General features: G+C 71.8%; 100 protein-coding genes, 4 tRNA genes and 2 pseudogenes (1 of these 106 running past the window's edge). 54 read left to right on the forward strand and 52 right to left on the reverse strand.

Annotated features, from left to right (window positions below; genetic code table 11):
• Positions 1–173: 173 nt before the first annotated feature.
• Entirely contained in the window at positions 174–428 is a 255-nt protein-coding gene (locus O7612_RS28705; protein WP_282269040.1) for a hypothetical protein, read from the reverse strand.
• A 77-nt stretch (positions 429–505) separates the two neighbouring features.
• Between O7612_RS28705 and O7612_RS28710 the strand changes: the two genes are divergently transcribed.
• Complete coding sequence (locus tag O7612_RS28710; protein ID WP_282269042.1) at positions 506–676, forward strand: hypothetical protein; 171 nt, start codon at positions 506–508, stop codon at positions 674–676.
• An 86-nt stretch (positions 677–762) separates the two neighbouring features.
• Positions 763–1,821 carry a tryptophan--tRNA ligase gene (gene trpS, locus O7612_RS28715; protein ID WP_282269044.1) on the forward strand — a complete coding sequence of 353 codons (1,059 nt, stop codon included), beginning with the start codon at positions 763–765 and terminating at the stop codon, positions 1,819–1,821.
• 158 nt (positions 1,822–1,979) lie between these two features.
• Here the strand turns inward: trpS and O7612_RS28720 are convergent, their stop codons facing one another.
• The 3 genes from O7612_RS28720 to O7612_RS28730 form a co-directional block, all read right to left on the reverse strand.
• Positions 1,980–2,525, reverse strand: coding sequence for an SRPBCC family protein (locus tag O7612_RS28720; RefSeq protein ID WP_282269046.1), 546 nt, complete (start codon positions 2,523–2,525; stop codon positions 1,980–1,982).
• A complete protein-coding gene (locus O7612_RS28725) occupies positions 2,522–2,902 on the reverse strand; it encodes a metalloregulator ArsR/SmtB family transcription factor (RefSeq protein ID WP_282269047.1) in 381 nt (126 codons plus the stop codon). Before O7612_RS28725 ends, O7612_RS28720 begins: the two co-directional genes overlap by 4 nt.
• Before the next feature lie 87 nt (positions 2,903–2,989).
• Positions 2,990–4,807, reverse strand: coding sequence for a sigma-70 family RNA polymerase sigma factor (locus O7612_RS28730; protein WP_282269048.1), 1,818 nt, complete (start codon positions 4,805–4,807; stop codon positions 2,990–2,992).
• A 129-nt stretch (positions 4,808–4,936) separates the two neighbouring features.
• Here O7612_RS28730 and O7612_RS28735 point away from each other — a divergent pair, with 129 nt between their 5' ends.
• The 4 genes from O7612_RS28735 (at position 4,937) to O7612_RS28750 (ending at position 10,005) form a co-directional block, all read left to right on the forward strand.
• Positions 4,937–7,456: a S8/S53 family peptidase gene (locus tag O7612_RS28735; RefSeq protein WP_282269049.1), complete on the forward strand. Its 2,520-nt coding sequence runs from the start codon at positions 4,937–4,939 to the stop codon at positions 7,454–7,456.
• Between the two features lie 74 nt (positions 7,457–7,530).
• Positions 7,531–8,397 (forward strand): hypothetical protein, encoded by an 867-nt coding sequence (locus O7612_RS28740; RefSeq protein ID WP_282269050.1) that lies wholly within the window; start codon positions 7,531–7,533, stop codon positions 8,395–8,397.
• A gap of 163 nt (positions 8,398–8,560) precedes the next feature.
• Entirely contained in the window at positions 8,561–9,784 is a 1,224-nt protein-coding gene (locus O7612_RS28745) for a cytochrome P450 (protein WP_282269051.1), read from the forward strand.
• On the forward strand, positions 9,781–10,005 hold the full coding sequence (locus O7612_RS28750; protein ID WP_231932482.1) for a ferredoxin: 225 nt from the start codon (positions 9,781–9,783) through the stop codon (positions 10,003–10,005). The genes O7612_RS28745 and O7612_RS28750 overlap by 4 nt, the downstream gene beginning before the upstream one ends.
• Positions 10,006–10,190: 185 nt before the next feature.
• Here O7612_RS28750 and O7612_RS28755 read toward each other — a convergent pair whose 3' ends face one another.
• Positions 10,191–10,898 carry a TetR/AcrR family transcriptional regulator C-terminal domain-containing protein gene (locus tag O7612_RS28755; protein ID WP_282269052.1) on the reverse strand — a complete coding sequence of 236 codons (708 nt, stop codon included), beginning with the start codon at positions 10,896–10,898 and terminating at the stop codon, positions 10,191–10,193.
• 115 nt (positions 10,899–11,013) lie between these two features.
• Between O7612_RS28755 and O7612_RS28760 the strand changes: the two genes are divergently transcribed.
• From O7612_RS28760 to O7612_RS28775, 4 genes are all read left to right on the forward strand, one after another.
• Positions 11,014–11,994 (forward strand): NAD(P)-dependent alcohol dehydrogenase, encoded by a 981-nt coding sequence (locus tag O7612_RS28760; protein ID WP_282269053.1) that lies wholly within the window; start codon positions 11,014–11,016, stop codon positions 11,992–11,994.
• A gap of 275 nt (positions 11,995–12,269) precedes the next feature.
• Positions 12,270–13,664 (forward strand): carbohydrate-binding domain-containing protein, encoded by a 1,395-nt coding sequence (locus tag O7612_RS28765; RefSeq protein WP_282269054.1) that lies wholly within the window; start codon positions 12,270–12,272, stop codon positions 13,662–13,664.
• Positions 13,665–13,807: 143 nt separating this feature from the next.
• A complete protein-coding gene (locus tag O7612_RS28770; protein ID WP_282269056.1) occupies positions 13,808–14,401 on the forward strand; it encodes a DUF4956 domain-containing protein in 594 nt (197 codons plus the stop codon).
• A complete protein-coding gene (locus O7612_RS28775) occupies positions 14,398–15,231 on the forward strand; it encodes a polyphosphate polymerase domain-containing protein (RefSeq protein WP_282269058.1) in 834 nt (277 codons plus the stop codon). Before O7612_RS28770 ends, O7612_RS28775 begins: the two co-directional genes overlap by 4 nt.
• 50 nt (positions 15,232–15,281) lie before the next feature.
• Here O7612_RS28775 and O7612_RS28780 read toward each other — a convergent pair whose 3' ends face one another.
• The 6 genes from O7612_RS28780 to O7612_RS28805 form a co-directional block, all read right to left on the reverse strand.
• Positions 15,282–16,631: a cellulose binding domain-containing protein gene (locus O7612_RS28780; RefSeq protein ID WP_282269060.1), complete on the reverse strand. Its 1,350-nt coding sequence runs from the start codon at positions 16,629–16,631 to the stop codon at positions 15,282–15,284.
• A 64-nt stretch (positions 16,632–16,695) separates the two neighbouring features.
• Positions 16,696–17,814 (reverse strand): ricin-type beta-trefoil lectin domain protein, encoded by a 1,119-nt coding sequence (locus tag O7612_RS28785; RefSeq protein ID WP_282269061.1) that lies wholly within the window; start codon positions 17,812–17,814, stop codon positions 16,696–16,698.
• A 288-nt stretch (positions 17,815–18,102) separates the two neighbouring features.
• Positions 18,103–18,876 (reverse strand): methyltransferase domain-containing protein, encoded by a 774-nt coding sequence (locus O7612_RS28790; RefSeq protein ID WP_282269062.1) that lies wholly within the window; start codon positions 18,874–18,876, stop codon positions 18,103–18,105.
• Positions 18,877–19,030: 154 nt separating this feature from the next.
• Complete coding sequence (locus O7612_RS28795; protein ID WP_282274088.1) at positions 19,031–20,350, reverse strand: PHB depolymerase family esterase; 1,320 nt, start codon at positions 20,348–20,350, stop codon at positions 19,031–19,033.
• 179 nt (positions 20,351–20,529) lie between these two features.
• Positions 20,530–22,248, reverse strand: coding sequence for a PQQ-dependent sugar dehydrogenase (locus O7612_RS28800; RefSeq protein WP_282269064.1), 1,719 nt, complete (start codon positions 22,246–22,248; stop codon positions 20,530–20,532).
• 32 nt (positions 22,249–22,280) lie between these two features.
• Entirely contained in the window at positions 22,281–23,363 is a 1,083-nt protein-coding gene (locus tag O7612_RS28805) for an SMP-30/gluconolactonase/LRE family protein (RefSeq protein WP_282269066.1), read from the reverse strand.
• A 404-nt stretch (positions 23,364–23,767) separates the two neighbouring features.
• On the opposite strand from O7612_RS28805, the gene O7612_RS28810 reads away from it, so the two are divergent.
• Positions 23,768–24,592 (forward strand): SAM-dependent methyltransferase, encoded by an 825-nt coding sequence (locus O7612_RS28810; protein ID WP_282269068.1) that lies wholly within the window; start codon positions 23,768–23,770, stop codon positions 24,590–24,592.
• A gap of 176 nt (positions 24,593–24,768) precedes the next feature.
• Positions 24,769–25,083 (forward strand): hypothetical protein, encoded by a 315-nt coding sequence (locus tag O7612_RS28815; RefSeq protein ID WP_282269070.1) that lies wholly within the window; start codon positions 24,769–24,771, stop codon positions 25,081–25,083.
• 22 nt (positions 25,084–25,105) lie between these two features.
• On the opposite strand, the gene O7612_RS28820 is transcribed toward O7612_RS28815, so the two are convergent.
• Positions 25,106–25,891, reverse strand: coding sequence for a class I SAM-dependent methyltransferase (locus O7612_RS28820; RefSeq protein ID WP_282269072.1), 786 nt, complete (start codon positions 25,889–25,891; stop codon positions 25,106–25,108).
• 47 nt (positions 25,892–25,938) lie between these two features.
• Between O7612_RS28820 and O7612_RS28825 the strand changes: the two genes are divergently transcribed.
• A complete protein-coding gene (locus tag O7612_RS28825) occupies positions 25,939–26,529 on the forward strand; it encodes a helix-turn-helix domain-containing protein (RefSeq protein WP_282269074.1) in 591 nt (196 codons plus the stop codon).
• On the opposite strand, the gene O7612_RS28830 is transcribed toward O7612_RS28825, so the two are convergent.
• The 12 genes from O7612_RS28830 to O7612_RS28885 form a co-directional block, all read right to left on the reverse strand.
• Entirely contained in the window at positions 26,519–26,659 is a 141-nt protein-coding gene (locus tag O7612_RS28830; RefSeq protein ID WP_282274118.1) for a hypothetical protein, read from the reverse strand. The two genes, O7612_RS28825 and O7612_RS28830, sit on opposite strands and share 11 nt — an antisense overlap.
• Before the next feature lie 330 nt (positions 26,660–26,989).
• Positions 26,990–27,772 (reverse strand): hypothetical protein, encoded by a 783-nt coding sequence (locus O7612_RS28835; protein ID WP_282269076.1) that lies wholly within the window; start codon positions 27,770–27,772, stop codon positions 26,990–26,992.
• 582 nt (positions 27,773–28,354) lie between these two features.
• Positions 28,355–29,281 carry a 5'/3'-nucleotidase SurE gene (locus O7612_RS28840; protein WP_282269080.1) on the reverse strand — a complete coding sequence of 309 codons (927 nt, stop codon included), beginning with the start codon at positions 29,279–29,281 and terminating at the stop codon, positions 28,355–28,357.
• 322 nt (positions 29,282–29,603) lie between these two features.
• Complete coding sequence (locus O7612_RS28845; RefSeq protein ID WP_282269082.1) at positions 29,604–30,194, reverse strand: hypothetical protein; 591 nt, start codon at positions 30,192–30,194, stop codon at positions 29,604–29,606.
• The gene (locus O7612_RS28850; RefSeq protein WP_282269084.1) at positions 30,191–31,519 is read right to left on the reverse strand and encodes a hypothetical protein; all 1,329 of its coding nucleotides are present in this window, start codon (positions 31,517–31,519) and stop codon (positions 30,191–30,193) included. The genes O7612_RS28845 and O7612_RS28850 overlap by 4 nt, the downstream gene beginning before the upstream one ends.
• 74 nt (positions 31,520–31,593) lie before the next feature.
• Positions 31,594–32,394 (reverse strand): ABC transporter ATP-binding protein, encoded by an 801-nt coding sequence (locus tag O7612_RS28855; protein ID WP_282269087.1) that lies wholly within the window; start codon positions 32,392–32,394, stop codon positions 31,594–31,596.
• Positions 32,395–32,467: 73 nt separating this feature from the next.
• Complete coding sequence (locus O7612_RS28860; protein ID WP_282269089.1) at positions 32,468–33,268, reverse strand: hypothetical protein; 801 nt, start codon at positions 33,266–33,268, stop codon at positions 32,468–32,470.
• Positions 33,265–33,834, reverse strand: a complete 570-nt coding sequence (locus tag O7612_RS28865; RefSeq protein ID WP_067310881.1) for a sigma-70 family RNA polymerase sigma factor — start codon at positions 33,832–33,834, stop codon at positions 33,265–33,267. The genes O7612_RS28860 and O7612_RS28865 overlap by 4 nt, the downstream gene beginning before the upstream one ends.
• 186 nt (positions 33,835–34,020) lie before the next feature.
• Complete coding sequence (locus O7612_RS28870; protein WP_282269091.1) at positions 34,021–36,594, reverse strand: CHAT domain-containing protein; 2,574 nt, start codon at positions 36,592–36,594, stop codon at positions 34,021–34,023.
• Between the two features lie 50 nt (positions 36,595–36,644).
• Positions 36,645–37,553: a hypothetical protein gene (locus tag O7612_RS28875; RefSeq protein WP_282269092.1), complete on the reverse strand. Its 909-nt coding sequence runs from the start codon at positions 37,551–37,553 to the stop codon at positions 36,645–36,647.
• 62 nt (positions 37,554–37,615) lie between these two features.
• Complete coding sequence (locus O7612_RS28880) at positions 37,616–38,509, reverse strand: hypothetical protein (RefSeq protein WP_282269093.1); 894 nt, start codon at positions 38,507–38,509, stop codon at positions 37,616–37,618.
• On the reverse strand, positions 38,506–38,910 hold the full coding sequence (locus O7612_RS28885; protein ID WP_282269094.1) for a hypothetical protein: 405 nt from the start codon (positions 38,908–38,910) through the stop codon (positions 38,506–38,508). Before O7612_RS28885 ends, O7612_RS28880 begins: the two co-directional genes overlap by 4 nt.
• A 214-nt stretch (positions 38,911–39,124) precedes the next feature.
• Between O7612_RS28885 and O7612_RS28890 the strand changes: the two genes are divergently transcribed.
• The 3 genes from O7612_RS28890 (at position 39,125) to O7612_RS28900 (ending at position 39,960) form a co-directional block, all read left to right on the forward strand.
• Positions 39,125–39,196, forward strand: a tRNA-Lys gene (locus O7612_RS28890).
• Positions 39,197–39,307: 111 nt separating this feature from the next.
• Positions 39,308–39,562 carry a hypothetical protein gene (locus tag O7612_RS28895; RefSeq protein WP_164446592.1) on the forward strand — a complete coding sequence of 85 codons (255 nt, stop codon included), beginning with the start codon at positions 39,308–39,310 and terminating at the stop codon, positions 39,560–39,562.
• Positions 39,544–39,960 (forward strand): type II toxin-antitoxin system VapC family toxin, encoded by a 417-nt coding sequence (locus O7612_RS28900; RefSeq protein WP_282269095.1) that lies wholly within the window; start codon positions 39,544–39,546, stop codon positions 39,958–39,960. Before O7612_RS28895 ends, O7612_RS28900 begins: the two co-directional genes overlap by 19 nt.
• A gap of 333 nt (positions 39,961–40,293) precedes the next feature.
• On the opposite strand, the gene O7612_RS28905 is transcribed toward O7612_RS28900, so the two are convergent.
• Positions 40,294–40,638 (reverse strand): hypothetical protein, encoded by a 345-nt coding sequence (locus tag O7612_RS28905; RefSeq protein ID WP_282269096.1) that lies wholly within the window; start codon positions 40,636–40,638, stop codon positions 40,294–40,296.
• Between the two features lie 643 nt (positions 40,639–41,281).
• Between O7612_RS28905 and O7612_RS28910 the strand changes: the two genes are divergently transcribed.
• The 3 genes from O7612_RS28910 to O7612_RS28920 all read left to right on the forward strand — a co-directional run bounded on the left by O7612_RS28910 (position 41,282) and on the right by O7612_RS28920 (position 44,963).
• On the forward strand, positions 41,282–41,407 hold the full coding sequence (locus tag O7612_RS28910) for a hypothetical protein (protein ID WP_282269098.1): 126 nt from the start codon (positions 41,282–41,284) through the stop codon (positions 41,405–41,407).
• 76 nt (positions 41,408–41,483) lie between these two features.
• Positions 41,484–42,773 carry a hypothetical protein gene (locus O7612_RS28915; RefSeq protein ID WP_282269099.1) on the forward strand — a complete coding sequence of 430 codons (1,290 nt, stop codon included), beginning with the start codon at positions 41,484–41,486 and terminating at the stop codon, positions 42,771–42,773.
• A 93-nt stretch (positions 42,774–42,866) separates the two neighbouring features.
• Complete coding sequence (locus O7612_RS28920) at positions 42,867–44,963, forward strand: tetratricopeptide repeat protein (RefSeq protein ID WP_282269101.1); 2,097 nt, start codon at positions 42,867–42,869, stop codon at positions 44,961–44,963.
• 40 nt (positions 44,964–45,003) lie between these two features.
• Here O7612_RS28920 and O7612_RS28925 read toward each other — a convergent pair whose 3' ends face one another.
• On the reverse strand, positions 45,004–46,407 hold the full coding sequence (locus O7612_RS28925) for a helix-turn-helix transcriptional regulator (protein ID WP_282269103.1): 1,404 nt from the start codon (positions 46,405–46,407) through the stop codon (positions 45,004–45,006).
• 132 nt (positions 46,408–46,539) lie between these two features.
• Here O7612_RS28925 and O7612_RS28930 point away from each other — a divergent pair, with 132 nt between their 5' ends.
• The 4 genes from O7612_RS28930 (at position 46,540) to O7612_RS28945 (ending at position 50,920) form a co-directional block, all read left to right on the forward strand.
• On the forward strand, positions 46,540–46,713 hold the full coding sequence (locus O7612_RS28930; RefSeq protein WP_282269105.1) for a putative ATP-grasp target RiPP: 174 nt from the start codon (positions 46,540–46,542) through the stop codon (positions 46,711–46,713).
• 69 nt (positions 46,714–46,782) lie between these two features.
• Positions 46,783–47,793: a hypothetical protein gene (locus O7612_RS28935; RefSeq protein ID WP_282269110.1), complete on the forward strand. Its 1,011-nt coding sequence runs from the start codon at positions 46,783–46,785 to the stop codon at positions 47,791–47,793.
• Positions 47,790–48,782, forward strand: coding sequence for a TIGR04500 family putative peptide maturation system protein (locus O7612_RS28940; RefSeq protein ID WP_282269112.1), 993 nt, complete (start codon positions 47,790–47,792; stop codon positions 48,780–48,782). The genes O7612_RS28935 and O7612_RS28940 overlap by 4 nt, the downstream gene beginning before the upstream one ends.
• The gene (locus O7612_RS28945; RefSeq protein WP_282269114.1) at positions 48,740–50,920 is read left to right on the forward strand and encodes a peptidase domain-containing ABC transporter; all 2,181 of its coding nucleotides are present in this window, start codon (positions 48,740–48,742) and stop codon (positions 50,918–50,920) included. Before O7612_RS28940 ends, O7612_RS28945 begins: the two co-directional genes overlap by 43 nt.
• Here the strand turns inward: O7612_RS28945 and O7612_RS28950 are convergent.
• The 4 genes from O7612_RS28950 to O7612_RS28965 all read right to left on the reverse strand — a co-directional run bounded on the left by O7612_RS28950 (position 50,917) and on the right by O7612_RS28965 (position 54,455).
• On the reverse strand, positions 50,917–51,636 hold the full coding sequence (locus O7612_RS28950; protein ID WP_282269116.1) for a CDP-alcohol phosphatidyltransferase family protein: 720 nt from the start codon (positions 51,634–51,636) through the stop codon (positions 50,917–50,919). The two genes, O7612_RS28945 and O7612_RS28950, sit on opposite strands and share 4 nt — an antisense overlap.
• Positions 51,611–52,678, reverse strand: coding sequence for an iron-containing alcohol dehydrogenase family protein (locus O7612_RS28955; RefSeq protein WP_282269118.1), 1,068 nt, complete (start codon positions 52,676–52,678; stop codon positions 51,611–51,613). Before O7612_RS28955 ends, O7612_RS28950 begins: the two co-directional genes overlap by 26 nt.
• Positions 52,666–53,397: a phosphocholine cytidylyltransferase family protein gene (locus O7612_RS28960; RefSeq protein WP_282269120.1), complete on the reverse strand. Its 732-nt coding sequence runs from the start codon at positions 53,395–53,397 to the stop codon at positions 52,666–52,668. Before O7612_RS28960 ends, O7612_RS28955 begins: the two co-directional genes overlap by 13 nt.
• 248 nt (positions 53,398–53,645) lie before the next feature.
• Positions 53,646–54,455, reverse strand: coding sequence for a hypothetical protein (locus tag O7612_RS28965; protein WP_282269122.1), 810 nt, complete (start codon positions 54,453–54,455; stop codon positions 53,646–53,648).
• Positions 54,456–54,622: 167 nt separating this feature from the next.
• Between O7612_RS28965 and O7612_RS28970 the strand changes: the two genes are divergently transcribed.
• Both O7612_RS28970 and corA read left to right on the forward strand, forming a co-directional pair.
• On the forward strand, positions 54,623–55,717 hold the full coding sequence (locus tag O7612_RS28970) for a PLP-dependent aminotransferase family protein (RefSeq protein ID WP_282269124.1): 1,095 nt from the start codon (positions 54,623–54,625) through the stop codon (positions 55,715–55,717).
• 464 nt (positions 55,718–56,181) lie between these two features.
• On the forward strand, positions 56,182–57,330 hold the full coding sequence (gene corA / locus O7612_RS28975; protein WP_282269126.1) for a magnesium/cobalt transporter CorA: 1,149 nt from the start codon (positions 56,182–56,184) through the stop codon (positions 57,328–57,330).
• Between the two features lie 12 nt (positions 57,331–57,342).
• On the opposite strand, the gene O7612_RS28980 is transcribed toward corA, so the two are convergent.
• A complete protein-coding gene (locus O7612_RS28980; protein ID WP_282269128.1) occupies positions 57,343–58,230 on the reverse strand; it encodes a polysaccharide deacetylase family protein in 888 nt (295 codons plus the stop codon).
• 138 nt (positions 58,231–58,368) lie between these two features.
• Complete coding sequence (locus O7612_RS28985) at positions 58,369–59,235, reverse strand: hypothetical protein (RefSeq protein ID WP_282269130.1); 867 nt, start codon at positions 59,233–59,235, stop codon at positions 58,369–58,371.
• Positions 59,236–59,319: 84 nt separating this feature from the next.
• On the opposite strand from O7612_RS28985, the gene O7612_RS28990 reads away from it, so the two are divergent.
• Together O7612_RS28990 and O7612_RS28995 are read left to right on the forward strand one after the other, a co-directional pair.
• Positions 59,320–59,850: a peptidylprolyl isomerase gene (locus O7612_RS28990; RefSeq protein WP_067309172.1), complete on the forward strand. Its 531-nt coding sequence runs from the start codon at positions 59,320–59,322 to the stop codon at positions 59,848–59,850.
• Positions 59,851–59,877: 27 nt separating this feature from the next.
• A complete protein-coding gene (locus O7612_RS28995) occupies positions 59,878–60,825 on the forward strand; it encodes a rhomboid family intramembrane serine protease (RefSeq protein WP_282269131.1) in 948 nt (315 codons plus the stop codon).
• Between the two features lie 44 nt (positions 60,826–60,869).
• Here the strand turns inward: O7612_RS28995 and O7612_RS29000 are convergent, their stop codons facing one another.
• The gene (locus tag O7612_RS29000) at positions 60,870–61,295 is read right to left on the reverse strand and encodes a PH domain-containing protein (RefSeq protein ID WP_282274089.1); all 426 of its coding nucleotides are present in this window, start codon (positions 61,293–61,295) and stop codon (positions 60,870–60,872) included.
• A gap of 167 nt (positions 61,296–61,462) precedes the next feature.
• On the opposite strand from O7612_RS29000, the gene O7612_RS29005 reads away from it, so the two are divergent.
• The 6 genes from O7612_RS29005 to O7612_RS29030 all read left to right on the forward strand — a co-directional run bounded on the left by O7612_RS29005 (position 61,463) and on the right by O7612_RS29030 (position 67,424).
• A complete protein-coding gene (locus O7612_RS29005; protein ID WP_282269132.1) occupies positions 61,463–62,635 on the forward strand; it encodes an acetyl-CoA C-acyltransferase in 1,173 nt (390 codons plus the stop codon).
• A 136-nt stretch (positions 62,636–62,771) separates the two neighbouring features.
• On the forward strand, positions 62,772–63,833 hold the full coding sequence (locus O7612_RS29010; RefSeq protein WP_282269133.1) for a phosphotransferase: 1,062 nt from the start codon (positions 62,772–62,774) through the stop codon (positions 63,831–63,833).
• A 157-nt stretch (positions 63,834–63,990) separates the two neighbouring features.
• Positions 63,991–64,503 carry a hypothetical protein gene (locus O7612_RS29015; protein ID WP_282269134.1) on the forward strand — a complete coding sequence of 171 codons (513 nt, stop codon included), beginning with the start codon at positions 63,991–63,993 and terminating at the stop codon, positions 64,501–64,503.
• A gap of 68 nt (positions 64,504–64,571) precedes the next feature.
• Positions 64,572–65,267 carry a response regulator transcription factor gene (locus O7612_RS29020; RefSeq protein WP_282269135.1) on the forward strand — a complete coding sequence of 232 codons (696 nt, stop codon included), beginning with the start codon at positions 64,572–64,574 and terminating at the stop codon, positions 65,265–65,267.
• Complete coding sequence (locus O7612_RS29025) at positions 65,260–66,759, forward strand: HAMP domain-containing sensor histidine kinase (RefSeq protein ID WP_282269136.1); 1,500 nt, start codon at positions 65,260–65,262, stop codon at positions 66,757–66,759. The genes O7612_RS29020 and O7612_RS29025 overlap by 8 nt, the downstream gene beginning before the upstream one ends.
• Positions 66,760–66,815: 56 nt before the next feature.
• A complete protein-coding gene (locus tag O7612_RS29030; protein WP_282269138.1) occupies positions 66,816–67,424 on the forward strand; it encodes a hypothetical protein in 609 nt (202 codons plus the stop codon).
• Between the two features lie 27 nt (positions 67,425–67,451).
• On the opposite strand, the gene O7612_RS29035 is transcribed toward O7612_RS29030, so the two are convergent.
• On the reverse strand, positions 67,452–69,704 hold the full coding sequence (locus tag O7612_RS29035) for a phospholipid carrier-dependent glycosyltransferase (protein ID WP_282269140.1): 2,253 nt from the start codon (positions 69,702–69,704) through the stop codon (positions 67,452–67,454).
• 217 nt (positions 69,705–69,921) lie between these two features.
• Between O7612_RS29035 and O7612_RS29040 the strand changes: the two genes are divergently transcribed.
• Positions 69,922–70,626, forward strand: coding sequence for a glycosyltransferase family 2 protein (locus tag O7612_RS29040; RefSeq protein WP_067304200.1), 705 nt, complete (start codon positions 69,922–69,924; stop codon positions 70,624–70,626).
• Between the two features lie 135 nt (positions 70,627–70,761).
• On the opposite strand, the gene O7612_RS29045 is transcribed toward O7612_RS29040, so the two are convergent.
• Positions 70,762–71,670, reverse strand: coding sequence for a transketolase (locus tag O7612_RS29045; protein ID WP_282274090.1), 909 nt, complete (start codon positions 71,668–71,670; stop codon positions 70,762–70,764).
• A gap of 89 nt (positions 71,671–71,759) precedes the next feature.
• Positions 71,760–72,452 (reverse strand): annotated as a pseudogene (locus O7612_RS29050) (transketolase); the annotation flags it as partial.
• A gap of 45 nt (positions 72,453–72,497) precedes the next feature.
• On the opposite strand from O7612_RS29050, the gene soxR reads away from it, so the two are divergent.
• Positions 72,498–72,962: a redox-sensitive transcriptional activator SoxR gene (gene soxR, locus O7612_RS29055; RefSeq protein ID WP_282269143.1), complete on the forward strand. Its 465-nt coding sequence runs from the start codon at positions 72,498–72,500 to the stop codon at positions 72,960–72,962.
• 104 nt (positions 72,963–73,066) lie between these two features.
• Here the strand turns inward: soxR and O7612_RS29060 are convergent, their stop codons facing one another.
• Positions 73,067–74,044 carry an NAD(P)H-quinone oxidoreductase gene (locus tag O7612_RS29060; RefSeq protein ID WP_282269144.1) on the reverse strand — a complete coding sequence of 326 codons (978 nt, stop codon included), beginning with the start codon at positions 74,042–74,044 and terminating at the stop codon, positions 73,067–73,069.
• A gap of 317 nt (positions 74,045–74,361) precedes the next feature.
• On the opposite strand from O7612_RS29060, the gene O7612_RS29065 reads away from it, so the two are divergent.
• Positions 74,362–74,448: transfer RNA gene (locus O7612_RS29065), tRNA-Ser, on the forward strand.
• 183 nt (positions 74,449–74,631) lie between these two features.
• Here O7612_RS29065 and O7612_RS29070 read toward each other — a convergent pair.
• From O7612_RS29070 to O7612_RS29080, 3 genes and pseudogenes are all read right to left on the reverse strand, one after another.
• Positions 74,632–74,905: pseudogene (locus tag O7612_RS29070) on the reverse strand (hypothetical protein); the annotation flags it as partial.
• Positions 74,906–75,038: 133 nt separating this feature from the next.
• Positions 75,039–75,260: a GntR family transcriptional regulator gene (locus tag O7612_RS29075; protein WP_282274091.1), complete on the reverse strand. Its 222-nt coding sequence runs from the start codon at positions 75,258–75,260 to the stop codon at positions 75,039–75,041.
• Between the two features lie 39 nt (positions 75,261–75,299).
• Entirely contained in the window at positions 75,300–75,680 is a 381-nt protein-coding gene (locus O7612_RS29080) for a nuclear transport factor 2 family protein (RefSeq protein ID WP_282269145.1), read from the reverse strand.
• A 134-nt stretch (positions 75,681–75,814) separates the two neighbouring features.
• Between O7612_RS29080 and O7612_RS29085 the strand changes: the two genes are divergently transcribed.
• Complete coding sequence (locus tag O7612_RS29085) at positions 75,815–76,348, forward strand: YbhB/YbcL family Raf kinase inhibitor-like protein (protein WP_282269146.1); 534 nt, start codon at positions 75,815–75,817, stop codon at positions 76,346–76,348.
• Positions 76,349–76,399: 51 nt separating this feature from the next.
• Here O7612_RS29085 and O7612_RS29090 read toward each other — a convergent pair whose 3' ends face one another.
• Complete coding sequence (locus O7612_RS29090; RefSeq protein WP_145922364.1) at positions 76,400–77,110, reverse strand: methyltransferase domain-containing protein; 711 nt, start codon at positions 77,108–77,110, stop codon at positions 76,400–76,402.
• A gap of 210 nt (positions 77,111–77,320) precedes the next feature.
• Between O7612_RS29090 and O7612_RS29095 the strand changes: the two genes are divergently transcribed.
• Complete coding sequence (locus O7612_RS29095) at positions 77,321–79,225, forward strand: hypothetical protein (protein WP_282269150.1); 1,905 nt, start codon at positions 77,321–77,323, stop codon at positions 79,223–79,225.
• 12 nt (positions 79,226–79,237) lie between these two features.
• Here O7612_RS29095 and O7612_RS29100 read toward each other — a convergent pair whose 3' ends face one another.
• Entirely contained in the window at positions 79,238–79,960 is a 723-nt protein-coding gene (locus O7612_RS29100) for a ferric iron reductase (RefSeq protein WP_282274092.1), read from the reverse strand.
• Between the two features lie 397 nt (positions 79,961–80,357).
• Between O7612_RS29100 and O7612_RS29105 the strand changes: the two genes are divergently transcribed.
• Positions 80,358–81,860, forward strand: coding sequence for a peptide deformylase (locus tag O7612_RS29105; protein WP_282269152.1), 1,503 nt, complete (start codon positions 80,358–80,360; stop codon positions 81,858–81,860).
• A 91-nt stretch (positions 81,861–81,951) separates the two neighbouring features.
• Here the strand turns inward: O7612_RS29105 and O7612_RS29110 are convergent, their stop codons facing one another.
• Positions 81,952–83,070, reverse strand: coding sequence for a globin domain-containing protein (locus O7612_RS29110; RefSeq protein WP_282269155.1), 1,119 nt, complete (start codon positions 83,068–83,070; stop codon positions 81,952–81,954).
• A 144-nt stretch (positions 83,071–83,214) separates the two neighbouring features.
• On the opposite strand from O7612_RS29110, the gene O7612_RS29115 reads away from it, so the two are divergent.
• Positions 83,215–83,988, forward strand: a complete 774-nt coding sequence (locus O7612_RS29115; protein ID WP_282269157.1) for a CPBP family intramembrane glutamic endopeptidase — start codon at positions 83,215–83,217, stop codon at positions 83,986–83,988.
• On the opposite strand, the gene O7612_RS29120 is transcribed toward O7612_RS29115, so the two are convergent.
• Entirely contained in the window at positions 83,949–84,665 is a 717-nt protein-coding gene (locus tag O7612_RS29120; protein WP_282269159.1) for a hypothetical protein, read from the reverse strand. The genes O7612_RS29115 and O7612_RS29120 overlap by 40 nt on opposite strands.
• A 1,098-nt stretch (positions 84,666–85,763) precedes the next feature.
• Between O7612_RS29120 and O7612_RS29125 the strand changes: the two genes are divergently transcribed.
• From O7612_RS29125 to O7612_RS29140, 4 genes are all read left to right on the forward strand, one after another.
• Positions 85,764–85,854 (forward strand) — tRNA-Ser (locus tag O7612_RS29125).
• A 35-nt stretch (positions 85,855–85,889) separates the two neighbouring features.
• A tRNA-Arg gene (locus O7612_RS29130) sits at positions 85,890–85,962 on the forward strand.
• Between the two features lie 292 nt (positions 85,963–86,254).
• Positions 86,255–87,562: a helix-turn-helix transcriptional regulator gene (locus O7612_RS29135; protein WP_282269161.1), complete on the forward strand. Its 1,308-nt coding sequence runs from the start codon at positions 86,255–86,257 to the stop codon at positions 87,560–87,562.
• Between the two features lie 2 nt (positions 87,563–87,564).
• Positions 87,565–88,281 (forward strand): creatininase family protein, encoded by a 717-nt coding sequence (locus O7612_RS29140; RefSeq protein ID WP_282269163.1) that lies wholly within the window; start codon positions 87,565–87,567, stop codon positions 88,279–88,281.
• A gap of 1,127 nt (positions 88,282–89,408) precedes the next feature.
• On the opposite strand, the gene O7612_RS29145 is transcribed toward O7612_RS29140, so the two are convergent.
• On the reverse strand, positions 89,409–90,647 hold the full coding sequence (locus tag O7612_RS29145) for an IS701 family transposase (RefSeq protein WP_282274093.1): 1,239 nt from the start codon (positions 90,645–90,647) through the stop codon (positions 89,409–89,411).
• Positions 90,648–92,040: 1,393 nt separating this feature from the next.
• On the opposite strand from O7612_RS29145, the gene O7612_RS29150 reads away from it, so the two are divergent.
• The 7 genes from O7612_RS29150 to O7612_RS29180 all read left to right on the forward strand — a co-directional run bounded on the left by O7612_RS29150 (position 92,041) and on the right by O7612_RS29180 (position 101,665).
• Entirely contained in the window at positions 92,041–92,799 is a 759-nt protein-coding gene (locus O7612_RS29150) for an ATP-binding cassette domain-containing protein (RefSeq protein WP_282269165.1), read from the forward strand.
• Between the two features lie 1,269 nt (positions 92,800–94,068).
• Positions 94,069–94,734 carry a hypothetical protein gene (locus tag O7612_RS29155; RefSeq protein ID WP_282269167.1) on the forward strand — a complete coding sequence of 222 codons (666 nt, stop codon included), beginning with the start codon at positions 94,069–94,071 and terminating at the stop codon, positions 94,732–94,734.
• Between the two features lie 1,138 nt (positions 94,735–95,872).
• On the forward strand, positions 95,873–97,231 hold the full coding sequence (locus O7612_RS29160; protein WP_282269169.1) for a hypothetical protein: 1,359 nt from the start codon (positions 95,873–95,875) through the stop codon (positions 97,229–97,231).
• Positions 97,232–97,267: 36 nt separating this feature from the next.
• Positions 97,268–97,501: a phosphopantetheine-binding protein gene (locus tag O7612_RS29165; protein ID WP_282269171.1), complete on the forward strand. Its 234-nt coding sequence runs from the start codon at positions 97,268–97,270 to the stop codon at positions 97,499–97,501.
• A complete protein-coding gene (locus O7612_RS29170) occupies positions 97,498–99,009 on the forward strand; it encodes an amino acid adenylation domain-containing protein (protein WP_282269172.1) in 1,512 nt (503 codons plus the stop codon). The genes O7612_RS29165 and O7612_RS29170 overlap by 4 nt, the downstream gene beginning before the upstream one ends.
• Positions 99,006–100,508 (forward strand): condensation domain-containing protein, encoded by a 1,503-nt coding sequence (locus O7612_RS29175; RefSeq protein ID WP_282269173.1) that lies wholly within the window; start codon positions 99,006–99,008, stop codon positions 100,506–100,508. Before O7612_RS29170 ends, O7612_RS29175 begins: the two co-directional genes overlap by 4 nt.
• Positions 100,505–101,665 (forward strand): MFS transporter, encoded by a 1,161-nt coding sequence (locus tag O7612_RS29180; protein WP_282269174.1) that lies wholly within the window; start codon positions 100,505–100,507, stop codon positions 101,663–101,665. The genes O7612_RS29175 and O7612_RS29180 overlap by 4 nt, the downstream gene beginning before the upstream one ends.
• A 300-nt stretch (positions 101,666–101,965) precedes the next feature.
• Here O7612_RS29180 and O7612_RS29185 read toward each other — a convergent pair whose 3' ends face one another.
• The 6 genes from O7612_RS29185 to O7612_RS29210 all read right to left on the reverse strand — a co-directional run bounded on the left by O7612_RS29185 (position 101,966) and on the right by O7612_RS29210 (position 108,647).
• Positions 101,966–102,187, reverse strand: coding sequence for a hypothetical protein (locus tag O7612_RS29185; RefSeq protein WP_282269175.1), 222 nt, complete (start codon positions 102,185–102,187; stop codon positions 101,966–101,968).
• 105 nt (positions 102,188–102,292) lie between these two features.
• The gene (locus O7612_RS29190; RefSeq protein ID WP_282274094.1) at positions 102,293–103,399 is read right to left on the reverse strand and encodes a sporulation protein; all 1,107 of its coding nucleotides are present in this window, start codon (positions 103,397–103,399) and stop codon (positions 102,293–102,295) included.
• A gap of 285 nt (positions 103,400–103,684) precedes the next feature.
• Positions 103,685–103,897 (reverse strand): hypothetical protein, encoded by a 213-nt coding sequence (locus O7612_RS29195; protein ID WP_282269176.1) that lies wholly within the window; start codon positions 103,895–103,897, stop codon positions 103,685–103,687.
• A 490-nt stretch (positions 103,898–104,387) separates the two neighbouring features.
• A complete protein-coding gene (locus O7612_RS29200) occupies positions 104,388–106,898 on the reverse strand; it encodes an FtsX-like permease family protein (protein WP_282269177.1) in 2,511 nt (836 codons plus the stop codon).
• Positions 106,899–106,901: 3 nt separating this feature from the next.
• Positions 106,902–107,705 (reverse strand): ABC transporter ATP-binding protein, encoded by an 804-nt coding sequence (locus O7612_RS29205; protein WP_282274095.1) that lies wholly within the window; start codon positions 107,703–107,705, stop codon positions 106,902–106,904.
• Positions 107,706–107,939: 234 nt separating this feature from the next.
• Positions 107,940–108,647: a TioE family transcriptional regulator gene (locus O7612_RS29210; RefSeq protein WP_282274096.1), complete on the reverse strand. Its 708-nt coding sequence runs from the start codon at positions 108,645–108,647 to the stop codon at positions 107,940–107,942.
• 65 nt (positions 108,648–108,712) lie between these two features.
• Between O7612_RS29210 and O7612_RS29215 the strand changes: the two genes are divergently transcribed.
• Positions 108,713–110,299 carry a DUF6194 family protein gene (locus tag O7612_RS29215; RefSeq protein ID WP_282269179.1) on the forward strand — a complete coding sequence of 529 codons (1,587 nt, stop codon included), beginning with the start codon at positions 108,713–108,715 and terminating at the stop codon, positions 110,297–110,299.
• A 59-nt stretch (positions 110,300–110,358) separates the two neighbouring features.
• The gene (locus O7612_RS29220) at positions 110,359–110,925 is read left to right on the forward strand and encodes an AAA family ATPase (RefSeq protein WP_282274097.1); all 567 of its coding nucleotides are present in this window, start codon (positions 110,359–110,361) and stop codon (positions 110,923–110,925) included.
• On the opposite strand, the gene O7612_RS29225 is transcribed toward O7612_RS29220, so the two are convergent.
• Positions 110,905–114,054: a BTAD domain-containing putative transcriptional regulator gene (locus O7612_RS29225; RefSeq protein ID WP_282269181.1), complete on the reverse strand. Its 3,150-nt coding sequence runs from the start codon at positions 114,052–114,054 to the stop codon at positions 110,905–110,907. The genes O7612_RS29220 and O7612_RS29225 overlap by 21 nt on opposite strands.
• 141 nt (positions 114,055–114,195) lie before the next feature.
• On the opposite strand from O7612_RS29225, the gene O7612_RS29230 reads away from it, so the two are divergent.
• On the forward strand, positions 114,196–114,984 hold the 5' portion of the coding sequence (locus tag O7612_RS29230) for a hypothetical protein (RefSeq protein ID WP_282269183.1). The gene runs 189 nt beyond the window's last position; the window shows 789 of its 978 coding nt (coding positions 1–789); the start codon lies at positions 114,196–114,198; its stop codon lies beyond the right edge, outside the window.

Raw genomic sequence — 114,984 nt, forward strand, 5'->3', positions numbered from 1 at the left:
CCCTACGACGTCTCGACCAACCCCGCCCGATCCGGTGTCGCTCGACATGATGCCCCGAGCGGTCCGGTGCCAAACCCGGAACCTGACTCTCGGGACTTTCGTCCCGTTTGCCCCGTTCCGCGCTGGCAGAGAGAAAGTTACGCGGTTTCGGGTTTGATCGTCAAATCCCCAGCTCACTGCGGTTCGGACCGGCGACCGGCCCGCCATCCCCGGGTACCGAGCACCCCGACGAGGGTGCCGATCACCAGGGAGGCGGCGATCAGGAGCGCGTGGATCCAGAGGAACCCGGTCGGCGTTCCCGCACCGATCGTGCCACCCGCCCAGGAGCGTGGGTCGTTCCAGATGGCGAGCCCGAACCTGGGCCAGATGACCCAGCTCCACACCCCTACGCCGACCAGGAACAGCGACCAACCCCGGGACAGGACCATGGTCGACGAGTATGCCCGCGTCGGCCGTCCTCCGACGCGCCCCCACGAAAACCACCGCCGGGCTCTACGGTGGAACCATGACCCGACCGGTTACCGACGCGCCGGAGGCCGCGACCGGCCTCCCCGGTGATTCGTCGGTGCCCGGTCCGGCCCGCCCCGGCTTCGGTCGGGAGCGGACCCTCGATCTCCTCCGGGCCGGCGGACTGCGGTTCCGTGCCGGCGGGCGATGGCGGCTCGCGCCGAGCTGACCCTCCCGACCTCGTGGCCTGACGGCCCCGGTCGGTCGCGCACCCGCGTGCCCCGCACGTTCCTACCGCAGAGAAGGCGTATCACCATGTCCGTTCCCCGCATGCTCACCGGCGACCGTCCCACCGGGCGGCTGCACCTCGGCCACTACGTCGGCAGCATCGCCAACCGGGTGGCGTTGCACCACCGGCACGAGAGCTACTTCATCATCGCCGACCTGCACATGTTGACCACCCGCAACAGCCGGGACGACATCGCCGCGGTGTCCGGCAATGCCCGGGAGATGGTCACCGACATCCTCGCCTGCGGTGTCGACCCCGCGCAGGCGACGTTCTACCTCCAGTCGGCCATTCCCGAGGTCGGCGACCTCAACACGCTCCTACAGAACCTGATCACCGTGCCCCGCCTGGAACGGGTGCCGTCGGTTCGGGAGATGGCCCGGGACGCGGGACGCGACGAGATCCCGTACGGACTGCTCGGTTATCCCGTCCTCCAGGCCGCCGACATCCTGTGTGTCCGGGCACACGTGGTACCGGTCGGCAAGGACAACGCCGCGCACGTGGAGGTGACCCGGGAGATCGCCCGCCGGTTCAACCACCTCTACGGCGAGGTCTTCCCGGTTCCCGAGTTGATCATGTCGGACACGCCGACCCTGGTCGGTACCGACGGGCAGGCGAAGATGAGCAAGTCCCGGGGCAACGCCATCGCGCTCTCCGATGACGAGGCCACGGTCCGCCGCAAGGTCATGGGGATGTACACCGACCCGAACCGGGTCCGGGCCGACGTACCGGGGACGGTGGAGGGCAACCCGGTGTTCGCGTACCACGCGGTGTTCAATCCGGACCGGGAGCAGGTGGCCGGGTTCGCGGCCCGGTACCGGGCCGGACGGATCGGTGACGTCGAGGTCAAGGAGGCCCTGGCGGTCGCGGTGAACCGGTTCCTCGACCCGATCCGGGAGCGCCGGGCCCGGATCGAGGCGCAGCCCGGGCTGGTCGACCAGGTGATCGTCGAGGGCACCGAGCGGACCCGGGAACGTGTCCGGGCCACCCTGGTCGAGGTCCGCCGGGCCATGGGTCTGACCGCCGCCTACCAGCAGGTCCGGCGGCGGGCCGAGCGGGCACGCCGGACTGCGGCCGGACCGGCCTGAACCGGCGTACCGGTCACCGGGCCGGCCGGCGTTCGCGGGGTACCGCCGCCGGGCGGCCCGGTACGCGGACGCACCTCACCGGCACGGCCGCCGGGCGGCTCGGGTACGGGCGCACCTCACCAGCGCGACCTGCCGGGCCGCTCCGGGGCGGCGGGCCGTCAGGTGGTCGGGGTACGAAGCTGGTCGAAGTACGGCTTCATCGCCGGGTAGTAGTCACCGAAGTCGATCCCCGGGGCGGAACCGGCGGCCTCCGGCGCGGAGCCGGTGCCCGCCGGGGCGTCGGGGCCGGCGGCCGCCAGCAGGTCGAGGTAGTACTCCCAGCCGGGGCCGATCTCGCCGACGTGCTCCTCGGTGTCGAGGTGGTGGGTGAACCGCAGCTCGGTGGTGCCGGCCGTCTCGGTCAGCAGCAGCTCGATCCGCCAGCCGCCCGACTCGTCGGCCGCCGACACGGCCAGGTGCCGGGGTGCCTCGCACACCTCGATCCGCAGCTCCGTCCAGGGGGTGCCGTCCTCGAAGGCCATCTGCAACCGGATGGTCCGGCCGGGGGCGGCGTCCCCCTCCCACCGTCCGAACCAGCGGGCGGTCCGGTCGGGTTCGGTGACGCTGCGCCAGACGTCCTCGATCGGGGCGCGGAAGGTGCGGACCAGGACGAGGTCGGTGCCGGTGGGGGTGCGGAACAACTGCCCCGTGGGGGTGCCGGTCATGCGGTCTCTCCTACTGCTCGGTGTGCGGAGTCTGCCCGGTGTGCCGGGTCGCTCGTGCGCCGCTCACGGCGGGTGCGGTGGACCTCCGTCTCCAGCGCGTCGAGGCGCTGCGCCCAGCCGTGCGGACGACGGAACCGGGCGAGCCAGTCGACCAGCTCGGTGAACCGGTCGGCGTCGAGCCGGTAGAGCCGTCGTCGGCCCACCAGCTCACTGCGGACCAGGCCGCTGTCCCGGAGGACCCGCAGGTGGCGGCTGACCGCCGGCCTGCTGACCGGGAATCGGTCGGCGATCTCCCCGGCGGGCAGGTCGCCGTCCCGCAGCAGTTCGAGAATGCTGCGACGAATCGGATCGGCGATCGCCGCCGCCACCTCGTCCACCCGGAAAGCGTAACCTATGGGTTACGGGTTTGCCGCGGCCGCCCGCCGACGACGGTCAGCGGACGACCTTGCGACGCGGCCGGACCGTCAGCCGGGCCGGACACACGGGTCTTCGACCGTGGACGACGAGCTCTCCGCCGTACGGCCGTCGGTGCTGGTCACCCGCACCCGCCAGGTCACGGCGGAGGCGCGGAGCTGACCCACTGTCACCCGGGCGGACGATCCGTCCACGGTCATCGTCCGGCTCGCCAGCCGACCCCCGGCGGGCGTCCACCGCAGCTGCGCGGTCCCGATCGTGGCACTGCCGGTGGCCCGGACGACCAGGCTCCAGGTGTCCGTGCCGCAGCGGACGTGCGCGTCCGCCACCACCGTGAAGGGCACGGCCAGCGGCAGCGCGGCCGGCGGGCGGGGCACGGCCGGCGGTCCGGCCGACGGGCGGGTCGGTGCGGGGACCGGCGGCGCACCGGCGGGTGGCACGGCACCGGCGGGTGGCACGGCACCGGTCGACGGCGCAGCGGCGGTGGCCGACACCCCGCCACCGGCCGGACCCGCGGCCGTCGCCGTCCGCTCCGGGACCTGCCCGCCGGTGCTGACGGCCGGCGACGACGACGCGCCTCCGGACCCGTCGCCCGAGGTCACCGCCGCCTGCTCGGCGGCCGGCCGGCCCGACGAGAACGCCCAGGTACCGGCCGCGACGAGCAACAGCAACAGCAGCAGGCCGGCGAGCCGACGCCGGTTCCGGGTCGCGGCAGCCGTCCGGACCGGTCGGGCGGCGGTGCCCGCCGCCGCCGTGTCACCCGAGGTGACCGCCGCGGGAACGCCGGCCGGCACCGCGTGGACGACCCTCCCGGGGCCGGTGGTGGCCGACCCGTCCCCGGCGGCGACCGGACCGGCCGCCGACGACGGGTCGGTGGGCGCGGCGGCCTCCGCCGACGGCACCTCGGCGTGCCCCTGGGCCGCCCCGGCCGGATCAGGGCCCCGCCCCCCGCCGGTGGCGTCGGCCGGACCACCGTCGGCCGGACCGGTGCCCGCCCCGCCGTCGCCGGCCGGACCGGTGCCCGCCTCACCGCCGTCGGCCGGGCCACCGCCGTCGGCCGGGTTGGTGCCGGCGGCCTGGCCGGTGGCGGGGTCCGCGTCGGCGAGCCGCGGCCAGACCGAGTCGGCGACCACCAGGAAGCCCGGTGCCGTGTACGCGGTCAGCAGCGCCGCCGGGTTGCACTGTTCGCGCCGGAGCAGCCCGCACCGGGCGCAGTCGTCGATGTGCCGGGCCACCCGCTTGCGCAGGGTCGGGGTGAGCCGGCCCTGCCAGTCGTCGAGCAGGTCGGCCAGGGCCGGGCAGTCCCGCGCCCCGCCCCGGGCGACGAGCAGCGCGCCGAGCGCCCGTTCGAGCTGGGATCGGGCCCGGGACAGCCGGGCGTGCGCATGGTTGGCGGGCACCCCGAGCGCCGCGCCGATGTCGGCGGAGGACAGGTCGTGTCGGATGGCCAGGTCCACCACCTCGCGGTCACCGGGGTTGAGCGCGGCGACCGCCAGGTGCACGAGGTGACGTACCTGGTCGGCGTTGACGACGGCGGCCGGATCGGCGGTGTCGGCCACCGGCTCGACCACCTCCGTCAGCGGTTCGGAACGGGACCGCTCCCGCAGCTGCCGCAGGCACTCGGTCCGCACGATCGCGTACAGCCAGGAGCGCAGCCGGTCCGGGTCGCGCAGTTGGTCGATGCGCTGACTGGCCAGGAGGAACGCGTCGTGGACGGCGTCCGCGGCGGCCTCCGGCTCGCGCAGCAGCACCCGGGCGTACGTGTAGAGCCGGTCGGCGTACCGCCGGTAGATGCCCTCCAGGCCGACCCGGTCGCCGTGGCGCAGTGCCTCGACGAGCGCCCGGTCGTCCAGCGCCGTCACGTCCATCCGTGCCCCCACCACTCGTCCACCGCTCCAGTAGAGCGAAGAAAAAATTTCCCGGGAACTTTCTGTTGGCATACCGACCCGCCGCTGCTCCCACCGGTGTCAACACACCGTCGACCCCGGGAGAGCCCCATGGCCACGACACGTTCCGCAACCCACCGACCGGGCACCGGCCGACACCGGTACCTCGCCACCGTAGTGGTGGCCACACTCGCCGCCGGACTCGTCGCGGCCACCTCGGTGGACGCCACCGCCGCGACCGTCCCGGGTGGACCGACCGGGGTGCCCGGCGCCACCGCTACCGAGCCGTTGGCCTTCCGGGTCGACCCCGGCCTGTCCGTGCCCCGGCTGTCGCTCGACCCGGTCGGCCGGGTCGGCACCGACCGGCAGGTCGGTGTGGTGGCCGGCCCGGACGGCAAGCCCGCCGGCCTGGTGCTCGACGAGGTCATGGTGCGGGTCTCCGACCAGGCCGAACTGGACGCCTTCCTGGCCCGTTGGGGTGGCCAGGTGCTCGACTCGTTCGCGCCGGACGAGCAGGGACAGGACCACCTCGTCCGGGTGGACGCCAACCGGGCCGACCCGGCCGGGCTGGTCGCCGACCTGCTCGCCGCCGAGCCGCGCCAGTCCGGCGGCTACCGGGTCGGCGACGAGCGGGCGCTGCGGCTGCTCGCGCTGGCCGCCGCCGAGTGGCGGACGGGCACCGAACTGGTCCTCGACTGGCTGGTGGAGCCGTCCGGCATCACCGACGGCAAGGTGTTCGAGGCCCCGGACATCGGCAAGAACGTCTTCGACTGGACGTTCATGCGGGCCGGTGGCGCGATGGACATCGGGGTGGCCCCGGCCTGGCAGCTGCTGGAGAGCAAGGGCAAGCTGACCAAGCAGGTGAAGTACCTGGTGCAGGACGGCGGGTTCCAGTTCAACTCCGACTTCCCGAGCAAGGTCTCCCTGCACAAGGCGGAGTGGGGCGAGACCAACACCAACGACTGCACCGGCGGCACGCCCTGCCCGTGGCACGCCTCCGACGTGGTGCTCGCCGGGATGGGCCGGGTCGACAACGACTACGGCACCGCCGGTCCGGCCGGGCCGGTGGTCCAGGAACTGGTCGCCGTCCGCAACGGCATCGACTACTGGACGGTCCTGCGGCGGCTGGAGAAGGCCGCCGAGGCGACCCACCCGGACGTGGTCAACCTCAGCTTCACCCGGGACGTGGACCTCGGCGTCAGCCACGCCCGCACCTGGACCGACCGGCGGATGAAGCACGTCCGGGACACCGGGGCGCTGATCGTCTCCGCCGCCGGCAACAACGGCACGAACGTCGACGGCGACACCCTCTGGGTGCCCTGCGAGAGCACCCACGTCATGTGCGTGGGCGGGATGAACACGAACGCGACGGTGTCCGGCGGGTCGAACTGGGGCACCAAGGACCTCACCACGTCGGTGGAGATCTACGGTCCGATGTGTGTGGCGGGCCTGACCGATCCGGGCACGCCGGCGGTCAACACCACGAAGACCACCTGCGGCACCAGTGTCGCCTCGCCGTTCGTGGGCGGGGTCGCCGCCCTGGTGATGGCCGCCGACCCGACGCTCACCTCCGAGCAGGTCCGCGAGATCCTCAACGACACGGCCCACGTCGGTGGGCTCGGCGACAAGGTGACCGGCAGCCAGCGCCGGATCGACGCGCTGGCCGCCGTCGCCAAGGCGCTGGGGGTGACCGTCGGCAAGCCCGCGGTGACCATCAGCACCCCGAAGACCAAGCAGAAGTTCGGGGTGCACCAGTCGGTGGACCTCTGGGGCGCGGCCACCGACTTCCTGGGCAAGGAGATCCCGCTCACCTGGACCAGCAGCCTCGACGGTGAGCTGGCCACCGGGTCGCAGACCTTCGTGCCGTCGCTGTCGGCCGGCAGCCACGTCATCACCGCCAGCGCCACCGACAGCCTGGGGCGTACCGGCTCGGCGTCGGTGACCGTCACGGTGGTGGACAGCCCCGCGACGGTGGGGATCATCTCGCCGCCGGCCGGGCTGACCCTCCCGGCGGGGCAGTCGGTCGGCCTGCTCGGCACCTCGAACGACCCGGACCTCTTCGGGCAGCTCCCCGACGCGAAGGTCTCCTGGACGGTGCGGCGCGGCAACACGGTGGTCCTGGAGAAGACCGGTCACCAGGCGCTGCTGCCGGCGAACGCGGTCACCCCCGGGGCGTACACCGTGACGTTCGCGGCGGGTGGGGCGAGCGTGCAGCGCGCCTTCTCGGTCACCTCGCCGCCGGCCGGGCAGACCCGGCCGACCGCCACGATCACCCTGCCGGCGTCGGCCCTGGAGCTGACCACGATCGAGTCCGGGCCGAAGTCGGTCGCGTTCACCGGTACCGGGTTCGACGCCGAGGACGGCGTACTCGCCGGAAACCGGTTCCGCTGGACGGCGTACGGCGACGGCGGTGTCAAGCAGGTGCTGTGCCAGGGCAGCGCGGTGCCCACCGGCGAGCCGCTCGACGACAAGGTCACGCCGAAGAACTGCGCGTCCTTCACCGCGGCGCTGGCCCAGCTCACCAGCGGCACCGACACCAGCACCTGGTCGGTGTGGCTGGAGGTCTTCGACGCGACGGGACTGGTCGGCACGGACTCCGTGCCGGTCCGGATCCGACGGCTCACCCCCTGACGGCCGGTTTCCCCATCCGAACAGGCCCCGGGACCGACCGGTTCCGGGAACGTACGACACGAGGAGAGAACATCATGCGTGGACAAGAGTGGACGCGACGGACGGTCGCCCTGGGCGGTGCCCTGCTGAGCGCGGTGGTGCTCGGTCAGGTCGCGCTCAGCGGACCGGTGGCGGCGGTGCCCGGCCTGCTGTTCCGCACGACGGTCGGACCGAGCAACAGTGTCGCCAAGTCGCAGAACGCGGTATGCCCGACCGGCACCACGGTCATCGGCGGCGGCGGGGCGGTCAGCGGGACGGGTCTCGGCCAGGTGGGCATGGACATCGTGCAGCCGCTGGCCAACGCCGATCTCTACTCGGTGACCGGTCGCGAGGACCCGAACGGGGTCGCCGGGAACTGGGCGCTCACCGCCAGCGCGATCTGCGCCCCGGCGCCCTCGGGTCTGGAGGTGGTGACCGGCCACTCGGCGGCCAACTCGGTGAACCCGAAGTTCCTGGAGCTGTTCTGCCCGGTGGGCAAGCGGGCGATCGGCGGCGGCGGCGCGGCCCTGGCCCTCGGCTCGGGAGCCAGTGACGTGCTGCTGGAGGATCTGCGGATCAACCAGACCAGCGTGACGGTGGCGGGGGTCGAGGCCGGCAACGCCTTCGCGGGCAACTGGTCGGTGGACGCGTCGGTGATCTGCGTCGACCCGCTCCCCGGTGAGCAGCGGGTGATCGTGGACAGCGCCGACAACTCGACGACCAGCCGTGCGGTCGCCGCGACCTGCCCGGCCGGCAAGCGCCTGCACGGTGTCGGCGGCGAGATCGTCGGCGGGGAGGGGCAGGTGCGGCTGACCGAGATGCGGCCCACCTCGTCGACCACCGCGACCGTCCGCGCGACGGAGGACGAGAACGGTTTCAGCGGCAACTGGAAGGTGCGGGCGTACGCCGTCTGTGCGAGCTGAGCGACCGGTGAGTCGACGGCCACCCGCCGGCCCCGCGGTTCCGCGCCGATCGTCGGTGTGGAACAGCGGGGCCGGCGGCGGTCCGGGGTTGTGTCGACCACCGCCCGTCGGTAACGTATTGCATCGATACGACTACTCATGGTCATGGTAGGAGATGTTCCACATGACACAGACCATGGAGACCGACCTGCCCCACTGGCCCCCGGTCAACTCCGCCCGCAGTCCGTTCACCCCCCTCGACGACGCCGAGCGGCAGCGGTACGTCGGCCCGGTGACCCGGGTGCTGCTGCCCACCGGGGCGACCGCCTGGCTGGTCAGTCGGCACGCCGACGTACGCCAACTGCTCCGGCATCCGGCGTTCAGCTCCGATTTCCAGCGTCCCGGCTTTCCCCTGCTCCGCCCCCTGCCGTCCGAGGCGACCAGGGATCTCCAGGGCACGTTCATCCAGATGGACGGCGACGCCCACCTGCGGCTGCGACGGATGCTGACCGCCGAGTTCATGATCAAGAATGTCCGCCGGATCGAACCGCTGATCCACCGGACCGTCGACGAGGCCCTGGCCGACCTGGCCGCCGCCGGCTCCCCGGCCGACCTGGTGTCGACGTTCGCCCTGCCCCTGCCGTCCAAGGTGATCTGCCACCTGCTCGGCGTCCCCTACACCGATCACGACTTCTTCCAGTCCCGCAGTCGCCGCCTGCTCGACCGCGGGCTGCCGGCCGATCAGGTCCAGCACGCCGCGCAGGAGCTGCGGGGCTACCTCCGGGCGCTGGTCGACCGCAAACGGGCGCGTCCCGAGGAGGCGGACGACCTGCTCAGCCGGCTGGTCCGGGAACGGGTCGAGCCGGGCGAGCTGGGCGTCGACGAGTTGGTCGGGATGGCACTGTTGCTGCTCGTCGCCGGCCACGAGACCACCGCCAACATGATCGGCCTGAGCGTCCTGCTGCTGACCCGCCACCCCGGGCAGTACGCCATCCTGCGGGACCGGCCCGAGCTCGCCGCCGGGATGGTCGACGAGCTGCTGCGCTACCTGAGCATCGTCCGGACCGGGCTGCTCCGGGTGGCCACCGAGGACGTCGAGATCGGCGGCCGGCGGATCCGGGCCGGCGAGGGCGCCGTCGTCCTGCTCTCCCTGGCCAACCGGGACGCCGGGGTCTTCGACGATCCCGACGGGTTCGACCCCTACCGGCAGGCCCACCAGCACCTGGCCTTCGGGTTCGGGATGCACCAGTGCATCGGGCAGCCGCTCGCCCGCGCCGAGCTCCGGATCGCACTGGTGGAGCTGGCCCGCCGCTTCCCCGACCTGCGGGTGACGGCGGCCCCACAGGAGCTGGCCGTCCGCGACAATTCCATCGTCTTCGGCCTGGACGCACTGCCGGTGGCCTGGTGACGCCCCGGCCGACGGATGGGGCGACGACGGTGGCGGTCAGCGTCGACCGGGGCCGCTGCTGCGGGTCGGGCAACTGCGTCCTCGCCGCGCCGGAGGTCTTCGACCAGGACGACACGGACGGGCTGGTGCTGCTGCGCGATCCCGCACCACGGGCGGCGCTGCGGGACCGCCTCCAGCGGGCAGCCGACCTCTGCCCGGCCGACGCGATCCGGCTCGACTGAGGCGGGCCACGCCGGCGTACCGGACGGCCCGGCCCCGGTGGTGTACCGGGGCCTCGTCAGCCCGGCCCCGGTGGTGTACCGGGGCCCCGTCAGCCCGGCCCCGGTGGTGCGCCGCGCTCAGCCCGGTGCACCACCGACGGACGCACCCCGGCCAAGCGGGGTCCGGCCGCGTCGACGGGGGTGGTTCAGCGCGACGACGTCCAGCCCTGTCGGCGTAGCCGTTCGATGCCGTCCAGCAGCAGGTCGAGCGCGAACTCGAACTCGAACTGGTCGTCGCAGCCCGACCCCACCACGGACGCGTCCTCGTGGGCGGCCGCCCGGGCGATCTCCGCGACGTGCGGGAACCGGGCGGCGACCTCGGGTGGCATCGACGCCGCCGGCTCGGGACCGGTCGGACCGGAACGCCCGGCCTGACGGGAGGCGTCGAACAACTCCTGACTGAAGCCCAGGATCCGGCTGCCCAGCGCGTGCATGACGTGGTGGGTGAGATCGACGGAGAGCCCGCCGGCCCGCAGTGCCCCGATCATCGAGTCGAGGTAGGCGAGCACGGCGGGCGTCGCCATGTTCCGCGACTCGATCGCCAGCGGCGCCCAGGGGTGACGACGCAGCACCTGCCGTGCCGAGAGGATGCGTCGGCGGACGGCGTGCCGCCAGTCGGTGTCCGGCAGCAGCGGATCGATCTCGCCGACGATCACGTCGATCATGCCGTCGAGCAGTTCGTCCTTGTTCGCCACGTGCTTGTAGAGGGCCATCGGCACGACGCCCAGCTCCTGCGCGAGGTTGCGCATGCTGAGCGACCCGATCCCGGCCCCGTCGGCCAGCGCGACGCCGGCCCGCAACACCCGGTCCCTGCTCAGCGGCGTCCGGCGCAGCGTCCCAGCCTGCTCGGCCATCTCTCTTCCCGTCCTCGGTCGGTGAGAGGACCCTATCCGTAATTGACAGGTGTACGGCGTACACCTACCGTGGGGAGAAGCGGAGTGTACGCCGTACACCACAAGGGGGTCGACGATGAAAGCAATCGTTCAGAATCGATATGGTCCGCCGGAGGTCCTGGTACTCGCCGAGGTCGACGTCCCGGTTCCCACGGCCGGTGAGGTGCTCGTCCGGGTCGAGGCGGCGGCAGTCAACGCGTACGACTGGCACGTGATGCGCGGCGATCCCCGGATGGCCCGGTTGGCGCTGGGCGTGTCGCGGCCCCGGGCGCGGATCCGGGGCCGGGACTTCGCCGGCCGGGTCGAGACCGTCGGTGCCGGCGTGCGGGGGTTCCGTCCGGGCGACGCGGTCTTCGGCGACCTCGGGGACGCCAACGGGGCGTTCGCCGAGTACGTCTGCGCCCCGGCGACCCGGGTCGCACCGAGGCCGGCGAACCTGACCCCGCAGCAGGCCGCCGCCCTGCCGCTGGCCGGCAGCACCGCGCTGGCGGGGCTCTGCGACGCCGGCCGGGTCGGCCCCGGTCACCGGGTCCTCGTCAACGGCGCGGCCGGGGGTGTCGGCACCCTGGCCGTCCAGCTCGCCAAGGCGCTCGGCGCGAGCGTGACCGGGGTGTGCGGTACCCGCAACGTCGAGCTGGTCCGCTCGCTCGGCGCCGACCGCGTGGTCGACTACACCCGTGCGGACTTCAGCCACGGCCCCCGCCACGACGTCGTGTTCGACCTGGTCGGCAACCGTTCCCTGACCGCGCTCCGACGGGCCCTGACCCCCACCGGGACACTGGTGCTCTCCGGCGGTGGCCGGTACCACGGGGGCAGTCTCCTCGGACCGGTCCGGCTCCTCCTGCGGGGACGGCTGCTGGCGCCCTTCGTCCGGCACCGCATCCTCGTCCCCACCGCGATCCCCGGCCGGGAACAGCTCGACACGCTGCGCGCCCACGCCGAGGCCGGTCGCCTCACCCCGGTCGTCGACCGGACCTATCCGCTCGGAGAGACGGCCCGGGCCATCGCCCATCTCGAGACCGGACACGCCCGCGCGAAGGTGGTCGTCGTCATCTGACCCACCGACGATCCGGCCGGCCCCACCCGCCGCTCGACAGACTCCGACGGGAAGTCTCCCAATATCAACTGTCAATGGGCTGTCAATAGTGGAAGCGCTTCGATTCGCCGTCCCGACACTATTGACGGAAGACGGCTCTCATTTACCATCGTCGATGCAAGGTCTCGTTCATCCGCCGTTCACCCTGTCGACGGCCGGCCTTCGAGGCACCCGCACCGCACCCGGGCTCCGCGCACCGCCACCCGTCCGCACCGAGGAACAGGAGCAGGACCGCCATGAAAGCCACCGCACGCCGCACCGCCGTCCTGGCCGGGCTCACCGCCGCCCTGCTGGCCGGCCCGCTCGCCGTCGCCGCCGTCGCCGCCGCACCGACCGCCACGATCACCCTCAACGGCACCGGCGCGACCGTCTCCGGCAGCAACGTCACCGTCGCCGGCAGCGCCGTCACCATCACCGCCCCCGGCTCGTACGAGATCAGGGGCACGCTGAACAACGGCTACGTCAAGGTGGACAGCGCCGCCGCCGGCACCGTGGAACTCATCCTCGCCGGCACCTCGATCACCAACTCGACCTCGTCACCGCTCTACGTCACCGACGCCGACGCGGTCACCGTCACGCTCGCCGCCGGGACCAGCAACACCCTCACCGACGCGGCGACCTACACCAACACCGGCGAGCCGGACTCCGCGCTGTTCAGCGCCGCCGACCTGACCATCGCCGGCACCGGCTCGCTGACCGTGCGCGCCAACCACGCCGACGGCATCGTCAGCAAGGACGACCTGATCATCCAGTCCGGCACCATCACCGTCAACGCGGTGGACGACGCGATCCGGGGCAAGGACTCGCTCACCGTCAACGGCGGCACGATCAACGTGACCTCGTCCGGCGGCGACGGACTCAAGTCCAACGAGACCGAGGCCGGCAAGGGCGTGCTCACCATCACCAACGGCACGATCACGGCCTCGGTCGCCGACGACGCCGTCAAGGGCGAGAACGTGCTGAACATCTCCGGCGGCACCATCAACGTCACCCGGTCCTACGAGGCGCTGGAAGGACTGCGGACCACCATCAGCGGCGGCAACATCACCGTCGTGGCCAGCGACGACGCGGTCAACGCCGCCGAGGAGGGGCTCGGTCACATGGAGCCCTCCGCGATCGCGTTCATCAAGGTCACCGGTGGCACGGTGGTGGCCACCGGCGGCACCGACGGCTTCGACTCCAACGGGTCGCTCACCTTCGCCGGGGGCACCGTGGTGGCCCGTGGCTCCAGCACCCGGGGTGGCGGCGAGGGCGCGATCGACGCCGACGGGCCGATCGCCTTCACCGGTGGCACGGTGGTGGGCGCCGCGCTGACCTCGCTGGCCGTCTTCCAGGCGGTGCCGAACAACGCCCAGGGCTGGGTGGCCCCCCGGTTCAACGCCAACCTGGCCGCCAACACCACCGTGCACGTCGTGTCCGGCAGCACGGTGCTGGCCTCGTACCGGACCTCGGCCACCGTCCGGGAGGTCGTCTTCTCGTCCAACCGGATCGTCAACGGCCAGCGGTACGACATCTACACCGGCGGCAGCGTGAGCGGCACCAACGTCGGCGGTCTCTACACCGGCGGCAGCATCACCGGCGCCACCCGGGTGCTGACCGGCGTCACCGCCGGCCGGTACGGGCGGTTCTGAGCCACCGGACGCTCCCGGTCGGGGCCAGCACGGCCCCGACCGGCGGCACCGGATCCGTGAACGCACCATCGTCGACCTGAGGCCCGTCCGTCGAACGCCGTGTGGCGGGAGAGCCGGCGGAGGGCCACCCGAAGGAGCAGATAATGTCGCGCTTGGTACTGGCCGGAGTGGACCTGGTCGCCGTGGTCCTGCTCGTCTTCGCGCTGTATTTCCCGCGTCACCGGCGGCGGGACCTGGTGGTGGCCTACCTCGGCGTCAACGTCGGCGTCTTCGCCGTGGCCAGTTCGCTCAGCAGCAGCACCGTCGGCGCCGGCCTCGGGCTGGGGCTCTTCGGCGTGCTGTCGATCATCCGGCTCCGCTCCACCGAACTCGACCAGCACGAGGTGGCGTACTACTTCTCCGCGCTCGCGCTCGGCATCCTCGGCCCGCTCTCCGGGACCTCGGTCTGGACGGTCGGCGCGCTGACGGCGCTGATCCTCACCGTGATGTTCGTCGGGGACCACCCCCGGCTGCTGCGCCGGTACCGCCGGCACGTCATCGTGCTGGACAGCGCGGTCACCGATTCGGTCGCCCTGACCGCCCACCTGGAGCAGTTGCTCGGCGCGCGGGTGCACAACGTCAACGTCGAACGGGTCGACCTGGTCAACGACACGACGGTCGTGGACGTCCGCTACTCACGGCCGAGGGTCGCCGCCACCGGCGGGCGACGCCCGGTCGAGACGGGTTCCGCCCGATGACCGTTCCCGGCCCGACGCTGGGCCACCTGACGCCGATCGGCCTCGCGGAACTGACCGAGCGCGCCGGCCTGCAGACCCGGTTCGACCGCAAGTACCTGCTCCCGCTCGCCGAGGTGCCGCACCTGCTCGCCGGGCTCGGCCGTGGCGACCAGGTCCTGGAGATCGACGGGCGACGGGCGTTCCGCTACGAGTCGATCTACTTCGACACCGCCGATCTGGTCAGCTTCCGGCTCACCGCCCGACGGCGACGACGCCGTTTCAAGATCAGGACACGGACGTACCTCGACTCCGGTCTCTGCTGGCTGGAGGTCAAGACGGAGGGCACCCGTGGGGGCACCGTCAAGGAGCGGCTGCCCTACCGCCCCGGTGACAGCGGCACCCTCACCCCCGGGCGGTCGTTCGTCGACGGCGTGCTCGCGCCGCTGCGCACCGGCCCCGCGCTGGCGTTCGCCCCCACTCTCACCACCCGCTACCTGCGCAGCACGCTCTACCTGCCGGCGACCGGCAGCCGGGCGACGATCGACATCGCGTTGCACTGGGAGGACCCCCGCGGTCGCCGACTGGAACTGCCCGCACTGGCCATCGTCGAGACGAAGACGGGTTCCACCGCCTCGCACGTCGACCGGCTGCTCTGGCGTCGGGGTCACCGCCCGGTGGCGATCTCCAAGTACGCGACCGGACTGGCCGCCCTCGACCCCGAGCTGCCCGCCGTGCGCTGGCGACGCGTCCTGCGACGTCACTTCGGGTGCGCCGACGGCCCCACGGGCACGACACCGCCCGGCCCGAGGCCCCCGGGCGCCCACCCGACGCCGGCGAGGCCGTCCACCTGACGTACGCCAGGTGGACGGCCTCCCGTCGGGGATCGACGGACAGCCTCCGGTCAGGGGCTGGTGCAGGTCGGCGACGGGCTGTTCGGCGTTCCGGTGCCGAGGAACCCGAACGTCGTCGAGGTACCCGGGGCGAGCGTGCCGTTGTAGGTGGCGTTACGGACGGTCGCGGTCGTACCGCTGGTGCTCAGCGTGCCGTTCCAGACCTGGCTGACGCTCTGGCCGCCGCCCAGGTTCCAGCGGACGGTCCAGCCGTTCGTGGCGGTGGTGCCGGCGGTCACCGTGACCTCGGCCTGGAAGCCGCCGGACCACGAGTTGACCGTGCGGTAGGTCGCGGTGCACGCGGTACCCGCGGGTGGGGTGGTCGTGGGCGGCGGCGGGGTCGTGGTGGGCGGCGGCGTGGTGGTCGGCGGCGGCGGGGTGGTGGTCGGCGGCGGGGTGGTCGTGGGCGGCGGGGTCGGGTCGCCCGACGGCACCAGGGGGCAGGTGGAGCTGTACCGCGACACACCGGTGCTGTCCGCCAGCGGGCAGAGGAACTGCGTGTAGCGGGTGTCACTGTCCAGGAAGATCTTGAGCCAGGGGATCAGCAGCCGCATCTCGGTCGGGTTCGACCGGGTGAACGAGAGGTGGTCGTTGCCGGCCAGCTCCGCCCAGGCGTGTTCCACGTTGGCGGGCAGGGTGTTGTAGATGCCCTGCACGTAGGAGGGTGTCACGGTGCCGTCGTTCTGACCCGACAACAGCAGGGTGGGGACCTTGGTGGTGGACATGTTCAGGTTGTTCCCGGGCGTGCCGGGGGCGAGGCCGACCGCGGTCTTCAGCGACGGCCGCCGGAGCGCCGCCAGGAGCGTCCCGGCCCCGCCCGCGGAGTGACCCATCACGCTGAGCCGGTTGGGGTCCACCCGGTTGCGCACCGGGCTGGACCGGGTGAGGTAGTCGAGCCCGGCGAGGAGCTGGGTGGCCCGGGCGTCGGCCCCGTCGGTACGGCTGTTGGTCTCGATCCCGAGCACCACGAACCCGAAGGACGCCAGCCAGGGGCCCATCCAGGCCTCCTCGTTGGCGAACAGGGCGGAGTAGCCGGGGACGATCGCCACCGCACCCCAGGTGCCGAGGCTGGTGTCGGTCGGGTAGTAGACGAACCCGCCGTTGAAGCCGTTGCCCGCCGGCACGGTCGCCTGCGTCGTGGCGAACGGCCCCCGGGTGGCGGCCACGCTGGCCAGGGTCGGGTCCGGGCCGCGCTGGTACGGGCTGTCCGCCACCGCCGCGTGCGGCGTCGTCGCGGACACCGCCAGGCCGAGGACCACCGCCAGTCCGGCGGTCAGCCACCTGGCCGTGCCGGTCCGGCGGACCGACCGCGTCCGGTGTGCGTCCCCCGGTGCCGGGGGACGTGCTGTCGGTACCTTCATGTCGCGTTTCTCCTTCGATCAGCCGGGCCGTTGCCGGCGGGTGGGCCGTTGCCGGCCGGGTGGGCTACCGACGGCTCCACTGCTGGTTGGCCTGGCCGGTGCAGGTCCACAGGACGAGCTTGGTGCCGTTGCCGGTGCCCTGGTTGTAGGGATCCAGGCAGAGGCCGGACTGCACACCGGTGATGGTGCCGTTGGCGTTGACGGTCCACTGCTGGTTGGTGCCGCCGTGGCAGTCGTAGATGGTGACCTGGGTGCCGGGGGTGGTGCCGTAGCCCGCCGCGTCGAGGCACTTGTTGCCGTAGACGGTCAGTGCCCGGCCGGACGTGTAGGTCCACCGCTGGTTGGTGCCGCCGTGGCAGTCCCACAGCTGCACCTGGAGACCGTTGGTGGTGGCGGAGCCGGGCACGTCCACGCACCTGCCCGACCGGGTGCCCACGATCGCGGTGGTCTGGCCGCTGCCGTCGCCGCTGCCCGGGGTGCCGATGCTGCCGGGCACCGCCTGCAGGGCGCTGTACCAGCGGGCGGCCATCTTGTCGTAGCCGCCGGCGGTGGGGTGGATGCCGTCGATCAGGTCACCGGTGGTGAGGGCGCTCTGCATGTCGACCAGGTGCACCCGCTTGCCGGCGTTCACCTTGCTCTGCACGATGCCCGGGATCGCCGCGTTGAAGGTGCGCGCGGCTGCCGCCTGGTTGCTGTTGGACAGCGTGATGATCTGCGCGACGAACACCTCGGCGGTGGGCGCGGTGGTGGTGATCCGGTCGATCAGGGTGGAGAGCCGGTTCGGCGCGGTGCTCACGTTGTAGTTCTGGAGGATGTCGTTGGTGCCGATGTGCAGCAGGACGCTCTGCGGCCGTTGGGTGTTCAGCCAGCCGACGACGTTCGCGTCGATCTGGTCGATGCGCCAGCCGGGGTGCCCCTGGTGGTCGTGGTCGCCCAGGCTGGACGGTCCGTTGAACTGCGAGCCGACGAAGTCCACGGTGTACCGGCCACCGGCCAGGCGCTGCCAGAGGCCGATCCGGTACCCGCCCGGCACCTGGGTTCCCTCGGTGATGGAGTCGCCGAGCGGCATCACCCGCGTCCCGCCGTTGGATTCCGCCCGGGCCGGGCCGGTGGGGGTCACCACTCCGGTGACCAGCACACCGAACGCGGCGAGCGCCGCGAGCCATCTTGTCCTCGTTCGCATGGATCTCTCCCTGGATCGGTGGAGCTGGCCGAGGACGAGGGCCGGGCGGACGGCCGCCGGGGTGGGCCGGCGGCACGTCCGGGGGTGGGCGGCCGGACCCGGCGGCCATCGGTTGCCGGGTCCGGCCGGGACACGCCGGCAGCCACGTCGGCATGGTCGGCGCCGCCTCGGCACGGGACGGTTTGTGAGCGCTAACAGTGACCATTGTAAATTCTTTGTTGCGGCCCGGTCCACCTCGACCCGGATCCGGCGGGCGCGGACCGGCCGACGACCGGCCCCCGTCGGCCGTCAGCCGGGGACGCGCCCGCTGACCTGCACGAAGTGGAAGCCGTTGACGACCACCCTGGGGTCACCGAACGCCTCGACCGTCGCCGTCAGCTCGGCGTCGGTCAGGCCCTGCCGCATCAGCGCCCCGCGCAACTGCGGGATGCCGGCCCGCAGCAGCCGGCAGCCCGGCCCACCGCCGTGCCAGCTCTCCGCCTGCGTCCGGGACCGCACGCCGGTCAGCCCCGCCTCGGCGAAGGCCGCCGGTGCCCGGTGCGCCCAGTCCAGGTCCATCCCGCTGGCCACCAGGGCCGCCACGTGGGCGGCCAGGTAGCGGTTCAGCAGACCGGTGGTCGCCTCGTCCGGCGCGTACCGCACGAAACTCCCCGGAGCGAGGGCGAACTCACCGATGAGCAGGTCGCCCCCCGGCCGCAGGGCGGCGGTCATCCGGCGCAGCGCCTCCTCCCGCCGGGGCAGGTGGCCCAGGAGCAGCCGGGCGTGCACCAGGTCGAAGCCGACCGGCGGCTCGTCGGCGACGATGTCGTGGCGGCGGACGACCAGCCCGGGACGGGCCGGAACGTGTTGCGGCGCGATGTCCGTGGCGACCACCTCGGCGCCCTGCCCGACCAGCCAGGTCGCGATGCTCCCCGCCCCGGCGGCCACCTCCAGGCAGCGACGACCGGCCAGCCCGCCCAGTTCGCCGAGCGCCGCCCGGGTGTGCCCGTCGAGCAGGTCCGCCAGCGCGGAGTGGTGGTCGGTGGCCTGCTCGCTCGCGTTGTCGAACGCGTAACCCCTCATGGTCGTCCCGTCTTCGTCGTGGCATCGGCGCGGACGCTCCACTGTGCCTCCCGACGGTCACGGGTGCACCTCCCCCACCACGGGGCACGCCGCCCCACGACCGGGTGCGCCGCCCCACAACGGGGAGACGCACCCGTGGCTGCGGTGGGGTGGCTCAGCTCCGCAGCGCCCACCGCTGGTTGGCCTGGCCGTTGCAGGACCACAGGATGATCCTGGTGCCGTTGCCGGTGCCGGCGGCGTTGGCGTCCAGGCACAACCCGGACTGCGCGTTGGTGACGGTGCCGTTGGCGTTGACGTTCCACTGCTGGTTGGCGCCGCCGTGGCAGTCCCAGATGATCACCGGGGTGCCGTTGCCGGTGCCCGACCCGCTGGCGTCCAGACACTTGGTGCCGTACACCGTCAGCTGGCGTCCCGACGTGCGGGTCCACCGCTGCCCGGCACCGCCCGCGCAGTCCCAGAGCTGGGTCTGCACGCCGTTGGTGGTGCTGGCGTTCGGCACCTCCAGGCAGCGACCCGACTGCTCGCCGACGACGGTGACCCCGCCCGCTGGAGTGGTCGGCGTGGGGGTGGGGGTCGGCGTGGTCGGGGTGGGGGTCGGCGTGGTCGACGGGGCGTCGAGGCCGAGGAAGGAGATGGCGTACGCGATCTGACCGGCCTGCGGCAGCTCGTGGCCCACCCCGCTGATGCTGATGCCCTCCACCGTCGCACGGGTGCCGGTGTCGCCGTACCGGGTCCTGGTCCAGTTCGACTGCGGACGGTCGGTGAACGCCGGCGTCTGGCTCAACCCGGACAGGTTGGTCCACTGCTTGATCTCTTCACCGAAGTTCACGTACGACAGGGTGGTGTCGGTGGTCCCGTGCAGGAACTGCATCCGGGGATACCGGCCGGTGTAACCGGGGTACATCGCGCGGGCGGCGTCGCCCCACTGCTGGGCGGTCTTGGTGAGCTGACCGCCGGCACACTGGCCGTTCCAGGTGTTGGTGCTGCTCCCGGTGGCGAAACAGGTGGCCGGCACCCCGCTGAACGAGGATCCGGCGGCGAACACGTCCGGGTACTGCGCCGCCATCACGTTGGTCATCATCGCCCCGGAGGAGAAGCCGCTGACGAACACGCGGGACGGGTCGACGTTGTGCCGCTGCTTGGCGTAGTTGACCATCGAGATGACGCCGTCGGAGTCGCTGCCGCCGCCCCGCCGCAGCCCCTGCGGCGAGTACACGTCGAAGCACTTGCTGCTGCGGGTGACCTCCGGCAGCACGATCACGTAGCCGTACCGGTCGGCGGCGGTGACGTAGTCGCGCCCGTTGCCGTTGAAGATCGCCGGACCGGATCCCCCGCAGTAGTGGATCAACACCAGCAGCGCCGGCCGCGGCCCCACGTTGTCGGGGACGTAGAGGTACATGTTGAGGCCGCTCGGGTTGTTGCCGAAGTTGGTGACCTGGGTCAGCGATGCCGCCGCGGCCGGTTGTGCCGTCATCAGCACGGTCATGGCCAGCAGCGGCACGACCGCACCGACCACGGCCGTCACCGCCTTGAGTAGACGTCTCACGGGCAGGGTCTCCGATCTGGGGACGGGGTGCGGTGCGGTCGCCGACCAGCTGGTCGGCGACCGCACCGCGGGTGGCGGGGGTGGTGCCCGGTCCGGCCTCCCGGGAGCTACCGGCCCAGGGTCACCTTGAGGATCCGCTCGTTGCTGTTGTTCGGGACGCTGTCCTTGTCGCCGCCGGTGCTCGTGGTCAGCCACAGGTTCCCGTCGAGCGTCGGCTCGACCGTCCGCAGCCGGGTGTACGTGCCGACGAAGTACTGCTGCACGTCGGTGAGGGTGTTTCCGCTGATCACCGCCCGGTACATCCGGTTGCCCCGCAGGCAGGCGAGATACAGCACGTCCCGGACGATGGCCAGCCCGCTGCACGACGCCTCGGCCACCGGGTAGGTGCGTACCGGCGCGACGAAGTTCGGGTTGGCGCAGCTGCCCGTGGTGCCCTCGCACGCCGGCCACCCGTAGTTGCCGCCCCGGACGATGATGTTGGTCTCGTCCATCACGTTGTTGCCGAACTCCTGCTCGAAGAGCCGGCCCCGGGAGTCGAACGCCAGGCCCTGCGGGTTGCGGTGCCCGTAGCTCCAGACCGCGTTGCCGAACGGGTTGTCCGACGGCACGGTGCCGTCGGGGCGGATCCGGAGGACCTTGCCGCCCAGGTCGTTGACGTCCTGGGCACGGTCCGGGCTCTGCCCGTCACCGGTGGCGGCGTAGAGCATCCCGTCCGGGCCGAACCGCAGCCGCCCGCCGTTGTGGTACTTGTTGCGCGGAATGCCGGTCAGCAGCACCTGCACCGTGCCGGTCTGCAACGTCCCGTCGTACCGGATCCGGACGATCCGGTTGTCGGTCGTGGTGGTGTGGTAGATGTACAGCCACCGGTCGGTGGCGAAGCTCGACGACACGGCCAGACCGAGCACCCCGCCCTCGCCGTTGGTGCCGGCGACGTTGGGCACCGTGCCGATGCTGCGCTTGTTGGTGCCGTCCGGGTTCATCGCGACCACGTCGAACAGGTCGCGCCGCCCGTAGAGCACGGTGCCGTCGGGTAGCTGCACCAGCCCCCACGGCAGGTCCCGCTCGGTGGTGACCACGGTGGTGCCGCAGACCGCGCTGGTGCAGGCCGACCCGGTGCGGACGGTCACCGCGCTGCTCGCCGCCGAGGTGTTGCCCTGCGCGTCCCGGGCGACGACCGTGTACCGGTACTCGGTGTCGGCGGTCAGCCCGGTGTCGGTGAACGAGGTCGCCGGCGGGTTGGTGGCCGTGCCGGTGACGGAGCCGACGGTCACCCCGCCGCGCAGGACGTCGTACCGGGTGACCGCGACGTTGTCGGTGGCGGCCGTCCAGGTCAGGGTGACGTCCGTGCCGTTGGCGGTGGCGGCGAGGTTGGTCGGGGTGGTGGGCCGCTGGGTGTCGGACTGGCAGAACGGCGGCGTGACCGGGAGCGTGGCGCTGGCCTGCGACACGTTGCCGGCGGCGTCCCGGGCATTGACGTACCAGCCCCAGGTGACGCCCTGCGCGACGGTGAGCGTGGCGGTCAGCGTCCGGCCGGAGACCGAGGTGACCAGCTGCCCGTCGTGGTAGACGTCGTAGTACGCCACGCCGACGTCGTCACGGGACGCCGACCAGCTCAGCGTGACGGACTGACAGCTCAGCCTGCTGCTGCGCAGGTTGGTCGGCGGGGTGGGCGCCCTGGTGTCGGCGGCGAGCCGGCCGACGGCGGCCGTCCGGTCCGGCACCGCGGGCGGGCCGGCGATGGCGGCCGGGCCGACGCCGACGGTGCCGGCGACGGTCAGCGCGGCGAGGACGGCGAGCCGGCGGGTGTGACGTGGACTGGTACGCACGCGATATGTCCCTTCCTGGGGAAACCTGCTGGTCAGTACGGGTAGCCGGGCACGTTGAGCCGCACGCTGTACAGACCGGAGTCGTTGGTGCGGCCCGAGGTGACGAAGAGGGTCCGCCGGTCGGAACCGCCGAACGCCACGTTCGTGGTGCCCGAGGAGCCGGAGCGGATCGTGCCGAGCTGGGTGCCGGTGGGCGAGTAGACGTGCACCAGGCCGTCGCCGCCCGAGGTCCAGTACACGTTTCCGGCGCAGTCGATCGTGCCGCCGTCCGGGCCGCCGACGTAGTTGACGAAGACGCTGCGGGGGCCGGTGCTGCCGTCGGGCTGGACGGCGTACTTGTAGATCTTGTTCTCGCCGTAGGCGCCCACGTAGAGGGTGCCACCGTCCGGGGAGAGGGCGATGCCGTTGGGCTGCCGCAGCGCGTCGTCGACGAGCGACACCTGGCCGCCCGAGACGCGGAAGACGCTGGTCCGCCCGCTCATCTGGTCGGGGCGGTTGCCGCGCTGGAAGTTGGGGTCGGTGAAGTAGACGACGCCGTCCGACCGGACGGCCACGTCGTTCGGCGAGTTGAACGCCCGCCCCTGGTAGTTGCCGGCCACCACGCCCCGGGCCAGGTTGTCGAGCCGGTACGTCGAGACGCTGCGCTGGTCGTGGGTGGCGGCGACGAGCTGTTGCCCGTCCGGGGTGAGAGCGAGTCCGTTGCTGCCCGCGTTGGGCAGGAACGTGTCGAAGGTGGCCGGCGGGGTGAACCGCCGGATCGTCGACGGCTGGACGTACTCCGACCCGGTGGCCGCGCCCATGTCGGAGAAGAGCAGGTAGCCCCGGTCGGCGATCCAGACGGGTCCTTCGAGGAAGGAGAAACCGCTGCGGATCTTCGTGGCCACGACCGACGTGGCGGGCAGCGGCGGGCCGTACCCGGTGCCGGACGGGCAGACGCCGGGCGGTGCCCCGGGCGGCCCGGCCAGGGTTCCGGCCACCGGTCCGGCTCCGCTGTGACCGCTCACATCAGCAGCCCGGACGAGCGGTGCGGCGGGGGCGGCGACGTTCACCGGGACCGCGGCGGGCAGGGCCAGGAGGAGACCGGCCAGCGTGGCGGTGGCGGGGTGCAGGACCATCGATGACTCCGATCGGCGGGCGGCCCGCCGTCGGCGGCGGTCGCGCGAGTGTTACCGGCTTAATCTAGCTGTATCGATGTATTCCTCGGCAGCATAAGCGAGGAGCCGCTGGGCCGCATGGGTTCCGGGCCGGCGGACCACCCCGGGAGCCGACCTCCGACGAGGGTCGCGCCGGGTCGACTGTGGAGTGCCGACGGCGGGCGGGACGTGCCGGTGACCCAGGTCGGGAAGGGTCCGTGGCGACTTGCCGACACCGGCTGAATCGACGTATGGGAGCGCGCTCATCTACCCTCAGGACTCATCCGTCCCACTCTCGTGGGCCGGCAGCGGTTCAGCAGCCATGAGTGTCCTGGTCTCCCCGCCAATCCGTGACCGCCATGGCCCTGTTCGGAGGGATCGAAGCGTTGACGAGCGAGAAGGCGGCGCCGCCGGGCGTCGACACCACCCGGCCCAGCATCGCCCGGGTCTACGACTACTACCTGGGCGGCAAGGACAACTTCGCGGTCGACCGGCACGCCGCCCAGATGGCGATGCAGGTCACCCCGGACGGCCCGGAGGCGGGGCGGGCCTGCCGGGCGTTCCTGCGCCGATCGGTGCGGTACCTGGCGGCCGAGGCGGGCATCCGCCAGTTCCTCGACCTCGGATCCGGGCTGCCCACCCGGGGCAACGTGCACGAGATCGCCCACCGGGTCGACCCGGACGCCCGGGTGGTCTACGTGGACAACGACCCGATGGCCCTCGCGCACGGCCGCGCCCTGCTCGCCGACGCCCGGACCACCACCGTCGTGGGAGCCGACGTCCGGCAGCCGGACGAGCTGCTGGCGGAACTGCGTGAGCGCCGGCTCATCGACTTCGACCAGCCGGTCGGACTGCTGCTCCTGGCGATCCTGCACCACCTCAACGACGACGACGACCCGGCCGGTGTCGCCCGACGGCTGGTCGCCGCGATGCCCTCCGGCAGCTACCTGGCCATCTCGCACTTCTACGACCCGGGCGAGTCCCAGCCGGAGGTCTCCGAGCGGGCGCGGGCGGTGGAGAAGGTCTTCAACGAAACCCTCGGCACCGGTCGCTGGCGTACCCGTGACGAGATCCTGAGCTTCTTCGGCGACCTGGAGCTGCTGCCACCCGGGCTGGTCCCGCTGGCCGAGTGGCACCCGGACGGCGACGACGACAGCAGGCAGACCGCCACCTACCACACCATCGTCGGTGGGGTGGCCCGCAAGCCCTGAGACAGGCCGTGGGTGCCGGCGGGGCACCGGGCGAACACGCCCGCCCCGCCGCACCACCCGCTCCGTCCCACCCGACGACCGTCCCGGTGACCCCGACCGGAGGGACCACCCGCGCGCCTCGACAGCGGTAACCTCCACAGGCGACCCCGTGCACCACGATCTCGGTGGAGGATGCGATGAGCCTTCGACGGCGTCTGCTCCAGACCATGGCCGGTTGTCTCGCGGCGACGGCACTGACCGCGGTGCTGCCGGCCGGCACCGCACAGGCCGCGTGTACGACCAGCAGCTTCACCGTCGTCTGGGACTACGCGGGCATGTACACCGCGCCCAACGAGGCGACGCTGTACGGCACCCGCCGCTACGGGCAGGTCGTCACCGGCCCGACGGGCAACACGGCCAACGGCTGGACGCTCACCTACGACTACTGGAACGGCCTGGCACTGTGGGCGTACATGAAGGACGCCTCGTTGCAGTACCGCGGCTGCGCCTGAGCCACCCACCCGGGCCGGCCGGTCAGCGGCGACCCAGCCACACCGTCCGCTCGGTGCGGACGCTCAGGTCGGACCGGCCCGGCAGGCCCTCGACCACCTCGTCCAGGGCGGCGAGATCGTCCGGGGAGAGCCACCCCTGGAGCCCGTGGCGCATCCGGCCCAGGCAGACCTGCGCGTAACGGGTGACGGTGGCGGACAGCGGCGGGCGCAGGTCGATGTCGAAGTGCCGCTCGGTCACCGCGGTGAAGCCGGCCTGCGCCATCCGGTCCCCCCAGGGCTCGTGCATGTGCATGCCGGCCTCGTGCCGACGCTTCGCCGCCCCGGCGTGACCGCGCGACTCCAGCTCCTCGTCCGGCGTGCCGGTCAGGAACCGGGGGAACGAGTCCAGTTCGGCGATCACCAGCAGCCCGCCCGGCCGCAACGCCCGGAATGCCGAGGCGACGGCACCCGCCGGATCGGCCAGGTGGTGCATGGACGCGGCGGCGAAGATCACCTCGACCGGCCCGAGGTCGGGCCAGGGGCGGTCGAGGTCGGCCTCGACGGTGCGGATCCGGTCGGCCAGTCCGGCGGCTTCGGCCCGCTCCCGCAGGTGGGCGAGCATCTCCGGGGACTGGTCGACCGCGGTGACCGTGGCACCGGGCAGTTGCCGGGCCAACGCGAGGCTGGCGGTGCCGCTGCCCGCGCCGAGGTCGGCGACGTGGGGCCGTCCGGCGGCCTCGCGGCCGACCCAGCCGACCACGTCGCGGACGTAGTCGTGCAGCACCTCCGCGTCCAGGTCGAGCAGCTCGATCAGGGAATCATGTGGCATGGGGCAACGGTAGTCCCTCCATGCCGTAATGGCATAGCATCTTGCCTATGACGCAAGACAAGGATCTGGAGAACCTGGTACGCCAGCGGATCCGCAGTCTGCGGACGGCCCGGGGCTGGTCCCTGGACGAGCTGGCCCGCCGCTGCCTGATCAGCCCGTCCACGCTCAGCCGGATCGAGACCGGGCACCGACGGGTCGCCCTGGACCAGGTCACCACCATCGCCCGGGTGCTGGGTGTCACCCTCGACCGGCTGGTCGAGGGTGACGCCGACGACGACGTGGTGATCCGTCCGCACTGCGACGAGGATCGGGGCGTCACCACCTGGCTGCTCTCCCGGGACCACCGCCAGACCGTCGCCAAGCTGCGGATCAGCCGGAAGGTGCCCACGGATCTGCGGGTGCACCCGGGACGCGACTGGTTCACCGTCCTCTCCGGCACGATCGAGCTACGGCTGGGCGAGCGGACGATCCTCGTCGGCACCAACGAGGCAGCCGAGTTCTCCACCCTGGTCCCGCACGCCTTCGGCGCCCACGACGGCCCGGCGGAGATCCTCTGCATCCTCGACCACGACGGGGAGCGCAGCCATCTCGGCCCGCACGGCACTCCCCCGGACCGTCCCGGGGAAGCTAGCCCGTGATCACCGGCCAGGCGTAGGCCAGCAGGGCGCACGCCGCCCCGAGCATCCCGAGCGAGAACCCCCGGGTGGGGAGGGGCAGCGCGGCGAGCACGAGCAGGATGACCGCGACGACATAGAGAAACGCCTGCACCGACATGACAGTCTCCTCGGGAGGTTGGCTGATGGCGGTGCGATCTCTACCCCGGCCGACCCGGCCGGGAAACCCGCGTCCGCCCGGGCACCGGACGGCACCGGCGCACCCGGTCGGAGGGGCGTCCCCGGTCCGGGCGGGACGACGGTCGATCGTCCCGCCCGGACGGTGGCGCCGACACGTCGGTCCCCTTCGGACGTCACCCACCGCCGGCGCGGCGCGGTCGCGTCAGCAGCATCGGTCGACGTCGCCGCAATGGCGGCAGCCGGGCCGGTCGACGTCAGCGCGATAGCGGCGGCAACCGGGCCGGTCGACGTCGGTTCCGTGGCGTCAGCAGCCGAGCCGCTTCGTGGAGAGGGCGACATCGTCGATCCAGAGGTCGAACTCACCCGGCGTGGTGCCGCCCTGGTAGAGCTGCCAGCCGATCTTCACGGTGTCGACGTTCGGCAGCACGAAGGGGACGTCGTTGCCCCCGTGCACGCCGGTGGAGGCGGTCAGGTCCGGGTTCGCCACCCCGTCGATCCACACCGTGACCCGGTTGTCCGTCGGGTCGAACTTCCACTCGAAGCACTGCCACCGGTCCTCGGTGACCGGGGCGGACTCCCGCCAGTTGGTCCAGTCGCCGGTCGGGCCGCCGTCGGCGCCCACCCCCCAGAAGGTGCCGGGGACGGTCGGCGCGTACTGGCCGCCGATCGGACGGACGACCTCCGCGCTGCCGCTGCCGGTCGCCTCCACCAGGGTGAAGTGCGCCCAGTCGGGGGCGGTGGGGAAGGCGTCGACCCGCAGCCGCATCCGTCCGTAGAAGCGGTTACCCGGTGCGGCGAAGTCGTCGACCCGCAGGAACGCGCGTCCGTTGTCGACCGTGTGGACGTGCAGGACCTGGTTGCCGTGCCGGGCGCGCTCGACGGTGAGCGTCCCGTTGCGGGTGTCGACGCCCCACTTCACCGTGCTGGGGCCGCCCTGGGGCAGCCGTTCGAAGTCCTCACAGAAGAGCAGGCCACGGGGGCACGAGCGCGCGGCGGAACCGGCCGCGTCAGCCGTACCGGCCGGGACACTGCCGGCCGTGGCGCCGAGAATCAGGGCGGCGGTGAAGACCGCGAGGAAACTGCGCATGGTCGTCCTCCAGGAGATCGCGTTCCCGCCCTGGGGGTGGGAAGCGGAACGGGCTCCCGAGCGTCGCTCGTCCCGGTACCGGCCGACGGACGTCGACAGGCGTCGGACGTCTCCGGCCGCCGAACGTCTCGGTGGTCGTGGAAAGGCGTGGCGGGTCACGGACGGCGGGACGTCGACAGCCCGTCGTCCGGGCGGTGGCCCGGGGTGCGGCGGCAGGCACGCCGAGAAGGCGCGTCACCGCCATGCGCTGCTCCCGCGCTCACCGTTCCCAGCGCGGTTGCCCCCACACTGCGGTGATCTCAGCCATTCCAGCATGTCGATACGTACCCGGGCAACACCGGCCGGTGCCCGGATGGCGACACCGGGCGGGCGGCTCGTCCGCGGCCCGACCCGCCGGCCCGGCGGCGCATCCGGCGGTACGACGAAGCCGGCGTCGGCACCCCCGTGGGGGGCGTCGACGCCGGCTCGACCGTCATCCTCCGCCGGGGCCGGTGGCCGGCCGTGGCCGGGTTGCCGCAGGTCTGCCGGCTCGCCGTCCCGGCCGGGATCCCGCAGGAGAGAACGGCCGTGGAGCCCGGCGCGTCACGGCGCGAGCCGCTCCAGGAAGCGCAGCCGGGCCGACCCGCGCGGGTTGGCGCTGAGGTCGGCGTCGAACGGGGTGATGCTGATCCTGCCCGCCTGTAGGGCGCTCCAGTCGCTGCCCGGGGCGGGCGTGCCGGTCGGCCCACCGATCGACAGGGCGTACGTGCCGGGCTGACCGGGCGCTCCGGTGGTGTTGGTGAACCCGAAGCGGAGGTAACCGTTGCGGTCCATCCGGGTCAGGCTGGTACCGGTGACCGCCGTGGCGCCGGGGTAGTTGATGTTCAGGCCGAGCCCCTCGGGCAGGAGGGCGCCGCCCCGGGCGTCGCTGGCCAACGCCGCCACGACGTCACTGGTGTACGCGGCGACCCTGTCCTTGAGCGCCAGGGACTGGTCGACGGTCTTGCCGTCGATGCTGACGGCGATCGCCGGTACGTCGTTCTCCAGGGCGGCGATCGCCGCACCGACGGTGCCGGAGTGGTTGGCGACCGTGGTGTAGTTGCCGCCGGGGTTGATCCCGGACACCACCAGGTCGGGCGGTGCGCTGCGGAACAGGGCGTCGAGGCCGACGATCACCGAGTCGCTGGGGGTGCCCGTCACGGTCCACACCCGGGGCTCGGGGTTGGCCAGGTTCACCGTCGGATAGGTGATCAACGTGCCGGTGCCGCTCTGGTTGGTCGCCGGGGCGACGACCGTCACGTCGTGACCGTCGGCGGCCAGGGCGTCCCGGAGTGCCACGATCATCGGAGTGCTCGATCCGCCCGGTCCGATCCAGCCGTCGTCGTTGGTGATCATGATGTGGAGCCGGCGGGGCTGGGGTTGGGTCTGGGCGGTGGGCCGGTCGCCGGGCTTGGCCGCCGCTTCCAGGGACGGGACCAGGACGAGACCGAGAGTCAGGGCGAGTGGCAGAAAACGACGCGCGGTGCGCAAGGCAACTCCTCTTCGAGGCCCCGGCCCGGAACCGCACACCGTCGTCTCGTGCCGCGAGGGCCTGATCCGACGGGGCGGCAGGCGCGGGATCGTGGGGTGTGCGGTGACTGATCGTCGAGTGTAGACGATCACGCTGACGCCGGCTCCCACCTTGACGACCGGCGTCCGGATCTCCACACACGACGGTCGGACCGGTCACCCACGAAACCGTCCGACCCGCACGCCCTCACCCCGCCGGCCCGTCGTACCGCCCGACGGGAGTACGACCACCGCCGCCGGTACGCCCCCGGACACTCACGGCAGGCGTACCGGCGGCTCCGGTTCACTCCGACGGCGCCCGGCGGGCCGGACCGAACATCGCGTAGGCGACGAGGCCGCCCCCGGCGAGCACCGCCGCCGCCACCGCGGCGACCCGGCTGTCGGTCGGCTGGCCCTGCCACGTCGCGGCCGCCCCCCAGGTGCCGTCCTGCGGATAGAAGGCCGCGACGATGGTCCAGCCCAGCGGGAGGAACCACGACCGGGCGGCACCGAACACCGTCGCGCACAGCGCCGTCAGGCCGAGCAGGCCGGCGGCGTCGCGGACCACCAGGGCGGCCGGTCCGAACCGGGCTCCGGTGTGCAACGTGGCGAGCAGGAACACCAGGACGACCAGCAGGCCGACGAGCAGGTGCACCGCACGCCGCCAGGGCCAGCGCACCGACGCGGTCCGGTCCAGGCTCTCGTCCGGGCCGGCGAGGGTGGGCGCGAGCGCCGCGACCATCAGCAGGACGGTCATGACGACCATCATCGGGGTGACGTCCCGGTCCTCGGCGAAGATCAGGTACGTCGTCCAGAGCGCCGCCAGGCCGCCGACGACCGCGGCCAGGGCCAGGGGCACCCGGCGCGAACGCAGGTACAGCAGCGTCCAGGTCACCGGGCGCTCCGGGACAGCAGGCCGGTCGGGTCCTGGCAGGCCAGCAGGGCGTTGCGGACCGCGGTGACCCGGGCCAGCGCCTCCGCCTCGGGGAGGTCACGCAGCCCCCGCCACAGGGCGACCGCTCCGGTGGTGATCTCGGGGTCCTCCTCGATCAGTCCGGGCATCAGGCCCACGTCCGACCGTGGCTCACGGCCCATGAGCCAGTAGGCCGCCGCCCGCTCGACCACCTCGTTGCCGTTCCTGCACTTCCCGTCGTAGGGGACGCCCAGCCTCCTGACGATCTCGGGGACAACGGCGGCCGGATGGGCGAGTTCGCCACGCTTGTCGATCCGGATCTCGATCGTGACGACGCCCGGCCGGGGGGCCGGCTCGTCCCGGTCGTACCCGATCGTGTGGGTGTCCTCGTGCACGACGGTCGGTGCGTCCGGCAGCTTCCCCAGCGCCGCGAGGCCCTGCCGGGCCAGCGGGGTCACCGTGTCGAGCACGTGACCGTGGACCCGGCTGACGCACACCGTCGGGGTGTCGGCGGTGCACACCAGCTCCCGCGCGACCGGGTCGACCGGCCAGGTGAGCACGTCCCGGTCGTGCGGGAGGACGGTCAACGCCACCACGAACCCGAGCAGCACCGGCAGCACCGCCGTCAACCGGCTCCGCCAACCGTCGGCGACGAACAACAGCAGACCGGTGACGGCGAGCGCGATCATCGAGATCGCCAGCGCACCGCTGACCCGGTTGTCGATCGTCTGGTAGTCGTGGAACGGACCCGAGCCGTGGGCCGGAGAGATGGCCGCGGCAACCCGGACCGACGGCCCGACGGTGACGAAGAAGACCAGCAGCACGCCGCCCACCGCCAGCGCCGGGGCGGTCACCAGGGCGGGCAGCATCCGCCCGATCCCCAGTCCGAGCCAGGCCGCGGCGACCAGGGACAACGCGCCCACCCCGGTGACGACGGCGAAACTCGGCAGGGGCACGTAAGCGGAGGTGTTCGCGATCCAGGCGATGCCCGCCGCGGTCACCAGCAGATAGGCGACCCCCAGGGTGAGCGCCATCGTGCCGAGCACCGGCAGCATCCGGGCGACGCGGGGGCGGGCGGTGGTGGCGAACAGCTCGCCGACCTTCGCCCGGTGCTCCCGTCGCCCCTGCCAGGCCCCGGCCGCGAGGGCCAGCGGCCACAACAGGAGCAGGTACTCCCGGATGGCCAGGGCCAACGGCATCCAGCCACTCGACCACCGGCCGGTCGCCACGTACAGCGCACCGGTCCCGACCACCACCGTGACCAGCGCCGCACCGACCGCGGCGGAACGCCGCAGTTCGATCCCCATGATGCCCGTACCGGCTCTCCGTCCCCCTCCGGGCCGACCCGTGGCGGTGGCACCGGCTTCGACGGTCCGCCCGCTCATCGGGTGGCCTCCGCCCGGTGCTGACGCAGCAGCGCGGAGTAGCCCCGCTCGGCCGGGCTGTCGCCGGCGTGCCCCTGGTCGCCCTGGGCGGCGAGCACCTCGGGCGTGCCCCGCCACACCAGGCGGCCCTCGTTCACCAGCACGACATCGGTGCAGGCCGCCGCCACGTCCTCGACCAGGTGGGTGGAGACCAGGACGCAACTGTCGGTGCCGAGGTCACGCAGCAGCTCGCGGAAATCGAGCCGCTGTTCCGGGTCGAGACCGACGGTCGGTTCATCGAGCAGCAGCAGCCGGGGGTCGTTGACGATGGCCTGCGCGATGCCGGCCCGCCGCAGCATGCCGCCGGAGAGCGTCTTCAGCCGGGCGTCGGCCTTGGCGGTGAGCCCGACCCGGTCGATGGCCCGTTGCACCGCCGCCGGGAGGGTGGACTTGGGCATCTCCTTCAGCCAGGCCATGTACCCGACGAACTCACGCACCGTGAACCGTGGGTAGTAGCCGAAATGCTGCGGCAGGTAGCCCAGCGCCCGGCGCACCGGTCGCAGCTCGGAGCGGCCGTCGACCGGGTGCCCGAGCAGCGCCAACCGGCCGCCGGCCGGGGCCACGACGGTCGCCAGGGCACGCATCAGCGTGGTCTTCCCCGCCCCGTTCGGGCCGAGCAGGCCGTGCACGCCGGTGGGGAGGGCCAGGTCGAGCCCGTTGACGGCCAGGTGCCGCCCGGCCCGGACCTGGAGACCCTCGGCATGGATCGCCCAGGGATGGGTGGTGGCGGTCGTCTCGACCGCACTCACGGCACGCATTGTCATGATCTCCTTCAGTGATCGCCAGAGGGCAGCGTGGAGGCACGGCCGTCCGCCGTGTGTCGGGCTGGGGCTACTCGTGGTGGGAGAGCCGCCGGAATCCGTTGACCCGTAGGAGGGCAACGAGAGTCAGGAACACCGTGGCCAGCGCCCAACTGCGGGTGCTCTGCGCCGACAGCAGCACCGGCAGCCGGGCGGCGACGAGACTCGGGGTGACCACCGCGAGCGTCCAGACCACGACCAGTCCGATCGCAGCCCGGCGCACCCCGACGAGGGTTCCCAGCAGGAGGGTGGCGGCGGTGAACGCCAGGCAGGGCAGCAGCACCAGGGCCATCGACACCCCCGTGCCGGCACCGGCCAGGGCGAGCGCCGGGATGACGAACGCCAACACCGCAGCCGTACGCCGCAGCAGCGTCGTCAGACCGGCGGCGGGGGTCGTGGCGATCAGCTCCCAGGCCGGATCGGCCCGACGGTGCCAGGCGACGGCCACGCCGGGCAGCGGGGCCAGCGGTGCGATCAGCAGCACCAGCGAGGGGGTGCCGACCCACAGCGCGCCGAGCAGGGCCGCGCACGCGAGCACCGTGGCCGTCATGATCAGCCACGGCAACAGCGTGCCGACGAACCAGCGGTGACGCAGCACCGACCAGGGCCGGCTCCGGCCGACCGGCGGCGCCGCCGCGATCTGCCGGTCCAGCACCGCCGCGACCTGGTCGAGCACGACCCGGCTCTCCAGGGTGGTGCTGCCGGCCAGGCGGGCACGGCAGTCGGCGCAGTCCTCGAGGTGCACCTCGATCGCCCAGACGCTGGGCTCGTCGAGGTCCGGATCCCCGGCGGCGTAGCGGTCGATCTGGGTCAGACTGGGATGGGTGGTCATGACAGCGCCTCCCGCAGGGCGATCCGGGCACGGCGGACACGGGACTTCACGGTGTTCTCCGGTACGCCGAGCAGTACCGACGCCTCACGCGTCGAGAGCCCGTCGAGGACCGTGGCCCGCAGGGCGGCCCGCACCTCGGCCGGCAGGACGAGCAGGGCCTGCTCCAGCTCCTGGCCGATCCGGTTGGCCATCACCTCGTCCTCGGCGGCGGGAGCCGTGCTCGGCATCAACGGCACCTGCGGCACCCGCCCCTTACGCGCCCGGTGCCGGAACGCGTCGACCAGGCGGTGGGCGGCGATGGTCCACAACCAGCCCACGGCGCTCCCCGCCGCCGCGCCACCGCCCTTGGCGGGGGTGCCGGCGAAGCTGCCCGCCGCCCGCCAGACCGTCAGGTACGTGTCCTGGAGCACCTCGGCGACCACGTCGGGGTCGGCGCAGCGGCGACGCAGCCGTACCTCCAGCCACGGCGAGGTACGCCGGTAGAGCTCGTCGAACGCCCGCCGGTCTCCACGGGCGACGCGTCGCACGAGTTCGCCCTCGTCAGCCGCGTCCAGGTCTGTTCTCACACCCGGTAAGACGACCGGGCGGCCGGGATCGGATCCCGATCTCCTGTGACCGTCGTCACTTTTGACCACGCGCTCCCCGAAAAACCGCTGGTCACCGCCCGGCGCGTGACCGGGTGACCCGTTTCGACCGGTTGGTACACGGGCTCGGTGGCGCTTGTCTGGCGGTGTAGGTCACCCCCTGGTTGATCAGGCGCCGACGTACTGCAGCGCCGCCCAGTGTTCGGGTGCGGTGAACGGCCGGGTCTCCCGCCAGAACACCACGTCGGCGGGGTCGCGGTCCGGTTCCGGCCGCAGCGCCGGATAACGGCGGTGGAGGTCCTCGTTGGTGCAGTCCCGCAGCCAGCGCTGGGCCGTCCGGACGGCCCGGACCGGTGGCTGCCCCTCCGCCCGCCACGCGTCGTAGAACCGTGCGACCAGCAGCGCGACCACCAGGCTCTCCACCCGCCACAGCGTGCCGAGCACGCCACCGCAGCCTGCCTGCAGCAGCCCGGCGGGCAGGCCCACCACCTCGTCGAGGGCGTCGACGCCGATCATCGCCGTCTCGCACGCCGACAACACCGCCAACCGGGCCCGTACCGGCGTGGCCATCAGGTCGGCCACCGTCAGCGGCCCGTCGGCCAGAGCCAGCCGGCTCTGCCGTGGCGACTCCGGATCGGCGGCTCCGTGGCAGGCGAAGTGCAATACGTCCCGATCCCCGAGAGCGGCCAGCACGGCCTCGCGGGTGGTGTGCGTGACGACATCGGGGAAATGCGCGGCCACGGTGCTCACCTGAAGGCGGGCATTGAGCCGTGGGTCATCGTCGGGCCTGGTCACCGCGACCATGAGCAGCCGCTCACCAGTGGTCGCAGCGTCGGCGATCTCCCGGGCGGCGAGCCAGGACCGGGCACTCGGCGCGTGCGCGACCGCGATGCGACAGGCAGCCTGGAGCGGCAGGAGACCGAGCAGATCCATGGCGATCAGGACCACTTCGTCGGTGCCGTCAAGGGCCGCCTCCAGCGGTTCCATCGCGGCGGTGCCGAGCCAGGTGATGATCGACCGGAGTTCCCGTGGCCAGGCGTGGGTCCTGGCCCGGTAGTTGCCGAGCAACTCACCGGATCGACTGACCAGCTCCTGCCGGGACAGGGCCGGCAGATCCACCAGGCGGGGCGGCAACTGAGGATCCGGGTCCACGATCACCGCGAAACCGCCCGGCTCGGCCGCCGCCAGATAGACGACAGGACGCCCGGACGCGGCGGCCCTCCGCGCCTCGGCCAGCCCGGAGGACGTGAGGAAGCCCTCCGCACCGGGTTGGGCACGCACCTCGGCGATCGCCTTCCGCACCTCGACGCGGGCGGCATCCACCTCGGCGGACCGGGTCAGGTCGCCCGAACCGTCGAGGGTCAGCTCACGCACCCGACGGGCAGCCTCCCGGTAGCGTCCGGCCACCGTCGGATCGATGCTCGCCAGATCTGCGGTGTCCAGGTCCAGCGCTTCGCTGAGCAGACGTGCCCGGCTCTCCTCGAGCACGTCGACCGCAGCCTCGATGCGCCCGGCACGGGTCAGCGCGAAGGCGTGGGCGACCGCGAGATCGTGCCGGATGCCGAGTGCCCGTTCCCTGCTGGTCGGGAGCGCCTGCACGTCGTACAGGTCGCTGAACACGCTACGCGCCGCGGCGAAGGCCGCCAGCGCCCGTGCCTGGTCGCCAGCCCTCAGCGCCTGGCGGCCCAGTTCCTTCCTGGCGGCGAAGACGAGCGTGGGCGGCAGGGTGAGCGGCCCGTCCAGGAGTCTTTCCAACTCCGCAACCGCATGCCGTACGGCCGTCCGCGCCGCATCGTCGGGCAGGGCGGCCAACCGCATGAACGCGATGTTGGCCTCGGCGGAAGGGGGAAGCTCCGTCAACAGCTCCCCGGCCCGCTCCCGCCCGGCACGTCCCGGCACTTCGAGAAATGCGGCAGCCGCTGCCCGGACCAGCTCAGGGCTCCTCGTCCCCGACTCCGTCGCCTCCCGCAGGGTGGCCTCGATCAGGTCCAGACCGCTGTCGCGGTCCGCCGGATCCCGGCTCAGCCGGAATCGCTCGATCAGCGCGTAGCCGAGGCTGACGGTGAGCAGGGCGTGATCGTTGTCCGGACCGGCCTCGGAGGCTGCCAACAGCGATCGGAGCAGGGCGATGGCGGTGTCCAGGTCGGCGACCTCGGCGGTGCTCTGCGCCCGGGACAGCAGCATGGTGACCGCGACCCGCTGGTACCGACGCGTTCCGGGGTCGGCGGGGGGCAGCTGCGCCATCCGTTGGGCGAGGGTGACCGTGTGCTGCAGGTGCACGTCCGCCCCGGTGGTGATCGTCCGTTTGAGGGAGATCCGGAACAGCCAGTCCTGAAGCTCCCTGGCGAAGGCCGCCGGGACGATCCGCCCGGCGTCGGGGCGTAGCGGCGCCTCCTGCACACGGGCACCGGCGAGTTCCAGCCGGGCGACGGTCTGCTGGAGAATCGTCAGCCGGTCGCTGCGCGGAACCACCAGGTCCGCCCGATCGTCCACCACTCTGGCCAGTTGGGGCACGTCTGTCGGGTCGAGTTCCACGCCGGTCGCGGCGAGCAGCATGTCCCGGCCCTGGTTCACATCCTCGTCGGTGCGCTGCGGCGTCGCGCGGCCGGAGCGTTCGAGCAACGCCTCAGCGAGCTGCAACTGCAGCAACACCTTCCGGGGCGGCCGGCGGCGTGCCCGCAGCCGGTTCAGGGTCTCTGCCAGGCTCTGATCGATCTTCCCCTCGTCCGAGGCCTGCAGCATGCCTAGCGCCACGAACACCGGAGGGGCCGGGTCGGGGAATCCGCTGTCCCTCACATCCATCTCAGCCCCCGTTCGGAGAGAGTCTCGGCGAGCAGGGCGATCTGCCTGTCCAGTGCCTCCGGGTCGCGGGTGGCCAGGTACCGGAGCCGGAAGGCGGACGCCAGGTTGGCCTGAATCCTGGGCAGCTCACGATTCACGTCGCCTTCGGCGAGCCTACGAAGTGCCTCCTCGTAGAGGCCGATGGCCTCGTCGATGGCCCCCAGGTGTTCCGCGTCGCCCTCCACCACCCTCTCGACCAGCATGTCGGCCAGAATGCACATGGTCTCCAGGTGGAGGCCCGGGTCGAGATCCGGGATGGTCAAGCCGCGTCGGGCATAGGACTCGGCGGTGGCCAGGTCGTCCGGTTCCGCCAGAGCGGTCCGGTGCCGTTCGAGGTGCAGGTCGGCGAGCGCGATCAGGCAGACATGAAGGTTCTGGCCGGCGGGTTGGTGATTCTCGAGAACGCCGACGTAGCAGGCGATCGCCGCGGTCAGGTCAGTCACCGCTTCCGGGTCGTTGATGCTGTCCCGTAACCGGAAGCGGCGGGTGAGGGCATCGGCCAGGTCGACACTGGCACCGGCCACATAGGCGGAGTAGTCAGGAAAGTCCGCCACCGATCGACGCATCAGACTGACGAAGAGATCGAGATCAGCAGCGGCCGACGCCCAGGCCTCCGCCTGTCGGGCCTGCCGCTCGGCCGCTTCCGTATCGTCGTCGCCCGCGCCGCGCGGCCCGTCCCGCAGCGCCGCCGAGCGGCCATAGGCCAGGTCGACGCGGGCGCGGACCAGCCGGGCCGCCTCCCAGCAGGCCACCGAGTAGATCTGCCGATCGCCCCGGACGGCCTCGGTCAGCTCAAGGACTGCCGTGATGGCGGCGTCGAGATCGGTCGGGTCACCGGTCGTCTCGAACCGCTTGGTCAAGGCATCGATGCGGGGTGACTGAAGGCGGATCAAGAACATGGCACGTAGACGCCGCCATGTGCTCATGTGACGAACCTCGGCGCGTCGCCCGCCAGACCGCGCACCAGATAGGTGGTGAGCACCTCACCCTGGATCCGCTCGTCGTCCGGGTCCGTCGGCAGCGGCCAGCGCAGTCGCTCGTACAACGTCTGCCGGTGCATGTCATAGCAGGCTTCGAGAACATCGGCGTATCGGGCGGCCTGGTAGGGGATCCACAGCCAGATCGCCCACGCCGTCAGGACGGCCCCGGCGGCCAACGCCCAGAGGCTCCACATCCCGAACGGCAGGAACGCGACGGCCCAGATCAGGGTCGCGGTGCTCCGGTCGAGGGCGGTCCGGGCGGCCCCGACGTCGAGCCGCGCCTGCTCGGGCAGAACCATCCACAGATGCGGCCAGACCACGACCGCGTCCAGCCCGTACTTCTCCGCCGGCCGGGTCTCGGCGGCCCGCAGCACGTTGCCGAGCCGGGTCGGCATCATCCACCGGGTGGCCGGCATCCGGTGCAGCCGTTTCTCGGCCGGCACCTGCTTCGCCCGCTCACCCCGGGACGAGAACTTCCGCAGCTCCGCCTCCAACACCGCCCGCCGCGCGGCTTTCCGGCCCACCAGCCACGCCCGCAGCGCCTGCAACGGCCACGTCCAGTAGCCCTCGAGCAGCCGCAGCACGGGGCGGTTCAGGAGCCGGACCACGCTGGCCGCGGCGAAGGCTGCCGCCAACAGCCCGGCCACCACCGCCAGCACCACCAGGGTGGGCAGCTCCTCGGCCTGGGCGCCCAGCTCGACCAGCCTGGCCCAGCCACCATGACTCGACAGCCAGGCCAGCATTCCGCCGACCAGAAAGACCAGGGCCGCCCCGAGCCGGGTCAGCAGGCGTTCGACGACGTGCCCGGCCACCGCCTCCCCGAGTGCGTCGATCATGAGCGACGTATCTCGACCATGAGCTCGTGATGGTCGTGACAGCGCGGCACGACCTCGGCAGGCGAGAGGCGGTCCCATAATGTGCACCGGTTCACCGGGCAGGCATATCGCTGCAGACGTGACCCGATGGGGTCACCCGGCGGCGCGTCGGCCAGGGTGGAGAGCACCCTGACCACCTCGGGCGGCCGCAGCTCCGGATCTCCGAGCGTCTCGGCGACCCACGCCCGCACGGCCGGGTCCTGCAGGAACAGCGCCCGCAGACGGTCGTCGACCTGTTCACCGGCGGCTGCTGCCGCCAGCAGCGCACCGAGCTGCCGTTGCCAGCGGTCAACCTCGGGTGCGGCGACCAAACGATCCAGGTACGGACGGATCAAGCGGGCAATCTCCACGATATCGCTCACAGGCACTCCGGATGGGCGACGTCCAGGTGACCCCACAGTAGACGGTCACTCGCTCCCGGTCACCAGCCGAGAGCATCACCCGACGGTCACCGGACAGGTCGCGGCGTGACGGCCGCCCGGGCCGAGCGGTCCGGCGGGGGCCGCACCGCCCCGACGGGCGGCCCGCAGCCAGGACCCGACCCGGCCGAGGTGTTCGGGTAACCTGTGGCACAGCGGGCCGTTAGCTCAATGGCAGAGCTGAGGACTTTTAATCCTTAGGTTCTGGGTTCGAGTCCCAGGCGGCCCACGCATCTCTCTGACCTGTGACTCCTGGCTGTACCACCATCGTCAGGCGAACCATCTGGTCGAGGGTCGAGTCTTCCTGACGCCTGCGCGATGCTGCATGCATAATGAATGCATGGTTGCTCTTCAGATTCGTGACGTGCCGGAGGAAGTACGGGACGCCTTGGCGGCCCAGGCCAAGGCGCGCGGACAGTCCCTCCAGGCGTACCTGCTGGAACTGGTGGAGACTCAGGCTCGCCGGCTGCGCAACACGGCGGTCCTTGATCGCTTCGCCGGCCGATCGGACGGTGCTCGCTCACTGCCGGGGGAGAGCGCCGCCGAGTTGAACGACCAACGGGAGCAGCGCGGATCGTGGGGGAGCGCTGCGTGATCGTCGTGGATGCGTCGGTTCTGGCCGACGCCCTGGTCGATGACGGGCCGGTCGGCGACGCGGCGCGGGCGGAGCTGACCGGAGATCCCCACTGGGCCGCTCCGGGTCATCTTCTGGTCGAGGTCATGTCCGTGGTCAGAGGCAAGGTCCTCGGTGGGAAGCTCGGCCCAGCTCGGGCAGAGGAGGCGATCGACACCCTGCCCTCGTTGGTCATCGATGAGGTTAGTATTCCTGGACTGCTCGACCGGATGTGGCAGTTGCGAGGCAATGTCACGGCCTACGACGCGGCTTACGTCGCGGCGGCGGAGCTGATGGCCTGTCCATTCGTGACCAGTGACGCTCGGCTCGCCAAGGCGAGCGGTATCCGCTGCGAGATCCGGCTTCTCGCCGCGTCCTGACGTCGGGGCCGCCCGAGGGTCACCGGCCTGACGTCCTTGGGCCGGCCATTCTGAGAGGAAGCGGCCCACCGACGATCGTCGCACCGTGCTTCGCATGGTGGTATTCCCGGCCCACCAGCAACCACCGCTGAGCTGTGGAAGCGCCTGACAGAGATCATCGGGCACAACCAGGGCACATCTCAGCGCCGATCCTGGCCCGCACGGCGATCCCGTCGAGCGCTGCCCGCGTCCCGCAAAGAGGCCACCCACCAGAGAAGCGGCAGACGCCGTCACGCACTGTGTGGAAAGTCGACCGCAGTCGTTATCACTGTCCCGCCCGCTCAGTATTGCCGGCTAGACGGCAACCAGCATCACCAGCCCTGCGAAATAGAACCCGATCGTGAGCATCCGCAAGATGGCAGGTATACGTCGACCGCGTTGATCGAAGGGGATGGACATCACGCTCTGGAAGACAATCGCCTCAACGGCTACCGTTGCTAGCAGGGAAATTGTGATCACTACCCGATCGGCCGTGACATACCCGGTGGCCACCGCGAAGAGGTACAGCACACCAGCAGCCAACACATTGGCCATCACGTTGATCAGGACGTCACGTCTGAACGAGCGGCCAGGACTAGTGGGCGCGGCGACCCGGTGCCGACGGTTGGCTTGTAGCTGACGCTGCAGGCGGGTGGTCACCTGCCCAGGGTGCCCCATAAGCACCACCAGACCCCCGGAGCCCTTCCGCCAGGCCAGTTCCACAACTCCGCGGAACCTTTCGCGAGTGACCACCGCAGCCGGGCAGGCCCGACGCAACGCGGAGTACGCGCAGCGCCCGGGGCCGGACAGCCCTCGAGTATCCCGGCGCCAGGACGGGCCACCCCGGAGCTGGGCTCCGAGAATGCCGCGCGGGGGTCCACCGGGTGCCGGGCCGTGACCCGAAAGCCGAGCCCGACGTCAGGTGCCGGCAGAACGACGTGCCGCTTGAGGCCCGCCAGCCGTACGAAGGTCTCCCGCTCGGTGACGGCTCGCCCCTGGGTGGGGGACGGCTCACCGACGGCCGTCGCACCGTGGTTCGCCAGACGACACCGCCGACCCACTCGCCAATTGGTAAAATATGCTGCTTTCACTTCCCGCAGTTGGCACTTACCCGGCCATTGTCGGATTTTGTGCTTTGGTCGGCGAATGACCACACGCACGGCCACGAGAAAAACCGGGGCCTTCCCTGCTATTTCTCCGTTCCCAAGTCCGTCTTCAGGAGACCTCAAGGTTAATTCGAGCCCGCAGGAATAGCCTGTGATCGGCTCATTACCGAGCGTCCCGATCAGAGGAGGGCTCCCCCATGAACACCCAGGACGTCAAGGCCGCGCGGCCGATGAAGAAGATCACCGTTCGCAAGGCCGGTTCGGTTCGGCTGACCGCCAACGCGAACGCCCTGTACGCCCCGTTCTCCTGCTGGCCGTTCTGATCGTGGCGCGTCGCCCGACCGGCTCTCCCGGTCGGGCGGCGCTCCGCCGGGACCGACACCACCACAGGAGGACGGCATGAGCGGCCACGCCGGCACCGACCAGGTCACCGCCCCGGCCGGGGAGTCGGGCTTCGACCCGGATCGGCAGGTGCAGGTACCGATCCTGTCGTTCCTGCCCGAGGGGGACGGTGTCGTGGTGGGCAACGCCGCCACCGACTCGTACGCGGTCCTGCCCGTCGACGGCGCGGAGCTGCTGCGCCGGCTCGGCGAGGGGATGACACCCCGAGCCGCCGCCGCCTGGTACGCCGAGACGTACGGCGAGGAGGTCGACATCGCCGAACTCCTCGTCGACCTGGCCGACCTGGGTCTGGTCACCCTGCCCGACGCCACCGGACCGACCACCCCCTCCGCGACCACAGTCACACCGGCAACCGCAGCCGCATCCGCCAGCGCAGCCGCGCCGGTGCGTTGGCAGCGGCTGGGCCGGGCGCTCTTCTCCCCGGTGGCCCTGCTCGCCTACGCGGCGCTGGTCGTGGCCGCCGTCGTCGTCGCGGTGGCGCAACCCGACCTGCGCCCGCACTACCGGGCCATCTTCTTCACCGACTACCTGACGGTGGTGACGATCGTGCTGGCCGTCGGCCAGTGGCCGCTGATCGCCCTGCACGAGTCCGCGCACGCGCTGGCGGGTCGACGGTTGGGGCTGCGGAGCCGGCTGACCATCGGGTACCGCTTGCAGTATCTGGTCTTCGAGACGGTGATGGACGGCCTGGTCACCGTCCCGCGTCGCCAACGCTGGGTGCCGATGCTCGCCGGCATCGGCGTGGACCTGGTGGTGATGGCGCTGCTGACCCTCGCCGCCGCCGCGCTGCGCGAGCCCGACGGCTCGCTGCCCCTGCTGGCACGGCTCTGCCTCGCGTTGAGTTTCGGCGCGCTGCTCCGCGTCGCCTGGCAGTTCTTCCTCTACCTGCGTACGGACCTGTACTACCTGCTCACGCTGGTGCTCGGGACGGTCGACCTGCACGGCAGCGCCAGTGTCCTGCTGCGGCACCGGTTCCGCCGGCTGACCGGCCGCCCTGGTCTGGACCCGCAGGTGGCCCAGCTGCACCCCACCGACCGGCGTACCGCGCGCTGGTACTCGTGGCTGATGGTCGCCGGGTACGCCGCCACCCTGGCCACGCTGGTCTTCGCCATCGTGCCGGCGGGCATCCACTTCTTCGTCGAGGCGGTGGCCGAACTCGACGGCCGCAACGGAGTCGACAATCTCGTCGACGCCGCCGTGGTGCTCGTGCTCAGCGTGGCCGAACTCGCCTTCGTCGGCTACCTGGCCCTGCGCACCCGAAGCCGCGCCCGGACCGCCCCGGCCTGAGCACGCCCTCGACCGCCCGGCCCGAGCGCACCCCGCCCCGCCGTCGGTCGGCCACCCACCACCGACGGCACCGCAACCACCGAGAGGCGAACCGTGCAACAGACCCCCCACCGCTGGATCCGGGCCGCCCGACACCACGACCGGCAACGGCTGCTGACCGCCGGGATCGACATGCCGGTGCTCGCCGAAGTCGACGCCCACCGGTGGCTGCGCGGGCCGTACACGGCCGCCGGCGCCCTGCTGCGTGCCCTGGTGCCGGAGATCCTGGCCGGGCGTCCGGACCTCGTCGCCCGGCACCAGATCGAGATCCTCTCGGTCGCGCCGGAGCTACGGGACCTCGTTCCGGCCACCCGGGAGACGCTGACGTCGCTGGCGGTGCCGGCGGAGCGGACCCGGTTCTACTCCCGGATGCGGACCCTGCGGCACGCGCACGGGCTGGTCGACCTGCTCGACGCGTGGCTGCGGCACCTCGCCGACGGACCGAGGTACCTGGTGGTGGAGAACCTGCACGAGGCGGACCCGACCGACCGGGAGTTCGTCGGGACGCTCCTGCGCCGGGCCGACCCCGGGCTGCTACAGCTGCGGGTGGCGACGGCCACCGACACGGTGGACGAGCCGCCGGGGGCGGTCGCCGTCCCGCTCCTGCCCGCCCTCCAGCGGTACGCGGTGCCGGTGGACGGCGATCCGGCGCAGCCGGCGGCCGGGCCGCCCGCCGACCCGGCGACCTACGCCCGGAGCTACGTGGCCGGTGACTGTGTCGACGACGATCCGGCGGTGCTGGCCGCCTACCGGGAGCTGCCGGCCGCGGTCCGGGCCGCCCTGCACGACGACCGGGCCGACCACCTGCTCGCCACCGGCGAGTGGTCGTGTCGGCTCGGTGCCGTCCCGCTGCACCGGGAACGGGGCAGCGCGCCCGGCTCGACCGGTGCCGACGCGCTGCGCGAGGCACTCGAATACTGCGTCAACCTGGGCTTCTACCACGCCACTGTGGACTACGGGGCGCGTGGCCGGGCGGTGATCGACTGGTCCGGACAGGTGGAACACTGGTGGGCGTTCACCACCAAGATGACCACCTCGTTGATGGCGTTGGAACGGCCGTTGGAGGCGTTGGCCCTCTACGACGAGGCGCGGGCGCAGACCGACAGCGGCATGGTGCACATGCAGGCGGCGTACGCCACCGCCATGATCTACACGCGGCACCTGGAAACCGGCAAGAGGGACCATCGCAAGGCGCGGGCCTGGTGCAACGCGGCGATCGCATTCGCCCGGCTGGCTCCGAACCCGCAGGACAGCGCCGCCAACCTGGTCTTCAACCGCAACGGCCTGGCCCTGGTGGCGATGCACGAGGGCAAGCTCACCGAGGCGCTGGATCTGATCACCACCGGTATCGCCAGCATGGAGGAAGCCCTGGGTGACGACAAGCACCTGCTCCACCGCTCGGTGCTGCGCCACAACCGCTCGCAACTGCTCTCCGCCCTGGGCCGGCCGGAGGAGGCCCTGGCCGACCTGGAGACGGTCATCGCGATAGATCCCAACTATGCCGAGTACCACCTCGACCGGGGCACCCTGCTGCGCCGGCTGGGCCGCCTCGACGAGGCGTTGGAGAGCTACGAGCAGGCCTCGCGGCTGTCCCCGCCCTTCCCCGAGGTGCACTACAACCGGGCCGACGTGCTGCTGGAACTCGGTGCCGTCGAAGCAGCCCTGGCCGGCTTCGACCGGGTGCTCGACCTCGACCCGGAGCACCTGGACGCCCGGATCAACCGGGCCGGGCTGCGCCAGGGGCTCGGCGACGTCGACGGGGCGTGGGACGACGTCCGGACCGGGCTGGCGCTCGCCCCGGACAACGGTCACCTGCTCTGCGTACGCGGGCAACTGGAGTTGGAGACGGACGCCGAGCAGGCCCGGCGGACGCTGACCGACGCGGTGACCGCCGATCCGACGCTCGCCGCCGGCTGGGCCGCCCGGGGGGTGGCCAACTACGAGCTGGGCGACCTGCCGGCTGCGGTCGCCGACCTCGGCCACGCGTTGGAGCTCGACGACGATCCGGCGGTCCGGTTCAACCGGGCGCTCGCCCTGGCCGACGCCGGCCGGCACGCCGAGGCGGACGCCGACTTCCAGGCGTGTGCGGCGGCGGATCCGACGCTCGCCGCCGAGGTGGCCGATCACCGCGCGCGGCTGCTGCCGGCCTGAGTACGGCCGGCAGCCCGGTTCCCGGCCGGCAGTACCGGTCTCAGCGGATCCGGGCCTGTCGGGTCGCCAGCTCGGTGCGGTTGCGGACGCCGAGCTTGCGGAAGATGTTGCCGAGGTGGAACTCGACTGTCTTGACCGAGACGAAGAGCCGCTGGGCCGCCTCCCGGTTGCTGAGCCCGTTGGCGATCGCGGTGGCGACCCGCGCCTCGGCCTCGGTCAGCGTCGGCCCACCGGTCGGCCCGGCGAAGTCGGCGGTCGGGGCAGCGGACGACGACCGGGCGGCACCGACGGCGGGTGGTGTGTCGAGCGCCTGGAGATCCCGCATCACCAGGGCGAGCATCCCCGCGGCACCGATCCGGGCGTAGCCCGCACACGCCTGCTCCAACAGCCGCGCCGCGTCCCCCCGCCGGCCGCCCCGCCCGTGGTGTACGCCCAGCAGCCAGGCGATCCGGGCCGCCAGGAGCTGTTCGACGGGCCGGGTCAGCAGGTGCAGCGCGGCGGTCAGCGCCGTCGTCGCGGCCGGGTGCGGATCGAGGATCCAGGCCCGCCACGCCGGCAGCACCGGTCCGCCCGGCCAGGAGGACGGCGGGTCCTCGACCCCGGCGAGCAGGTCGGCGGCCACCCCGGGCCGACCCGCCAGGGCGTGGTGGGTGGCCAGCTCCCAGCGGTGTTCGTACTGCAGGCCGGCGGTCACCCCGGCATCCGTGGCCACCACGAGCTGGAGCAACCCCGCCCAGGTCTCCTCGTCGCCCCGGGCGAACGCGAGCGCGGCCGTGCACTCGGGCAGGTGCCGGGCCACCCAGGCCGAACCGACCTGCGCGGCCAGCCCGCGGGCCTGGTCGAGGTGGATCGCGGCCTGGTCGAGGTCACCACGCAGCGCGTCGCACTTGGCCAGCCATGAGGTCGCCTCGGCCTGCACGTCGAGGCTGCCGCACCGCGCGGCGAGCCGGGCCGCCTCCCGCAGCTCGGCCTGGCCCCGGACCAGGTTGCCGGCCCAGGCGTCACCCACACCGATCAACGCGAGCAACCGCGCCCGGTCGGCGGGGGCCAGGTCCAGGGTGGCGAGCAGCGGGGCGAACCGTCGCGCCTCGTGCGGGCGCATCAGGGTCATCACGGCGGTCAGCGCGCACTCGACCGGCACCGGGTCGTCCCCGAAAGCGTTCTCGTCGTAGACCCGTACGGCGGTGGCGAGGTGCTCCGGCCCCTCGGCGAGACCGGCCCGGGTCGCCGCCGTCCCCACCAGCGTGCGGTAGATCACCTCGGTCCGGGGCGAACCGCTCGCCTCGTGGGCCTGCCGCGCCCGGGCCAGCAGCGGGAGCAACCGGTCGCTGTCGGCGGTCCGGGACAGCGCGAGGAACGCCTGGAACACCAGGCCCGCGGCCCGCTCCGGATCGGCGCGGTCGGCCGCCGACAGCAGGCGCTCGGCCGTGATCTCGGTGGACACCGGCTGAGCGTAGAACCCGGGTCCAAGACTGGGGAGATCCCTGGTGCCCAGCTCACGCCGGTCGGCACAGACTGCTCGGACCGGCCGGTCCACCCGGCCGGCCCGCGTGACGAACCAGATAGAGGTAGCACCATGAAGCGTAGGACCGTACAGATCGCCACCATTCCCGCCGACGGGGTGGAGCTGGCCGACGAGCAGCTCGCCGGGATGCTCGGTGGCCTGCCGCGCAACGGCGCGGGCTCGTCGAAGACCATCGACGACATCCCCGGCGGGGGCCGGCCGGACACCGACACCGACTTCGACTGATCCGTCACCGCCGACGATCCGGCCCACCGAGGTGGCCGGGCCGTCGGCGGGCCCCCGCCCGGAGTACCCATGATCCTCATCCTGACCGCTCCCGACGACGTGCACGCCGACGCGGCCGAGGTGGAGTTGGGCCGGCGCGGCGTCGGCTGGGTCCGCTTCGACCCGGCCGACGTCCCGTCCCGCGCATCGCTGTCGGTGACCATCCGGGACGGTCGGCTGACCCGCACCCTGGTCCGGCACGCCGACCCGGGCGACGTCCACCCGGACGGGACCGGCGACCGGGTCCTCGACCTCGACACGGTCACCGCCGTCTGGTTCCGCCGCCCCGGTGTCCCGGTCGCCCCGGCCCACCTGGGCGAACCCCACGCCGGTTTCGTGGTGGCGGAGAGCCGGCAGTTCGTCGGCGACGTCTGGGAGACCCTGGACGTGCCGGCGCTGCCCGCCGCCCGGCCGGTGGTGCTGCGCGCCCAGCAGAAGGTCCGTCAGCTCCAGCTCGCCCTGCGCCTCGGCTTCGACGTGCCGGCGACGGCGGTCGGCAACGCCCCCGGGGCGGTGCTCGACCTCTTCGACCACACCGGCGGTCGATTGATCACCAAGCAGGTCGGGCTGACCACCCTCCGCGACGAGCTGCTGCGCTACACCGAACCGGTAACCCACCGCGACATCGGCCATGTCGACGGGGTACGCCACTGTCCCCTCATCGCGCAGGCCCGGGTGCCCAAACGGGTCGAGCTGCGGGTCACCGTCGTCGGGGACCGGGTGTTCACCGCCGCCATCGACTCCCAACGGTCCAACCACGCCCGCCACGACTGGCGTCGCCAGGACGACCGGAACACCCCGCTGACCCGGTACGACCTGCCCGACGACGTCGCCGACCGGTGCGTGGCGCTGACCCGCGCGCTCGGCCTGCGCTACGGCGCCCTCGACCTGATCGTCACCCCCGACGACCGGTACGTCTACATCGAGATCAACCCCACCGGCCAGTACCTGTGGGTCGAGGAGGAGACCGGGCTGCCCATCACCTCCGCCGTGGTCGACCTGCTCACCGCGCCCGCCCCCACCCCCGGAGCCAACACATGACCACCCTCGACCCGGCCCTGCTCGACGCGGCCCTGCGCCTGGTGCGGGAGCTGACCACCGACCGCGCCGGGATGGGCGAGGCCCGACGGCGCCTCGCCCCGCTGCGGGAGCGCTGGCCCGGGGCCGATCCGGCGATCGTGCGGGACGAGGAGGCCGCCGACGGCTCCGTCTCCTTCGACGTGCTGCTGCGCGAACCCGCCGGCACGGTCTCCGTGGCGTACAGTCCGACGCCGGCACTGCCGTGGCCGTTGCGCGGGGCGGTCCGGCACTCCGACCTCCATCTCGCCCGGGTCGGCACCCGGACCCTGCGGGTGGGTGAGGCGCTCACCGCCCTCGACTTCCTCTGGTACGACCACGACGTGCTCGCCCGGCTGGTCGACACCGGCCTGGTCGCCACCGAGCTGGAGCAGCACCCGGTCGAGGTCGACGACGACGAACTCCAGGCGGCGGCCGACGCGTACCGCCGGGCCAAGGGCCTGCTCGACGCCGGGGCGACCGCACGGTGGCTCACCGAGCGGGGGCTCAGCGCCGAGGACTTCGCCGACCTGATCGCCCACACCGTGGCGGTCGCCCGGCTGCGCCGGCAGGTGGTGGGCGACGGGTTACCGTCCTGGTTCGCCGCGCACCGGTCCTCGTTCGACACCCTCGTGATCGCCTGGACCGCCGAGGGGTCGCCGCCGACCGACCGCGTGGCGGCGCTCTCGGCGGTCGCCGCCGCGGTCCACGCCGGGCGGGCCGCGGGCATCCTGCGGACGGTCGCGGTGGCGGCCCCGCCCGAGTTGCGCGCCGCCAGCGGGCCGGTGCCGACCACGATCGCCGGGACGGCGGTGACGGCGGTGGTGGTCGACCGCGAGCCGGCCGTCCTCGACGGGGGCACCCGGGCGCTGGTCGAGCGGGCCATGTTCGACGAGTGGCTGGCGCGGCGGCGGGCCGAGACGGACGTCGAGTGGTTCTGGTTGTCCCGGGACCGGACGACCCGGGTCCGGTGACCGGCCGGCGACGGGTGCCGGTGGTGCTCCAGGTTGCCGCCACCGACTGTGGACCCAGCGCGCTCGCCATGCTGCTCGCCGCCTGCGGCCGGGCGGTCCCGGCGTCGTACCTGCGGGCCCGGCTCGACGTCGGCCGGGACGGCCTGAGCCTGCGCGACCTGCGCGACGCGGCACAGGAGCACGGGCTGCGCTGCCGGGCGATCGCCCTGCCCGCGCTGCGCCGGGACGCCACCCGGCTGCGGGAACTGGCCCTGCCCCTGGTGGCGCACTGGAACGGCGACCACTATCTGGTGGTGGAGCGGGTGGGTCGGCGGGGCATCGACGTGATCGACCCGGCCGTCGGCCGCCGACGGCTGTCGCCCGCCCAGTTCTCGGCCGGTACCACCGGCGTGGTGCTGCTGGCCGAACCCGCCGGTCCCGCCCCGCCGGTCCCACCGGGGTCCGCGCCGGTACGCGACCTGCTGGTGCCGGTGCTGCGTCGACACACCGGCCTGCTCACCCTGCTGGCCGCGACCTCGGTGCTGCTCACCGCGACCGGACTGGCCGTACCGTGGGCCACCGCCGCGATCATCGACGCCGCCGCGCCGCCGGAGGCGTCCTGGCTCGCCGCCGTCGCCGCGCTGGCCCTGCTCACCGGAGCGTTGTCCCTGGCCCGGGGGTTGACCGTGGCCGCCCTGCAACGGCGCATCGGCACCCGCCTCGGTACCGAGACGGTGCACCGGCTCTTCGCGGTGGTGTACCGGTACTTCCACCGCCGGTCGGCCGGTGACCTGGTCGACCGGGTCCGGGCGGTCACCGCCGTCCGTGACCTGTTGGCGTCGGCGCTGGTGGCCACCGCGCTCGACGGCCTGCTGGTCGTCGGCTACCTGGCCGTGGTGACCGTGCTGGCGCCGGTACTGGGGCTGGTGGCCGCCGGTGTGATCGCGGTCCAGGCGGGCACGGCGCTGTGGGTCGGTCGTCGCTCCGGCGCGCTGCAACGGGAGGAACTGCTCGCCTCCGGCGAGGAAGCGGCCCGGCTGGCCGACGCGGTGCAGGGGATGGCGGCGATCCGGGTCGCCGGGGCCCAGCAGCGGGTGTGGGGACGCTGGCGGGAGTCGTTCGACCGCGGTGTCGGGGCGGCGCACCGGCTGGCCCGACTGTCGGCGGTCTCCGACGCGTTGCTCGCCGCCTGGTCGATGGCGAGCCCGGTACTCATGCTGCTGGTCGCGGTCCGGCAGGCCGACTCACCGGGGCGGGCGGCCGGGTTGTCCGCGCTCGCGGTCGCCGCGATCACCCCGGCGGTGGCGCTGGCGCAGCGGCTGCCGTCGTTCACCCTGCTCGCGCCCACCATGGACCGGCTGGCCGACATCGCGGACGCACCGGTCGAGCAACCCACCCCGGGTGCGCCCGCACCCGTGCTGACCGGGCTGGTCACCCTCAGCGGGGTGAGCTTCCGCTACGACCGGCGGTCGCCCTGGGCACTGCGCGACGTCACCGCCGTGATCCGGCCGGGCAGCAAGGTGGCCGTGGTGGGCGGCTCCGGCAGCGGCAAGAGCACCCTGGTCGGCCTGCTGACCGGCCTGTACGCCCCGACCGCGGGGCGCATCCACGTCGACGGCCACGACCTGGCCACGCTGGACCTGTCCTCGGTGCGCCGGCAGATCGGGGTGGTCCTCCAGGAGACCTACCTCGGCGCGGGCACCCTCCGGGAGGCGCTGACCCTGGCCCGCCCGGACGCCTCCGACGCCGCCGTCGCCCGGGCGCTCCGGCTCGCCGCGCTGCATGAGGAGGTGGCGGCCCTGCCGATGGGGTTGCACACCCACCTCGGCGACGGTGGCACCGGCCTGTCCGGCGGGCAACGGCAGCGGGTCGCGCTCGCCCGGGCGCTGCTCGCCGACCCCGCCCTGCTCATCCTGGACGAGGCGACCAGCGCGCTGGACACGGTGACCGAGGCCGCGGTCGAGGCGGCGCTCCGCACGCTGCCGATGACCCGGCTGGTCATCGCGCACCGGCTGTCCACGGTCACCGACGCCGACCTGGTGCTGGTGCTGGACCGTGGCCGGCTGGTGGAGTGCGGACCACCCGGGTCGCTGCTGGCCGCCGGTGGGCCGTTCGCCCGGCTGGCCGGCGTACCCGGTGCGGCCCGCCCGCGGTGCTAGAGCGAGGCGCGGGCCGAGAAGGCGATGCTGGCGAGCAGGAACCCGCCGTTGACCACGGTGAACGCCACGATCACCCAGAACACCAGCGCCGGGGCGGCCATCAGCACCAACCCGGCCACGAAGATCACCGCACCGTAGTCGCGGACCAGCTTGACCAGGCGTACCGGCAGCGAGGTGGAGGTGACCATGCTGGCGGCGTTCGGGCCGGCCTGCATCACCGAGGTCACCAGGTTGACCATCCAGGTGCCGGCGAAGGTGGCGACCAGCCAGGTCGGCGTTTCCGGGCGCTGCGCCACGGCGGTGGCGGACAGGGCGGCGACCAGGGCGATCTGGGCGGCCACGTCGCAGAGCACGTCGACCCGGGCACCCGCCGCGCTGCCCTGCCCGGTCACCCGGGCGAGCTGCCCGTCGGCGCAGTCCAGCGCGTACGCCACCTGCCAGCCGACCAGCGCGACCAGCCCGACCAGCCAGGCCGGTACGGCACCGGCGGCGACCCGGTCGGCGAGCGCCACCACGGTCACCGAGGCGGCCAGGCCGAGCACCAGGTTGGTGATGGTCAGCGCCGTCGGGCGCAGCCCGAGCCGCTGGGCGACCAGGGCGAAGACGGCACCCAGCCACTGGCTGACCGACTCGCTGAACAGGCCGCCGCCCCGGTTGACCCGGTGGAAGTCGGCAACGGTGGGACGGGGTTCAGCCACTGTGGTCGCGGAGTGCACCGGCGTAGTCTGCCAGCCGTTCCCGTGTCTCGGTAACCGACATGGCCAGGTGCTCCAGGATGGTGTACCGGTCGGGTCGGGTGGCCGGGGCGAACTGCACCGCCTCGACGAACTGGTCGTCGGTCAAGCCCACGTCGACCGGGTGCCGGGGCAGCCCGTGCCGGCCCAGGCAGGCCGACATCTCGGCGAAGCGCCGCTGGTCGCCCCGCAGGAACGTGCAGAACAGCGCGCCCAGCCCGGCCAGCTCGCCGTGTGACGAGGTGCCCGGGAAGAGGGTGTCGACGGCGTGCATGATCTCGTGGCAGCCGCCGCTGGCCGGTCGGCTGCTGCCGCAGACCGCCATCGCCAGGCCGCTGGAGATCAGCGCCTCGGCCAGCACCGTGACGAACGCGTCGTCGGTCATGTCGCCGGTGTGCGCGAGCACCGCCTCCGCGCCCATCCGGGCCAGCGAGGCGGCGAGGCCGTCGACCGGCTCGCCGCGTACCTGCCGGGCCAGTTCCCAGTCGGCCAGGGCGCTGATGTTGCTGACCACGTCACCGATGCCGGCCCGGTTGTGCCGGTCCGGCCCGGCCGCCACGAAGTCCAGGTCGACGATCACCGCGATCGGGATGTGCACCCCGTAGGAGCCCTTGAGCCCCCCGGTGATCAGGCTGGCCACCGGGGAGGCGATGCCGTCGTTGGCCAGGCTGGTCGCCATGGTCACCATCGGCAGGCCGCGCCGGGTGGCGGCGTACTTCGCCACGTCGATGGTCTTGCCGCCGCCGATGCCGACCACCGCGTCGTACGACCGCTCGCGGAGCTTGCCGCCCAGCTCGTCGGCGGCGTCGAGGGTGCCGCCGGACACGGTGAAGACGTCCGCCGAGCGCAGCGACGGCCGGACCAGCTCGGCGATCTGCCCGCCCTGACCGGGGCCGACCACCACCGCCACGTCGCCCCCGGCGGAGATCCGCCCGTCGGCGAGGATGGTGGCGAGGTCGGCGACCGCACCGCGCCGCACGTCGATGTGCAGCGGGGTCAGGATGGTACGGGCTAGTAGCGGCACGCGATCTCCCGCGCCCGGGTCAGGTCGTCGTGGTTGTCGACCTCGACCCAGGAGACGTCCCCGATCGGCGCGGCCCGCACCTCACCGCCGGAGTCGGCGAACTCCTGGTAGCCGTCCTCGTAGTAGAGGTTCGGATCCCGCCGCCAGGTCGCCTCCAGCGCGTCGGCGAGCGCCCCGGCCACCCGGGGCTCGATCAGCGTCGCCCCGATGTACTCGCCGTACGCCTCGGTCGGGTCCATCAGCTTGGTGATCCGGGTGAGCTGGCCGGCGGCGTCGAAGGTGGTCTTCATCTCCTCCTCGGCCAGCGTCTTGAGGGTGTCCACGGCGAGCAGGATGCCCGGCCCGCGCTCGGCCAGCAGGGTCTTCTCCACGCTCACCGGGTGCACGGTGTCGCCGTTGACCAGCAGCACGCCGCGGGCGAAGTGCTCCCGGGCCAGCCACAGCGAGTAGGCGTTGTTCCACTCCTCGGCCCTGTCGTTGTGCACCAGGGTGAGGGTGACGCCGTACCTCTCCTCCAGGGCCGCCTGCCGCCGCACGACCGCGTCGGCGGCGTAACCGACCACGATCACGATCTCGGTGAGCCCCACCTCGGCCAGGTTGCGCAGCGCGATGTCCAGGATGGTGGTCTCACCGTCCACCGGCACCAACGCCTTGGGCAGGGTGTCGGTGTACGGGCGCAGTCGGCGCCCCGCACCGGCCGCGAGCACCATCCCGATCATGCGGGGCCTCCCTCGTACTACTCCGGGTCACCGTTCCAGGTCACCGTGGAGGATAGCCCCGCGGCACCGGACGGCCGCCGCCAACCGGGAGTTCACCCCGGCCAGCACCGGCGGGCCGGAACCCGGGTCGGGCGGGCGGGCCGGGGATCGGATCGGGCCGGCGGGCCGGGGATCGGATTGGGCCGGCGGACCCGGGGATCGGATCGGGCCGGGTCGGCCGGCAGACCGGGCCGGGTCGGGCCGGGGGGTCAGCCGGGCAGGGCGGCCAGGTCGGCGAGCACGCCCAGCCGCTCGTCGGCGGTCAGCGTCGCGTACGGGCCGGCCGCCCGACGGTCGGTCTCCAGCTCGATGGCCCGCCGTTCCGGCCCGTCCGGCAACTTGCCGACACTGGTCGCGGTGTGTCCGGCGGCGGTCCACGCGGCGGCGTGCGCGTCCGCGCGGTGGTACCGCAGCGCGCCGATGCGGTTGAGCAGCAGCACTCCCGGCGGGGTGCCGTCCGGCTCGTGGGGCGGGGCCAGCGCGCCGAACGCCGGCCCGGGTTCGGCGGTCGGCTCCCCGGCCAGCAGCAGCGCGTACGCCAGCACCCGGCCGTACGCCTCGACCAGCCGGCGCACCCGGTCGTCGTGCCCGGCCCACAGTTCCTCGGTGACCTCGGCGTGCACCTGGTACAGCTCGCTGAGGAAGTCGACGCCCCGCTCGGTGGCGGTGAAGCCGCCGTCCGGCCGCCGGGCGATCATGCCGTGCGCGACCTGCTTGTCCAGGGCCCGTTGGCAGGTCGCCGGGTCACGGTAGCGGTTGACCGCCGCGAAACCCGGCCGGTCGACGGTGCCTCCGGGCGCGGCCAGCCGGGTGCGGAACTCCACCAGGAAGGCGGTGGCGGCCGGTCCGCCGTACCGCTGGCTCAGCTCGGCCCCGCCTCCGTCGTGGCCGGCGAGCATCCCGGCCACGAACACCCGCTCGACCGCCGGGGCGACCAGCCCGGCGAACCGGTGCGGTGCCAGCTCGACGCCGTCGTCCACGGTCAACGCGCCGGGACAGCGGAGGGGCTCGGTGGGCACCTTTCGACAGTAGCGAGCGGCGACCGCCCGCGCCGATGTCCGGTCCTGTCCCGACCTGCACGGAGTCGACCGGTTCCGGGGTCCGCCGCTGCCGGTGGTGTGCCCGCATGTTGAACTCGGCGTGTATCCCGGTCGCAGCGGCCCGACCAGGCCCTAGGCTCGTGCGCATGACCGCCGAGCAGCTGATCTCGTTCGCCCGTGGCGCACCCTCGCTGGACATCGTGGATGTCGAGGGGCTCAAGGCCGCCGCCGTCCGTGCCTTCGACGCCGACCCCGCCGGGGTCACCGCGTACGGCACCTCCGTCGGCTACCCGCCCCTGCGGAAGTGGATCGCGGAGAAGCACGGCGTCGAGGCCGACCAGGTGCTGGTCACCAACGGCTCGCTCCAGGCGGACGCGTTCCTCTTCGATCACCTGGTCCGGCGCGGCGACGCCGTGGTGGTGGAGCGGCCCACGTACGACCGGACCCTGCTCAACCTCCAACGGATGGGCGGCGAGATCCACGGCGTCGGCATCGAGCCGGACGGGCTGGACACCGCCGAGCTGCGCAAGCTGCTGGAGTCCGGGGTACGCCCCCGGCTGGCCCACGTGATCCCGAACTACCAGAACCCGGCCGGGGTGACCCTATCCCTGGAGAAGCGGCGGGAGCTGCTCGACCTCGCGGCCGAGTTCGGCTTCACCATCTTCGAGGACGACCCGTACGCCGACATCCGGTTCCGGGGTGAGCCGCTGCCGTCGATGCTGTCGATGGACACCCGGGGCGTGGTGGTGCACGCGTCCAGCTTCACCAAGACCGTCTGCCCCGGGGTGCGGGTCGGTTACCTGGTCGGGCCGGCGAGCCTGATCGCGGACATCGCCAAGACGGCGACCAACCTCTACATCTCGCCGGGCATGGTCTCCCAGGCGATCGTGCACCAGTTCTGCGTCTCCGGTGACATCCAGCGCTCGATCGCCACGGTCTCCTCGGCGCTGGGCGAGCGGGCCGGGGTGCTGGCCGAGTCGCTGCGCCGGCACCTGCCCGAGGTCACCTTCGTCGAGCCGGACGGCGGTTACTTCCTCTGGGTGGAGTTCCCGGACGACGTGGACGTCGACCGGTTGGCACCGGCGGCCGCCGAGCGGGGCGTGGCCGTGGTCAAGGGCAGTGACTTCATCGTCGACGGGGGGCGGCACGCGTTGCGGCTGGCCTTCTCCGCGGTGACCGCGGACCGGATCGACGAGGGCGTCCGCCGGCTGGCGGACGCGGTGGCCGCGGTCCGCGGCTGATCATCTGTCGGAAATCCGACAGAAGCGCCGCATCGACCGGTCGAGGGCTCCCCTCGACCGGTCCGGCGACCCACAATGCTGCGAGCGTCACTCACGTTCGGCTGCTGACCTGGCCCGGTCGCGCCCGTACGCCGAGGACCCGCCGCTTCACCCCCGCCCCCCGACGGTGCCGGGTGGGTCCGGTCGCCCCCTCACCCCCTGAACGCGGCCCGACCCGCCCGGCCCGGCCCCCGGCGTCCACGCACCGGTGGCCGGGCCGGTCCGCACCCGGTTGGCCAGCCGGTCGGACGTCCCACCGAGGACCGCGCCCCGTCGCCGACCGACGTCCCGGTGACCAGGATCACGGCCACCCGCTCCCGTGGCGTCCGTCCCCGGCACCGCAGGCCGCCGATCGTCCGAGGGTCGCCGGGGCGGTGGCGGCGTAGCCTGCAAGCCGCAGCACCACACCGGGGAGGGGGAACGCCATGACGGACCGGGCGGAACGGGATCGGTCGGCGACACTCCACGGCGGCCGGGTGCTGAACCCCCGCGCCTGGGTGTCCCCGGTCCGGGCGATGTCGCGCATCCTCAACGCCGACGGCTCCCCCCGGACCCCCGCGCCCGCCGGCCCCGGTCGCAGCGGCGTGGTCGACTGCGGCGTCTACGTCGACGGGAAACGCCGCCCCGGCCAGTGGCGGTACGCCGACGCGTTGGCCGCCGCCCGCGACGAGCGCGACGCGTTCGTCTGGCTCGGGCTGCACGAACCGGAACTGGCCGAGATGACCGCCATCGCCGAGACGTACGGGCTGCACGAACTGGCCGTCGAGGACGCGGTGAAGGCCCAGCAGCGGCCCAAGCTGGAGCGCTTCGGCGAGGTCAGCTTCCTGGTGCTGCGTACCGCCCGGTACTGCGAGCACACCGAGCTGACCGAGACCTCCGAGGTGGTGGAGACCGGCCAGGTGATGCTCTTCATCGGGCCGAAGTTCCTGATCAGCGTCCGGCACGGGGACGCCTGCCGGCTGGCGCCGGTCCGGGCCGACCTGGAGGCCAAGCGGGATCTGCTGCGGCACGGGCCGTGGGCGGTGGCGTACGCGATCACCGACCGGGTGGTGGACCTCTACCTGGAGGTGGCCGACCAGCTGGAGGACGACCTCGACGTGCTGGAGGCCGACGTCTTCGACCGGCAGAGCACCGGCCGGATCCAGCGGATCTACCAGATGAAGCGCGAGCTGGTGGAGTTCAAGAGGGCGGTGATCCCTCTGCAACGGCCACTGCTGACGCTGACCGCGCAGGTCAACCGGGAGGTGCCGCAGGAGGTCCGGCGCTACTTCCGCGACGTGCAGGACCACCTCAGCCGCACCGTCGAGCAGGTCAACTCCTACGACGACCTGCTCAACTCGATCCTCCAGGCGCGGCTGGCGCAGGTCACCGTCGACCAGAACAACGACATGCGCAAGATCGCCGCCTGGGCCGCCATCGCGGCGGTCTGGACCGCGTTCGCCGGGGTCTACGGCATGAACTTCGAGAACATGCCCGAGCTGAAATGGACGTACGGCTATCCGGGTGTGCTCGCGCTGATGCTCGCGATCTCGCTCGCGCTGTACCGGTGGTTCCGCCGTAACGGCTGGCTCTGACGGCTGTCGTGGTCAGTGGGCCGGAGCGGCGGCGGCCGGGGTCGCCGCCGCCATCAGGTCGGAGACGGTGACGAACTCGAAGCCCCGTCGGCGCAGTCCGCTGATCATCGCGGCCAGCCCCTGGATCGCGACCAGCCGGTCCACCGGCCCGGTGTCGTGGGCGAGCAGGATCGTGCCCGGGTCGCAGGAGTCGACCACGTAGTCGACCAGGCCTCCCGGATTCCGGGTGAACCGGGATTCGAGCATCTGCCGGTTCCAGAGGACCACCTGGTAGCCGAGGTCGTTGGCGGCGAGCAGGGTGCTGCCGGCCAGGTGCCCGTACGGCGGGCGGAGCAGGGTGGGCTCCCGGCCGCAGAGCCGGGTCAGCTCGTTGTGCGCCCGGCCGATGGCGACACAGGCCTGCTCGTAGGTCATCTTCGCCAGGTCCCGGTGGTCCCAGGTGTGGTTGCCGATCTCGTGCCGGTCCAGCCGGTGGGTGACGAGCCGGCCGTACTCGCGGGCCCGGCGGCCGACCATGAAGAAGGTGGCCGGGGTGTCGGTCTCGGCGAGGATCGACAGCACCCGCGGGGTCCAGTTCGGCGCCGGACCGTCGTCGAAGGTGAGCGCGATCAACCGCCGGGTGGTGTCCACACTCCACACCACGTCGACCCGGGAGGACCTCGGCGGGGTTCGCCGGTCGGCGTGCACGGTGGCCGCGTAGCCGCCGTAGACGGGCAGCTTGCTGCCGGCGGTGGCCTCGGTGTAACCGAACTCACCGGTCAGCGCCACCCCGGCGCCGGCCAGCGCGGCGGCGCCACCGGAGAGGATCCGCCGCCGGGACACGGCCCGGTCCCGCCCGGCCGCTGGGGTGCGTCCCGGTTCCGGGGCGGAGAGATCCGGGTCGGTGGTCGGCGTGTGCATGGTCAGCACTGTAGGAGCTGACCGCCCGCCGGACGATCCCATAAGCGTCGGCTTAAGTCAGGACGCGCACCGGCCCGGACACGCCGACGGCGCGGGACGACCGGGGTCGTCTCCGCGCCGTCGGCGGGACCGCGGGGCTCAGCGGCGGGTGCCGGACTTCGCCGACCGCCCGGCGTCGAGCGCCTTGCCGAGGTCGTCGGCCGGTCGGCCGGACACGTCGGTGGCGCCCTCGGCGACCGAGGGAACCTGGTCGTTCGGGTGGATCACCGGCTTGCCGGCCGACGTGTCGGCGGCCACCGCGGAGCTGCCGACACCGGTGGCCGGGGCGGCCGACCCGGCGGGGGTGGCCCCGGCGGCCGACGGGGTCTGGACGACCAGGACGTCGACCTCGTCCCGGGCCGCCTCGGCACCGGCCGTGGGGCGGGCACCGGCGGCACCCGGGGTGGCCGCCGCGCCGACGCTGCGGGCAGCCGGGGTGGTGTCGATGCCGTGGGTCGGGTCGTACTCGGCCCACTCCTGCTGCTCGCGCCGCCGCCGCAGGGCCATCGCGCCGGCCACCCCGGCCACCGTGCCGGCGACCAGCAGGCCGGCGAGCATGCCCCGCGACCGCTGCTTCCGCTTGCGGGCCTTCGGGCTCTTCGCCTTGATCTTCTTGCTCACCGCGGCCTGCCTGGCGGCGGCGATCTTCCTGCCGGCCACCGCCCGGTCGGCGGCCTCGGCCTGGGCGTTGCGCACCGCCAGGGCCACCGGCGCCAGGGCCGCGACCGTCGACGCGAGGCCGCTGGAGGCCCGGTCCCGCACCACGACCGCGGTCGGCGCGACGGCCCCCCGGGCCGCCTGGACCCGTGGGCCGACCGTGGCGCCGGCGCCCTTCGCCGCGTGCGTGGCGGCCTGCCTCAGGTGACCGATGCCCTGGTGCAACTCCACCCTCGCGAGCTGCCCCCGGGTCTTGCGCCGCCCGATTCCAAACACGGTCCCACCTCCTGGGAGTTGTTCCTTCGTCATCCTCCACCACCGGATGCCTCCGCACTGCCAGATGGGGCACATGGGAGGATCCGCATGGAACTGACCAACGAGTGAGGAGTACCCGTGGCCGAGGCTATCTACGCCACCTTGCACACCAACGCTGGCCCGATCCGGCTGGAACTCTTCGGCAATCACGCTCCGAAGACGGTTCGTAACTTCGTCGACCTGGCCGAGGGCAACAAGGAGTACACCGACCCCCGCACCGGCCAGCCGGGCAACGGGCCGTACTACGACGGCACCATCTCGCACCGGGTGATCAGCGGTTTCATGGTGCAGATGGGTGACCCGACCGGCACCGGCCGTGGTGGGCCGGGTTACACGTTCGCCGACGAGTTCCACCCCGAGCTGCGCTTCGACCGGCCGTACCTGCTGGCGATGGCGAACGCCGGGCCGGGCACCAACGGCTCGCAGTTCTTCATCACCGTCGGGCCGACCCCGCACCTGAACAACCGGCACACCATCTTCGGCCAGGTGGCCGACGAGCAGTCCGCGAAGGTGGTGGACTCGATCGCGAACACCCCGACCGGTCCGAGCGACCGACCGCTGCAGGACGTGGTGATCGAGCGGGTCGAGATCGAGCGCACCGGGGCCTGACCGCGCCGGCGAGGTACCTTTGCACGCATGACTGAACGCTCCGGGTCGGCCGGCGACGCCACCGGTGGGCCGGTGCCGACCAGCCCGGTCTGCTACCGGCACTCCGACCGGGAGACGTACCTCAGGTGCTCCCGCTGCGACCGGCCGATCTGTCCGGACTGCATGCGGGACGCGCCCGTCGGCCACCAGTGCCCGGAGTGTGTCGACGAGGGACGCCGCAGCGTACGGCCGGCGCGTACCGCCTTCGGTGGCGGTGCCGCCGGCCGTCGCGGCCTGGTCACCCGCACGCTGATCGCTTTGAACGTGCTGGTGATGATCGTCTCGGTGCTCAGCGACCGGGGCGGCGACTCGCTGATCGGCGGGTCCGGCTTCGGCGGCCTGCTCGGGGGCGGCACCCCGCTGACCCAGTGGGGTTCGGTGCTCAGCTACGCGTCGTACGTGCCGTTCGGCGAGGCGCACGGGGTCGCCTCCGGCGAGTGGTACCGGCTGGTCACCGCGATGTTCCTGCACTACGGCGTGGTGCACCTGCTGCTCAACATGTGGGCGCTGTGGGTGCTGGGGCGGGAGCTGGAGGCCCTGCTCGGGCCGCTGCGCTTCCTCACCCTCTATCTGGTGGCCGGGCTCGGCGGCAACGTGGCGGCCTACCTGTTCAGCAGCCCCAACACCGCGTCGGCCGGGGCCTCGACGGCGATCTTCGGGTTGTTCGCGGCGGTCTTCGTGCTGATGCGCCGACTCGGCCGGGACACCTCGGCGATCCTGCCGATCCTGGTGATCAACCTGATCTTCACCTTCACCGTGCCGGGCATCTCCATCCCGGGCCACGTCGGCGGGCTCGTCGTCGGGGCGCTGATGGCGCTCGTGCTGGCGTACGCCCCCCGGATGCGGCGCTCGGTGTTCCAGGCGGCCGGCACGGCGGTGATCCTGGCGGCGCTGCTCGGCCTGGTGATCGTCCGCACCGTGATGCTGCTCGGCTGATCGCCCGCTCAGGGGCTCACCGCCCCTCGGAGACCACTGCCCGGTCAGGGGCGGGCGGCGCGGAGCGTCTCGGCCACCTCGGTCGGCGACGCGCCCAGGTCGGCCCGGCCGAGCAGGTGCAGGGTCTCCCCCGCGTCGATCTCCAACGTCTCTCCGGAGAGCCCGAACCGGGTCCGCCGGTCCACGGTGATCGCCTCCACCGCGTCCCACGGCAGGTGCCGCCGCCCGGCGTACCCCCGGACGACGGTGATCCCGGCGGCGTCGACCGCGAGCCGGACCGGGGCGAGCAGGTCGCGTACCGCCCAGCCGGCCAGGCCCACGGCGGCGGCGAGGGCCAGCACCAACTGGACCGGGTCGCCGGCCGCGAGCAGCAACCCGAGGGCGGGCAGCCCGAGGGCGGCGGCCAGTTTCGCCGCCGGGAGCGCCGGAGACACCCGCCACTGGCGGGCCGGAGACGATGGTGGATGCACCACCCCAGCATGCCAGCCGCGCCCGCACCACCCCGCCGACCGCCGGGCGGGCTGGCTGGCGGACTGGCGGGACTGGCGATCCTCGGCGCGACGGACCCGGTCGGGGCACGGGACGGGCGCGACCCACCGGTTAGTATCGAGTCAGCCGAAGTTACCGGAGAGTAGTCATGAGTGACGCAGTCATAGTCGGTGCGGTACGTACCCCGGTCGGACGGCGCAAGGGCGGCCTCGCCGGTATCCACCCGGTCGACCTCTCGGCGCACGTGCTGCGCGCCCTCGCCGACCGGACCGGCATCGATCCCGGCCAGGTCGACGACGTGGTCTGGGGTTGCGTGTCCCAGGTCGGCGAGCAGTCCTGGAACGTCGCCCGCAACGCCGTGCTCGCCGCCGGCTGGCCCGAGACGGTGCCCGGCACCACCCTCGACCGGCAGTGCGGCTCCAGCCAGCAGGCCGTGCACTTCGCCGCCGCGACCGTCCTCTCCGGCCAGGCCGACCTGGTGGTGGCCGGTGGCGTCGAGTCGATGACCCGGGTGCCGATGGGTGCCAGCGTCGGCGACGGCACGCCGTTCAGCGCGCAGCTCCGCGAACGTTACCGGGGCGTCGAGGGCTTCGCCGACGACCAGCCGCTCCCGTTCAACCAGGGGGTCGGCGCCGAGCTGATCGCCGCCCGCTGGCGGCTGTCCCGTGCCCAGCTCGACGAGTTCGCGCTGGCCAGCCACGAGAAGGCCGCCGCAGCCCAGGACGTCGGGGTGTTCGACCCCGAGCTGGCCCCGGTGCCGCTGCCCGACGGCGGGGCGGTCGCGGCGGACGAGGGCATCCGGCGGGACACCTCGCTGACGAAGCTGGGCGAGCTGAAGACGCCGTTCCGCGCGGACGGGGTCGTCACCGCCGGTTCCGCGTCGCAGATCTCCGACGGAGCCGCCGCGCTCGCGGTGACCACCGCCGAGTGGGCCGGCCGGCACGGCCTGCGTCCGCTGGCCCGGGTGCACACCGCCGTGGTCGCCGCCGACGACCCGGTCACCATGCTCACCGCCCCCATCCCGGCCACCGCGAAGGCGTTACGCCGCGCCGGGCTCGGCATCGAGGAGATCGGCGTGTACGAGGTGAACGAGGCGTTCGCCCCGGTGCCGCTGGCCTGGCTGGCCGAGACCGAGGCCGATCCGGGACGGCTCAACCCGCGCGGCGGCGCGATCGCGCTCGGCCATCCACTCGGCGCGTCCGGGGTGCGGATCATGACGACGATGCTCCAGCACATGCGGGACAACGACCTCCGGTACGGCCTGCAGACGATGTGCGAGGGCGGCGGCATGGCCAACGCCACGATCCTGGAACTGCTCTAGCCGGCGACATCCCGGCACCGGACACTCCGGTCCGGGCCGGCTCGCCGGACGCGAGCGCGGGGCGGGGTGGCAGGGCGCGGCGGGCTGACGGAAAACGGCGGGTGCCGGAGTGGGTGGATGATCTACCCTCCGCTGCGTGACGACCACCTCCGATGCCGCCGGCTGGGCTGATGCGCAGTGGCGGTCCACCGCGTTCGACTGGGTGACCGGGCAGCTCGACCGGCACGGCCGGCGGGTCACCGGCCCGGTCGAGCCCCGGGTGCGCCCCTGGTCGCTGGTGTGGCGGGTGCCCACCGACGCCGGGCCGTACTGGTTCAAGGCGAACAACCCCGGCACGGCGTACGAGACGGTGCTCCTGACCGAGCTGGCCCGGCGGGCTCCCGGCCGGGTGCTCGACCCGGTGGCCGTGGACACCGGGCGGGGCTGGTCGCTGCTGCCCGACGGTGGCCCGTCCCTGCGTGAGCTGGCCGCACCCGACCCCGGTCGCTGGGTCGACGTGCTGGCGACGTACGCCGGCCTCCAACAGGCGGTGGCCCCGGGGGCGGACGAACTCGTCGCGCTCGGGGTGCCCGACCACCGCCCGGCGGCGCTACCGGGCCTCCTCGCCGACCTGCTCGACGACCGGGCCGCCCTGCTCCTCGGCCCCGAGGGCGACCCACCCGCCGGCGACGGGCCGCCCGCCGGGAACGGGCAGGACACCGGCGACGGGCCGTCCACCGCAGACGGGATGGACGCGGCGACCCTCGACCGGCTGCGGGCGTACCTGCCGCGCTTCGCCGAGGACTGCCGGCGGCTCGCCGACAGCGGCATCCCGGCCAGCGTGCAGCACGACGACCTGCACGACGGGAACGTGTTCGGCCCGGCCGACGGCTACCGCTTCTTCGACTGGGGGGACGCCTCGGTCGCCCACCCGTTCGGCACGTTGCTGGTCACGCTGCGCTCGGTGGCGCACACCTTCGCGCTGACCGAGGGCGATCCGGTGCTGCTCCGGCTGCGCGACGCCTACCTGGAACCGTGGACCGACCGGCACGACCGGGCTTCCCTGCGGGAGATCGCCGGTGTGGCGGTGCGGGTGACCACGGTGAGTCGCGCGCTGTCCTGGCGGCGGGCGCTGGACACCACCGATCCGGGCCGTGCCGAGTACGCCAGCGCGGTGCCGGGCTGGCTCGGCGAACTGTTCGCGCCGATGCCGGTCTGACCGCCGCCCCCTCCCGGCCGCCCCGGCCACGACCCGGCACCACCGCGTTCCCGCCCGACCCACCGGACGACACACCGCCGGTGCGACACGGAGGGGTGGAACATCCGAAAGTCGACAGTGACCCATATCACCCCTGGTCACGGCTCGTTGGCGGGGTATGGACGTCTTCTCGCGCACCTTCCTCCCGGCCGCCGCCGAGACCGGGCTGGCCGTCCAGACGGTGAGTCGACACATGCCGGTGTTCCGACAGTGCGTCGGCTCGGGTGACGCCACCATCCTGGTCGCCCGGTGCGCCCGCCCCGACCGGCCGGTCGACGGCGAGTACCTCCTCCTGCTCACCCACCGCCGGCTGGTGGTCACCCGGCAGACCCGGGTGCTGCACCGGCTGCGCCTGCACCTGAACACCGAGCTGCGCGAGCTGAGCAACGTCACCTGGAGCCCCGACCCCCGGGCACAGGCCGTCGAGCTGGCCGCCACCGCGATCGACGGGGCACGCGAACGGTTCGTCATCCGGACCCAGCACCCGAAGCAGGTGTGGCAGCTCGACACGCTGCTGCACCACGCGTTCCGGACCCGGCTGCGCCGGCCCGAGGAAAGGGTCGTCGCCACCATCGGCGACGCCCCGGCCAGTGCGCCGACCCCGCTGCTGCACCCGCTGCCGGCCCGCTGACCGCATCCTTACCCGACCCGAACACCGCCGGACGTTTCGGTCGGTCCCGGGTCGGTCATCATGGGCCGGTGACCGTCGACGCCACCGTGCCACGCGGGCTCGTCCTGGTGGTGGAGGACGAACCGGCCATCGCCGACCTGGTCCGGCTCTACCTGAGCCGGGACGGGTTCGGCGTACACCTGGAACGGGACGGCACCGCCGGGTTGGCCGCCGCGCGTCGGCTGCGCCCGGTGGCCTGCGTCCTGGACATCACCCTGCCCGGCCTGGCCGGCACCGAGCTCTGCCGCCGGCTGCGCGAGGCCGGCGACTGGACCCCGGTCATCTTCCTCACCGCCCGCGACGACGAGGTCGACCGGATCGTCGGCCTGGAGCTGGGCGCGGACGACTACGTCACCAAGCCGTTCAGCCCCCGGGAGCTGGTCGCCCGGGTCCGGGCGGTGCTGCGTCGTACCGCCGGGGTGCCGGAGGGGGTGGACCGGCCGCGCACGGTCGGCCCGGTCACCCTCGACCCGGGCCGCCGCACGGTGCTCGCGGACGGGACGCCCGTCCAGCTCACCTCCACCGAGTTCGACCTGCTCGCGCACCTGATGGCCCGCCCCGGCCGGGTCTTCACCCGGGAGGAGCTGCTGGCCGCGGTCTGGGGGTACGCGGCGCACGCCGGCACCCGCACGGTGGACGTGCACGTCGCCCAGGTCCGGGCCAAACTCGGCCCGGCCAGCGTGATCCGGACCCACCGGGGCGTCGGGTACGCCGCCGATGGCTGACCCCACCGCCGCGCGCCCACCGGCCACCGCGCCACCTCCACCCGGCACGCCGCCGACCACCGCCGCCCGACCGCCGACCACGCCCCGCCCGGCCACCGGGCGGCCCCGCCGCCGGTTCACCCACACGCTCACCGCCCGCGCGGTCCTGGTCACCTGCGCGGTGGCACTGGTGTCGGTACTGGTCACCGCGCTGGTCGCCGTCCCCCTGGCGGTACGCGGGGTGGAGCGCCGCGACCAGGCCGCGCTGGCCGCGCAGGCCCGCCTCGCCGCCGACGTGCTCCGGGTACGCCCCAGCCGGCAGCGCGACGCTGCCGGCGACCGGCTGATCCGCCAACTCCGCGAACAGCAGATCGAGGTGTACGTCGTCCAGGGCGGGCTGGCCGACCGGCCCGGCCTGCCCCGGCAGGTGGTGAATCGGATCTCCGCCGGTCGGGACGTGTCCGGCCGACGGCTGGTCAACGGTCAGCGGACCCTGGTCGAGGGGCGGGCGCTGCCCGGCGGGGAAGGCGTGGTGCTGACCCGGGCCACCCCGCGGGGCCCCTGGCGGCAGGTGCTGCGCACCCTCTGGCTGCCGCTGCTCGCCGGGCTCACCGCCGGGGTGGTGGCCGGGCTGCTGCTCGCCCGCCGACTGGCCCGGCCGATCCGGCAGGCCGCCACCGCCGCCGCCCGGCTGCGCGCGGGTGACCGGGCGGTCCGGGTGCCCGTCGAGCCGCCCGACGAGGTCGCCGACCTGGCGTACGCGTTGAACGGGCTGGCCGCCGCGCTGGCCACCAGCGAGGGCCGGCAGCGGGAGTTCCTGCTCTCCGTCTCGCACGAGCTGCGTACCCCGTTGACCGCGATCCGGGGATGGGCCGAGGCGCTCGCCGACGGGGTGATCGACGCGGACCAGACCCGCGCCACCGGCCACACCATGCTCACCGAGGCCCGGCACCTGGACCGGCTGGTCGCCGACCTGCTGGCGCTGGCCCGGCTGGAGGCGGTGGACTTTCCGCTGGAACCGGTGCCGGTGGACCTCGCCCGGTTGGCCGCCGACGCCGAGCGGACCTGGTCGGACCGGTGCGCGGCGCTCGGGGTGCCGTTCCGGCTGGAGACGCCGGGCACGGCGGTGCCCGCGTACACCGATCCGGGACGGATCCGGCAGGTGGTGGACGGGCTGCTGGAGAACGCGCTGCGGGTCGTACCGCCGGGGGCGCCGGTGGTGCTCGCGGTCCGGTCGGCCGGTGCCGGCCCGGCCGCCGGTGGGCTGGTCGAGGTCCGCGACGGCGGACCGGGCCTCACCGACGACGACCTGGCGGTGGCCTTCGAGCGGGGCGCGCTGCACCAGCGCTACCAGGGGGTACGCAAGGTGGGCAGCGGGTTGGGGCTGGCGTTGGCCGCCGGGCTGGTCCGTCGGCTCGGCGGGCAGATCGTCGCCGGACACGCCGTCGAGGGCGGGGCGGCGTTCACCGTCCGGTTGCCCGCCCATCCTTACCTGACCCGAACACGGGCCTGACCCCGCGCCCATCCCGCTCGGCGACGCTGGTGGCATCACCGACGAGAGGGAGAGTCATGGCACATCGGGGAATCGCCGTCACCGCCACGTCGCTGCTCGCGGCGCTCACGCTCGGCGTCGCCGGCTGCGGGGCGGCCCAGGTCGCGTCGGAGGGCACGAAGGCCACCGCGGTCGACGTGGCCGCCGCGCTGGGTGTCGAGGGGCAGGCGCTGGCCGCGCTGGGCGTCGACCCCACCGAACTGGACCTGATCGCCGCGCCGGCACCGGCCGCGTCGGACGCCGCCACGCCGAGCCCGTCCGCCGGGGCGAAGGGCAAGCGCGGCGAGCGGGCACAGGAGCTGCGGCAGCGCCGGCAGGCGCGGGTGCTGCTGGGCCGCAACGGCCTGCACGGTGAGGCGGTGGTGCAGACCAGGGACGGCGGCACGAAGACCGTCGTCGTGCAGCGCGGCGAGGTGACCGCGGTCGACGGCGGCTCGGTGACCGTGAAGTCCACCGACGGCTTCTCCCTGACCTGGAAGCTGGGCGACCAGCTCCGGGTGGTGCAGCGGCGTACCACCATCAAGGCCGACGACGTCAAGGTGGGGACGAAGGTCAACGTGGCCGGGGCACGCGACGGCGACGCCAGCGTGGCCCGACTGATCGTGGTGCCGGTCAAGCAGAAGTGACCCGTGGAGGACGGTCGGGGCCGTGGCTCAGCGGTGCGGGGGCAGCGCGTAGCCGACGTGGTCCCGGTACTCGACCGTCCACCCCGCCGGGACCAGCCGGGCGCACTGCGTCCGGGGGCCGGTGCAGACGATCGCGTCGACCGAGGCGGGGTCGGCCGGCGGCCGGTCCGGCAGCACCGACTGCAACGCCACCAGCTCGGGCGACCGGCCGTCGTCGTCGCGCAGCAGCAACCACCAGGGGTACTCCCAGTTGTCGTTCTGCTGTACCAGGCCGATCCGCCGGGCGTCGCTGGCCCGGACCGCCGAGGCGGCCCAGCGGAACTCGTCGGCCCACTGCGGCCGGCGCAGGAACCGGGTGTCCCACTCGGTGGTGGTGAGGACCGAGCCGGCACCGACCAGCCGGCGCGGGAAGCCGTACGACAGGGCGAGCACACCGGCCAGCGCGGAGGTGGCCAGCACGGTCACCACCAGCCCGGCGGCCACCGACCGCCGGTCCGCCCCGGACCGCCGCCGCAGCACCGCGTCCACCCAGAGCCCGGCCAGCGGTACGGCCAGCACCAGCGCGTAGAGCAGCAGCCGGTTCCCCCACGGCTGCCATTTGATCATCGCGGTGTGCAGTAGCACGGCACCCGCCACCACGGCCGCGTACGCCCGCAGCGTCCCCGGTCGACCGGGGCTGACCCGCCGGGGTCGGACCAGCGCGACGACCGCCCCGAGCAGCGCCAGCGAGCCGGCCAGCGGGAAGGCCACCCGGTCCTCGTCGGGATACCAGGACGGCACCGGGAAGACCTCCCGGCCGAAGGTGATGGCCCGGTCCTGCGGATCCACGCCGACCGCCCGGGAGCCGGCCATGATCGCCTCGGCGGTGCCGGCGCGCAGCGGGGCGAGCGGGGTGTCGAGCGCGGTGTGCCCGATCCGCAACGCGTTGACCAGGACAGATGCCGGATCGTGCCGTTCCATCGGAATCGACTCGCGCAGCCGGGGCGGTCCCAACGGGTGACCGAACTCGGCGGTCTCCCGGGCCAGGAACGGCCCTACCACCGTCGCCGCGACCAGCAGCACCAGCAGTGAACCGCCCACCGTCCGGGCCATCTGCCGGGCCGCCCCGGTCGGTGCCGTCCGGGTGGAGCTGTCCCCGGCCGACCGTGCGGCTCCGACCGGTCGCTCGTCCCCGGTGGGGCGGTCGTCCCCGACCGGTCGCTCGTCCCCGGCGGGGCGGGTGGCGAGGCGGAGCTGGGCCAGGCCCCAGAGCAGCAGCAGCGGTCCGACGGCGAGCAGCCCGCTGGTCTTGGTCAGCGCGGTCAGCCCGGTGGCCGCGCCCAACGCCAGCGCGTCGCCCGGGCCGGCCCGCCGGCGCAGGCCGTCCAGCGCCAGGGTGGCGGCACAGGCGGTCCAGCCGGCGGCCACCAGGTCGGTCTGGGTGCTGGTCGCCTGGAGGGCCACCATCGGCGTGGTGGCGACCAGGAACGCGGTGAGCAGTTGGGCCCGCCGGCCCCCGCCGAGCTGGGCGGTGATCCGGGTGGCCGCCAGCAGACAGCCGATCCCGGCGGCCCACTGCACCAGGTTGTGCAGCGCGTCCCCGCCGGTGAACAGGCGCAGGTGCAGCAGCAGGTACTCGGCACCGGGCGGGATGGTCACCTGCCGGTGGATGGCGGTGGGCCAGAAGTCGAGGCTGCCCTGGGCCACCCAGTGCTCCACCTTCGGCAGGTGGTACGTCTGCGAGTCGAAGTTGTTCGGCTCGGCGAGCAGCGCCACCACCAGTTCGACCAGCACCACCCCACCCACCGTGCCGGCGAGCAGCCGCTCGCCCCGGGTTCCCGTACGCCACAGGTGGGTCAGCCGGTCCGCCCAGCCGGACAGCATCGTCGCGACGCCGCCCCGGACGGTGGCCGGGGGCGCGGCCGGCAGGCCGGGACCGGTTCCGGTCGCGCCGCCCGCCGCCGGGCCGCCCACGGCCGCGCCCACCAGCACCGCCCGGCGCTCCTCGGCGACCGTGGCCCCGGCCGGAGCCGCCGCCCGGCCGCGTCGCCGGCCGGCCACCACCGCGATCCCGGCCAGGAAGACCAGCCAGGCCAGCGCGAGGGCGGGCAGGGTGAGCGCGCCGACCGCGCCGAGCAGCTCCACGGTCAGCACGGCGAAGACACCGGTCAGCAGGGCGGCCCGGAGCACGCCGAGGCGGTTCGGGGCGACCGCCGCGGCGGCCCGGGGCCGCAGGAGGGCGGTGAGCGTCACGAGCGCGGCGACGGGGGCCGCCACGAGCATCCAGCCGGCTGCCGACATGGGCGGAAGTAAACACCATCGGGACCGGCGACCGGGTGCCGGCCGGTGCGTGGCGGCCGGCGACCGGACGTCGGCCGCCGGTGGGGACGAACGGCCGGCGTCGGCCGGCACGGCGGGGACGAACGGTCGCGTCGGTCGGCACGGTGGCGAACCTCACCCGGCTGACCTGCCAGGCTAGGCTAGTGCCCGACTCACTGTCGCCACCGTGGAGATTCCCGTGAAGCTCTCGATCCTCATGCCGGTCTACAACGAGGAAGAACGCATCGCGGATGCCCTCAAGCAGGCATTGGCGGTCGATTACCCGTGCGAGATCGAGCTGGTCGTGGTCGACGACGGCAGCCGGGACGGCACCGGGGAGATCCTCGGCCGGGCGGACGACGCGCGGTTGCGGGTGATCACCCACCCCCGCAACGCGGGCAAGGGCGCGGCCATCAAGACGGCCGTGGACAGCGCCGAGGGTGAGTACATGGTCATCCTCGACGCCGACCTGGAGTACGACCCGCAGGACATCCCCCGGCTGCTCGCCCCGGTGCTCGACGGGCGGGCCACGGTGGTCTACGGCAACCGCACCTTCGGCAGCCACAGCGCCTACAGCTTCTGGTACGTGATGGGCAACAAGGGCGTCACGATGGCGGCGAACGTGCTGTTCAACTCCTACATCGGCGACCTGGAGACCTGCTTCAAGCTGATGCCGGTCGAGCTGTACCGGTCGCTGGGCATCCGGTCGCGGGGCTTCGGGATGGAGGCGGAGGTGACCGGCAAGCTGCTACGTCGGCGGATCCGCCCCTACGAGGTGCCGATCAGCTACCGGGCGCGCGGGCGCGAGGAGGGCAAGAAGATCACCTGGAAGGACGGGGTCGAGGCGATCTGGATCCTCGGCCGGGAACGCACCCGCCGCCGTTCCGCCCGCACCCCCCGCTGAGCCCGGCCGCCGTCCCGCCCGTTCCCCCGCGCCCCGCCCCGGAGCCACCGGACCGGCTGCCGTCGTCGGCCGTGACGACCGGGCCCGCCGCCACCCCCGCCCGGGGCCACCGGGCCGACTGCCGCCGTCGGCCGGTCACCGCACCGGTTCGCCCGGCGTCCGGTCCCCGGGGGTCAGGAAGTCGAGGATCGCGCGGCGCAGCCCGGCCGGGTCGAGGCCGTGCCAGCGGTCGTGGTCCTCGGCGGTGCCGTAGCGCCGCAGCTCCGCACGGCCCACGCCGAGGCTGAGCAGCCGGTGCGGCCGGTCGGCCAGCGCCCCGGACACCACCCGCGCCGAGGTGCCGGCCAGGTAGGGCTCGACCACGATCACCTCGCTGCCGGCCAGCGTCCGTAGCCCGGTCACGTCGAACGGCCGGGGGCGGTGCGTGTAGGCCACCGTCACCGGCAGGTCGGCCACCGCCGCGAGCGCGTCGTCGCGGACCGGACCGACCGCCACCAGCAGCGCAGCACCCGGTCCGGCGTCGCGGACCACCCGCAACCCACCCGCCCCCGGGTACGCCCGCGCGTTGCCGCGCGTCGACAGCCGCAGGTAGGTCGAGTGCTGCCCGCAGACCGCGTCCCGCAGCGGGTCGGGCACCTCGTCGGGGTGGCCGGGCACGTGCACGGTCCAGCCGTCCAGGGTGTCGATCAGGGCCACGTCGGCCGGGGCCAGGTGGGTCCGGCCGGACTCCGCCCGGTCGTAGGAGCCGCCGATGCTCACCAGCACCGCGCCGACCCCCTGGTGGTCGAGGTCCAGCTTGATCTGCTCGTACGCCCGCTCGACGAGGAACGGCGCGTAGCTGTGCACGATCGGGCGCTGCCCGGTGAGGGCGAGCCCGCCGGCCACCCCGATCATCAACTGTTCCCGGATGCCCACGTTGACGACCTGGTCGGGATACCGGTGGGCTGCCGTGGCGAAGGCGTCGGCGGAGATGTCGGCCAGCACGATCGTGGTCCGGGGGTCGTCGAGGAACCGGGTGGCGCTGGCGACGAAGGCGTCCCGCATGATCATTTTTCGCTCCCCGGGGTCAGTTCGTCGCCTGCCGCCGACCGGCCGGTCCCGTCCGGTCGGCCCGCCAGGTGGGCGGGCGTGTCGACGGCGACGACGACGTGCGGGTGGTGGCCGTCGTGGCCGGTGAGGGCCGCGTACAGGGCGTCGTGGTCGTGCCCGTCGACGACGCTGGCGGTCCAGCCGTTGACGGTGAACCGGCTGGCCACCCCGCCCGGCCAGCCGTGACTGGCCGACGCGTTGTCGACCACGATCGCGGTGATCCCGGCCAGTCCGGTCGCCCCGGCGTACGCGATCGCCTCGTGGTTGGAGCCCTCGTCCAGTTCGGCGTCGCCGAGCAGGACGTACACCCGGGGGGTGGTACGGCCCTGGGCGCGCAGGCCGAGCGCGGTGCCGACGCCCAGCCCGAGCCCGTGACCGAGCGAGCCGGAGCCGATCTCCACACCGGGGACCAGGGTCCGGTCGGGGTGGCCGCCGAGTCGGCTGTCCGGTCCGCCCTCGTCGTCGAGCCAGTCGACGGGGATGAATCCCTTGGCGGCGAGCACCGCGTAGTAGCCGGCCACGGCGTGCCCCTTGGAGAGCAGGAAGCGGTCCCGGTCGGGGTCGTCGACAGTGGCCGGGGTGATCCGCAGGACCCGGTCGTAGAGCATCCAGTGCACGTCGACGGTGGAGTACACGTTGGCGTCGTAGTGACGGCCGGCACGGATGCGCTCCAGCGGCGCGACGACCGGTCCGGGGAGGACGCGGCCGGGTGGGCGGGTTGCGGTCGGTGTGGTCATGTCGCTAGCGTGCAACCTGAAGTTGACTTCAACTCAAGGGTATTGATGCACGAGTCACTCACCATCGGCCAGCTCTCCGCGCGCAGCGGGGTGGCCCAGTCGGCGCTGCGCTACTACGAACGGCTCGGGCTGATCCACGCCGAACGCACCGGCGGCAACCAGCGCCGGTACGCCCGCACCGAGCTGCGCCGGGTGGCGTTCGTCCGGATCTCCCAGCAGGTCGGCATCTCGCTGGAGGAGATCCGGGCCGCGCTGGACTCGCTGCCCTCGTCCCGCGCCCCCAGCCCGGACGACTGGGCCGCCCTGTCCCGCACCTGGCGGGAACGGCTGGACGAGCGGATCAGGCTGCTCGGCAAGCTCCGCGACGACCTGGACGGCTGCATCGGCTGCGGCTGCCTGTCGTTGCAACGCTGCACCCTCTACAACCCGGACGACACGCTGGCCGGCGAGGGCCCCGGCGCCCGCCGCCTGGTGCTGCCCCACCGCGCGGACCCGCCCCCGCCGTCCTGAACGCTCCCCGATCCTGCGCCCGGCGTGGGCGGTGCTCCCAGCACCACCCCGCGGTCCGGCCGGGGCGGCGTTCCCGGCACCACTCCGTGGTCCGGCCCGGGGCGTCACCCGGTGGTGAGCAGCACCTTGCCCACGTGGTCGCTCGACTCGACCAGCCGGTGCGCCTGCGCCGCCTCGCGCATCGGCAGCCGCCGGTCCACGATCGGCCGCACCGCGCCCGACTCCACCAGCGGCCACACCTGCTCCCGCACACCCCGGACGATGTCCGCCTTGTCGGCCAGCGGGCGGGACCGCAGCGCGGTCGCCGCCACCGAGGCCCGCTTCGCCAGCAGCGCACCCAGGTCCAGCTCCGCCGTCCGGCCACCCTGCATGCCGATCACCACCAGCCGGCCGCCGTCGGCCAGCGCCGCCACGTTCCGGGACAGGTAGGACGCGCCCATGATGTCGAGGATCACGTCCGCGCCCCGCCCGTCGGTGACCCGCCGGACCTCCTCGACGAAATCCTGCTCGCGGTAGTCGACGGTGTGCGCGGCCCCCAGCTCCCGCAGCCGGTCGTGCTTGGCCGACCGGGCGGTCGCCACCACGGTCGCGCCCAGGGCCGCGCCGAACTGCACGGCGAACGTGCCGATGCCGCTGCCGCCGCCGTGCACCAGCAGCGTCTCGCCCGCGCCGAGGTGGGCCACCCGGACCAGGTTCGACCAGACGGTGCAGGCCACCTCGGGCAGCGCGGCGGCGTCGACCGGGTCGACGCCGGCCGGCACCGGCAGCAGCTGCCCGGCCGGAACGGCCACCCGCTCGGCGTACCCGCCGCCGGCCAGCAGCGCGCAGACCGGCTGACCCACCGCCCACCCGGTCACCCCCGCGCCGACCGCGCCGACCACCCCCGAACACTCCAGACCGGGGTACGCGGGCGAGCCCGGCGGCGGCGGATAGTGACCCTGCCGCTGGAGCAGGTCGGCCCGGTTGACCGCGCTGGCGGCCACCTCGACGACCACCTCACCCGCGCCGGGCTCGGGATCGGGCACCTCCGCCCAGACGAGTGCCTCGGGTCCACCGGGTTCCGGGATCGTGATCGCACGCATGGCCCAGTCTTACCCGATCCGGGCCGAGGTCCTACCCGATCCGGGCCGCGAGTCACGCCCGGCCGACGATATCCGCCGACCTGACCACCTTCGGCCGGCAATATCCACCACCCGTCGCCCTGGCCGCGCCACGGCTCGCCCAGGACGGCCGGAATTTTGGCCACAGTGGACCGTCCGGGTGAGGTCATGCTGGTCACGCCGAGGATGAAGAACCCGATTCCAGCACGGTACCGCGCGCCGGACGGTGATGGGCCGGCTCGTCCGGACACGATTCGTGGCAGACTAGGTACAGCCGTGCACCTCTGGGTGGCGGTCCGGGAGGGTTCGCCTAGTGGCCGATGGCGCTGGTCTTGAAAACCGGTAAGGCAGCGATGTCTTCGTGGGTTCGAATCCCACACCCTCCGCCTTCATAGCAGCAGAACCGTCCCCCGACCAGCGCGGACGTCGGCCAGGGGACGGTTCGCGGTTGGTGAACCGCGTCCCGCTGGGTGCCGTCTCGTCCCGCTCAAGATCGTGCTGGAACCATGTTGCAGTGGCCTCGGAATCGCAGAATGCCACTACAACATGGTTCCAGCACGATCTTGGGGTCAAGCGGCCCACGAATTCGGCCGGCGACGGGCGGGCGTCGGGTGGTGGCCGTCGCGTCTCGCTGGTCGTGTCGTATACGTGTCGGCGCTACTCGGCTTCCTCGCTTCCTCGATCGGCTTCCGGGCCGCTTCGTCCTGTCCTTCGATGCATGAGGCGTCGACCTCACAGGACGTGCACGCTGTGCCCGGCCCACTGCGCGACCTGGATAGCAGGCATTCCGGCGTTGAGCCAGAGCGACACGGCAGCGTGCCGCAGGTCGTACGGTCGGTGCGCCCCCTGGCTGGTGTTCTGGTTCAGCTCCCGGACACCGATCCGCTCCATGACCCGTGTGTAGAACTAGATGTTCTACCGCTCCAGATTCTGGCGTCGTCTGACTACCCGCGCCGACCAGCGGGCTCAAGCCGGACTATGCCTCCCTACGGCGCTCGGTTACGTAGGTGCCGCGCTGGGGCATGGTCATGACCAGCCCGCGCTCCCGTAGCAGGGCGATCGCCGCGCGGACGGTGCCGCGCGCCACCCCGTACTCCTGCTGTAGCCGCAGCTCGCTCGGTAGCGGCTTGAGCGGCTGCAACTCCCCCGACTCGATGCGCTTTACGCGACGTCCTTGTCCATCGACTGAAACCCGGATCGACTCCTGATCAGCGGAAGTCGCTGGACCGTTCGGCGCTCAGGGGACGGGGCTGAGGTGGGCGGCGAGGATGCGCCAGCCGTACCCGTCGTCGTAGGTCCAGGTCCGGGTGTAGCGCAGCCGCGCCGCGAACGGCTCGCCCTCGAAGGTGCCGCTGACCCGCCCCCGGAAGAACGTCACCCCGGTCGTCCCGGCGACCAGCAGGTCCAGCTCCTCCTCCACCAGCTCGTCGAGCACCGAGCCGCCGCCGCGGTGGGCGGCCAGGTCGTCGGCCTTGCCGAAGGTACGACCGTCCGGCCCGACGGCGACCAGACGGTCGTCGAGCAGGGTGTCGAGCGCGGCCACGTCGCCGGCCCGCTGGGCGGCCTGGAGGCGGCGCTCCGCCTCCAACAGTTCCGCCTCACGTTCGGTGTCCTGCATGCGCCCTCCCGGTCGTCCGCCGCATCCCCTCATTCTGGCGGTCCGACGGTGCGCGGTGCTTCCGGTTCGATCGTCCGGCCCGGCGGGGTAAGAAAGGGCAGAGGAAATCGCGCACACCGGAAGGGACCTTCCCGATGACCCTGGAACGACCGATCGCCCCGGACCCGTACGAGCTGCTGCCGACCGTCCCGTCGTTCGACCTGGCCAGTGACGACGTGCGCAACGGCGAGCCGATGGACGCCAAGTACGCGCACGGCAGCACCGGTGGCGAGAACGTCTCCCCGCAGCTGGCCTGGTCGGGCTTCCCGGCCGGAACGAAGAGCTTCGTGGTGACCTGCTTCGACCCGGACGCCCCGACCGGCAGCGGATTCTGGCACTGGGTGCTGGTCGACGTGCCGACCTCGACGACCAGCCTGCCGACCGGCGTGCGGGAGGCCGACCTGGGCGGGGCGTTCAGCGTCCGCAACGACTACGGCGACACCGGTTACGGGGGTGCGGCCCCACCGCCGGGCGACCGTCCGCACCGGTACGTCTTCGCCGTGCACGCGGTCGACGTCGAGAAGCTCGGCGTCGGGCCGGACGCCAGCCCCGCGTACGTCGGCTTCAACCTGGCGTTCCACACCCTGGCGCGGGCGGTCATCCGGCCGACGTACCAGATCAAGGAGTGACCGGTGGTCCGCCGGTCCCGCGCTCGCGGGACCGGCGGGCGCGGGGCACGGTCAGCCGGGCACCCGGGCGACGGCGAAGACGGACTGACCGAACGGGGGCCGGACGAGCTGCTCGGCGGCCTTGGTGGCGGGCAGGACCAGGGTGTCGTACACCTTGACCATGGGGCCCTCCTTCGGCATCAGCCGGAAGACCTTGGTGGCCATGAAGTAGCCGATCAGGCCGAGGGCGTTGGCGTAGTGCATCGTCTCGACGCGCAGTCCGGCCGCGGTCATCGCGTCGCCGAGGGTCTTCTTGGTGTAGCGGCGCACGTGGCCGGTGGCGATGTCGGCGGGGCCCATCGCGAACTGGAACGCCGGCACGATGATGATCACCGCGCCGCCGGGCCGGACCAGGTCGCGCATGCTGCGCAGCGCGCCCACGTGGTCCTCGATGTGCTCCAGCACGTTGTACGAGACGGCCGCGCTGTAGTCGCCGCCGCCCGGGTGCGGCAGCAGCATCTCGCGCACCTCGATGGTCGGCTCGTCGACCAGTCGCTCCTTGAGCAGGATCAGCCGGTCCGGGTCGGCCTCGGTCGCGGTGAACCGGGGGACGTGCCGCGCCCATTCCAGGGCGTAGTCCCCCAGGCCGCTGCCGATCTCGATCGGGTCGTCACCGAGGTGGGGCACCGCCAGCTCGACGAACCACCTGCGGTGGTTGACCGCGGTGGCCAGGCCCTCCAGCACCTCTGACTGGACGCGCTGATCCCCAGTGATTTCTGCCATGCGTCGATTCCTCACGATATATGACTGACCCGCGCCTGGACCGACAGAGTGAATCATCCGCGTCAGGGGCGGAGGAAACGGGGCACCGTGGGAGCTGAAATGTGGTCGGGGGAGGGCACGCGATCGGCGGTCGGCGAACCCGGCACATAGTACGGCAGTACCCGAAACATGTCACGTGCCCGCCATAGGGCAACTACGCTCTGAATTGTCATGACTACTCCTGAATCGGACCCCGGGGTCGACCGGTCCGGCGTCGCCGACGCCGGCTCGGGACCGACCCGGCGGACCGTCCGGCGGAGCTGGCGACGGGTGCTCCCGGCGACCCCGGCCGGACCGTCGCCACCGGCGGGCCGACCGGCGCGGACCGGGTCCACCACCCGGTGGCGGGGGGACGCGCCCGCCGTCGGCAGCTACCTGCTGCTGGCTCTCTGGGTGACCGCCCGGCTCTGGCGCGATCCCGGGGCGGGGGTGCGGGACAACCGGTCGGACCAGGCGCAGTTCGAGTGGATGATGGCCCACGGCGCACGGGTGGTCACGGAATGGAGCTATCCGTTCAGTTCGGATCGGATGAACGTGCCCGACGGCGTCAACCTGATGGCGAATACATCGGTATTATCCGTGTCAATACCGATGACCCCGGTCACGCTGCTCTTCGGGCCACACTGGTCGTTTCTCCTTTTCCTCACCCTCGGAATGGCGGCCACCGGAACCGCCTGGTATTTCCTGCTGTCCCGGGTGGTCACCCGGTCCCGGGGGGCGTCCTGGCTCGGCGCGGCGTTCTGCGCGTACGCCCCGGCGATGGTGTCGCACGCCAACGCCCACCCGAACATCGTCTCCCAGTTCGTCGTGCCGCTCATCGTCTGGCGCACCCTGCGGCTGGCCGAGCCGGGCCGGTGGCTGCGCAACGGGATCCTGCTCGGCCTGCTGATCGTCTGGCAGGCGTTCCTCAACCTGGAGATCCTGCTGATGACCGCGATCGGCCTGGCCGTGGTGGTCGGCGCCCTCGTCATCGGCCGCCCGCACCTGCGCCCGGCCGCCCGGCCGTTCCTGGCCGGGCTCGGCGTGGCCGCGCTGCTCTCCCTGGTGCTGCTCGCCTACCCGCTCTCCGTGCAGCTCTTCGGGCCGGGCTCCTACCACGGGCTGTCCCGGCTGATCCGGGGCTACCGCACCGACCTGGGCGCGTTCGTGGGCTGGTCCCGGGAGTCGCTGGCGGGCGACGCCCGGTCCGCCGATCCGCTGGCCCGCAATCCCACCGAGGAGAACGCCTTCTTCGGCTGGCCGCTGGTCGTCCTCACGGTCGCCCTGGTCTGGTGGCTGCGGCGCAACGCCCTGGTGGTCGGCCTGGCCGTGCTCGGGCTCTTCTTCGCCGTCCTGTCGCTGGGGCGGGAGGTGCAGCTCAACGGGCGCGACACCGGCGTCCCCGCCCCGTGGGCGCTGCTGGAGGAGCTGCCCCTGCTGCACTCCGTGGTGCCCACCCGCTGGTCACTGGCGATCACGCCGATCATCGGGGTGCTGCTGGCCCTCGGCGTGCAGCGGTCCCGGGACCTCGCCCACCGGCACCCGTCCGCCCGGCGACAGATCCGCTTCGCCACGGTGACCGTGCTGCTGATGGCCCTGCTGCCGCTGCTGCCGACCCCGCTGCCGACGACCCGCCTCGACCCGGTGCCGGAGTTCGTCACCTCCGGCGGCTGGCGTCCCTACGTGGCGGGAGGCCGCAGCGTGGTGACCCTGCCGCTGCCCGACAACACCTACGCCGACCCGCTGCGCTGGTCGGCCCGGACCCGGCTGGAGATGCCGCTGGCCCGGGGCTACTTCCTCGCCCCGGACACCCGGCCCTGGTCCCCCGAGCCGGACGCCGCCCTGTTCACCGCGCCCTACCGGCGGACCAGCAACTTCCTCGGCGGCGTCGCGCGGACCGGAACCGTCCCGCCGGTCACCGCCGCCGACCGGCGGGCCGCCCGGACCGACCTGCGTTACTGGCGGGCCGGCGTGGTGGTCCTCGGCCCGCACCCGCACGCCGACGCGCTGCGCCGGGCGATGACCGCGCTGACCGGCGTCACCCCCACCCGGACCGGTGGGGTCTGGCTCTGGGACGTCCGGCAGCTCGCCGGGTGAGCCGGCGGAGGATCAGGCCGAACGGACGCAGCAACCCTGGCAGATCTTGGGGCTGGGCAGGGTGAACGCCAGGCAGCAGGTTCGCCGCTGCACTGTCGGTTCACCGGTGCGGCCGGGCACCAGCTCGACCAGATCCGTCAGGTCGAGGGCGTCGAGCAGGGTGTCGACGGCGTGCACCGCCGAGCCCGGCAGGACGTCCGCCGCCCGGAGGACGCCCTGCGCGATGCCGGAGGCCACCGAGCCGAGCAGGGTACGCGCACCCACCCGCACCTCCGCCTGGAGCGCGGTGATCATCGGGGCGAGGTGGGCGTCGAGCAGGCTGGCCCGTAGGACGCGGAGCAGCTCCGCCTCGTCGGCCACCACCCGGACCCCGGGCTGGCAGGTGAGCACGAGCGGGTCACCGGGCAGCACCGCGACGGTCGTCGAACGGCGCAGGCCCATGGTGAGCAGTTGCCGGTGGTCCTCGAAGTGGATCAGCACGTCGGCCGGGTCGAGCAACGGCACCCGGCGGGCCGAGGCCCAGCCGAGCACCACCGGCAGCGCCGTCCAGTAGCTGTAGGCCTTCCAGGCCAGCGCGGCGCAGGCGTGCGGGGTGCCACCCCAGCGACGGGCGGCGGCGCGCAGGAAATCGGGCGTCCGGGTGCCGTCGACCAGGGTGGTGGCGGGGCTCCAACCGCCCTCGTCCGTCACCACCAGGCCGGGCGCGAGGCCGGGCAGCACGTCGGTGCCGAACATGGCGCGCAGGGTGGCGGTGACCGGAGCCAGCCGGCCGGCGAGGTCCTGACCCGGGAGTACCGCTGTCACCTGGACCACCCTCCCGTCACTGGCTCGTGGCCACCATCGGTGGCAGCGGTTCGCGCGGCCACTCAGGGTACCGGAGGGATCACGCCCGAAGCTAAGGATAGCCTAACCATCCTCGCCGCCGGAGGGAAGGCTTCTCCACCGGGGATCGGGAGGCGGGCGTCACCATCCAGGCGGACCGGCACGGACCGGATGACCCCCCCACCGCTACCGACAAGTTCGGGGGAGAAACGGAGGGTGATGTCAAGGCATATGTCGGCAACGTGCCAGTTCGCTGTAAGCCGACGGGGAAAACGTGAACACTTGTCATCCCGGCTGCGTGAGGAAGCTGATGACGACCTCCCCTCTGGAGCGGGCCACCGATGCGTTCGCGGCGGAACTCGCCCGGCACCGGACGGGGCGAGGGCTGACCAAGAAGCAGCTCGCCACCATGATGGGCTTCGACCCGTCGTACGTGAGCCACGTCGAAGGGCGTCGGCACCGCCCCACCGAGGACTTCGCCCGCCGCGCCGAAGCCGTCCTCGACGCCGGTGGCGTCATCTGGCAACGGTTCCGCGAGTACGACCGGCTCCGCCAGACCCGGGCCACCCCCGGACAACGCGAACCCACGCCCCCCGGCCGGTGGCTCCCCCCGGGCACCGGGCTCGTCGTCGAACGGGAGACCGCCAGCCTCACCCTGGTCGACGGGACGTACCGGTGCGTGGTCCGCCGCCGACTGCACAACGCCGGCACCGACCCGGTCACCCGTTACCTCGTCCGGGTCGCCGTCGACCGGTGGCCCGACGATCCGAGCCGCTCCAACCGGCACCACCGGGAACACCCGCTCACCTTCGCCGAGCTGCGCTTCCGGGCCGTCCACCACGACGGCGGCGCCCGCGAGCCGATGCACTGGCGGGTCCGCCACGACCGGGACGCGTACAAGGAGATCTGGCTGCTGTTCGAGAACGCCGACGGCCCGTTCCCGCTGCACCCCGGCGAACGCGCCGACGTCGAGTACGCCTACCGGGTCGGCCGGGTCAAGTGGGGCCCCTGGTTCCAACGCGCCGTCCGCCTGCCCACCCGGCACCTCGCCGTACGGCTGGATCTGCCGGCGGCCCTCGACCCCCGGGTGTGGGGGGTGGAAACCTCGCTCTCCGCCGACGAAGGGCCGCTACGCACCCCGGTACGCCGACACGACCGGGGCGACCGGGTGGTCTTCGACTGGTCCACCGAGGACCCGCCGCTCAACACCCGCTTCCGCCTCCAGTGGCGGTTCCGGCAGGAGCCCGCCGAGACCACCGCGCCGGTGCCGACCCGCCCCGCCGAGCAGCTACGGGCGCTCGGCGTGCTGGCCCCCGAGGCGACCCCCGCCGGTCAGCCGGCCCGCCCGTTCGACCTGCCCCGGGAGGCCACCGCCGCCCGGGAGGTGGTCGACCGGCTCACCGACCTGCTCACCCGGGCCGACGAACTGCACCCGTTCAGCGCCGGGATGGGCCTCGCCGCGCCCCAGCTCGGCCTGGACGCCGCCATCGCCGTGGTCCGCCCCGCCGACCGGGACGCCCCACCGGTCGTCCTGGTGAACCCCCGGGTGGTCGGCGAGAGCCCGGACACCGTCGAGCAGTACGAGGGCTGTCTCGCCACCGCCGACCACCGGGGCCTGGTGCCCCGGCCACTGCGCATCGACGTGGAACACGCCCGTTGGGACGGCGGCCAGATGATCACCTCGTTCGCGTACGGGATGGCCCGGTTGGTGGCTCACGAGATCGACCACCTCGAGGGCCGCTCCTGGACCGACCGGATGCCACCCGGCGTGCCGCTGGTCCCCGTCGAGGAGTACCGCGAGAGCAACGCCTGAGCCCGTCGGCGGATCCAGCGTCGGAGGGGCGACCGGGTCGCGTGCCCCAGGGGGCGGGGGCACGCGACCCGGTCTCGGGGGGAGTAAAGCTCTACAGGTTGCCGAAGGTGTCGTACCGGATGTGCTGCGGCGGCACGTCGTCCCCGGCCAGCGCCCGCAGGGTCGCGCGGACCATCGGGGCGGAGCCGGAGACGTAGCAGTCGTGCGTCGTCCACGGGCCGTAGCGGGCGATCACGTCGGAGACGTCCCCCCGCTCACCACCGAAGTCCGGGTCCTCGCTGCACGACGGGGTCACCGACAGCCAGGGGTGCGCGGCGACCAGCTCCTCCAGCCCGGCCAGGCCGTACAGCTCGTCGGCGTGCCGGGCGCCATAGAAGACGTGCACCCACCGGGCCCGGTTCCAGCCGGCCAGCTCCTCCACGATCGCCTTCACCGGGGCCAGGCCGACCCCGCCGGCGACACAGAGAATGTCCCGCCCGGAGTCGCGGTCCACCGTCATCGAACCCATCGGCGCGGCCACCCTGAGCAGGTCACCCGGCCTGGTCCGGCGGACCAGCGCGCCGGACACCCAGCCCGCGCCGGCCGGCGTACGGACGTGGAACTCCAGCACGTTGTCGTCGTTCGGGGCGTTCGCCACCGAGTACGTCCGCCACACCCGGGGCAGGTGCCGGGGCACCTCGACACTGACGTACTGACCGGCCTTCCACACCAGCGGGTGCTGGAGGGCGCGGACGGTCAACACGGCGGTGTCCGCGCCCAACCGCTCGTGGGTGAGCACCTCCGCGTGCCAGAACGGCGGGTTGGGGTCCGACTCCGCGCCGGCCAGCATCGTCGCCGTGATCGCCGCGTACGCCTCCCGCCAGGCCTGGTCGTACTCCAGGCTCCAGGCACCCCCCGCCGTGCCGCGCAGGGCGTCCAGCAGCGCCACCCCCATCGTCGCGTAGTGGGCGCTGTCGACGTGGTACTTCCGGTGGTCCCGCCCCAACGACCGCAGGTACTCGTCGAAGCTCTCCGGATCATCCATCACCTGGGTGGCGGCGACGATGGCGTCCAGGATCCGGTCACCCTGGCCGGTCATCTCCGCCGGGAAGAGCTTGCGCAGCTCGGGGTCGAGCAGGAAGAGCCGGGCGTAGAAGCGACCGCTCAGCCGGTCCCGGTCCTCCTCGACCAGGGTCCAACTCTGCTTCAGCAACCGAGCGAAGTTGTCCACGGGGGGCGGTCCTCCTCCAGAGGGCGGATCGGGCACGCATAGAATGTCCACGGAGCGTGTCCACCGGTCGCACAGAATGTGCGATCGACTCATTTGGTCCACCGGGCGGTGCCGGCGGGCCAGGCCGTCGGGCACAGTGGTGCGGTGACCGTTGAGCAGACCCCCAGTCCGGCGTCCCGGCGGGTCCTCGGCACCGAAACCCTGCTGGTGCTCGGCCTGTCGCTCGGGCAGTCGGCCGTCTACGCCGTGGTGTCGCTGACCGCGAAGCTGACCGCCGACGGGCCGCTGTCGAAGCAGACCGCCTCGCTCAACACCTCGCAGTCCGCCCGCCCCTGGCTCGACCTGACGTACCAGTTGCTCGGCATCGTCTTCGCGTTGCTGCCGGTGCTGCTCGCCGTACACCTGCTGGCGCGGAATCCCGGCGACCCGGCGCGGACCCTCGGGGTCGACCTGCGGCGACCCGGGTCCGACCTGGCCCGGGGCGCCGGGCTGGCCGCGCTGATCGGCCTGCCGGGCCTGGCCCTGTTCTGGGCGGCGGCCCAGCTCGGCCTCAATGCCACCCTGGTGCCGGCGGGCCTGCCGCCGCTGTGGTGGGCGGTGCCGGTGCTGATCCTCGCCGCCGTGCAGAACGCCGTGCTGGAGGAGGTGATCGTGGTCGGTTACCTGGTCACCCGGCTGCGCCAGCTCCAGTGGCGGCTCGGTGCGGTCATCGCGGCCAGCGCGCTGCTCCGCGGCTCCTACCACCTCTACCAGGGCTTCGGCGCGTTCGTCGGCAACGCCGTGATGGGCGTGGTGTTCAGCCTGTTCTACCTGCGTACCCGACGGGTGATGCCGCTGGTCGTGGCGCACACCCTGCTCGACGTGGTCGCCTTCGTCGGCTACTCGGCGCTGCCCCGGGAGTGGTTCGACTGGCTCTGACCGCCGCCGTCGGCCCCGCCCCACCGGTAGCCGGCCACCGTCCGGGCCGCGAGCCGTTCGGCCGCCGCCGTGTCACCCGCCGCCGCGGCCAGCACCGCCGCCCCCGGCAGCACCCGGGCCACCAGGCGTAGCGCGGCCCAACCACCGGCCTGCGCGGCCAGCGGCGTCGCCAGCCGCCAGGCCGCCTCCACCACGCGCGGCCACGGCCCCTCCCCCGGCCCGTCCGCCGCCCGCGCCGCGTCCAGCCCGGCACGCGCGCTGTCCGCGTCCGGGTGCACCTGGGTCAGCACCAGCACCTCCACCGCCCGGTCCGGATGAACCGGATCCCGGCCGTACGCCGCAGCCAGGTGCAGGACCAGCGCCGACTGCGTCCAGAGCACCACCGCCAGCTCGGCCAGCGGCGCGAACACCCCGGCCCCCGCCGCCGCGGCCCCGCCCACCCCCGCCAGCCGCACGAACCGCCGGGTGGCGAGCCGGGCCAACCCGTCCGGGCCGGCGTCCGGGTACGCCTCACGCAGCCCGCGCGCCCACTCCCGGGCGTGCGGCCCGATCCCCTCGACCGCGGCCATGGCCAGCAGTTCCGGTGCGAACCCCGGGTGCGCCAGCAGCCGGGTCCGGAGCGCCGCCAGCTCCCCCACCGTGGTACGCCCCGACTCCGCGCCGCCGGTCCCGGTCACGCCGGTCACGCCGGTCGCTGCGGCCGTCGACGGTGCCCCGATGGGCTCGACCGCTGCGATGGGTTCGACCGCTACGGCGGGTTCGACCGCTACGGCGGCAGGTTCTGGAGCGGCAGGCGCGGCGGGTTCGGGGGACTTGGCGCGGGCGGCTGGTCCGGGAGGGCCGACGGGCTCGGCAGGGGTGGCCGGTTTCATGGGGGTGGCGGTTTCGGCGAGTGTGCTCGACGCGGCGGGAGTGGGTCTGCTCGGCGTCGCCGTCGGCGCGGTCGCGTCGCTGTGGACCGCTACCGGCGAGGCGGTAGGTGCCGGCGGGACCGGTTTGGTCGGGGTCGCCCGCTTGCGTGCCGCAGCCTTACGGGCGGTCTGGCGGCTGTCGTCCGTCGGCGTCGCCTTTCGGGCCGTTCGCTTGCGGGGCGGCGTGGTGACGCCTTCCGGGGTGCTGCGGGTGCCGGGTTCAGTGGGCTCGGAGCTGGCCTGGCCGGACGGTGCCTGCCCGTCGGGCAGGGCTGGGGCTGCGTTACCCGCATTCTCACTCGCCGCCCGGCTGCGGGTGGCCCGCCGAGGGGTCGACTTCCTGGGGTTCGCGCTGCCACCCTGCGGGGGCACACCGCCCGTCTCTGAGTGCGCCGGGGCGGTCGACGGGTCGCCTGTCACGGCGGTCGGCTCGGTGTCGTCGCCCGCGCCGCGCGGTCGGGTGACGGCCGGCGGGCGAGCCTCGACCGGCTCCGCCACGGGCGACTGGAACAGGACGGCCGGTGCCGCCTTCGCCGGGCGGATCCGCCTCGGCCGGGCCTTCGCGTCGCCGTCCGCGGGTTGCTGCTGGCGCGGCGGGGTCAGCGGCGGGGTGAAGGTCGTTTCCGGGGAGCGGCGACGCGTCCGGTCACCGGTGGGCTGGTCGGTCGGCGGCTGCTCCTGCATGCCGATGCAGCCTAGTCGCGAACGTGACCCCGCACACGGTGGAAGAGACACGTGGTCCAGGCAGTCACCGGACACGCCAGTCGGGCTCTCACCAGCGGTCCGTGCCCGCACCGACAGTCGCTTTGCCCCGGGTGGGGGCGGACCTGTATCCTCGTCCGCGGTGGTCCGCAGGGTCACCGGGGAGACTTCGCCTAGTCTGGTCTATGGCGCCGCACTGCTAATGCGGTTGGGGTTTTAAAGCCCCTCCCGGGTTCGAATCCCGGAGTCTCCGCGCAAAACCGGTTGTGTAGACTGGTCGAGCAGCAAGCGCCCGTAGCTCAATGGATAGAGCATCTGACTACGGATCAGAAGGTTAGGGGTTCGAGTCCCTTCGGGCGCACAAGATCATGAGGGGTCTGACCTGCCGAAACGGCGGTCAGGCCTCTCTGCTTTTCCGTCCCTTGTGGTCGGTTGGGTGCTCGGTGGGTGCTCGTGCGACGAGCATCCCTCACGTCCAGCCCTGTCCGGTGACGTCCCGTCGGGTGCGGGCGCGTTCGTGTAGGTGAGCCTGTGTGGTGGGGTGAATGGGCAACGGTGAAGACTCGCCTGGTGGGGTGGAGTTCGGTTACGGTGGCTTCGCTCTGCGTCAAATTGTCTTTCGTGCTGACGGCGTACGTCGTGGGGGTCGGGTTGTGATCGATCCGCAGCAGGTCCGAGAGGTGAAGCGGGCCCTCGGTGTGAGGCTTGCGGAACGTCGTCGTGCGCTGGGTGTGACCCAGGCGGATGTGGCGGCGCGGGTGCACAGCACTCGAAGCACCGTTGCCGGGGTCGAGTGCGGCAGTCAGATGGTGGATCGGGTGTTCTGGCAGCGTTGTGATGAAGCGCTGCGCGCCGGTGGTGAGTTGCTTGCCGGCTACGACGAGTACCGGCGGCTCAAGCAGCGTCATGACGAGGAGAAGGCCGAGGCTGAGCAACGTGCACGGTGGGGTGAGGTCGCCCGTGTCCAGGGGCCAGCATCCGGTGGGAGTGCGACCAGCACAGGCCAGAAGTCACGTGCTGACGCATCGCCCGGCTCAGGACTTGCCCCGGCTGGTGTGGATCCGGTGTTGGCCCTGCACTGGATCGAGATGCTCCGGCTCCTGTCGGTCTCCCACAACATGTTCGGGCCTCGGCAGATCTACGACATCGTCTGTCGGGAGTCGTCTGTCATTCGCCGGTACCGGCACGACGCGACCGAAGACGTCAAGCCTCGCCTCTTGGCGGTGGAGGCCAGGTGGGCGGAGTTCGGTTCATGGGCCGCTGACAACCTCGGGAACGCCACGGCCGCGACGCACTGGCTCGATCGAGCTCTCGGATTGGCGCACAGGGCCGCGGACAAGCGGATGGCCGCGTATGTGTTGATGAGGCAGGCACAGCAGGCTGCGGATCGTCTCGACGGAGATCAGGCCGCAGCGCTCGCCGCCACTGCCGAGTCCCTCATGCCGCTCACGGATCGCGACCGGGCGCTGTGTCTGATCCGCCAAGCCCAAGGACACGCACTTCAAGGCGATCAGACCCGCTCACTGGCTGCGCTTAACGCCGCTCACCGGCTGGTCGGCCGTGCGGCAGAGGTTGGTGAGGACGATCCGGACACCATTGGCCGTCACTGCACCCTCGCCTATCTTCGAGCCTACGAGGGCTACTGTCTGCTACGCCTCGGCCTGGTCGGTCCGGCAGCGCGGACGCTCAAGGAAATCCTGGAGGGGTGGCCCACCGACTACCGCCAAGACGAGGCACTGACACGTGCCTGGCTCGCCTTGGCCTACGCCGCCGCCGGCCAACTGACCGAGGCGAGCACCGAGGGAAGTCACGCACTCACTCTGACCGCCACCACGAACTCCGCCCGCGCGATGCGCCCGCTGCATCAGCTACATGTGCGCCTCGCTGGACAAACGGCGTCCGACGAGGCGCTCAAGTTCAACAGCGCCTTCTCCCTCGTCGCTTCCACGGTCAAACTGTGATCATGGACTTGATCACCACCGCCACGACCACGGACGAGGCCAACCGCCACGCGGATGTCGCGGTGCTGCCGGTGGGCAGTTTCGAGCAGCACGGCGATCACCTGCCCCTGCTGACGGACACGATCATCGCCTGCGCCATCGCGAAGGCCGCAGCAACCGCCTACGACCTGATGCTCCTACCGCCCGTGACCATCAGCTGCTCGCAGGAACACACCGGCTGGCCCGGCTCGGTGAGCATCCGCTCATCCACCCTGGCCCACATCATCACCGACGTCGCCGCATCCTTGCGCGGCTCGGGAATCGACCGACTGGTCGTGGTCAACGGCCACGGCGGGAACTACATCCTGGCCAACGTCGTACAGGAAGCCAACCTCGAGGGACGCCGCATGGCGTTGTTCCCGAGACGGGAAGACTGGGAGACCGCCCGCCGGAAGGCCGGACTAGCCAGTAGCAGCCACGACGACATGCACGCCGGGGAGATCGAAACCTCCCTCCTACTGCACCTGTGCCCCGAGGTCGTAGGCGACAGCTATCGGACCGCAGATCACCGTGCGGAGCGTCCGGACCTACTCGTTCTGGGCATGCGCGCCTACACCGACACCGGAGTCATCGGCGAACCATCCCTTGCCACCGCAAGCAAAGGAAAAGCCCTCCTGAATAGCATGGTTGGCTCCTTCGCGAGCACTCTCGCAATAATCCGGGACGGAACCGACTACTGAATCCACGACCCCTAGGAGGGGATGTCACAGTGTTCTCAGCGTTCGCGTTCCAGTTCAATACACAGATCTGGACTTCCCGGGCAGTTTCGACGGCCCTGCAATATCTTTCGCGAGCTATTTGGTTGCCCGTCAAGCCACTTGTAGTCGATAGGGAGTTCGATCGGTGTTGGGTTTCGTGCGTCACTGGCGTGGTGTTGACTATGTTGTAGCAGTGGCCGGCTGTGCAGTTCTCCTATCTAGCTTCTTTCCCTGGTATCGGACTGAATGGCTTGAGTTTGCCAACGGAACGCAGGGTCGTCAGAGTCGGTCGGCTATGGCTTGGAGTAGCGCATTCTGGTGGGGCGCTGCCATTGCAATATCCGCTGCCGGTGCTCTTTCGTGGCTGCTGATTATCAGATCATCCCGCAGGGGGATCCTCGCACGCCACCTGCGCTGGTTTCCATGCTCAATGGCCGCCGGAGGAATGGCTATAGCAATCTGGTACTGGCAGAGTATTCCGAACCTCGAACTAGGTGGACGTCAATGGGAGGGGCGAGCCGCAGGAGCAAGCCAAATCGGCGATATCCCCTATAATCGTTTGTACATCTATCACGTCAGCGGCCTTGACCTAGACGTTAGCTGGGGCTTCTATTTTGGAGTTGCCGCGATGCTTGCTCTGACAATTCTGACGCTATTCGCAGCTTTCGTTGAAGATCGCCGATCTGATGCGCTGGCGGCGCGGCGATAGTCGCTGTCGCCCGGCAAGTCCATAGTCGACGCCGGAGGCGTAGTAGGCGATGGTGGCCGTTAAGCTGGATTTCCAGGAGCACCCAGAGGGCGAGGTTGGGACCACTGTCAGCCCGACCGGTCTTGAGCGATCACGTGTCATCGCCCCGCTCGGTGGCGAGCCGAGCCCAAAGAACTAGGCTAGTTCAAACCCGAGATCAACTGCACTAAAGCATCATGCATATAGCCAGACTGCCAAGTTACGGGAATCCGTTAGAGCTCGTCGTCGTCATCTAGCGTCCCCTGCCACCAGACCTGCAAGAGGTATTGCTCTGTGCCGGCTCCATTGTGTTGCAGGTCCCCAATTTCACTGGCGGAATTCTCATCCCCCAGCTGTCTAATACTCCAGCAGGAGATCCGTTTCAGGGTTCGGTGAGGGCTTGTCGGGCGTAGTGGCTGATCTTGGCTTCGGCTTGGTGTTGGCGTCGGAAGACCGACCAGGCGATGACGTCGCCGATGCGTCGGGCGGGTTCGATGACCAGGGCGTGGAACAGCCGTCGGACTTCGTTGACAGTGATCGGGATCAGGCCGTCCGGGCTGGTGGTGTTGGCCGTTGCGGCGGCGGCGAGGAACGCGTGTGCGGCGATGACGAGGGTGGTCCAGCGGTGCCAGGCCCGCCAGCGGCGGTGTTGGTGCTGGTCAAGGCCGAGGCCGGTCTTGGTGGCCTGGAACGATTCCTCGATGCTCCACCGCCGGCCAGCGACGGCGACCAAGTGGTGTAGCGGAACCGATTCGGGTGACCAGCAGCGGTAGAACGCCAGCTCACCGGTCGTGCGGTTGCGGCGGATCAGCAGCCAGTGGTGACCGGCGTGTTCGTCGGCAGCCAAGGGCAGGCTGACGAACGCCCAGTCGTAGTAGCGGTGCCCTTTCGCGCCTTTGCCGGCGGAGATCCGTTGCCACGCCCGGGCCGGCAGACCGGCGGCGATCTGGTCCGTTCGCAGGATGCCCAGTCCGGTCGGGACCCGGTGCGAGCAGGCGACCGCGAGTACGTAACCGAGTTGATGGTCGCGCAGGGCCGCGGCCAGGTGCGGGTCACCGCCGTAGGCCTCGTCGCCGGCGACCCACCGACACGGCAGCCCACCGGTCACCGCGGTGTCGATCAGCCGTCGTGCCAGCTGGGGTTTCGTGGCGAACCCGATCGTCTCGGGCACCCCGGCCTCCGCCCGTCGCGCGGGATCGTCGGTCCAGGATTTCGGGAGGTAGAGGGCGACGTCGAGCAGGGTGTGCCCGGCCGGTGAGGCATAGGACAGGTGCACCGCGAGCTGACAGTTCTCGATCTTCCCAGCGGTGCCGGAGTACTGCCGTTGCACTCCGACGGTGTGCACGCCCTTCTTCAGGTCCCCGGTCTCGTCGATGACCAGCACCCCGTCCGGGTGTCCCAGCTTGGCCGCGACGAAATCCCGCACGTCGGCGCGGACCTGCGCGTCGTCCCATCGTGCCCGACCAATCAGGTCCTGCATCCCTGACGGGCCGTCGTCACCGGCGTGTTCCGCGATCGTCCAGCAGTTCTTGGACGGCAACGGCGCCAGCAGCCCAGCCATGAAGTCCCGCACCCGACGGCGGGGCTCAGGCCGCCCGAACCGCGATCCGATCACGTCCATCAGCTCGTCGAACAGCCCAGACCATCGCTGGGCGTCTACTCTGTAGGCGGCAGCCACCGCCGTATCTTTGGTCCACACAACCACGAGACTCAGCGGTGGCTGCTCCATGTCCACAGACAAAACCAAACCGCCGCGGCAGGTCAGAACGGATCTCCTGCTGGAGTACTAGTCGGCCAGGCGCGGCGGTCGGGCGTGATGGCGAGTGTGTTTGGAGAGTCCGAGCCAGACGGGCCGGCTGCCAGCGCGGCGCCCGGCGACGGATGGGTAAATGACGTTGGCGTAGTCGCAGGCGTTGAGGCAGTCGCTGGTGCAAACCGTATGGCGCCGTCGAGGCTCTGACGCAGGCGTGCCAGTTGGGTGCTACGGTCGAAGTCCGATACCTGCGGGGGTGCCTCAGCAGCAGCGGTGGCAGACCGCCACGGTGGACCCGTCAGATGCGCAGCAGACCCTCCCTGCATCCGTCGCTCGTCGCTACCATGCGCGCGCGTCTCGTGATTGGACGGGAGGGTGGAGTCGCGGATGAGCCGGTGGCGCAGCACCGGATTCGGTGTCTTTGGCGCGCGGTACACCGGCATGAGCCTGATCACCAACCTCGTCACCGATAGCCCAGAGCAGTGGCCGCGCGTCCTGCAGCCGATCGCGGCATCCTCCCCTACTATCAGCGCCGAGTTGCTCGTGGTCGTCCGGACAGAAGCCGGCCGGCACACATTACCAACCAACCCGGATCGACCGCAACCGATTAGGTTCGATGTAATGAAAGTTATTAATTTAGTCAACAGATAGCCACTTTTTGCGTCATTGTCGCGCAAACCCGATCACTATGATAGCGTATCGATCGCTGACAGTAGAAGGCGTTGAGTTCATCAACATTGAACTCAAGTTCTCCGGGGACGCTTCGGGCGGCAAGTGGAGACGGCTAACCATCTCATAGTTAATGGAGGATAAATTTGTTAAAGCGAAGTACAGTAGCTAGATTCGCGCAAACCGCGCTGGTACTCGTATTATTGGGCGGCGCAGGCGGAGTTTTGGCTGCCCCCGCCATGGCGGCGACAATTGGCAACAAGGTGCACAACTGCTATGGCATCTACTGGAACACCGACTGGAACCAGGAATGCGGAAGCGGCGGCGCTAGCGAAACCGGCTCCTACGAATCTGAAGCTGACTGCTCCTGGTCTGGCGATCAATCCCTGGAGAAGCACCGAAATGCGGGTAGCACCGCAAGTTACGACGGCGACGACTGCCTGAACAGTGTCTGGGTGGTTGTTACCCGCTACAGGTAGCATTGAGCTAGCCTAAGAGCAACCTAACGCCCGCGTCGCCCGAAGCGGACCGACCGGAATCGCTGAGGCGGTTCCGGTCGTCAGTGTTACACCTCACCAACACAAATGCACGTATGAAGGGTTCACCTTTGATCTCCGCCAAACAGCTTGGCCAAGGTTACGGAAGTCGTATCGTCTTTCGGGCTCTCGATCTCGAACTCCAGCCGGGAGTTACAGCCCTCCTCGGCCCCAATGGTGCAGGAAAGACGACACTCCTGCAGACGCTCGCGACTGTGCTTCCTCCCCGTCAGGGGCAGCTGACGATCGACGGCCGAGTTGTGGTGTCAGAGGCTGACGCAAGACTTGCGAGAAGGCGGATCGGGTTCCTTCCGCAGCAATTTGGTTATGAGCCTGGGATGCGGGTGCGAGATTTTGTCCAGTATGGAGCGTGGATTCGTGGCCTACCTACACGCGAGTGGGCAGAAGCCTCGACGATCGCGCTCGAGTACGTTGGACTAGCCGACGAGGCCGCAAGCAAGATGGGTAGATTATCCGGTGGAATGCGACAGCGGGCGGCTATTGCATGGGCCATTGTTGGGAAGCCGGATTTTGTAGTTCTCGACGAACCTACCGTGGGCCTCGATCCGCAGCAACGCCTACGGTTCCGGGATATCATCGTCGGGCTTGACGACACTACTGTATTGCTCAGCACTCACCTAATCGATGACGTCGATGCTATATGCGATCGCGTTGTCATTATGCACGAAGGTCGAATTTGTTTCGAGGGTCTTACTGAGGATCTTAAAGCCCTTGACGACCCGTCCATTCCGGGATACACGCCCCTGGAGCGGGCTTACATGAGCCTGCTGCCTCAGGAGGGCAGTAACCGATGAATGCGCTATGGCTTCATATGCGGATCAGTGTCGCACGTATTGCAGTATTACCTTTGATTATTGTAGGAGTCGTCACCCTTTTTGGTCGTAGTCGATTCTGGATGGGGATCTGGCCTGAGTCCGGAGCTGCGGTCCAAGTCAGCGCTGTTTTTATTAGTGTTTTTGCTGCTGGGACTGCCGCAACAGTCGCCGCCAGGGTGGAAACCCGGGGCATGCATCGCCAGGCACTCGGCGCTGCCATTCGTCCAATTTTCGTTGAGGCTACGCGGTTTTCTGCAGCGCTCTGTTGGATAATTTTTTCATACCTGGTGGTCACCCTCGTTGGATTCGCAGCCAGTGCGGCAACACTATTTTCGCCCGGTGTTGGGTCCTACTTTCAGTACGTCCTTCTCGGCGCTTCGATGATCGTCTTCGGGACAGCATGGGGTTGGTTGTTGGGTAGGCTGCTTGCGCCTCTTTTAGCTGCTATCTGCGCAACCTTGAGCTGGTTCATCGGGACTTCCTTTCTTGCCGGCATGGCCAAGTCCGCAGTTATGTCAGGGCCACCCTGGGTCGAGGTTAAACTCAGTTCCGCCGGGATGCGATTTGCGGTCGTTGTTCTGTTCGCCGGGATAGTCTGCGCGATCCCCTCGAAGGTTGATCGGCGCAGATCGTTCGGGCGATGGTTGGCTGTGGCGCTGGTAGCTCTTGTCGGCACTGTTGCCTCTTTCTTGGAAACGAGCGTGATAACCCACCGCGCACCCGTCGCTAGACCGTTTTGCATTCAGGGCGTAATGGAATACTGCCTTTGGCCAGAGCATGAAAAATATGCACCCATGGTTCGAGATTTGGATCGCCGACTGGTAGCGCTTCCCGTCCAGTTACCGACGCCGGAACTTGTCGTAGACTATTCCCTCTCCGGATCCACAAAATGGATTAACGAAGACGTTGAGGTCGAGCTACCGGGAGTATTTCCCCCCGAGTTTGATATATCTGCAGGGAGTAGATGGGCGCTAGCTCGCGGGATAGCAGCGGCGATCCTTAAGACAACTTTCTCTGACTGCGACTTTCGGTCTCGGGCAGATACTGAGAATCGATGGGATCAGCTTCATGCGTGGTTGGAGTGGCGGCTAGCCGGTGGCGGGACGCAGGATTACAGCACGAATGCTCCGAGTGAACTTCAAGCAGCGTGGTCCGTTGGTCGCCAAGCGGCTCAGCACAAGTCTGAGCGAGACCAGGCTGCTTGGGTGATTCAGACCGTCGCCGACGAGAAGAAAGCACACTGTCGCGGTGCTTGAAACCAAGCTGCGATTGCAGGTAATCGGCATCTATCTAGTTGCGCGTAAGTGGCAATGGCTGATAGCCGCTATGGTCATCATCGGAGCTTCCGTAGGAGCATGGGGATCGCTAGAGGCATCTACCCCATCTGCCGCCTCCTCCGGCGGTTCACAAGTTCCGATTTGGCGTCTGCTTGCCGTCGGTTCCGCCGTGCTGCCTACCCTTACCCTCGCGAGCCCACTTCAGGCGCTTGAAGCGGCCGCTGGCACGCCTTTTTACCGGATCCGCAACTATGTATTAGGAGGCGCCTTCGCAATCTCAAGTGCGTGCATGCTCGCCGGTGCAATAATTGAGCTGGGGATGGGCGTGGGACCGTTGGTTGCCCGAGCACTGGTAGCCTGGTTCGGACTAGCACTCCTCTCCGGACGGGTGCTAGGTTGGAGTTATTCTTGGATTCTTCCGTCAGCAATCATGTGCGTATTGCTCTACTGGGGGCATGACCGGCGGGGCCAGGACTATCGTTGGTGGGAATTTAGCGCGCATCCAGTTAGCCACCTACCGAGTTTAATCATTGCAGCCATTCTCTTTGTGGGTGGACTCGTGGCGTACATGCTCTCACCTTGGCGAACATATAGCGCATTCCGCCTTAAAGGCGGCGTAGGCGATTCGGTGACCTGACATGGGCCGTGGTGGGCTGATTTTATTCCCTTGTGACCTGCCTCGCGAGCAGCCAGTACGAATACTCCTAGGAGGGAAGACGGAGCTCAGTTTTGCCTGGCTCACTTCGTAGTGGCACCGCCAAGTATGGCGACTTAACGAAGACAGGCTGGGACGTCAGGACATGTCACCGGAATCTGGCTTCCGGCCGGTCGTGTCGCGGGAAGCTTGGTGTCGTCTAGCGAGATATTTGATCAGACGGGCCGGATCTACCTGGCTGCTCCAGGGTGCTCGGTCGTCAGGGAACTTGCATGGACCCCTCGGACCGACGCCGAAGTCGGGTACCTGCCCCGGTCGTGCGACGTAGCGCTACACGGCTCGTGGTCCGGCAGGGGGCGTGGAACTGCGGCTATCCGGCCGAACTGTCTCGGATCCGGGCAGATTGTAGGATCGAATTTGATGAAGTTCTAAAGGGATGGCTCTACCTGGAGTACTACGCACTCCAGTTCACAAGGCTGAGGGGTCGGCTCCTTTCGGGCGCACAAGATCATCAGGGGGTCTGAGCTGTTGATACCCCTGTCAGGCACCTTTGCCTTTCTGTCCCTGGTGGTCGGTTGGTTGCTCGGAGGCGCACGCCGCTGAGCGCGCATCGCCAGACGATGGCGTTCGCCGGCCGGGAATCCGGGATGACCGGGCTGTGGAGATCCAGTCCCTGAACCGGCCTTCGGATCAGGCCCGCGCGTCGGTGATCGAGATGACCGCGTACAGGGCGGATGAGGTTTTCGGCGCCCGCGAGGCCGGGCAGTCAGGCATGCCCGCTTTGACTTGTTCAGGCGGATCGGTCTGCACGGCACGAGTGGCCTCAGGAGGCTTTGCGGCCGAGGCTCCTGACGATCGTTCGGTGCACGGGATTCCGCCGGGTGGTGATCGGATCAACCGTCGGATGGCGTGCGACCTATACCGAAAGGTGCCTCGCTGTCAATGGCACCCGGTGGAAGACCATGCACTCGCCTGCCCTACCCGCACTGACCAGCAGGCTGGATTGGTCGATGCACGTTCGGAAGGCAGCCTTTGAGCAACCCGATTCCGGGCGCTGACGCGCATACAGCCGGCTGCCGGCTCATTCCGTGGCGGATTCAGGTGGACAGGAGGGTGAGCGGTGGGCAACACATCAACAATCACCATGACGTTCGATGGTTGCGGCGCGAGCGTGGAGAGCCTGACCTGGGCACAGATGGTCATGTGGCGGGCCGTCGAACGGTTCGGCGGTGCGGCTGAGCGGTTCAACATGCCGCGGTGGCGTCTGCTGCCGCGTCCGGTGCCGACGGCCCGTGCGGTGAAGGCGCTTCGTTTCCTGATCGAGAACAGGCAGACACTGCGTACGCACTTCGTCGCCGGTACGGACGGGCCGCGTCAGCACGTCGTCGGCACCGGAACCCACGAGATCGCCGTCATCGAGGTCCACCGCTACCGGGCTCGACAAACGGCGCTCCGCACCGCGGACGAGATGGCCGCCCGCCGACTGGACCTGGTGCGGGATTGGCCGGTCCGATTCTGCCTCCTCGTCGAGCGGCACCTCGTCGTCGGTGTCGTGTTGGTGGCCTCGCACGTCGCCCTGGACGGCTGGGCGACCGACCGGCTACTTGCCGACGTGCTCGACAGCATGGGCGGGCGTCGTCGACCGAGGCCGGAACGGTACACGCCGCTCGCTCACGTACGCACGGAACGCGCCGGCGTCGGGCGCGGCACCCTGCAACACCTCGAGCGGTGCCTGCGGGCGGCGGTCCCGTCCATCTTCGCCTCCTGCACGGGATCGCAGGCCGTGCCGCGCTTCCATGTGCACACTCTACGGTCGGCGGGCATCGTCCCAGCTGCACGGACGATCGCCGACCGGTGCAGAACGACGACCGCGGCGGTCCTCCTCGCGGCCGCTTCCGCCGTGCTTGCCACCGCCTGCGGCGAACGGCAGGTACCTGTCAACATCATCGCGTCGAACCGGTTCACCGTCCGGTACCGCTCACTCGCTGCGGCGCTGGCCCAGGACGCGCTCGCGGTGGTGCCCGTGGGGGACACGAACTTCGACGACACGGTCCGGCTGGCGTACCGGTCGGCGACCGTCGCCTGCTGCCACTCCCGCTACCCGCCTGCGGAGCTCGACCGGCTCCGTGACCGCGTCGAGGCGCAGTCGGGTCAGGCCTGTCGGATCACCGCGTACTTCAACGATGCCCGCACGATGCATCCGGACGGGCGGCCGGTCGAACCGGCACCTCGACGATGCCGCCGGACCGATGCCCGCGGTGTCCTGTTGCGGCTGGACGGCCTCCACGACAACGACATGCAGTTCTACGTCCGGATCACCTCGGCCGGCACCGCCTACGACATGCTGCTCGTGACGGACTCCCACCTCTTCTCCGCGGTGCGCAGTGAACAGCTCCTCCGCGGCATCGAAGCCCTGCTGCTCGCCGGTGCGACCAGTCCCCTGCCGGTGACCGGGATAGCCGCCCTGACCGCCGCCTAGCAGTTCATCGCCAGCACTCATCCCATGGAGGCACGCATGCCATCGGACACCGTCAGCCTGCTCCGCGACATCTGGAGTGGCCTGCTGGCCACACCGATCGGACCCGACGACGACTTCTTCGACAACGGGGGCTACTCCCTGCTCCTGATCGAGATGGTCATCCAGGCCGCGGAAGCCGGGCTGACCATCGAACCGGAGCAGGTCTTCGACCACCCCACCCCGGCCGCGCTGGCGGCGGTGCTGGAGGACACCCCGGAGACCGTCCGGTGACGGGCCTGCCGGAGCTGTTCGACGGTGTCGCACGACGGCACCCGAGCCGGGCCGCCGTGGTGGACGAGACCGGCAGCACGACCTATGCGGAGCTGCGGCGACTCAGCGAGGACACAGCCCGCGACCTCAGACGTCGCGGCGCCGCCCCGGGCCACCTCGTCGGCGTCCGCCTGGGTCGCGACGCGCGGACGGTCGCCGCCATCATCGGTGTGCTGCGGACCGGAGCGGGCTACGTGGCCCTGGACCCGTCCTATCCGACCGACCGGATCACGTTCATGGCGGCCGACGCCGGTCTCGGACTGATCGTCGGTGGTTCCGGTCCGGCCGGCCCGCCGGTCGTGACCGGGACCGCGGCACCGTGTCCCGCGGCGCTACCGGACGACCTGGCCTATGTCGCCTACACCTCCGGCTCCACCGGCCGGCCGAAGGGCTGCATGATCACCCACCGCAACGTCGTGGCGTTCCTCGACGAGACCGTCCCGCTGTTCGCCCTGACGGCGGACGACCGGTGGACGGTCTTCCACTCGCTCGCCTTCGACGCCTCGGTATGGGAGCTGTGGGGCGCTCTGGCCACCGGCGGAACCGCCGTGATGGTGCCGGAGCGGGCGCTGCGCAACCCGGCGGTGTTCGCTCGGCTGCTCGTCGACGAGGGCATCACCGTCGTGTCCCAGGTCCCGTCGGCGTTGCAGTACCTGCTGCCGGCTCTGGCACGGCAGCAACGGTGGCCGACGCGTCTGCGGTACCTGTGCTCGGTCGGCGAGGCGGTACGCCTCGACCTCGTGGCGGCGCTGCACCGCATCGCCCGAGGCACCGTACCGACGGTGGTGAACATGTACGGACCCACCGAGACGACCGTCTTCGCCACCGCGAAGGAGATCACCACCGCCGACCTCGACGCCGGTGTCCGGTCCCCCATCGGGCGTCCCCTCGCGCGGGCCGGTGTCGTGGTCATGGGTCCGGACCGGCAACCCGTGCCGCCCGGGCAGGCCGGCGAGATCTGGGTCACCGGCGAGACGGTGGGTGCCGGCTACCTGAACCGGCCCGACCTGACCACCGACCGTTTCGTCCGGTGGGGTGACGCGCCCGCGTACCGGACCGGCGACCTCGGCCGGCAACTGCCCGACGGCGCCTTCGAGCACCTCGGCCGCATCGACCACCAACTGAAGGTTCGCGGCTTCCGGGTGGAGCCGGGGGAGGTCGAGGAGGTGCTGCGCCGTACCGGACGGGTCACCGATGTCGCGGTGTGCCTCGGCCAGGTCGGCCCGGCGAGCTTCCTGACCGCATGCGTCACCACCACGACCGGGTCACTGGACCCGGACGAGATCCGGTCACTGCGCGAGGCCGCGGCGACGGCCCTGCCGGCCGCCCTGTGCCCCGACCGCTACCTCGTGATCGACCGGCTGCCCCGGAACGCCGCCGGCAAGACGGACCGACCCGCACTGGTCGAGCTGGTACGGAACCGGCTCGCCGCGGCGGCGGCCCCGCTTCTCGCGGTGCCACGGCGATGACGGACACGTCCACGAACCGGGTACGGATCGTCGCCGACGCCGTACTGAACGGCACGACGCCCGTCGACGGGTCGCTGGAGCGGATCGGTCTGACCTCTCTGGAACGGCTCGAACTGTGTCGCGAGCTCGAGCGGAGGACCGGGGTCACGGTCTCGCTGGCGGACGCGATGACGGCCACGACCACGACCGCCCTCGCCACCCGTTACCGCAACGGCGGCACACCCGGACGAAGCACCCCTGCGCGAGGCGGCATACCCCTGACCTCACTGGCGCGAGGATGTCTCCTCCGCCAGCTGATCTCCCCGTCCGACGTCGCCGGCAACTGCCTCCTTCTGTGGGCCCTCGACGGCCCGGTCGAGGTGGACCTGCTCGCCGGAGCCCTCATCGACCTGCAGGAGCGGCACGAGTCGCTACGGTCCTCCTACAGCCTGCGCGGCGGGGCGGAGCTCGCCCGGCCACCGTCCGTCCCGGCCCGGACAGCCGCGGACACCCTGGAGCAGGCGCTGGCCCGGTGCCGGCAGATGCTCGGCGTCCCGCTCCACCCCACGGCCGGCGACGTCTTCCGCTCAGTGATCATCGGTACGCCGACCGGCGTCGTTCTCGGCGTCGTCGCACACCATGTGGCCTTCGACGGCTACAGCGAGAGCGTTCTCGCCGCCGATCTGTCCCGGGCCTACCGAGCCCGGCTGACCGGACGGGCGGTCGACTGGCCGGCCGCACCGGACGCCCGCACGGCAAGCGCGTCCTACCGTGGACAGCGCGCCGCCGCAGACCTCGACCAGCAGCGGGCCCGGGTCCGTGCCGCCCTGTCCGGCGTCGTCGAACTGCACCTACCCGGTGCCGTCCGACGGGTGTCCGGGCGGGAGCCCGCAGCGCCGCGCGTGCTCTCCACCGGACTGGCACCCGTCCCGACCTCCTTCGCCGCCATGGCCGCCGCCTATGCCCGCGCCGTGCACACCCTCACGGGTGTGCGGGACGTCGCCTTCGCGGTGCCGGTCAACCGCCGGGCCGCCGCGGGACTCGACACGGTGATCGGCAACTTCGTGGAGATGCTGCCGGTGCGGATCCTGCTGCCGATCCGTCCCGACGCCGATGCGGACCTCACCGCAACCGCCGTCGCCTGGACCGGAGCGCTGGGCGGTCTGGACCTGGAATTCGAGGAGGTGGTCCGTGCGGTCCGCGCCGCCAGGCACGTCTACCAGCACGTCTTCGCGGTGCAGAACAATCCGGCGCCGCGGCTGGAGCTTCCCCGGGTACGGGCTCGCCTCATCCGGGCGCACTATCCGGGCCTGGCCAACCGGAGCATGACCGAAGTGTGGCCGGCGGGCACCGGATACTCCGATACCGCCGACACCGCGGTCCTCACCTACGGGGAAGGCTGGGTCGGCGAGGCCGAGGCCGCCCAGCTGCTGACCGCGTTCCGGACCAACCTCGACCGGTACCTGCGCCAGGCGGCGGCGGATCCGGGAGTCGTCGCGACGGGGGTGGCACCCCGATGAGCCGTCCGGTCAGGAACCACGGCGTGCTCGCCACAGCGGCTCTCTTCGGACTCAACGGGCTGCTCATGGGCAGCTTCGCCACCCGTATTCCCGATCTGAAGCATGGGCTGCACGCCACCGACGGCGCGTTCGGCCTGGCCCTGATCGGGGCGACCGTCGGCGCTGTGGGCCTCGCCGGACCCGCGGGTGCTGCCGTCGCGCGCTACGGCGCCGGACGCGTCGCAAGGCTCAGCGTGGTGGGCACACCGGTGGCGATGCTGCTGCTGCCGATCGCCGGTACGCTCACCGCGTTCGGCGGACTCCTCGTCCTCTTCGGAGCCGCGGCGGTCACACTGAACACTGCGGCGAACAGCATGGCAGCCGACGTCGAGCGGCTTCTCGACCGGTCGGTGATGTCCCGCATGCATGCCCTGTACAGCAGTGGCGGGCTCGTCGGCGCGGTCACCGGCGGACTCGCGGCCACGACGGGTCGGACGGCGACGACACAGTTCGCCGCGCTGACAGTATTGTGCCTGGCGGTCAGCATTTCGGTACGGGACAGCCGTATCCCCGTTCCGCGCCGTGCTCCCGAGCCTGCCGTCGGCGCGATCCGACCGGTCCGGTCACGGCCGGCAATGCTGCTGGCCGCCATGGCGTTCTGCTTCTACGTCGCCGAGGCGGCGATCGACGACTGGAGCGCCATCTACCTGCACGACGCGCTGGCCGCACCGGCCGCGCTGGTCGGGGCGGGGTACGGGGCGTTCTCTGTCACCATGGCGATCGGCCGCCTGTTCGGCGACCGCGTCATCGACGCGATCGGCGCCGTGCGGGCCGTGCGGATCGGATCACTCCTTGCCGGAGCCGCTCTCGCGCTGGGAGTGTCGATGCGGACGCTCCCCGCCGCCATCGCCGGGTTCGCCCTGTTCGGGCTGGGCATGTGTATCGTGGCGCCGGCCTGCTACGGGGCCGCCGGCCGCCACGGCAACCACATGATCGCCAGGGTCACCGCCACCGGGCACATCGGCCTGCTGATCGGTCCCGCCGCCATCGGCGGCCTGTCCCACCTTTCCGGTCTCCGGACCGCCATGCTCGTACCGGGCGCGTTGGCGCTGCTGATCGCCGCATCGGCGACGGCGGTGAGTCCGGTCGGCCACGCGAAGGTCCGGGAACTTCTCTAGCGAGCCACCCAACTGCGAACGCCACATCGACGCGGTGCCGGATCCGTGAACGCCCGTTGTGGGTCCACCCGATATCCGATCGGTCGGCTCCGTCGCGCTGGGTGGAAGCATGATCGACTTCGGCTTGGCGGTGTGTCCCTGCTGGGCCGGTGGGCGTCCGGAGTGGGCCGGACGCTGCCGGACCAGGCTGAGCACGCAGCAGTGAACAGGCAAAACGCCCTGCTGGAGATCATCCGGTAGGGCGCGGGCGGATGCCCGGCGGCCCGGAGCAAACTCGGGCCACCGGGCATCCGCCGGGTGTTACTTGCCGTCGGTGAGGGCGACCAGGGCGCTGGCGGTACGGAAGTAGGGGTTCCGGCCGAGGTCGCCGACGGTGGTGATGCCGAAGGCCTGCTTGAGCAGCTTGGCATCACCGTCACTGACCCCGGCGAGGGCGGACACCGGGGCGTCGACGAGCTCGGTGAGCGCCTTGTCCTGGTAGGCCTTGTCGACCAGCTTGGTGAGGTCGGCGGTGACGGGCATAAACCCTCCTTCAGGACCCGATCGGACTTTCCGATCGAATGCGGTCAAAACTAGCAGACTGGATCATGGAACTCCATCGACGCCCACAGTGGATAGACGATGGGCTCAGCCCTCGTCGTCGCCGCCCTCGTCCTCGTCGTCGCCGAAGACCTCGTCGGCGACCATCCCGCCGGCGAACCCGAGCGCGGCACCACCGACCACACCGGCGGCGACACCGCCCATGCCGGGGCCGTGCCGCTCGTGGTGCTCCTCGTGGTGGTCGCCCGGATAACCGTGCCCGACGTGCCCGTAGCCCGGGTGCCCGTACAAGGGCTGACCGTAGCCGGGCTGACCGTAACCAGGGGTGCCGTAGGCGGGCTGGCCGTAGCCGGGCGGCGGGGGTGGCGGGGGATATCCGGGGGTGCCGTAACCCTGGGTGGGCACCGCGTGGCCCTGCCCGCCGTGCAGGCCCTGGCGGCCGTCGAGGGCCTGGCGGATCCAGCCGTCGACCTGCGCGGTCCAGTCACCGTGCTCGGCATCCCCGTGGGCGACGTGGTGACGCCCGTACGAGTCGTGGCCACCGGTGAACAGACCACCACGCTTGTCGAATTCCAGCACCACGTCCACGCCGTGCCCGCTGGTCACGAAGGTCAACTCGACCTCGTTGACGGCGTGGGCGTACTGCGGGGCGGCGTAGTACTCGATCTCCTGGTAGAACGGCAGCGTCTGGTGCAGCCCGGAGAGGTGACCGCGTTCGAGGTCGGCACCCTTGAACGGAAAGCCGAGCCGACCGAACGCCTCCAGGATGCGCTCCTGCGCCGGCAGCGGGTGCACGTACACCGGGTCGAGGTCGCCCTTGTCGACCGCACCGCGAACGGCCACCTCGGTGCGCAGGCCCATCGTCATGCCGTGCAGGTGCTGCCCGTACAGGTCGGTCACCGGCGTCTCCCACGGCACCGCCACCTGGAACGGCAGGGACAACCGCTGCCCCTCCCGCAGGTGCAGGCCACCGGCGACCTGCACGCGGTGGAACTCCACGAACGCGTCGTACTCCTCCTCGACGCCCTCCATCTCCACCCGGGTGACCAGGCCGACGGTGATGTGGTCGATGTCCACGTCGTGGCTGCCGCCGGTCAGGTTCACCTGCCCGTCGAGCAGCAAACCCGGACGGGTGTTCGGATTGGACAGGACCGTGTCGACGCTCGGGCCACCCACCCCGAACGCGCCCAGCATCTTCTTGAACACTCCGCGCGTCTCCCTTGACGAACAACAGTCGCGCGACACCGCAATCCGAGGAAGATTCCACCGGGAAGCCCTGTGGCGCAACGAGATCAACGCCATCCATGATGGAGGCCGTTGCGCCGGAAAATTACCAACGCCACCTGAGAGGTAGCTGAGCGCGTCCGCACGACTACCGGCGGGTAGGAGGGTCGAGCCGGTCAGGGACTCCCACCGGCACCGTCCGCGAGGACCCGGGTGTGCGGGGTCCGGTCACGGCATTCCTGGTTCGTGGGTGGATCAGTTGCGGTACGCGCGATGCAGGAAGTACGACGCGGCTCCCACACCGCCGATCAGCAGTGCGGTGCTGCCGACGTGACCCCACCAGTGGTCCAGTAGGCCCTCGGCCAGCGTGCCGGAGCGCAGCAGTTCCTCCATCGTGACGGCCGCCGCGAGGACGACCATGGCAGCGACGAGCCACCCCCGGCGGCCCGTCGTCCGGTCACTCGTCATTGCTGGAATCGCCTCCCTGTCTGGCGTAGCGGCCGTACCGTGCCGCAGCGACTCGCCCGCCGCACCGGTCCGGGGACACACCGGCACCCATGACGTGCGGCACCGTCCGCTGACGGCGACGGATTCCCGCCCGGTGCTGCCCCGTCGACGGTGCGCCGACCATGGCGGACGGGCGCCCTGTTCGCGGTGGCGGCAGTGGTCCCACGCTAGAAGGATCGCGGGTCGGAGACGATCCCGCCAGCACGACGAGCTGCGGTACAGCAGGCTGTACCGCCCGCCCACGGCCACTGCGGTTCGTACGACGGCACCGCGCCGCCACACGGGGCGCGGCTGACCGCGTCTGGTTCCGCGGCGGCGGGCGTCGTCCGCCGAACCGACGGCCGGGATCGGTGTCGGCCCTTTCCGGGGTACGTCGACGGGCGGACCCGTCCTGCGGGCCCGCCCGTCGGGGGTGTTCCGCCGGTCCACGGAACCGGCTGTCCGTGGCCGGCTACTCCTTGATGCCGATACCGGCGACCGGCGGGACGCGGAGCAGTCGGGCGACCGGCAGGATCGTGGTGAACAGCGCCAGCAGCGTCGTGCCGCCGATGATGGACACCCAGCCCAGCGGTGGTACGTAGGGCACCAGCTGGCCGGTGAGCGTGTGCACGATCGACATCAGGGTGACGGCGGCGATGGCTCCGCCGATGAGCAGCGAGACGCCGAGCAGACCGGTCTGTTCCGCGTGGACCATCCGTTTGACCTGCTTGCCGGTGACCCCGACCAGGCGCAGCAGGGCCAGCTCGCGGCCCCGGGCGAGGGCGGCCATGACCATGGTGTTCGCCGCGGCGAGAGCGGCGTAGCCGACCATGATGCCGATCAGGAGCTTGTTGAGCCAGGCGCTCAACGCGAGGTCGTCGGCGAGCTGACCGCTGACGTCGGCCGTGCTGGTCACCGAGCTGCCGGGGTACCGGCCGACGACCTCGCCCAGCGCGGCGGAGACGTCCTCACCGGGCTCGCTGCGTACCAGGATCCGCTCGTAGCCGGCGACGGCGGTGTGCCCGGCGACGACGTCCTTGACGACGGTGACATCGCCGAACGCGAAGCCCCGGTCGTAGATCGCCACGACGCGCAGATCGGCGGGTGTGCCGTCGCCGAGCCGCACCGTGACCTGGTCGCCCACCCGCCAGCCGTTCGACTCGGCCTGCAGGGTCGACGCCGCCATGGCCGACCCGCGCAGGTCGGCCAGGCTCCCGCTGCGGACCTTGAGATCCATGGTGAGGTCGACGCCCTCCGGGTCGATCGCCTGCGCGTCCGCGCCCTCGGCGGCTCCGTCCGGGATGATCGAGGTGTTCCGTACGCCGGTGGCCGCGAGCACCCCGGGAATGTCGCGGATCTGCGCCAGCATGGTGTCGGGCAGTCCGGTGGCGGACACCACGGTCTGCTGGGCCAGCATCCCACCACGGTTCTCGGCGACGATCTGCTTGTCCAGGTTGTCCTGGAGGAACCAGACCGAGCCACCGAAGCCGACGGACAGCACCAGTGCGGTCAGCACCGTGACCATGCCCTGGGCGTTGGCGCGCAGATTAGCCGCGGCGAGGTAGCCGCTGTCGCCCCACACCCGCCCCAGCACCGGGGCGAGCAGTCGGGCGGCCGTCCGGTTGATCCACGGCCCGAGCAGGGCGACCGCGAGGACGAACAGGCACAGCAGACCCATCGCGGGCCCGAGGGCGGCGGTCCCCTTCGCCGCGCCGGTGAGGGCGATCAGGATGACGCCACCGGCCAGGGCGACGAAGCCGGAGATCAGGCGGAGGGGGCCGTTACGGCCGGATTCCACGGCGATCTCACCGAGCGCCTCCGTCGGGCGGATCCGCACCGTCCGGCGGGCTGCGATCAACGCGGCACCGGCCGCCACCGTGACCGTCGCGACCGCCACCGCTACCGCCGCCCAGCCGCCACCGCGAACCGGGAAGGTGTCCGGGATGAACGCGCGGTCCACCAGTTCCTGGTGCAGCCATCGGCTGGTGAGCCACCCGGCGGGCACCCCGATGACCACCGACAGCAGGCTGAGCAGCCCCACCTCGGCGAGGACCAGGCGGGCGACCTGGCCGGGGGTGGCGGCGACGGCGCGCAGCAGGGCGAGGTCACGGCGGCGGTGCCGGACCGCGAGACCGATGGTGCCGGCCACCACGAACATGACCAGCAGCGCCACGTAGCCGCCGAACACACTGCCCAACTGCACCAGCAGGAGGGAGGCCGCCTGGTCCGCGGACTGTTCCAGCAGCCCCCGCTCGTCGCCGGCGTAGGCCTTGACGCCGGCCTCGGCGGCCAGTCGGCGCACGTCGGCCACCACGGTCCTGGCGGCACCGGGTTCGGCCAGGACGGCCACCGCGTCGACCCGGCCCAGCCGTGGGTGCAGGACCACCGCGTGCGCGTCGGTGAAGAACACCGCGGGCGGTGCGTGCGGGTCGGGCCGGGTGCCCGCGTGGCGGACGAGACCGCTGACCCGGTACGTCCGTGCGCTGCCGTTCACCAGGACCGGCACCTCGTCGCCGGGAGCCACCGAAGCGGCCAGACGTTCGTCCAGCGCGACCTCGGTGTCGCGGGTGGGTCGGACTCCGGTGGTCAGCCGGTACGGGGTGACGGCGGTGCTGCTCCACCCGTGACCGGTGGCGGCGCCGTTCGGCAGGATCGCCGGCACCGTCCGGTCGGCGACGACGGTGGCCACCCCCGGCAGTTGCCGGATCCGGTCGACCATCTCCGCCGGGACGGTACCGCCCTCGGGCAGCACGACGGTGGTCGTCTCCTGGTCGCCCAGCGTGGTGGAGGTGAGCGTGATGTCGCGGTTGGCGACGACGACATCGGCGGCCGCGTACCGCTGTGGGGCGGCGGTGAAGCGCAGGCCGGACTCCACGAGGACGCCCAGCGACATCAGGATCAGCACTCCGGCGGTCATCGCCAGGAGGGTGGCGACCGCGCTGCCCTTGCGGTGACGCAGCATCTGTCCGGCCAGTTTCAGCACGGGTCAGCCCTCCTGCGTCAGCTGCGGACGACGCCCGAGCGTCGCGAGGTGCTCGGCGATCCGCGCCGCGCCCGGCTGCGGCATGTCGTGCACGATGCGCCCGTCGGCCAGCACCATCACCCGGTCGGCGTAGGACGCCGCCACCGGGTCGTGCGTCACCATGATGACCGTCTGTCCGGCCTCGTCCACCACCGAGCGCAGCAGGGCCAGCACCTCACCGGCGGTCTGGGTGTCCAGCGCGCCGGTCGGTTCGTCACAGAAGATGACCTCGGGCCGGGTGGCCAGTGCCCGGGCGATCGCGACGCGTTGCTGCTGCCCGCCGGACAGTTCCGAGGGGCGGTGGGACAGCCGCTCGGTGAGCCCGACCCGGTCGATGATCTGCTGTATCCAGAGGGGGTCCGCCCGTTTTCCGGACAACCGCAACGGCAGCGTGATGTTCTCCTGCACCGTCAACGCCCCGACGAGGTTGAACGCCTGGAAGACGAACCCGATCTCCGACCGCCGCAGCTTGGTCAGCTTCGTTTCGGAAAGCCGCGACAGTTCCGTGTCGCCGACCCACACCAGGCCACTGGTCGGGCGGTCCAGCCCCGCTGCGGTCTGCAGCAACGTGCTCTTGCCCGAGCCGGACGGCCCCATTACCGCGGTGAATGTCCCCCGCTGAAAGGCCGCGTCGACACCGGCGAGCGCGGTTACCGCCTGCCGGTCACCGCCATATACCTTGCGCAGTTGCTGGACCCGCACCGCCGCCACCGGCGTCTCTGTGTCCACCGTCGACACGACATCGAGTCGTGCACTATTCACCGACATCGCCGGACTCCCATTTTCGTTGATTTCCTCCGCGAAGAAACCATATTTTTGGGAGTCGCCGACAACAATCCAGGTGGCGGGCCGATCGCGGTAGCGCTGGCTGTACCGTCCGGACCCCGGCCCGGTCGTCAGGTCGTTGCGGGCAGGGTGGGTGGGCGGGCGAGCCGCGCGCAGCGGTGGTCGCGTCGCCACCGGCTCCGGTCGCCACCGTGATCGTCGGGCGCCGGCTCTGCGTCAGCTCACAGAGGCCAGGTAGTCCGCGAGGCGGGCCGAGCCGGCGAGCATCGCCCGGCCCCGGGCCGTGATCCGTCCGCGCCACTGGTCGATCGACGCGGCCAGCGGACCGGGGCCACCGGCAGCGTGGACCTGCCCGATCACGGCCGCGATGTGGTGCAGCGGGTAGCCGCCCCGGCGCAGCAGATGGGCGAGTTCGGCGTCACGTACGTCGTCGGCGTGGTAGGCCCGCGCGGTCCGGGACCGGGCCGGGGCGAGGATGCCGGCTCGTTCCCATGTGCGCAGGGTGGCCGGGGTGACGCCGAGCCGATGGGCGAGGACGCCGATCGGGACGGGCACATCCGGGGCCGGCGTGGCCGGCGGGCCGGAGGCGAGCAGGACGACCGCCGAGGCGACGCGTTCCACGGTCTCCCGGTCACGGTGGAGCTGCACGTGGGCGGTGTCGAGCACGGCCAGTGCCGTCGGCAGGTCGCCGCCGAGCACCGCTTTCATGATCTCTCCGGCGGCGCGGTGGCCGTACCCCGCGACGAGCGCGACGTAAGCGGTCAACGCGCCCAGGTGGTCGTCGGTGTAGACCCGGTAGCCGCTGGCCGTGCGGACGGCGGGCGGGATCGTGCCGGCCTGCTCGTAGTTGCGGACCGCCTGCGCGGACAGCCCGACCGACCGGCCCAGGTCCACCGGCCGGTACCTCGCGTTTTGAGACTTCAGGTGACGTTCTCCGAGCTGGATCGGGGTGAAGTTTCACAGGTCGGTTCAACGATACGGTCGAGGTCATGGTTTTCGACACCGCGTTGCTGTCCCTGGTCGGCACCCGACGGCCGCACCTGCTCGCGATCGGTGAGCCCTACCACGGTGAGCCGGCATTCCCGCGCCTGCGTAACCGGATCCTCGAAACGCTCGTCGGGCACGGTTTCCGGTCGATCGCGATCGAATCGGACCGGGCCGCCGGCCTCGCCGTCGACGACTACGTCCAGGGCCGGCGCGACGAGGTGGACCTGGGCACCGGTATCAGTCACGGCTGGGGTGCCCACCCGGCGACCCGCGAACTGGTCGACTGGCTGCGCGAGCACAACGGGAAACTGCCACCCGCCGAGCGCGTCACCTTTCACGGTTTCGACGCCCCGACCGAGATCACCGGCGCACCCAGCCCCGGCCCGCTGCTCCGGGAGCTGTGCGAATACCTCGGCGTGGCGACGACCGACCTGGACCGCCTGGTCGGCGCGGACGACCGCTGGACCACCCCGGAGATCATGTACGACGCCTCGTGTTCGCCGGGCCGCTCACCCGAGGCCGCCGCGCTCCGGGGCCTCGCCGAGGACCTGCGATCCCGGTTGTACGCCGACGCGCCCCGGCTCGTCGGCGACACCTCCCCCGCGGCGTGGAACCGGGCCAGAGTACTCGCCACCACGGCGATCGGCCTGCTCACGTACCACGCCGCGATGGCCGAGCCGGGCACCCAGTCCCAGCGGATCGGCCGCCTGCTCGCGACGCGGGACGCGGTGATGGCACAGAACCTGCTCGATATCCTCGCCCTGGAACGCGACCGTGGGCCGGTTCTGGTCTCGGCCAACAACGCCCACCTCCAGCGGCACCCGAGCCGGTGGGACACCCATTGGGAGGGTCAGGACCAGGCGGCACGGTGGAACGGTGCCGGCTCCATCGTGTCGCCACTGCTCGGCGACAGGTACCTCTACGTGGCCGGAAGCCTCGGGGCGAGTGGGCCGGTCGGCCTCGGCCCACCGGAGGTCGGCACCTACGAGGAACGCCTCGGCCCGCAGACCGGGATCTTCGCGCCACCCGTCGGCGGCGACCTGCGCCCACGCGTGACGGACCTGCTCGGGTACTCCCCGCTGGACGCGGCCACGATCGGGACCTGCGACGCGATCCTGCACATCGGTTCGGAGCCCGGCGCGGCTGACGCCGCCCGGATCGCCGGCCGTCCCGGAGTGACCGAGACCCGGATCGAAGCCGGCCCCGGCATGCCGTCCCACACCTGGGGCGACCGGTTCTTCTTCGCCGGCGAGGACCGGATGCGGCCGTTCGCCACCATCGTCGGGCACGACGTGCCCGGCTTCGACGAACGGTCCCGGCTGTCCTCGCCCGGCCGGTACCGGCTCAACATCGAGGTCGGTCGTACGGAGTTCCGCAACCTGTTCGGCTACGGACCGGAGGAGTTCGCCGCCCACCGCGACGGACTCGACTTCACCCGGACCGACCGCCTGATGCCCCATCCCGCCTACGCTGTCCAGGGCTGGGTCAGCGTGGTCAACCCGGGCCCGGCCACCGCGGACGAGGTGGAGCGGCTGCTGGACCGGGCACGTGTCCGCGCCGCTGCTCGCGAGCACCACGGGAGCCGATGACCGGAGCAGGTGCCGCCGGCCCGCCGGTTTCCTGCCGACTCCACTGCATCGAGGTGAGCATGGCGCGACTGATCCACCTGAACGGCCCGCCGGGCATCGGCAAGTCCACCCTCTCGGCGCGCTACGCCGACCGCCATCCCGGCGCCCTGAACCTCGACGTCGACACCATCCACCGCCTCGTCGGCGGCTGGCGGGACGAACAGACCGACACCTGGCCGGCCGTGTGGTCCCTGGTGCGGGGGATGGCGGCGGTCCACCTGGCCGGCGGACACGACGTCGTCCTGCCGCAGTACCTCGCGACGAGCGACGAGATCGAGGGTGTCGAGCGGATCGCGCGCGTGCACGGGGCGGGTTTCCACGAGATCGTCCTGGTCGACGAACGGGAGACGGCGATCGAGCGGTTCCACCGCCGCGCCCGCGACAGCGACGACGCGTGGATCCGCCACCACCACCGGCTCGTCGCGCGGGCCGGTGGGTCGACCGCACTCGCCACCATGTACGACAACCTGATGGAGGTCGTCCGCCTGCGCCCGGGAGCGGTGCTGGTGCCCAGCGTGGTGGACGAGGTGCAGGCCACCTACGCGTCGCTGGTGCAGGCGCTGGGATCAGCGGTCTTCGACGGGTAGCCCGCCCGCGGTGTCCGGCAGGTGCTCCGACGCGAGAAGGGCGATGAGCTTGTCGATGCGCTCCGTGCCCGGCTGGTGGCCGGTCAGGGCGTGCGACCGGGCCGCCAGCCGGGCGCTGCGCCAGGCGGCGGTCAGGTCACCGGCCCGGTACTCGGCTGCTGCGCGGGCGGCGAGCGCCCGGCCTTCGAGCAGCAGGTACCCGCACCGCCGGGTGATGGACAGCGCCGCATGGCACCAGGACGGCGCCGCGGGCTCGTCGATCTCGGCGAGGCTGACGGTGACATCGGCCTCGATGTACCGGTCCGCGGTCGTGCGCGCGGTTCTCAGGGCGTTCAGCAGGGTGCCGGTCTTCCCCTCGACGACGCCCAGGATGTGCAGGGCGAGCGCTTCGACCCGGGGCTCGGCCGGCGTACGCGCCAGGTCGAGCGCCTGCCGGGCGAGGTCGGCCGCCCGCCGGTGCTCGCCCCGGTCGCCGTGCACGCGGGCCAGCGCGCACAGGGTCGTCGCACGGCCCCGGCTGCCCGTCTGCTCATGCAGTTCCAGTGCCTCGGTCAGCGTCCGCAGCGCGTCGTCGGACCGGCCGAGAAGGTGGTGGACGACGCCCAGGTTGCTCAGGATCAGTGCCCGGCTGGAGGTTGCCCCGCCCTGGTGGGCCAGGGTGAGCGCCGCGTGGTGATGCTCCGCGGCTGCACGGAGCCGACCGAGGTCGGCGCAGACCAGTCCGAGATTGTTGTGGTTGACGGCGACACCCGCGGTCCGGCCGTTGCGTCGGTTGACGGCCAGCGCCTGCTCCATGACCCGCAGCGCCTCACCCGGCTGGCCGGTCATCCGGAAGACCGGGCCCAGGTTGCCCAGTGCGGCCGCCTCGCCGTCGCGCCATCCCGAACGCTTCGCCGCGAGCAGCGCCAGCTGATAGTCGTCGATCGCCTCGGGGAACCGTTCCAGCCGCCAGTGCAGGGCGGCGAGACTCAGCCGGGCCGCTGCCTCGGCCTGCTCGTGCCGGTCGGCCCGGGCCGCGGCGAGACCGATCCTCGCGACCTCGGACCACTGGGTGGTGTGCATGCCCAGCCACAGGTATCCGCGCAGCGCGTCCGCCAGCGACCAGGCGAAGGCGTGCAGTTCCCGGTGCGCCGCATGGCGGGTCACGGCGACGAGGTTGTGCCGGTGCGCGTCGAGCCAGGCGAGGGCGTCGACATGGGTGGCGAACCGCATCGGTGGACCGACGGGCGCGGGTAGCCGCGTGGGCACCCGCAACACCTGGGGACACAGCCGGTCGGCCGCCGCGTACACGCTGAACAGGTACCAGGACAGCAGGTCGCCCAGTGTCTCCCGGTTGTCCCCGGTCTCCGCCAGCTCGGTCACGTACCGGCCGAGCAGGTCGTGGGTGCCGAAATGGCCGGGCGTCCGCTCCTGTACCAGGTGCGCGTCGGCGATCCGGGAGAGCAGGTCCGCCGCCTCGCCGGTTCCGCACCGCAGCATCGCGGCGGCCGATTCCGCTGTCACGTCGCAGCCGGGCACCAGGCCGAACAGCCGGAACAGCCGCTGGAGCCGCGGTGGCAGGGTCCGGTAGGACGCGGCGAACGCCGAACGCACCGCGGTCTGGTCGTCGTCCCGGACGGTCAGCACGGTCAGCGGATCACCCGTCCGGAGCCGCGCCAGATACCCACCGACCCGCTCGTCCGGGCGGCCGTGCAGGTCCGCTGCGGCGATACGCAGGGCCAGCGGCAGGTGTGCGCAGTCCCGGGCCAGTTCGGCGAGGGCGTCCCGCTGCCCGGCGACCCGGTCCGCGCCGATGACGCGGGTCAACAGCTCGGTGGCCTCCTGCGGCGAGAGCACGTCCAACGACAGCCGCTGCGCGTCGTGCCCGGCGGCCAGCCCACCGAGGCGGTCACGGCTGGTCACGATCACCAGGCAGCCGGCGCCGCCGGGCAGCAGCGGCCGGACGTGCGCGGTGTCGCGGGCGTTGTCGAGCAGGATCAGCACCCGCCGGTCGGCGAGCACGCTGCGGTAGAGATCCGTCGCCTCGTCGACGTCGTCCGGCACCTGGGTGGGTGGCACACCGAGCGCGCGTAGGCAGCGTGACAACGCGTCCGACGGCGCTGTCGCCGCTCCGGGTGAGTAGCCGCGCAGGTCCAGGAAGAGTTGCCCGTCGTCGAAGAGGTGCCGTACCCGGTGCGCCCACCGGATCGCCAGCGCCGTCTTGCCCACCCCGGCCGTCCCGACGATCGCGACGACCGCCAGGGCGTCGCTCCCCCGGGCCCGGCTCAGCATCGTGTCCAGCGTGGCGAGCGCGTCGCCCCGGCCGGTGAAGGTGGACAGACCGGCGGGCAGTTGGGCGGGACGCGGAGCGGTTCCGGTCTCCCGGACCGGTGACGCGGGGCCGCCCGGCGGAAGTTGTCGCCGCAACACCCGCACGTGGGCCTCCGCGAGCCGCGCCCCCGGCTCGATGCCCAGCTCGTCGGCGAGGAGGCGGCGGATCCGCTCGAACACCCGCAGTGCCTCGGCCCGGTGCCCCGATCCGGCCAGCGCCGTCATCAGCCGCACGGCGAGACCCTCGTGCCACGGGTTCCCGGTGACCAGCTCGCGCAGCGGCGCCACCGCCGCGGCGTGCCGACCGAGCGCGAACTCGGCGTCGAACAGGTCCTCGGACGCGGCGAGCCGCTTGTCGTGCAGGCCGGCGACGGCAGCCGGTACGAACGCGGCGGACGCGCCCGCGAGGGCCGGGCCACGCCACAACGCCAGCGCCTGTCGCAGCAGGGTGGCGGCCCGCTCGTGCTCGCCGGAGTCGGCGTACCGACGCGCGGCTGCGGTCATCCCGGAGAAGACCACCACATCCAGGTCGTCACCGGCCAGTTCAAGGCGGTATCCCCCGGAATCCGAGTGGATCGTCTCGGGTATGCCGGCCGCCCGGGTCAGTCGTCGCAACCGGGAGACACAGACCTGGACCTGTGCCCGGGCGCGGGTGGGGAGCGCGCCGCCCCACAGGGCTTCGGCCAGCTGCTCCGCCGACACCACCACGTTGGCGTTGAGCAACAGGTACGCCAGGACGGCGCGTTGCTGGGGTCGTCCCAGCGGTACTCGCTCGCCCCGCACCACGGCCTCGACCGGGCCGAGCAAGCGCCATGTCATCCGGCCCCCACATCGACGTATCGATGAAGATTCTATGGGCCGCAGCCAGGGCGGCTATCGGACGGCTAGCCGATGGCAAGCGACGCCGCGCAGCCTGGTGGAGCCGGGCGGACGGCCCGGAACCTGGGTGAAGGAGCTTCCATGAGACGAAGAATCCGCGCCGCTCTCCTCGCGGTGACGACGCTCGGCATGGTCGTCGCGTCGGTCGGGGTCGCGCAGGCCGGCGAGTCGGCGCAGCCGTCACAGCAGTCGCAGCAGTCCCAGTCGTCGCAGCGCGACGCACGGGCCGCCGCGGCGGCGTCGAACGGGCTGGGCACCGCCGCGAAGGGCGGGATCGGCACCGCCGCGACATGGTTCACCGGCACCGTCCCGGCCGGCAGCACCCAGGGCTGGACCTGGACCAACGCCCCGGCCGACGCCGCCTACGTGGTCGGCTACAACCCGGCCGGCGCCACCACCTCGGCCACCTGCCAGTTCGAGACGATCAGCAGCAAGTACGTCCAGCTGTCCAGTGGGGAGCGGCAGTTCCACTTCACCCTCAAGAACGTCGGCTCGATCGCCTGTGGTGCGACGGTGCAGCTGGCGGCGGTGGCCAGCACGGCCCTCGTCTCGACCGGCGGGGTCAGCCCGGGAGGCACCCAGACGTACCTCTGGAACGTCCCCTGGAACACCATCTGGGTGGCCGGTCTCAACCCGAACGGTGCCACGAGCACGACGGCCTGCCAGTTCCAGGTGACCCGCATCTGGACCGTGCAGCCCGGCAGCTCGCTCCGGCAGATCTGGGTGGAGGTCAAGAACGTGGGGGCCGTCACCTGCCAGGCCGACGTCCGGCTCGGCTCGACCACCATCGGTTCGCAGTTCTCGATGGCGACCGTGAGCGCCGGGGCGACCTGGTCCACGACCTGGAACAACGCGAATCCCGTCACCTCG

The sequence above is a fragment of the Micromonospora sp. WMMD987 genome, from assembly GCF_029581435.1.
Lineage (GTDB): Bacteria > Actinomycetota > Actinomycetes > Mycobacteriales > Micromonosporaceae > Micromonospora > Micromonospora rifamycinica.

Excerpts from the sequence above, each read along its gene's own strand:
- O7612_RS28705 (WP_282269040.1), bottom strand. The coding sequence starts at position 428 with ATGGTCCTGTCCCGGGGTTGGTCGCTGTTCCTGGTCGGCGTAGGGGTG.
- O7612_RS28710 (WP_282269042.1), top strand. The coding sequence starts at position 506 with ATGACCCGACCGGTTACCGACGCGCCGGAGGCCGCGACCGGCCTCCCC.
- trpS (WP_282269044.1), top strand. The coding sequence starts at position 763 with ATGTCCGTTCCCCGCATGCTCACCGGCGACCGTCCCACCGGGCGGCTG.
- O7612_RS28720 (WP_282269046.1), bottom strand. The coding sequence starts at position 2,525 with ATGACCGGCACCCCCACGGGGCAGTTGTTCCGCACCCCCACCGGCACC.
- O7612_RS28730 (WP_282269048.1), bottom strand. The coding sequence starts at position 4,807 with ATGGACGTGACGGCGCTGGACGACCGGGCGCTCGTCGAGGCACTGCGC.
- O7612_RS28735 (WP_282269049.1), top strand. The coding sequence starts at position 4,937 with ATGGCCACGACACGTTCCGCAACCCACCGACCGGGCACCGGCCGACAC.
- O7612_RS28740 (WP_282269050.1), top strand. The coding sequence starts at position 7,531 with ATGCGTGGACAAGAGTGGACGCGACGGACGGTCGCCCTGGGCGGTGCC.
- O7612_RS28745 (WP_282269051.1), top strand. The coding sequence starts at position 8,561 with ATGACACAGACCATGGAGACCGACCTGCCCCACTGGCCCCCGGTCAAC.
- O7612_RS28755 (WP_282269052.1), bottom strand. The coding sequence starts at position 10,898 with ATGGCCGAGCAGGCTGGGACGCTGCGCCGGACGCCGCTGAGCAGGGAC.
- O7612_RS28760 (WP_282269053.1), top strand. The coding sequence starts at position 11,014 with ATGAAAGCAATCGTTCAGAATCGATATGGTCCGCCGGAGGTCCTGGTA.
- O7612_RS28765 (WP_282269054.1), top strand. The coding sequence starts at position 12,270 with ATGAAAGCCACCGCACGCCGCACCGCCGTCCTGGCCGGGCTCACCGCC.
- O7612_RS28770 (WP_282269056.1), top strand. The coding sequence starts at position 13,808 with ATGTCGCGCTTGGTACTGGCCGGAGTGGACCTGGTCGCCGTGGTCCTG.
- O7612_RS28775 (WP_282269058.1), top strand. The coding sequence starts at position 14,398 with ATGACCGTTCCCGGCCCGACGCTGGGCCACCTGACGCCGATCGGCCTC.
- O7612_RS28780 (WP_282269060.1), bottom strand. The coding sequence starts at position 16,631 with ATGAAGGTACCGACAGCACGTCCCCCGGCACCGGGGGACGCACACCGG.
- O7612_RS28785 (WP_282269061.1), bottom strand. The coding sequence starts at position 17,814 with ATGCGAACGAGGACAAGATGGCTCGCGGCGCTCGCCGCGTTCGGTGTG.
- O7612_RS28790 (WP_282269062.1), bottom strand. The coding sequence starts at position 18,876 with ATGAGGGGTTACGCGTTCGACAACGCGAGCGAGCAGGCCACCGACCAC.
- O7612_RS28795 (WP_282274088.1), bottom strand. The coding sequence starts at position 20,350 with ATGACGGCACAACCGGCCGCGGCGGCATCGCTGACCCAGGTCACCAAC.
- O7612_RS28805 (WP_282269066.1), bottom strand. The coding sequence starts at position 23,363 with ATGGTCCTGCACCCCGCCACCGCCACGCTGGCCGGTCTCCTCCTGGCC.
- O7612_RS28815 (WP_282269070.1), top strand. The coding sequence starts at position 24,769 with ATGAGCCTTCGACGGCGTCTGCTCCAGACCATGGCCGGTTGTCTCGCG.
- O7612_RS28820 (WP_282269072.1), bottom strand. The coding sequence starts at position 25,891 with ATGCCACATGATTCCCTGATCGAGCTGCTCGACCTGGACGCGGAGGTG.
- O7612_RS28825 (WP_282269074.1), top strand. The coding sequence starts at position 25,939 with ATGACGCAAGACAAGGATCTGGAGAACCTGGTACGCCAGCGGATCCGC.
- O7612_RS28835 (WP_282269076.1), bottom strand. The coding sequence starts at position 27,772 with ATGCGCAGTTTCCTCGCGGTCTTCACCGCCGCCCTGATTCTCGGCGCC.
- O7612_RS28850 (WP_282269084.1), bottom strand. The coding sequence starts at position 31,519 with ATGGGGATCGAACTGCGGCGTTCCGCCGCGGTCGGTGCGGCGCTGGTC.
- O7612_RS28855 (WP_282269087.1), bottom strand. The coding sequence starts at position 32,394 with ATGCGTGCCGTGAGTGCGGTCGAGACGACCGCCACCACCCATCCCTGG.
- O7612_RS28860 (WP_282269089.1), bottom strand. The coding sequence starts at position 33,268 with ATGACCACCCATCCCAGTCTGACCCAGATCGACCGCTACGCCGCCGGG.
- O7612_RS28870 (WP_282269091.1), bottom strand. The coding sequence starts at position 36,594 with ATGCTGCAGGCCTCGGACGAGGGGAAGATCGATCAGAGCCTGGCAGAG.
- O7612_RS28880 (WP_282269093.1), bottom strand. The coding sequence starts at position 38,509 with ATGATCGACGCACTCGGGGAGGCGGTGGCCGGGCACGTCGTCGAACGC.
- O7612_RS28895 (WP_164446592.1), top strand. The coding sequence starts at position 39,308 with ATGGTTGCTCTTCAGATTCGTGACGTGCCGGAGGAAGTACGGGACGCC.
- O7612_RS28910 (WP_282269098.1), top strand. The coding sequence starts at position 41,282 with ATGAACACCCAGGACGTCAAGGCCGCGCGGCCGATGAAGAAGATCACC.
- O7612_RS28915 (WP_282269099.1), top strand. The coding sequence starts at position 41,484 with ATGAGCGGCCACGCCGGCACCGACCAGGTCACCGCCCCGGCCGGGGAG.
- O7612_RS28930 (WP_282269105.1), top strand. The coding sequence starts at position 46,540 with ATGAAGCGTAGGACCGTACAGATCGCCACCATTCCCGCCGACGGGGTG.
- O7612_RS28935 (WP_282269110.1), top strand. The coding sequence starts at position 46,783 with ATGATCCTCATCCTGACCGCTCCCGACGACGTGCACGCCGACGCGGCC.
- O7612_RS28940 (WP_282269112.1), top strand. The coding sequence starts at position 47,790 with ATGACCACCCTCGACCCGGCCCTGCTCGACGCGGCCCTGCGCCTGGTG.
- O7612_RS28960 (WP_282269120.1), bottom strand. The coding sequence starts at position 53,397 with ATGATCGGGATGGTGCTCGCGGCCGGTGCGGGGCGCCGACTGCGCCCG.
- O7612_RS28970 (WP_282269124.1), top strand. The coding sequence starts at position 54,623 with ATGACCGCCGAGCAGCTGATCTCGTTCGCCCGTGGCGCACCCTCGCTG.
- corA (WP_282269126.1), top strand. The coding sequence starts at position 56,182 with ATGACGGACCGGGCGGAACGGGATCGGTCGGCGACACTCCACGGCGGC.
- O7612_RS28980 (WP_282269128.1), bottom strand. The coding sequence starts at position 58,230 with ATGCACACGCCGACCACCGACCCGGATCTCTCCGCCCCGGAACCGGGA.
- O7612_RS28985 (WP_282269130.1), bottom strand. The coding sequence starts at position 59,235 with ATGACGAAGGAACAACTCCCAGGAGGTGGGACCGTGTTTGGAATCGGG.
- O7612_RS28995 (WP_282269131.1), top strand. The coding sequence starts at position 59,878 with ATGACTGAACGCTCCGGGTCGGCCGGCGACGCCACCGGTGGGCCGGTG.
- O7612_RS29005 (WP_282269132.1), top strand. The coding sequence starts at position 61,463 with ATGAGTGACGCAGTCATAGTCGGTGCGGTACGTACCCCGGTCGGACGG.
- O7612_RS29015 (WP_282269134.1), top strand. The coding sequence starts at position 63,991 with ATGGACGTCTTCTCGCGCACCTTCCTCCCGGCCGCCGCCGAGACCGGG.
- O7612_RS29025 (WP_282269136.1), top strand. The coding sequence starts at position 65,260 with ATGGCTGACCCCACCGCCGCGCGCCCACCGGCCACCGCGCCACCTCCA.
- O7612_RS29030 (WP_282269138.1), top strand. The coding sequence starts at position 66,816 with ATGGCACATCGGGGAATCGCCGTCACCGCCACGTCGCTGCTCGCGGCG.
- O7612_RS29035 (WP_282269140.1), bottom strand. The coding sequence starts at position 69,704 with ATGTCGGCAGCCGGCTGGATGCTCGTGGCGGCCCCCGTCGCCGCGCTC.
- O7612_RS29045 (WP_282274090.1), bottom strand. The coding sequence starts at position 71,670 with ATGCGGGACGCCTTCGTCGCCAGCGCCACCCGGTTCCTCGACGACCCC.
- soxR (WP_282269143.1), top strand. The coding sequence starts at position 72,498 with ATGCACGAGTCACTCACCATCGGCCAGCTCTCCGCGCGCAGCGGGGTG.
- O7612_RS29060 (WP_282269144.1), bottom strand. The coding sequence starts at position 74,044 with ATGCGTGCGATCACGATCCCGGAACCCGGTGGACCCGAGGCACTCGTC.
- O7612_RS29080 (WP_282269145.1), bottom strand. The coding sequence starts at position 75,680 with ATGCAGGACACCGAACGTGAGGCGGAACTGTTGGAGGCGGAGCGCCGC.
- O7612_RS29085 (WP_282269146.1), top strand. The coding sequence starts at position 75,815 with ATGACCCTGGAACGACCGATCGCCCCGGACCCGTACGAGCTGCTGCCG.
- O7612_RS29090 (WP_145922364.1), bottom strand. The coding sequence starts at position 77,110 with ATGGCAGAAATCACTGGGGATCAGCGCGTCCAGTCAGAGGTGCTGGAG.
- O7612_RS29095 (WP_282269150.1), top strand. The coding sequence starts at position 77,321 with ATGACTACTCCTGAATCGGACCCCGGGGTCGACCGGTCCGGCGTCGCC.
- O7612_RS29100 (WP_282274092.1), bottom strand. The coding sequence starts at position 79,960 with ATGTTCGGCACCGACGTGCTGCCCGGCCTCGCGCCCGGCCTGGTGGTG.
- O7612_RS29105 (WP_282269152.1), top strand. The coding sequence starts at position 80,358 with ATGACGACCTCCCCTCTGGAGCGGGCCACCGATGCGTTCGCGGCGGAA.
- O7612_RS29140 (WP_282269163.1), top strand. The coding sequence starts at position 87,565 with ATGGACTTGATCACCACCGCCACGACCACGGACGAGGCCAACCGCCAC.
- O7612_RS29145 (WP_282274093.1), bottom strand. The coding sequence starts at position 90,647 with ATGGACGTGATCGGATCGCGGTTCGGGCGGCCTGAGCCCCGCCGTCGG.
- O7612_RS29150 (WP_282269165.1), top strand. The coding sequence starts at position 92,041 with ATGAAGGGTTCACCTTTGATCTCCGCCAAACAGCTTGGCCAAGGTTAC.
- O7612_RS29165 (WP_282269171.1), top strand. The coding sequence starts at position 97,268 with ATGCCATCGGACACCGTCAGCCTGCTCCGCGACATCTGGAGTGGCCTG.
- O7612_RS29175 (WP_282269173.1), top strand. The coding sequence starts at position 99,006 with ATGACGGACACGTCCACGAACCGGGTACGGATCGTCGCCGACGCCGTA.
- O7612_RS29180 (WP_282269174.1), top strand. The coding sequence starts at position 100,505 with ATGAGCCGTCCGGTCAGGAACCACGGCGTGCTCGCCACAGCGGCTCTC.
- O7612_RS29185 (WP_282269175.1), bottom strand. The coding sequence starts at position 102,187 with ATGCCCGTCACCGCCGACCTCACCAAGCTGGTCGACAAGGCCTACCAG.
- O7612_RS29190 (WP_282274094.1), bottom strand. The coding sequence starts at position 103,399 with ATGCTGGGCGCGTTCGGGGTGGGTGGCCCGAGCGTCGACACGGTCCTG.
- O7612_RS29195 (WP_282269176.1), bottom strand. The coding sequence starts at position 103,897 with ATGACGAGTGACCGGACGACGGGCCGCCGGGGGTGGCTCGTCGCTGCC.
- O7612_RS29205 (WP_282274095.1), bottom strand. The coding sequence starts at position 107,705 with ATGTCGGTGAATAGTGCACGACTCGATGTCGTGTCGACGGTGGACACA.
- O7612_RS29215 (WP_282269179.1), top strand. The coding sequence starts at position 108,713 with ATGGTTTTCGACACCGCGTTGCTGTCCCTGGTCGGCACCCGACGGCCG.
- O7612_RS29220 (WP_282274097.1), top strand. The coding sequence starts at position 110,359 with ATGGCGCGACTGATCCACCTGAACGGCCCGCCGGGCATCGGCAAGTCC.
- O7612_RS29225 (WP_282269181.1), bottom strand. The coding sequence starts at position 114,054 with ATGACATGGCGCTTGCTCGGCCCGGTCGAGGCCGTGGTGCGGGGCGAG.